Source organism: Halolamina pelagica, assembly GCF_001307315.1.
Lineage (GTDB): Archaea > Halobacteriota > Halobacteria > Halobacteriales > Haloferacaceae > Halolamina > Halolamina pelagica_B.
Map to the genome: position 1 here is coordinate 2,297,075 of NZ_LGUC01000001.1, position 112,816 is coordinate 2,409,890.

Annotated in this window: 99 protein-coding genes, 3 tRNA genes, 3 rRNA genes and 17 pseudogenes (2 of these 122 cut by a window edge); 70 read left to right on the plus strand and 52 right to left on the minus strand. The window is 68.5% G+C overall.

Annotated elements, in window-relative coordinates:
• The 7 genes and pseudogenes from SY89_RS11955 to SY89_RS11985 form a co-directional block, all read left to right on the plus strand.
• Positions 1-616 carry the 3' portion of a helix-turn-helix domain-containing protein gene (locus SY89_RS11955; protein ID WP_054584389.1) on the plus strand. The gene continues 86 nt to the left of window position 1, outside the view, so 616 of the gene's 702 nt are visible here — the last part of the coding sequence; its start codon lies off the left edge, out of view; the stop codon is at positions 614-616.
• Positions 617-697: 81 nt separating this feature from the next.
• Positions 698-2,040 (plus strand): annotated as a pseudogene (locus tag SY89_RS11960) (ABC transporter substrate-binding protein).
• Positions 2,041-2,850 (plus strand): annotated as a pseudogene (locus tag SY89_RS16075) (ABC transporter ATP-binding protein); the annotation flags it as partial. It abuts the pseudogene before it with no gap.
• A gap of 10 nt (positions 2,851-2,860) precedes the next feature.
• Complete coding sequence (locus SY89_RS11970; RefSeq protein ID WP_054584391.1) at positions 2,861-3,559, plus strand: ABC transporter ATP-binding protein; 699 nt, start codon at positions 2,861-2,863, stop codon at positions 3,557-3,559.
• Positions 3,556-4,560 (plus strand): annotated as a pseudogene (locus SY89_RS17320) (branched-chain amino acid ABC transporter permease); the annotation flags it as partial. The gene SY89_RS11970 and the pseudogene SY89_RS17320, both read left to right, overlap by 4 nt.
• Before the next feature lie 162 nt (positions 4,561-4,722).
• Positions 4,723-5,890: pseudogene (locus SY89_RS19680) on the plus strand (branched-chain amino acid ABC transporter permease).
• A gap of 30 nt (positions 5,891-5,920) precedes the next feature.
• Positions 5,921-6,934, plus strand: coding sequence for a 3-oxoacyl-ACP synthase (locus tag SY89_RS11985; protein ID WP_054584392.1), 1,014 nt, complete (start codon positions 5,921-5,923; stop codon positions 6,932-6,934).
• 363 nt (positions 6,935-7,297) lie between these two features.
• Here the strand turns inward: SY89_RS11985 and SY89_RS11990 are convergent, their stop codons facing one another.
• Entirely contained in the window at positions 7,298-8,044 is a 747-nt protein-coding gene (locus tag SY89_RS11990) for a TrmB family transcriptional regulator (RefSeq protein ID WP_054584393.1), read from the minus strand.
• Positions 8,044-11,544 (minus strand): efflux RND transporter permease subunit, encoded by a 3,501-nt coding sequence (locus tag SY89_RS11995; RefSeq protein ID WP_054584394.1) that lies wholly within the window; start codon positions 11,542-11,544, stop codon positions 8,044-8,046. The genes SY89_RS11990 and SY89_RS11995 overlap by 1 nt, the downstream gene beginning before the upstream one ends.
• A 483-nt stretch (positions 11,545-12,027) precedes the next feature.
• Between SY89_RS11995 and SY89_RS19865 the strand changes: the two genes are divergently transcribed.
• From SY89_RS19865 to SY89_RS12015, 6 genes are all read left to right on the plus strand, one after another.
• Complete coding sequence (locus tag SY89_RS19865; protein ID WP_463467451.1) at positions 12,028-12,159, plus strand: DUF7575 domain-containing protein; 132 nt, start codon at positions 12,028-12,030, stop codon at positions 12,157-12,159.
• A 146-nt stretch (positions 12,160-12,305) separates the two neighbouring features.
• Complete coding sequence (locus tag SY89_RS12000; RefSeq protein ID WP_144427216.1) at positions 12,306-12,731, plus strand: TetR/AcrR family transcriptional regulator; 426 nt, start codon at positions 12,306-12,308, stop codon at positions 12,729-12,731.
• A complete protein-coding gene (locus SY89_RS16705) occupies positions 12,635-12,931 on the plus strand; it encodes a TetR family transcriptional regulator C-terminal domain-containing protein (protein ID WP_144427217.1) in 297 nt (98 codons plus the stop codon). The genes SY89_RS12000 and SY89_RS16705 overlap by 97 nt, the downstream gene beginning before the upstream one ends.
• Positions 12,928-13,647 (plus strand): ABC transporter ATP-binding protein, encoded by a 720-nt coding sequence (locus tag SY89_RS12005; protein ID WP_054584395.1) that lies wholly within the window; start codon positions 12,928-12,930, stop codon positions 13,645-13,647. The genes SY89_RS16705 and SY89_RS12005 overlap by 4 nt, the downstream gene beginning before the upstream one ends.
• The gene (locus SY89_RS12010; protein WP_054584396.1) at positions 13,644-14,888 is read left to right on the plus strand and encodes an ABC transporter permease; all 1,245 of its coding nucleotides are present in this window, start codon (positions 13,644-13,646) and stop codon (positions 14,886-14,888) included. Before SY89_RS12005 ends, SY89_RS12010 begins: the two co-directional genes overlap by 4 nt.
• A gap of 128 nt (positions 14,889-15,016) precedes the next feature.
• Complete coding sequence (locus SY89_RS12015; protein WP_054584397.1) at positions 15,017-15,436, plus strand: hypothetical protein; 420 nt, start codon at positions 15,017-15,019, stop codon at positions 15,434-15,436.
• Positions 15,437-15,738: 302 nt separating this feature from the next.
• Here the strand turns inward: SY89_RS12015 and SY89_RS12020 are convergent, their stop codons facing one another.
• Entirely contained in the window at positions 15,739-17,331 is a 1,593-nt protein-coding gene (locus tag SY89_RS12020) for a Na+/H+ antiporter NhaC family protein (protein ID WP_054584398.1), read from the minus strand.
• Positions 17,332-17,548: 217 nt separating this feature from the next.
• Between SY89_RS12020 and asd the strand changes: the two genes are divergently transcribed.
• The gene (gene asd / locus SY89_RS12025) at positions 17,549-18,583 is read left to right on the plus strand and encodes an aspartate-semialdehyde dehydrogenase (protein WP_054584399.1); all 1,035 of its coding nucleotides are present in this window, start codon (positions 17,549-17,551) and stop codon (positions 18,581-18,583) included.
• Positions 18,584-18,589: 6 nt separating this feature from the next.
• Here the strand turns inward: asd and SY89_RS12030 are convergent, their stop codons facing one another.
• Positions 18,590-19,537 carry a D-2-hydroxyacid dehydrogenase gene (locus SY89_RS12030; RefSeq protein ID WP_054584400.1) on the minus strand — a complete coding sequence of 316 codons (948 nt, stop codon included), beginning with the start codon at positions 19,535-19,537 and terminating at the stop codon, positions 18,590-18,592.
• 102 nt (positions 19,538-19,639) lie between these two features.
• On the opposite strand from SY89_RS12030, the gene SY89_RS12035 reads away from it, so the two are divergent.
• The 3 genes and pseudogenes from SY89_RS12035 (at position 19,640) to SY89_RS12045 (ending at position 22,467) form a co-directional block, all read left to right on the plus strand.
• Positions 19,640-20,941, plus strand: a complete 1,302-nt coding sequence (locus tag SY89_RS12035; protein WP_054584401.1) for an MFS transporter — start codon at positions 19,640-19,642, stop codon at positions 20,939-20,941.
• Positions 20,942-21,041: 100 nt separating this feature from the next.
• Complete coding sequence (locus tag SY89_RS12040) at positions 21,042-21,389, plus strand: nuclear transport factor 2 family protein (protein WP_054584402.1); 348 nt, start codon at positions 21,042-21,044, stop codon at positions 21,387-21,389.
• Between the two features lie 49 nt (positions 21,390-21,438).
• Positions 21,439-22,467 (plus strand): annotated as a pseudogene (locus tag SY89_RS12045) (aldo/keto reductase).
• Between the two features lie 9 nt (positions 22,468-22,476).
• Here the strand turns inward: SY89_RS12045 and SY89_RS12050 are convergent.
• On the minus strand, positions 22,477-23,037 hold the full coding sequence (locus tag SY89_RS12050; protein ID WP_054584403.1) for an NUDIX hydrolase: 561 nt from the start codon (positions 23,035-23,037) through the stop codon (positions 22,477-22,479).
• Positions 23,038-23,051: 14 nt separating this feature from the next.
• Positions 23,052-23,897, minus strand: coding sequence for an eIF2B alpha/beta/delta subunit family protein (locus SY89_RS12055; protein ID WP_054584404.1), 846 nt, complete (start codon positions 23,895-23,897; stop codon positions 23,052-23,054).
• Positions 23,898-24,012: 115 nt separating this feature from the next.
• On the opposite strand from SY89_RS12055, the pseudogene SY89_RS18625 reads away from it, so the two are divergent.
• A pseudogene (locus tag SY89_RS18625) lies at positions 24,013-24,410 on the plus strand (hypothetical protein).
• 15 nt (positions 24,411-24,425) lie between these two features.
• Here SY89_RS18625 and SY89_RS12065 read toward each other — a convergent pair.
• The gene (locus SY89_RS12065; RefSeq protein ID WP_054584406.1) at positions 24,426-24,623 is read right to left on the minus strand and encodes a hypothetical protein; all 198 of its coding nucleotides are present in this window, start codon (positions 24,621-24,623) and stop codon (positions 24,426-24,428) included.
• 194 nt (positions 24,624-24,817) lie between these two features.
• Between SY89_RS12065 and SY89_RS12070 the strand changes: the two genes are divergently transcribed.
• From SY89_RS12070 to gdhB, 3 genes are all read left to right on the plus strand, one after another.
• Positions 24,818-27,688 carry a bacterio-opsin activator domain-containing protein gene (locus SY89_RS12070; RefSeq protein WP_054584407.1) on the plus strand — a complete coding sequence of 957 codons (2,871 nt, stop codon included), beginning with the start codon at positions 24,818-24,820 and terminating at the stop codon, positions 27,686-27,688.
• Between the two features lie 169 nt (positions 27,689-27,857).
• A complete protein-coding gene (locus tag SY89_RS16090; RefSeq protein ID WP_144427247.1) occupies positions 27,858-28,001 on the plus strand; it encodes a rubrerythrin-like domain-containing protein in 144 nt (47 codons plus the stop codon).
• 2 nt (positions 28,002-28,003) lie between these two features.
• Positions 28,004-29,299 (plus strand): glutamate dehydrogenase GdhB, encoded by a 1,296-nt coding sequence (gene gdhB, locus SY89_RS12075; RefSeq protein ID WP_054584408.1) that lies wholly within the window; start codon positions 28,004-28,006, stop codon positions 29,297-29,299.
• A gap of 54 nt (positions 29,300-29,353) precedes the next feature.
• Here gdhB and SY89_RS12080 read toward each other — a convergent pair whose 3' ends face one another.
• Together SY89_RS12080 and SY89_RS19685 are read right to left on the minus strand one after the other, a co-directional pair.
• A complete protein-coding gene (locus SY89_RS12080) occupies positions 29,354-30,811 on the minus strand; it encodes an RtcB family protein (RefSeq protein ID WP_054584409.1) in 1,458 nt (485 codons plus the stop codon).
• Between the two features lie 39 nt (positions 30,812-30,850).
• Positions 30,851-31,968, minus strand: a pseudogene (locus tag SY89_RS19685) (DoxX family protein).
• A gap of 75 nt (positions 31,969-32,043) precedes the next feature.
• On the opposite strand from SY89_RS19685, the gene SY89_RS12090 reads away from it, so the two are divergent.
• Positions 32,044-32,244: a hypothetical protein gene (locus SY89_RS12090; protein ID WP_054584410.1), complete on the plus strand. Its 201-nt coding sequence runs from the start codon at positions 32,044-32,046 to the stop codon at positions 32,242-32,244.
• Positions 32,245-32,482: 238 nt separating this feature from the next.
• Here the strand turns inward: SY89_RS12090 and SY89_RS12095 are convergent, their stop codons facing one another.
• The 3 genes from SY89_RS12095 to SY89_RS12105 are packed head-to-tail and all read right to left on the minus strand — an operon-like array spanning position 32,483 to position 34,106.
• Complete coding sequence (locus SY89_RS12095) at positions 32,483-32,911, minus strand: archease (RefSeq protein WP_054584411.1); 429 nt, start codon at positions 32,909-32,911, stop codon at positions 32,483-32,485.
• Positions 32,908-33,912 carry a DUF502 domain-containing protein gene (locus SY89_RS12100; protein WP_054584412.1) on the minus strand — a complete coding sequence of 335 codons (1,005 nt, stop codon included), beginning with the start codon at positions 33,910-33,912 and terminating at the stop codon, positions 32,908-32,910. The genes SY89_RS12095 and SY89_RS12100 overlap by 4 nt, the downstream gene beginning before the upstream one ends.
• Positions 33,909-34,106, minus strand: coding sequence for a hypothetical protein (locus SY89_RS12105; RefSeq protein ID WP_054584413.1), 198 nt, complete (start codon positions 34,104-34,106; stop codon positions 33,909-33,911). Before SY89_RS12105 ends, SY89_RS12100 begins: the two co-directional genes overlap by 4 nt.
• 106 nt (positions 34,107-34,212) lie before the next feature.
• On the opposite strand from SY89_RS12105, the gene SY89_RS12110 reads away from it, so the two are divergent.
• Positions 34,213-34,572, plus strand: a complete 360-nt coding sequence (locus SY89_RS12110; RefSeq protein WP_054584414.1) for a hypothetical protein — start codon at positions 34,213-34,215, stop codon at positions 34,570-34,572.
• A 125-nt stretch (positions 34,573-34,697) separates the two neighbouring features.
• Here SY89_RS12110 and SY89_RS12115 read toward each other — a convergent pair whose 3' ends face one another.
• The 3 genes and pseudogenes from SY89_RS12115 to SY89_RS12125 all read right to left on the minus strand — a co-directional run bounded on the left by SY89_RS12115 (position 34,698) and on the right by SY89_RS12125 (position 38,068).
• Positions 34,698-35,372 carry a nitroreductase family protein gene (locus SY89_RS12115; RefSeq protein WP_054584415.1) on the minus strand — a complete coding sequence of 225 codons (675 nt, stop codon included), beginning with the start codon at positions 35,370-35,372 and terminating at the stop codon, positions 34,698-34,700.
• A 103-nt stretch (positions 35,373-35,475) separates the two neighbouring features.
• Positions 35,476-35,916 carry a universal stress protein gene (locus SY89_RS12120; RefSeq protein WP_054584416.1) on the minus strand — a complete coding sequence of 147 codons (441 nt, stop codon included), beginning with the start codon at positions 35,914-35,916 and terminating at the stop codon, positions 35,476-35,478.
• A 323-nt stretch (positions 35,917-36,239) separates the two neighbouring features.
• Positions 36,240-38,068, minus strand: a pseudogene (locus SY89_RS12125) (ATP-binding protein).
• A gap of 88 nt (positions 38,069-38,156) precedes the next feature.
• Here SY89_RS12125 and SY89_RS12130 point away from each other — a divergent pair.
• Positions 38,157-38,486, plus strand: a complete 330-nt coding sequence (locus tag SY89_RS12130; protein ID WP_054584417.1) for a DUF7113 family protein — start codon at positions 38,157-38,159, stop codon at positions 38,484-38,486.
• A gap of 68 nt (positions 38,487-38,554) precedes the next feature.
• Complete coding sequence (locus SY89_RS12135; RefSeq protein WP_054584719.1) at positions 38,555-39,826, plus strand: MFS transporter; 1,272 nt, start codon at positions 38,555-38,557, stop codon at positions 39,824-39,826.
• Here the strand turns inward: SY89_RS12135 and SY89_RS12140 are convergent.
• A complete protein-coding gene (locus tag SY89_RS12140) occupies positions 39,823-41,097 on the minus strand; it encodes a DNA double-strand break repair nuclease NurA (RefSeq protein ID WP_054584418.1) in 1,275 nt (424 codons plus the stop codon). The genes SY89_RS12135 and SY89_RS12140 overlap by 4 nt on opposite strands.
• An 81-nt stretch (positions 41,098-41,178) precedes the next feature.
• Here SY89_RS12140 and SY89_RS12145 point away from each other — a divergent pair, with 81 nt between their 5' ends.
• On the plus strand, positions 41,179-41,385 hold the full coding sequence (locus SY89_RS12145; RefSeq protein ID WP_054584419.1) for a hypothetical protein: 207 nt from the start codon (positions 41,179-41,181) through the stop codon (positions 41,383-41,385).
• A gap of 5 nt (positions 41,386-41,390) precedes the next feature.
• On the opposite strand, the gene SY89_RS12150 is transcribed toward SY89_RS12145, so the two are convergent.
• Positions 41,391-42,395, minus strand: coding sequence for a 5,10-methylenetetrahydromethanopterin reductase (locus SY89_RS12150; protein ID WP_054584420.1), 1,005 nt, complete (start codon positions 42,393-42,395; stop codon positions 41,391-41,393).
• Positions 42,392-43,150 (minus strand): coenzyme F420-0:L-glutamate ligase, encoded by a 759-nt coding sequence (locus SY89_RS12155; RefSeq protein WP_054584421.1) that lies wholly within the window; start codon positions 43,148-43,150, stop codon positions 42,392-42,394. Before SY89_RS12155 ends, SY89_RS12150 begins: the two co-directional genes overlap by 4 nt.
• Positions 43,151-43,264: 114 nt before the next feature.
• Between SY89_RS12155 and SY89_RS12160 the strand changes: the two genes are divergently transcribed.
• Positions 43,265-44,128, plus strand: coding sequence for an alkaline phosphatase family protein (locus SY89_RS12160; protein WP_054584422.1), 864 nt, complete (start codon positions 43,265-43,267; stop codon positions 44,126-44,128).
• 174 nt (positions 44,129-44,302) lie between these two features.
• Here SY89_RS12160 and SY89_RS12165 read toward each other — a convergent pair.
• Positions 44,303-45,473 (minus strand): annotated as a pseudogene (locus tag SY89_RS12165) (HD domain-containing protein).
• A gap of 87 nt (positions 45,474-45,560) precedes the next feature.
• On the opposite strand from SY89_RS12165, the pseudogene cofD reads away from it, so the two are divergent.
• From cofD to SY89_RS12195, 6 genes and pseudogenes are all read left to right on the plus strand, one after another.
• Positions 45,561-46,649, plus strand: a pseudogene (gene cofD / locus SY89_RS12170) (2-phospho-L-lactate transferase).
• Complete coding sequence (locus tag SY89_RS12175) at positions 46,650-47,417, plus strand: tRNA-dihydrouridine synthase (RefSeq protein ID WP_054584423.1); 768 nt, start codon at positions 46,650-46,652, stop codon at positions 47,415-47,417.
• On the plus strand, positions 47,414-48,292 hold the full coding sequence (locus SY89_RS12180) for a triphosphoribosyl-dephospho-CoA synthase (RefSeq protein ID WP_054584424.1): 879 nt from the start codon (positions 47,414-47,416) through the stop codon (positions 48,290-48,292). The genes SY89_RS12175 and SY89_RS12180 overlap by 4 nt, the downstream gene beginning before the upstream one ends.
• Positions 48,289-48,915 (plus strand): DUF447 domain-containing protein, encoded by a 627-nt coding sequence (locus SY89_RS12185; protein ID WP_054584425.1) that lies wholly within the window; start codon positions 48,289-48,291, stop codon positions 48,913-48,915. The genes SY89_RS12180 and SY89_RS12185 overlap by 4 nt, the downstream gene beginning before the upstream one ends.
• Before the next feature lie 24 nt (positions 48,916-48,939).
• The gene (locus SY89_RS12190) at positions 48,940-49,689 is read left to right on the plus strand and encodes a proteasome assembly chaperone family protein (RefSeq protein WP_054584426.1); all 750 of its coding nucleotides are present in this window, start codon (positions 48,940-48,942) and stop codon (positions 49,687-49,689) included.
• A 55-nt stretch (positions 49,690-49,744) separates the two neighbouring features.
• Positions 49,745-51,116 (plus strand): annotated as a pseudogene (locus tag SY89_RS12195) (NAD(P)/FAD-dependent oxidoreductase).
• A gap of 7 nt (positions 51,117-51,123) precedes the next feature.
• Here SY89_RS12195 and SY89_RS12200 read toward each other — a convergent pair.
• The gene (locus SY89_RS12200) at positions 51,124-51,327 is read right to left on the minus strand and encodes a 30S ribosomal protein S17e (RefSeq protein ID WP_054584427.1); all 204 of its coding nucleotides are present in this window, start codon (positions 51,325-51,327) and stop codon (positions 51,124-51,126) included.
• Positions 51,328-51,442: 115 nt separating this feature from the next.
• Between SY89_RS12200 and thyX the strand changes: the two genes are divergently transcribed.
• From thyX to SY89_RS12215, 3 genes are read left to right on the plus strand one after another with little or no spacing between them, the layout of a single operon-like run.
• Positions 51,443-52,186, plus strand: a complete 744-nt coding sequence (gene thyX, locus SY89_RS12205) for an FAD-dependent thymidylate synthase (protein ID WP_054584428.1) — start codon at positions 51,443-51,445, stop codon at positions 52,184-52,186.
• 36 nt (positions 52,187-52,222) lie between these two features.
• Positions 52,223-53,242: a lamin tail domain-containing protein gene (locus SY89_RS12210; protein WP_054584429.1), complete on the plus strand. Its 1,020-nt coding sequence runs from the start codon at positions 52,223-52,225 to the stop codon at positions 53,240-53,242.
• 44 nt (positions 53,243-53,286) lie between these two features.
• Positions 53,287-53,943 carry a molybdenum cofactor guanylyltransferase gene (locus SY89_RS12215; protein ID WP_054584430.1) on the plus strand — a complete coding sequence of 219 codons (657 nt, stop codon included), beginning with the start codon at positions 53,287-53,289 and terminating at the stop codon, positions 53,941-53,943.
• Here the strand turns inward: SY89_RS12215 and yqeC are convergent, their stop codons facing one another.
• Entirely contained in the window at positions 53,944-54,675 is a 732-nt protein-coding gene (yqeC, locus tag SY89_RS12220) for a selenium cofactor biosynthesis protein YqeC (protein WP_054584431.1), read from the minus strand.
• A gap of 53 nt (positions 54,676-54,728) precedes the next feature.
• Positions 54,729-55,532 carry a polysaccharide deacetylase family protein gene (locus tag SY89_RS12225; protein ID WP_189319185.1) on the minus strand — a complete coding sequence of 268 codons (804 nt, stop codon included), beginning with the start codon at positions 55,530-55,532 and terminating at the stop codon, positions 54,729-54,731.
• Between the two features lie 200 nt (positions 55,533-55,732).
• Here SY89_RS12225 and SY89_RS12230 point away from each other — a divergent pair, with 200 nt between their 5' ends.
• The 8 genes from SY89_RS12230 to SY89_RS12265 all read left to right on the plus strand — a co-directional run bounded on the left by SY89_RS12230 (position 55,733) and on the right by SY89_RS12265 (position 62,087).
• Complete coding sequence (locus tag SY89_RS12230) at positions 55,733-56,470, plus strand: archaeal proteasome endopeptidase complex subunit alpha (RefSeq protein ID WP_054584432.1); 738 nt, start codon at positions 55,733-55,735, stop codon at positions 56,468-56,470.
• A 69-nt stretch (positions 56,471-56,539) separates the two neighbouring features.
• Positions 56,540-57,694 carry a metal-dependent hydrolase family protein gene (locus SY89_RS12235; RefSeq protein ID WP_054584433.1) on the plus strand — a complete coding sequence of 385 codons (1,155 nt, stop codon included), beginning with the start codon at positions 56,540-56,542 and terminating at the stop codon, positions 57,692-57,694.
• A 100-nt stretch (positions 57,695-57,794) separates the two neighbouring features.
• Positions 57,795-57,869, plus strand: a tRNA-Glu gene (locus SY89_RS12240).
• A gap of 231 nt (positions 57,870-58,100) precedes the next feature.
• Positions 58,101-59,420, plus strand: a complete 1,320-nt coding sequence (locus SY89_RS12245) for a ferritin-like domain-containing protein (RefSeq protein ID WP_054584434.1) — start codon at positions 58,101-58,103, stop codon at positions 59,418-59,420.
• Positions 59,421-59,488: 68 nt separating this feature from the next.
• Positions 59,489-59,770, plus strand: a complete 282-nt coding sequence (locus SY89_RS12250) for an ArsR/SmtB family transcription factor (RefSeq protein WP_054584435.1) — start codon at positions 59,489-59,491, stop codon at positions 59,768-59,770.
• 33 nt (positions 59,771-59,803) lie between these two features.
• Positions 59,804-60,109 (plus strand): hypothetical protein, encoded by a 306-nt coding sequence (locus tag SY89_RS12255; RefSeq protein WP_054584436.1) that lies wholly within the window; start codon positions 59,804-59,806, stop codon positions 60,107-60,109.
• Positions 60,110-60,175: 66 nt separating this feature from the next.
• Positions 60,176-60,604, plus strand: coding sequence for a hypothetical protein (locus SY89_RS12260; protein WP_054584437.1), 429 nt, complete (start codon positions 60,176-60,178; stop codon positions 60,602-60,604).
• Positions 60,605-60,737: 133 nt separating this feature from the next.
• Positions 60,738-62,087, plus strand: coding sequence for a hypothetical protein (locus SY89_RS12265; protein ID WP_054584438.1), 1,350 nt, complete (start codon positions 60,738-60,740; stop codon positions 62,085-62,087).
• 22 nt (positions 62,088-62,109) lie between these two features.
• On the opposite strand, the gene SY89_RS12270 is transcribed toward SY89_RS12265, so the two are convergent.
• The 4 genes and pseudogenes from SY89_RS12270 to coxB form a co-directional block, all read right to left on the minus strand.
• Positions 62,110-62,730 (minus strand): metallophosphoesterase family protein, encoded by a 621-nt coding sequence (locus SY89_RS12270; protein ID WP_054584439.1) that lies wholly within the window; start codon positions 62,728-62,730, stop codon positions 62,110-62,112.
• Positions 62,731-62,832: 102 nt separating this feature from the next.
• On the minus strand, positions 62,833-63,102 hold the full coding sequence (locus tag SY89_RS12275; RefSeq protein WP_054584440.1) for a cytochrome C oxidase subunit IV family protein: 270 nt from the start codon (positions 63,100-63,102) through the stop codon (positions 62,833-62,835).
• A 4-nt stretch (positions 63,103-63,106) separates the two neighbouring features.
• Positions 63,107-65,623 (minus strand): cbb3-type cytochrome c oxidase subunit I, encoded by a 2,517-nt coding sequence (locus SY89_RS12280; RefSeq protein ID WP_054584441.1) that lies wholly within the window; start codon positions 65,621-65,623, stop codon positions 63,107-63,109.
• 3 nt (positions 65,624-65,626) lie between these two features.
• Positions 65,627-66,369 (minus strand): annotated as a pseudogene (gene coxB, locus SY89_RS12285) (cytochrome c oxidase subunit II).
• Between the two features lie 206 nt (positions 66,370-66,575).
• Here coxB and SY89_RS12290 point away from each other — a divergent pair.
• A pseudogene (locus SY89_RS12290) lies at positions 66,576-68,254 on the plus strand (aldehyde ferredoxin oxidoreductase C-terminal domain-containing protein).
• 40 nt (positions 68,255-68,294) lie between these two features.
• On the opposite strand, the gene SY89_RS12295 reads toward SY89_RS12290, so the two are convergent.
• Positions 68,295-68,579: a ubiquitin-like small modifier protein 1 gene (locus SY89_RS12295; RefSeq protein ID WP_054584442.1), complete on the minus strand. Its 285-nt coding sequence runs from the start codon at positions 68,577-68,579 to the stop codon at positions 68,295-68,297.
• Positions 68,580-68,617: 38 nt separating this feature from the next.
• Positions 68,618-69,806, minus strand: a pseudogene (locus tag SY89_RS12300) (redox-regulated ATPase YchF).
• Between the two features lie 116 nt (positions 69,807-69,922).
• On the opposite strand from SY89_RS12300, the gene SY89_RS12305 reads away from it, so the two are divergent.
• The gene (locus tag SY89_RS12305) at positions 69,923-70,219 is read left to right on the plus strand and encodes a hypothetical protein (protein ID WP_054584443.1); all 297 of its coding nucleotides are present in this window, start codon (positions 69,923-69,925) and stop codon (positions 70,217-70,219) included.
• Here the strand turns inward: SY89_RS12305 and SY89_RS12310 are convergent, their stop codons facing one another.
• The 5 genes from SY89_RS12310 to SY89_RS12330 form a co-directional block, all read right to left on the minus strand.
• Positions 70,220-71,059 carry a DUF7504 family protein gene (locus tag SY89_RS12310; RefSeq protein WP_054584444.1) on the minus strand — a complete coding sequence of 280 codons (840 nt, stop codon included), beginning with the start codon at positions 71,057-71,059 and terminating at the stop codon, positions 70,220-70,222.
• Positions 71,060-71,244: 185 nt separating this feature from the next.
• A 5S ribosomal RNA gene (gene rrf / locus SY89_RS12315) occupies positions 71,245-71,366 on the minus strand.
• A 122-nt stretch (positions 71,367-71,488) separates the two neighbouring features.
• Positions 71,489-74,398 (minus strand): 23S ribosomal RNA (locus SY89_RS12320).
• Positions 74,399-74,610: 212 nt separating this feature from the next.
• Positions 74,611-74,682, minus strand: a tRNA-Ala gene (locus SY89_RS12325).
• A gap of 88 nt (positions 74,683-74,770) precedes the next feature.
• Positions 74,771-76,243: ribosomal RNA gene (locus tag SY89_RS12330) — 16S ribosomal RNA — on the minus strand.
• Together the 16S, 23S and 5S rRNA genes with 1 tRNA gene alongside form the textbook arrangement of a ribosomal RNA operon.
• A 448-nt stretch (positions 76,244-76,691) precedes the next feature.
• Here SY89_RS12330 and SY89_RS12335 point away from each other — a divergent pair.
• The gene (locus tag SY89_RS12335; protein WP_049981576.1) at positions 76,692-77,252 is read left to right on the plus strand and encodes a TATA-box-binding protein; all 561 of its coding nucleotides are present in this window, start codon (positions 76,692-76,694) and stop codon (positions 77,250-77,252) included.
• Between the two features lie 84 nt (positions 77,253-77,336).
• Positions 77,337-77,948, plus strand: coding sequence for a hypothetical protein (locus SY89_RS12340; protein WP_239685621.1), 612 nt, complete (start codon positions 77,337-77,339; stop codon positions 77,946-77,948).
• On the opposite strand, the gene SY89_RS12345 is transcribed toward SY89_RS12340, so the two are convergent.
• The gene (locus SY89_RS12345) at positions 77,945-79,255 is read right to left on the minus strand and encodes an erythromycin esterase family protein (RefSeq protein WP_054584445.1); all 1,311 of its coding nucleotides are present in this window, start codon (positions 79,253-79,255) and stop codon (positions 77,945-77,947) included. The two genes, SY89_RS12340 and SY89_RS12345, sit on opposite strands and share 4 nt — an antisense overlap.
• A gap of 241 nt (positions 79,256-79,496) precedes the next feature.
• Here SY89_RS12345 and SY89_RS12350 point away from each other — a divergent pair, with 241 nt between their 5' ends.
• Together SY89_RS12350 and SY89_RS12355 are read left to right on the plus strand one after the other, a co-directional pair.
• Entirely contained in the window at positions 79,497-81,443 is a 1,947-nt protein-coding gene (locus SY89_RS12350) for a DEAD/DEAH box helicase (protein WP_054584446.1), read from the plus strand.
• A gap of 69 nt (positions 81,444-81,512) precedes the next feature.
• A complete protein-coding gene (locus tag SY89_RS12355; protein WP_054584447.1) occupies positions 81,513-82,274 on the plus strand; it encodes a hypothetical protein in 762 nt (253 codons plus the stop codon).
• 46 nt (positions 82,275-82,320) lie between these two features.
• Here SY89_RS12355 and SY89_RS12360 read toward each other — a convergent pair.
• Positions 82,321-82,393 (minus strand) — tRNA-Tyr (locus SY89_RS12360).
• A gap of 137 nt (positions 82,394-82,530) precedes the next feature.
• Between SY89_RS12360 and SY89_RS12365 the strand changes: the two genes are divergently transcribed.
• Complete coding sequence (locus SY89_RS12365) at positions 82,531-83,454, plus strand: DMT family transporter (RefSeq protein WP_394325743.1); 924 nt, start codon at positions 82,531-82,533, stop codon at positions 83,452-83,454.
• 156 nt (positions 83,455-83,610) lie between these two features.
• Positions 83,611-83,964: a carotenoid biosynthesis protein gene (locus SY89_RS12370; protein WP_054584448.1), complete on the plus strand. Its 354-nt coding sequence runs from the start codon at positions 83,611-83,613 to the stop codon at positions 83,962-83,964.
• Here the strand turns inward: SY89_RS12370 and SY89_RS12375 are convergent.
• Positions 83,965-84,443: pseudogene (locus SY89_RS12375) on the minus strand (SRPBCC family protein).
• A gap of 47 nt (positions 84,444-84,490) precedes the next feature.
• Positions 84,491-84,775, minus strand: coding sequence for a DUF5779 family protein (locus SY89_RS12380; protein ID WP_054584449.1), 285 nt, complete (start codon positions 84,773-84,775; stop codon positions 84,491-84,493).
• A gap of 93 nt (positions 84,776-84,868) precedes the next feature.
• Here SY89_RS12380 and SY89_RS12385 point away from each other — a divergent pair, with 93 nt between their 5' ends.
• The gene (locus SY89_RS12385; protein ID WP_054584450.1) at positions 84,869-85,081 is read left to right on the plus strand and encodes a hypothetical protein; all 213 of its coding nucleotides are present in this window, start codon (positions 84,869-84,871) and stop codon (positions 85,079-85,081) included.
• An 18-nt stretch (positions 85,082-85,099) separates the two neighbouring features.
• Here the strand turns inward: SY89_RS12385 and SY89_RS12390 are convergent, their stop codons facing one another.
• A complete protein-coding gene (locus SY89_RS12390; RefSeq protein ID WP_054584723.1) occupies positions 85,100-85,546 on the minus strand; it encodes a DUF5799 family protein in 447 nt (148 codons plus the stop codon).
• Positions 85,547-85,891: 345 nt separating this feature from the next.
• Here SY89_RS12390 and SY89_RS17345 point away from each other — a divergent pair, with 345 nt between their 5' ends.
• Together SY89_RS17345 and psmB are read left to right on the plus strand one after the other, a co-directional pair.
• Positions 85,892-86,059, plus strand: coding sequence for a hypothetical protein (locus SY89_RS17345; RefSeq protein ID WP_189319163.1), 168 nt, complete (start codon positions 85,892-85,894; stop codon positions 86,057-86,059).
• A gap of 115 nt (positions 86,060-86,174) precedes the next feature.
• A pseudogene (gene psmB / locus SY89_RS12400) lies at positions 86,175-86,899 on the plus strand (archaeal proteasome endopeptidase complex subunit beta).
• A gap of 73 nt (positions 86,900-86,972) precedes the next feature.
• Here psmB and SY89_RS12405 read toward each other — a convergent pair.
• Positions 86,973-88,502 carry a glutamate--cysteine ligase family protein gene (locus SY89_RS12405; protein ID WP_054584452.1) on the minus strand — a complete coding sequence of 510 codons (1,530 nt, stop codon included), beginning with the start codon at positions 88,500-88,502 and terminating at the stop codon, positions 86,973-86,975.
• Positions 88,503-88,608: 106 nt separating this feature from the next.
• Between SY89_RS12405 and ligA the strand changes: the two genes are divergently transcribed.
• Positions 88,609-90,342 (plus strand): ATP-dependent DNA ligase LigA, encoded by a 1,734-nt coding sequence (gene ligA, locus SY89_RS12410; RefSeq protein WP_054584453.1) that lies wholly within the window; start codon positions 88,609-88,611, stop codon positions 90,340-90,342.
• Positions 90,343-90,387: 45 nt separating this feature from the next.
• On the plus strand, positions 90,388-91,167 hold the full coding sequence (locus SY89_RS12415; RefSeq protein ID WP_054584454.1) for an MBL fold metallo-hydrolase: 780 nt from the start codon (positions 90,388-90,390) through the stop codon (positions 91,165-91,167).
• 13 nt (positions 91,168-91,180) lie between these two features.
• Here the strand turns inward: SY89_RS12415 and SY89_RS12420 are convergent, their stop codons facing one another.
• Positions 91,181-91,714, minus strand: a complete 534-nt coding sequence (locus SY89_RS12420; RefSeq protein WP_054584455.1) for an Rrf2 family transcriptional regulator — start codon at positions 91,712-91,714, stop codon at positions 91,181-91,183.
• Positions 91,715-91,841: 127 nt separating this feature from the next.
• On the opposite strand from SY89_RS12420, the gene SY89_RS12425 reads away from it, so the two are divergent.
• A complete protein-coding gene (locus tag SY89_RS12425; RefSeq protein WP_342764366.1) occupies positions 91,842-92,843 on the plus strand; it encodes an NAD-dependent epimerase/dehydratase family protein in 1,002 nt (333 codons plus the stop codon).
• Positions 92,844-92,952: 109 nt separating this feature from the next.
• Here the strand turns inward: SY89_RS12425 and SY89_RS17350 are convergent, their stop codons facing one another.
• Complete coding sequence (locus SY89_RS17350; protein ID WP_166623299.1) at positions 92,953-93,093, minus strand: hypothetical protein; 141 nt, start codon at positions 93,091-93,093, stop codon at positions 92,953-92,955.
• Positions 93,094-93,117: 24 nt separating this feature from the next.
• Complete coding sequence (locus tag SY89_RS12430) at positions 93,118-93,606, minus strand: type II toxin-antitoxin system death-on-curing family toxin (RefSeq protein WP_054584456.1); 489 nt, start codon at positions 93,604-93,606, stop codon at positions 93,118-93,120.
• Between the two features lie 199 nt (positions 93,607-93,805).
• On the opposite strand from SY89_RS12430, the gene SY89_RS12435 reads away from it, so the two are divergent.
• Positions 93,806-94,546 carry a ribonuclease H-like domain-containing protein gene (locus SY89_RS12435; protein ID WP_054584724.1) on the plus strand — a complete coding sequence of 247 codons (741 nt, stop codon included), beginning with the start codon at positions 93,806-93,808 and terminating at the stop codon, positions 94,544-94,546.
• A gap of 121 nt (positions 94,547-94,667) precedes the next feature.
• Positions 94,668-94,919, plus strand: a complete 252-nt coding sequence (locus tag SY89_RS12440; protein WP_054584457.1) for a hypothetical protein — start codon at positions 94,668-94,670, stop codon at positions 94,917-94,919.
• Positions 94,920-94,932: 13 nt separating this feature from the next.
• On the opposite strand, the gene SY89_RS12445 is transcribed toward SY89_RS12440, so the two are convergent.
• Positions 94,933-95,136 (minus strand): DUF5800 family protein, encoded by a 204-nt coding sequence (locus SY89_RS12445; protein WP_054584458.1) that lies wholly within the window; start codon positions 95,134-95,136, stop codon positions 94,933-94,935.
• 169 nt (positions 95,137-95,305) lie between these two features.
• Between SY89_RS12445 and SY89_RS12450 the strand changes: the two genes are divergently transcribed.
• The 4 genes from SY89_RS12450 to SY89_RS12465 are packed head-to-tail and all read left to right on the plus strand — an operon-like array spanning position 95,306 to position 98,416.
• Positions 95,306-96,190, plus strand: coding sequence for a polymer-forming cytoskeletal protein (locus SY89_RS12450; protein WP_054584459.1), 885 nt, complete (start codon positions 95,306-95,308; stop codon positions 96,188-96,190).
• Positions 96,191-96,247: 57 nt separating this feature from the next.
• Positions 96,248-97,429, plus strand: coding sequence for a redox-regulated ATPase YchF (locus SY89_RS12455; protein ID WP_054584460.1), 1,182 nt, complete (start codon positions 96,248-96,250; stop codon positions 97,427-97,429).
• Positions 97,426-97,854, plus strand: a complete 429-nt coding sequence (locus tag SY89_RS12460; RefSeq protein ID WP_054584461.1) for a ParB N-terminal domain-containing protein — start codon at positions 97,426-97,428, stop codon at positions 97,852-97,854. The genes SY89_RS12455 and SY89_RS12460 overlap by 4 nt, the downstream gene beginning before the upstream one ends.
• Before the next feature lie 46 nt (positions 97,855-97,900).
• Positions 97,901-98,416 carry a hypothetical protein gene (locus tag SY89_RS12465; protein WP_054584462.1) on the plus strand — a complete coding sequence of 172 codons (516 nt, stop codon included), beginning with the start codon at positions 97,901-97,903 and terminating at the stop codon, positions 98,414-98,416.
• 20 nt (positions 98,417-98,436) lie between these two features.
• On the opposite strand, the pseudogene SY89_RS12470 reads toward SY89_RS12465, so the two are convergent.
• A pseudogene (locus tag SY89_RS12470) lies at positions 98,437-99,383 on the minus strand (HhH-GPD family protein).
• A gap of 96 nt (positions 99,384-99,479) precedes the next feature.
• Positions 99,480-100,784, minus strand: a complete 1,305-nt coding sequence (aspS, locus tag SY89_RS12475; protein ID WP_054584463.1) for an aspartate--tRNA(Asn) ligase — start codon at positions 100,782-100,784, stop codon at positions 99,480-99,482.
• A 370-nt stretch (positions 100,785-101,154) separates the two neighbouring features.
• Between aspS and SY89_RS12480 the strand changes: the two genes are divergently transcribed.
• The 3 genes from SY89_RS12480 to SY89_RS12485 all read left to right on the plus strand — a co-directional run bounded on the left by SY89_RS12480 (position 101,155) and on the right by SY89_RS12485 (position 104,111).
• The gene (locus tag SY89_RS12480; protein ID WP_144427218.1) at positions 101,155-102,789 is read left to right on the plus strand and encodes an MMPL family transporter; all 1,635 of its coding nucleotides are present in this window, start codon (positions 101,155-101,157) and stop codon (positions 102,787-102,789) included.
• Positions 102,790-102,794: 5 nt separating this feature from the next.
• Positions 102,795-103,664 carry an MMPL family transporter gene (locus SY89_RS16710; protein WP_239685664.1) on the plus strand — a complete coding sequence of 290 codons (870 nt, stop codon included), beginning with the start codon at positions 102,795-102,797 and terminating at the stop codon, positions 103,662-103,664.
• Positions 103,665-103,790: 126 nt separating this feature from the next.
• Complete coding sequence (locus tag SY89_RS12485) at positions 103,791-104,111, plus strand: hypothetical protein (RefSeq protein ID WP_054584464.1); 321 nt, start codon at positions 103,791-103,793, stop codon at positions 104,109-104,111.
• Between the two features lie 137 nt (positions 104,112-104,248).
• On the opposite strand, the gene SY89_RS12490 is transcribed toward SY89_RS12485, so the two are convergent.
• Both SY89_RS12490 and SY89_RS12495 read right to left on the minus strand, forming a co-directional pair.
• Entirely contained in the window at positions 104,249-105,586 is a 1,338-nt protein-coding gene (locus tag SY89_RS12490) for an aminotransferase class III-fold pyridoxal phosphate-dependent enzyme (RefSeq protein WP_054584465.1), read from the minus strand.
• Positions 105,587-105,627: 41 nt separating this feature from the next.
• Complete coding sequence (locus SY89_RS12495) at positions 105,628-106,929, minus strand: MgtC/SapB family protein (RefSeq protein WP_054584466.1); 1,302 nt, start codon at positions 106,927-106,929, stop codon at positions 105,628-105,630.
• Between the two features lie 96 nt (positions 106,930-107,025).
• Between SY89_RS12495 and SY89_RS12500 the strand changes: the two genes are divergently transcribed.
• On the plus strand, positions 107,026-108,258 hold the full coding sequence (locus SY89_RS12500) for an AI-2E family transporter (RefSeq protein ID WP_054584467.1): 1,233 nt from the start codon (positions 107,026-107,028) through the stop codon (positions 108,256-108,258).
• Here SY89_RS12500 and SY89_RS12505 read toward each other — a convergent pair.
• The 4 genes from SY89_RS12505 to SY89_RS12515 form a co-directional block, all read right to left on the minus strand.
• Positions 108,255-108,533 (minus strand): PadR family transcriptional regulator, encoded by a 279-nt coding sequence (locus SY89_RS12505; protein WP_054584468.1) that lies wholly within the window; start codon positions 108,531-108,533, stop codon positions 108,255-108,257. The two genes, SY89_RS12500 and SY89_RS12505, sit on opposite strands and share 4 nt — an antisense overlap.
• A 320-nt stretch (positions 108,534-108,853) precedes the next feature.
• A complete protein-coding gene (locus SY89_RS17355) occupies positions 108,854-109,000 on the minus strand; it encodes a hypothetical protein (protein WP_189319164.1) in 147 nt (48 codons plus the stop codon).
• Positions 109,001-109,063: 63 nt separating this feature from the next.
• Entirely contained in the window at positions 109,064-109,978 is a 915-nt protein-coding gene (locus SY89_RS12510) for a DUF1028 domain-containing protein (protein ID WP_054584469.1), read from the minus strand.
• A 77-nt stretch (positions 109,979-110,055) separates the two neighbouring features.
• The gene (locus SY89_RS12515; RefSeq protein WP_321163910.1) at positions 110,056-110,718 is read right to left on the minus strand and encodes a DUF7528 family protein; all 663 of its coding nucleotides are present in this window, start codon (positions 110,716-110,718) and stop codon (positions 110,056-110,058) included.
• Between the two features lie 6 nt (positions 110,719-110,724).
• Between SY89_RS12515 and SY89_RS12520 the strand changes: the two genes are divergently transcribed.
• Both SY89_RS12520 and SY89_RS12525 read left to right on the plus strand, forming a co-directional pair.
• A complete protein-coding gene (locus tag SY89_RS12520; RefSeq protein ID WP_054584470.1) occupies positions 110,725-111,462 on the plus strand; it encodes a DUF7117 family protein in 738 nt (245 codons plus the stop codon).
• A gap of 178 nt (positions 111,463-111,640) precedes the next feature.
• Positions 111,641-112,087: a universal stress protein gene (locus SY89_RS12525; RefSeq protein ID WP_054584471.1), complete on the plus strand. Its 447-nt coding sequence runs from the start codon at positions 111,641-111,643 to the stop codon at positions 112,085-112,087.
• Positions 112,088-112,096: 9 nt separating this feature from the next.
• Here the strand turns inward: SY89_RS12525 and SY89_RS12530 are convergent, their stop codons facing one another.
• Positions 112,097-112,816 carry the 3' portion of a bifunctional 5,10-methylenetetrahydrofolate dehydrogenase/5,10-methenyltetrahydrofolate cyclohydrolase gene (locus tag SY89_RS12530; RefSeq protein WP_080506701.1) on the minus strand. 198 nt of this gene lie beyond the right edge of the window, so 720 of the gene's 918 nt are visible here — the last part of the coding sequence; its start codon lies off the right edge, out of view; the stop codon is at positions 112,097-112,099.

Here is a 112,816-nt window from a genome sequence, read left to right on the forward strand (position 1 = left end):
GTACTGGGAGTTCAACCCCGCGGCGGGGGAGCTGGAGACCCGGATGGTCGTGGAGGCGCCCGACCGCTACGAACTCGACGAGGGGTTGTCGATGCTCCGTGACCATCGGGGAATGCAGGGGTTCGATCTCCTCGCCAAGCGCGACGGCGCGGCGCGCATCCGGACGACGATCGAGGAGACGAGCGCGATGCGCACCATCCGACAGAACGAGGGGTACGTCACCGGCCCGTTCTACATCGAGGACGGCCGCGAGACGTGGCACGTCGGGTTCGACAACGACGGCCTGGCCGACGGCGCGCTCTCGGGGCTGGAGCGCAACAACGACTTCTCCGTCCTCTCCCGGGAAGACACCAGCATCCCGGAGGTGTCCGAACTGATGAGCAACGCCGGCGCCGCGATGACGCTGATCGACGGCTGCCGAGAGCTCTCCGACACGGAACGCGAGACGCTCGAAACCGCGGTGAATGGCGGCTACTTCGAGAGCCCGCGAAACGCGACGTTGGGCGATCTGGCCGACGAGTTCGACGTGTCCAAACCCGCCGCCTCGAAGAACCTCCGGCGGGCCGAGCGAAAGCTGATCGAGCGGGTCGTCGACGCGCTCGGTGAGCTGGAGTAACCGCCGGATGGCCGCTTACGCCCGGATTATTCACATGTTAACCCACCCATCCATAGTGGGAGAGAGTCTCACGATAAGGATATGGCGCGAAAGCTATCCCGACGTGGAATGCTTCGAGCGACCGGCGCGGCCGGCGTCGCCGGACTCGCAGGTTGTACAGATGCACTCGGTGACGGCGGTGGATCGATGAAGATCGGCGTACTCCAGCCCGTATCCGGCGACCTCGGCTACTACGGTAAACAGGCACTCTGGGGGTTCTTCGCCGGCATGGCCTACAAGGGCGACACCGATCCGATCGAGGACTCCACCACGGGGACCTACACCGCGACCGCCGGCGACACCGAGTACGAGCTGCTGGTCCGGGACAGTAAGTTCGACGCGGACACCGCCCAGTCGGCGGCGACGGACCTCGTCGAGAACGAGGACGTGGACATGCTGTTCGGGACGGCGTCCTCGGGGCAGCGGGGCGAGTGATCGACACGGTCGTCGACACGGCCGACGTGCCGTTCATGGCCGGGCCCGCGGCGTCCGCCGGTATCTCCTCGAACGAGGGGACCTGTTCGGACATCGTGTTCCGGGCCTCCGAGAACACCGCGATGGACGCCCGGTCGGGCGGGAAGTACGTCGCCCAGGAGACCGACATCTCCTCGGTGTACCTCTTCGGCGCCGACTACTCCTTCGGCCGTGCGGTGGTCAACAACTACGAGGAGGTGCTGTCGAACAACGGCGTCGAGATCCTCGACAAGCGCTTCGTCCCGCAGGGGTACAGCGAGTGGGAGGGCCTGCTCGACAACGCCGAGGAGGCCGGCGCCGACGGCGTCGTCGGCGGCTTCACCGTCGCGACGCTGCCCGCGATGTTCACCTCCTACCTGCAAGGCGACTACAGCTACTCGGTGTTCGGCGGCCTCGCGACCCGGATCACCAACGCCGTCGTGGGGCAGACGCTCCAGCAGGCGCTGGGCGAGCCCCTGACCCAGGAGAAGATCGACAACTCCGGGCTCGGCCCGTTCACGACGCGGTACCACTGGAACCAGTACGACAACGAGATCAACAGCACGTTCGTCGAGGACTACACGAACGCCTACGGCACCGTCCCCGACCTGTTCTCCTCGGGCACGTTCACCGCCGCCTCCGCGATCGTGCAGGCCGTCAACTCGGCCGGCTCGACGAGCGGCTCGGACGTGGCCGAGGCGCTCCGCGGCATGACCGTCACGGACACGCCGAAAGGCGAGGACGGCTACACGTTCCAGGAGTACAACAACCAGGCCCGCTCGGCGATGACCGTCGCCAACCTCGCGCCCACCAGCGACGAGTGGAGCGACAACTGGCAGGCCGCGATCCAGCCCGGCGAGCCGCTCGCGACGATCGGGAAGGACGAGACCACGATCCCCGCCGACGCGCCGGGGATGAACTGCTCGCTCTAGATGCTCCGCACCGCCGGACTGACCAAACGCTTCGGCGGGCTCACCGCCGTCGACAGCGTCGACTTCCGGCTTCGCGAGGGGGAGCTCTGTTCGCTGATCGGTCCCAACGGCGCCGGCAAGACGACGTTTTTCGACCTGCTGACCGGCGCGCTCGAGCCGAGCGCCGGCAGCATCGAGCTCCGCCGGGGCGGCGAGTGGGCGCCGCTCACCGACGCCTCCCCGGCGGAAGTCGCGCAGGCGGGGGTCCACCGATCCTACCAGATCACGAACGTGTTCCCCGAGCGGACCGTGCTGGAGAACGTCCGCGTGGCCGCACAGGCTGCGGGGCCGAACGACTGGAAGGGGTGGCGCAACGCCAACGCCTTCGAGGAGCACATCGGCGAGGCCCACCGGATCCTCGACCGTGTGGGCCTCGACACGCTGGCCGAGCAGCCTGCGAGCGCGCTCTCCCACGGCGAGAAGCGCCAACTGGAGGTCGGGATCGCCCTCGCCGGCGATCCCGACGTGCTGTTGCTCGACGAGCCCAACGCGGGCGTCTCGAGCGAGAGCGTCGACGACATCATCGACCTGATCGCCGACGTGTCCCGCGACCACGCGGTGTTGCTGGTCGAACACAACATGGACATCGTGATGAACGTCTCCGACCGCATCGTCGTGCTGAATCAGGGCGCCGTCATCGCCGACGGCGAGCCGGCGGCCGTCCAGAACGATCCCGCAGTCCAGCAGGCGTACCTCGGCGGCTACGGCGAGGACGGCGGGGACGACCCCACGACCAGTGGGGCGACGGCGGGCGCCGACGGCGACGCCGAGGGGCCGACCCGTGAGCCTGCTCGAACTCGACGGCGTCGAGACGTACTACGGCGAGAGCCACATCCTCGAAGGCGTCGACCTGGAAGTCGAGGAGGGGGAAGTGGTCGCGCTGATGGGCCGCAACGGCGTCGGGAAGACGACGACGCTGCGGAGCATCCTCCAGCTCACCCCGCCCCGCGAGGGGTCGATCCGCTACCGGGGCGAGGAGCTGATCGGCAAGGAGACCCACGAGGTCGCCGAGGCCGGCGTCGGGTGGATCCCCGAGGACCGCCGGATGTTCAGCCAGCTCACCGTCGAGGAGAACGTCCGCATCGCCGTCCCGAAAGGCTCGGACGTGGAAGCGGGGCTCGAACTCGCCTGGGACGCGTTCCCCGACCTCGAGGAGATCCGTGACCGCGACGCCGGCGACCTCTCCGGCGGCCAGCAGCAGATGCTCGCGATCGCCCGCGGCCTCGTGGGGGAGAACGACCTGCTGATGGTCGACGAACCCAGCGAGGGGCTCGCGCCGCTGATCGTCGAGGCCGTCCACGACGCGCTCGAATCGGTGGCCGGCGAGACGACGATCCTCCTGGTCGAGCAGAACCTCCCGATGGCGCTCGATCTGGCCGACCGCTTCTACGTACTGGACCACGGCGTCGTCGTCGACAGCGGCGACGCCGACGCGGTATCGACCGACTCCGAACGGCTCAGGAGGCATCTCTCGGCATGACGGGGGGCGTACTCGCACCGCTGTTCGTCGACGCCCTCGGGGAGTTCTTCCGGCCCGGAACGCTGTCGGAGGTGTTCCTGAACGGGCTGTCGAAGGCCGCGCTGTACGCGATGATCGCCAGCGGGCTGACGCTGGTGTTCGGGCTGTTGGGCGTGCTGAACTTCGCTCACGGCTCGTTCACGATGCTCGGCGCCTACCTCGGCGGGCTGGTGATGGTCGTGCTGGTCGGGAGCGCGACGGGCGATCTCGCCCGCGTGCTGTTCTTCCTGATCGGCACGCTGCTGGTGTTCGCTGCGATCGGCGCGCTGGGCGGCGCCGTCGAAGTCGGGCTCATCCGCCAGCTGTACGACCGACCGCCGATCTACCAGATCCTGCTGACGTTCGGCCTGGCGCTCGTGCTCGACGAGCTGGCGCGCATCGTCGTCGCGTTCTACGGGCTCCAGCCGGTCACCGACTGGCGCGACGCGCTCGGTACCAAGCCCGCGTTCATGGCCGAAAACATCGAGTTCGCCGGCCTCACGGTCGGGCCGCTCGACCTGTTCCAGATCGCCTTCGGGACGATCACCATCGGCGCCGTCTGGCTGTTCCTCACGCGGACTCGCTACGGGATGGTGGTCCGGGCCGGCAGCGAGGACGACGAGATGACCGCCGCGCTGGGTATCGACGTGAACCGCGTGTTCACGACCGTGTTCGCGCTCGGCTCCGCGATCGCCGGCGTCGCCGGCATGCTGCTGATGTGGGATCCCGTCTGGGGGGCGAGCCTCCCGCTGGCCCACGAGACGCTGCTGCCCGCGTTCGTCGTCGTGATCGTCGGCGGCCTCGGGACGTTCCGGGGCACCGTCGTCGCCGCCGGCCTCGTCGGCATGGTCGACGCGACGATGACGTGGTGGTTCCAGAACGCGATCACCTTCACCGGTCTCCCCGAGATGATGATCTTCCTCGTACTCGTGCTGACGCTGATCGTACGGCCGCAGGGACTGTTCGGCGTCGAGGAGGTGGGGGCCATTAGCGACTCCGCCTCCGACGCCGTCGACGGGGTCGACCCGGCGGTTCCCGAGGAGGACACCATCGCCGCCGCGAGCGGCACCGAGTGGTGGCGGCGCTACCTCCGCGACCACACCGCCCACGCGCTCGTCGTCGCGGCGCTGGCGCTGTACCCGTTCGTGTACGCGCTGCTCGTGGCGTCGCCGCTCGGCACCGAGGCCGAGACGCTGCTGCCGCGGGTCGACACGATGGTCGGGGTGTTCTACTTCGGCCTGTTCGCGATGTCGTTCGACTTCGTCTCCGGCTACACGGGCTACCTCTCCTTCGGCCACGCCATCTTCTACGGCACGGGCGCGTACTTCGTCGTGCTCGCGGCCAACGGCCAGGTGCCGCTGCTCGCGCCGGGGACCCCGTTCATGCTCATGCTGCTGCTGGCTGGGCTGCTCGCGGTCGTGATCGCGCTGGCGATCGGCGCGCTCTCGTTCCGGCTCTCGGGGTGTACTTCGCGATGATCACCCTCGGGTTCGCCCAGGTCGCGTACGTGTTCGTCCGCGGCTGGGACTACGTGAGCGAGAACCCGAAAGACGGCGCCGCGGTGTCGACCGATATCCACCCCAGCGGCTTCGACGTCGGGGTGCCGGGGATCGACGCGTTGAACCTCGAGATCGGCCGACTGGCGGGCGACAGCGTGGAGTTCCTGTTCGTTTCGCTGTCGGGGACGGAGGTGTCGTACTACATGGTCGGGCTGGTGGTGTTGGTCTGCTACCTCGCGATGCAGCGACTGATTCACTCGCCGTTCGGCACGGTGCTGCTGGCGATCCGCGAGAACGAGGAGCGCGCCGAGGCCGTCGGCTACGAGCCGTTCCAGTTCAAACTCGCGGCGTTCGCGATCAGCGGCTTCTTCGCCGCGATCGCCGGCGGGCTGAGCGGGGGGTACGGCCGCTCGGTCGCCCCCGACGACTCGATGTACTTCCTCGTCACCGGCGACGCGCTGCTGGCGTCGATCATCGGCGGCTTCGGCACGCTGGCCGGGCCGCTGTACGGCCGGCTGTTCGACGAGACCGTCCGGGAGTTCCTCTCGAAACGGGGCTCGGGCGGGGGCTGCTGCCGTACCTCCGGGATCACCTCCCGGCGGGCGTGATGGAGGCCGACCTCGTCGGCGGGCTCACCGTCGGCGGCGCCATCGAGACGTTCCTCAACGGCCACGCGAGCCTCTACGTCGGCGTGATCTTCGTGCTGTTCGTGCTGTACGTGCCGAACGGCCTGCTCGGCACCGTCCGTGACCGCCTCGGCGGCACGGTCGCGAAACGGCTCCCCGACTACCTCGACCGCTACCGGCGCGACTGATCGGTCGAGGCCCCTTTCGACGACAACGCTATGACTGTCTCACTCACCGGCTACGGCCGCTACGTACCGCAGGAAACGATCACCGGCGAGGCGATCGCCGACCGCTCGGGCATCCCCGAGGACGTGGTCGTCGAGAAGATGGGCGTCACCGAGAAACACGTCTGCCCGCCCGACGACGACCACGTCACCGACATGGGGGTCACCGCGGCCCGCGACGCGCTCGACGACGCGGGGGTCGACGCCGAAACTGTCGATCTGGTACTGTACCACGGCTCGGAGTACAAGGACCACGTCGTCTGGTCGGCCGCCGCCGACATCGCCGACCGCATCGGCGCCGTGGACGCCTACGCGACCGAGAGCTACTCGCTGTGTGCGGGCCAGCCGATCGCGTTCCGCCAGGTCGCCGCACAGCTCGAGGCCGGCGACGTGGGGACGGCGCTGCTCGTCGGCGCCAGCCGCGAGGAGGACCTCGTGGACTACACGGACACCGACGCCTCGTTCATGTTCAACTTCGGGTCGGGTGCGTGTGCGACCGTGCTCGAACGCGACGCCGGCCAGCGCACGCGGGCGACCGTCCACGGCCACGCCGCGAGAACCGACGGCTCGTTCTCGCGGGACGTGATCATGCCCGCCGGCGGGTCGGAACGGCCGCCCAGCCGGGCCACCGTCGACGCGGGGCTCCACGCGCTGACGGTACCCGACCCCGACGGCATGAAGGAACGGCTCGGCGAGGTGAGCCTGGCGAACTTCCTCGCAGTCGCCGACGACGCGCTCGCGGAGGCAGGACTGAGCCGCGGGGCGATCGACTTCGTCGCGCTCACCCACATGAAGCGGTCGTTCCACGACTACCTCACCGACGAACTCGGCGTCGGCGACGGCCACCACTACCTCGACGAGTACGGCCACGTCCAGAGCGTCGATCAGGTGCTCGCCCTGGACGAAGGGCTGGAACGCGGGCTCGTTGAGGACGGCGACGTGGTCCTGTTCCTCGCCGCCGGAACGGGCTACACCTGGGCGGCGAGCGTGCTGCGCTGGGTGGACTGAGGGGCGCCGGAGCCCGGTTTCAGTGTTCGGATCTGTCTCTGAAACGCCCGGCGAGTAGTTCGTGCGTACACAGCCAGTCAGAGAAAGGATACAAACCGGAAATACAGTCTTGTGAACGTGGTTCGTTCCGCAGTCCGTGCCGTCCGCTGCCTACTAATCGGAGCCTTTGCAGGGGGTGTCCTCGGCCCGCTGTTTGTTCCTGCCCCTACGGGACTGCTCGCCGTTGTCTCGACAATCGCTGTTACAGCGGTTGTTAGTATCGTTCTCAACCGCTCTGATTGGCTGCGTGAACAGCAATCGATTGGGTAGTACACCGGCACGTAGCATCCGCGGGCGAAGCGAGGGAAGACCCCTAACAGAGGTTCAGACGAAGGCTTCCCGGATCACCGCGGCGAGCACGCGGGCAAACCCCGTCCCGTCGCTCCAGAACGCCGACTCGCCGGCGACCGACTGCATCTCGGCGGTCGGCTGTACGCTCAGCAACACCGTGTCGTCGTCGACGAGCAGCACGCGCCCCACGCTGAGTTCGGGCGTCGCGTCCCCGACCTCGACCGCCGTGAGCCCGGCCTCCCGTGCGGCCTCACGCACGGGTGCGTCGGCGCTCGCGACGGTCACGTCCACGCCAGCCGCGTCGGCGTCGGCGAGGGCGTCGGCCACGTCGCCGGACAGCATCGTGGGGTCACTAGTCGCGAACAGCACTCGCTCGTCCGCCCCCGCGACAAGCGAGGTGACCCGGGCGGCGACGTTCTCCCCGCCTTCTGTCGTCCAGATCGCCTCCCGGTGGTCGGTCGGAGCCTGCTGGCCGCGGACCGTCTCTAGGTGGTCGAACGCTGCCTCGGTCGTCGACCGTAGCCGGTCGTACAGCAGCTCCCGCGCCTCGTCGATGTCGACGGGGCGGTAGCGCGTCGGCGAGCCCTCCTGAACGTCGATCAGGCCCAGCTCCTCGAGTTCGTCGGCCGCGCCGTACACCTGCGATCGGGGGACGTCCGCGACCTGTGCGATCTCGCTCGCGCTCGCGACGCCCAGCTTCTGGAGACCGACGAACGTGCGGGCCGCGTACGTCGAGAGCCCGAGTTCGGTCAACCCCGCCGCGGCGTCGGCGTCGTCCATCACTCCTCCTCCCGGGTCCACGCCTGGTTCACGCGGTTGAGCTGGCCTTCGCTCAGCGTCCCCTGGTCGAAGCTCCCGTAGGCGTCGTCGAGGTCGGAGTTCGAGACCGCCCCCGAGGCGGTCACGCGCTCGAACAGGTCGGTCACGACTTCGACCTCCTCGTCGCCGTCGATCGGGTAGTACTCGCCGTCGACCACCAGCGCGCCGTCGAAGGCGAACCGGTCGCCGTCGGCTGCGTCCGCGGGGATGGCCGTCGTGTAGCGAAGCGTCGGGTTCTCGCCGTCGAACGCGACCGAGACGACCTCGTCGGACTCGGCCATGCGGACCGGCTCCGGGCTGGCGGACTCGACGGTCGGGTCCTCGCCGGCGCGCTCGTACAGCACCGCACGTCCCTCGACGCCGGCGGTTTCGAGCGTCACCGCGACGCGGCCGCCCGGCGCGACGACGCGGCGGTCGAGGCGTCGCGCCGCTCGCGGGCCGTCACCCGCTGGGGCGACGGTGCCTGCCGCGTCGGCGTCCGTCGGCGCGTCGCCGTCGTCCGGCGCGGGGAACACGTCGTCGGGACCGACGTACTTGGTCCAGACGGCGAGCAGCGAGGGCAACACCAACACGCTCGCGAGGAACGCGTAGATGATGGTGAGCCCGGTGATCTGGCCGAACTGCTGGAGCGGCGGCAGGATCGCGAACACCAGCACGCCGAAGCCGCCGACCGTGGTGGCCGCCGAGCCGAGCAGCGCGCCGCCGGTGCCGGTGACCGCCCGCTCCATCGCCGTCCAGATCTCGCCCGTTCGCTCAAGCTCCTGGTTGTAGCGCTCGGAGAGGTGGATGCTGTAGGCGACCCCCAGCCCGACAGTCAGGCTCGTGATCATCCCCGTGATGACGTTGAACGGGATCTCCAGCAGATGCATCGTGCCCAGGATCCACGTCACGCTGAACGCGACGGGGAGCAGCGTCACCGCCCCCAGCGTCGCGCTGCCCTCGGTGATCCGGTAGGCGATCATCAGGAACACGAACGTCGCCACGAGCGTGATGATCAGGCTCTCGACGACTGTCTCGAGCAGCTGGTCCTGAACGATCTTGTTCAGCACCGCGCTGCCCGTGGCAGTCGCGTCCAGCCCGTCGCCACGAACCACGTCCGCGACGCTGCGCATGGAGTCAGTAACCTCGTCGCCGCCGGCACCGCCCTGGACGGAGATGACGATCCGCATGGCGGTGTACTCGCCGTCGTCGCGCTGGATCACGCTCTCGGCGCGATCCGGAGCGACCTCGTACAGCTCGTCGTACAGCGCGCCGAGGTTGCGGTCGGGCACGCCGTCGCCGTCAGTGTCCGCGGCGACGAAGCTCTCGTTGAACGACTCGTTCTCGGCGGCCACCGACTCCATCACCGACAGCGGGCTATCGATCCGTGCCTCACCGTTCGAGAGCGTCTGGGTGACGTTCTCCTGGGCGGCGGCCTCGTCCTCCGCTGTGGCCACTCGTTCCAACACGTCGTCCTGTGTGAGTGCGCCGGAACTGTTCTGGCGTATCAGGATCTGTGCCTGGGAGTCCTGTCGGACGAAGTTGTCGTTGACGTACTCCAGGTTCGCCTTCGCGGTGTACGTACTCGGCGCGAACGGCTCGGGGAGCTCCTTCATCCAGTCGTCGGGATCCTCCGCGATGAAGTCGGTCTGGTCGAACGAGGTGTCGACCTGCGTGGCGCCGTATCCGCCGCCGGCGCTGAGCAGCAGCGCGGCGACGATGACGAGGTACGGACTTTTCCGTGCCGCGGTCGCGCCGACGGCGAGCAGCGACGAGAACGCGCCGCCGCCGGTACCGAACGCTTGCTTCTGTCGGTCGATCCCACGAACTTCGAGGAACTCGTCGATCTCGACTTTGAGCGCCGGGATCAGCAGGCCGAACACGAGCAGCGCGGCCGTGATCCCTGCGGCGCTCACGATGCCGAACTCGCGGATCGGCGGCACCGGGCTGGTGAGGTTCGAGAGGAACCCGATCACGGTCGTCGCCGTGACGTAGATCAGCGCGATGCCGACGCCGACCAGCGCGGTCCGCATCGACCCGCGGGGCGCAGCCCCGCCGCCGTTCTCGCGCTCCTCGCGGTGGCGCATGAAGATGTGGATCGCGTAGTCGATGCTCAGCCCGATCAACAGCACCGGGACCGCGATGAAGATCTGGTTGAACGCGATCCCCGTCCAGCCCATGAAGCCGAACGTCCAGGCGAGCACCGCGCCGATGCCGAACAGCCCCAGCAGGATGTCGAGCACGTCGCGATAGGCGACGACGAGCGCGATCAGCACGAAGATGATCGCCAGCGGGCCGACGATCAGCAGGCTGTCGCTCATCGAGTTGTTGATCTCGTCGAAGATGATCCCGGCGCCGAAGACGAGGTACTCGCCGCCGTCGGCGTCGTCACCGAGCTCCTGCATCGCGAGCTGGGCGTCGGTCACGTCCTCGCCGGCAGTCCCCTGGGCCGCCGAGCCCTCGCCCTCCATCGTCACGATCAGCATCGTCGCTTCGGCCTCGGTCGAGCCGGGGTCGTAGTCGGTCGGCATGAACGCGAACGTCCCCACGCCCTCGCCGCCGTTGTTCCCGGCGTCCGCACCGAGAACGAGCTGAATCGTGTCGTTGAGCTCGGACTCGTTCATCGAGCGGATCTGCTCCTGCTGCTGCTCGAGCGTCGCGTTGGAGGCGTTTCGGTACTCCCGGCGCTCGGTCTCGAGTTCGTCAGCCAGATCCTGGAGGCGATCGGCGTCCGCTCGGAGCGCCTGGGAACGCTCCTGGAGCGCGGCGTACTGATCCTCGAGCACGCCACGCGTCCCGAGTCGGTACGCCTGCTGGGCCTCCTCCTCGGAGGACGCGTTCCGAAGCTGCTGTGCCGCCTGCTCGAACGTCGCGGCGTCCTCGTCAGTGAACTCGACGCTCGTGTTCGCCTGCACGTCCGCGAAGACGGCGTCGGCCCTCGCGTCGGGGTTCTCCCGCAGCGTCGTCAGCCCCGCACGGAGCAGGCCGGCGGTCCGAGTCAGCGTCTCGTTTCGCTGCTCGATCACCGCGCGCTCCTCGCTGACGCTCTCGTTGAGCGCCTGCAGTTCGGCTGCCGTCCGCTGGACGTCCTCGCCCTCCTCGGCGGTGATCGACGCGATCGCGATCACGTTCGCGATGCTCGAGGTGGGCCGGTCGCCCGAGAGCGTCCCGTTGACGGTCTCGTTGTCGGTGAGTGTCTGTTGGTACTCGAGTAAGGCGACCAGCGACTCCTCGTCCAACACGTCGTCGTCGCGCTGGATCACCTGCGCGGTCGTGGTGTCGTCGTCGCCCGTCGAGAAGTTCTCCTGGGCGTAGTCCAGTGCGTCGCCCTCCGGTGAATCGCTTTGGAACTGGTCGAGCGACGAGGTCTGCTCGACCATCGTCGCCCCGCTGCCCAGCGCGACGGTCACCACGAGCATCACCGCGATCACCACTTTACTGTGGTCCATCACGGCGTCGACGACGGTGTCAACCCCCCTCATCCGCACCTCCGATCGCTCGCCGCAATCTGGCTAGACATCTGTCTGTACTCTCGTACTAACACCTCGCGGTTAACGGTTCCGACTTCGGTGAACGATCGTTCAGGCGCCGACCGAGCGGGAGGGGGCGACGCCGGCGGCCACAGACGGAACCCATTTTGCCGACCGCCCGCTCAAGGGCGGTATGTCGCTGGTTCCGGAGCGGCTCCGGCCGTATCTCGCCGGGCTGCTGGGCACGCTCGCGACCGGCTTCGGCCACCTGTACCTGCGCCGGTGGCTGCGGGGCTTCGGTTGGATCGCGCTGGCGTTCGCCGCGACGATCGCGTTCGTCCCGGACGGGACCCTGCAGGCGATCAGCGCCGGCGAAGCGGTGGCCAACCGGGCCGAGCTCTACCCGGCGATGGCCATCCAGCTGATCGGCGCAGTCGACGCGTTCGTGCTCGCGTACCGCGAAAATTCGGGGGTAGCGTCGACCCCGAAGTCGACGTGCCGCTCGTCGCCGAGGGGGAACCGGACACCGTCACCTGCCCCAACTGCGGGAAGGAGGTCGACGCCGAGATCGGGTTCTGTCACTGGTGTACCACCGAGTTCGCGACGGCCGACTCCGACTCGGCGTGAGTCGGCAGCGAGCCGGCTGCGCCTGGAGGTGATTCGCCGCCGCACCGAGTTCGCCTCGACTCGAGTGGTCGCTGTACCGACTGTGATCCGTCGCCAGTGGTTCGCGAACCGACACCCATATCTAGGTAACTGAACATTCAATCAGTATGGGGGAGACACCGCCGTTTCTTGCGAACCCCGAGACTACTCGGGAGTCGATCATGCGGGCGACGTATCTCGCGCTGTGTGAGCACGGCTACGCCGGGCTGACGATCCAGCGGATCGGCGAGTGCTTCGAGAAGAGCAAGTCGCTGCTCTATCACCACTACGACGACAAGGACGAGCTGCTGCTCGCCTTCCTGCAGTTCATGCTCGAGGAACATGAGTCGTCGGTGCCGGAGACCGACGACGACGGCCCCCGCGAGCGACTCGGCGCCGTGGTCGACGCGATGCTTCCCCCGAACTCTCCGCGGAGCACCGTGGGTTCACCGCCGCGATGGTCGAACTCCGGGCCCAGGCCGCCCACGACGAGCGCTACAGGGAGCAGTTCGCCGAGCACGACCGAGCGTTCCAGGACCACCTGGTCGACGTGATCGAGGAGGGGATCGAGACGGGCACGTTCCGCGACGTGGACGCCGACCGTGTCGCGGAGTTCGTCGGAACCACCGTCGCCGGCGCGATGACGCGCCGAGTCACTGGCGGCGACGATCAGGCCGCGACGACCGCCCGCGCGGCGCTCGATACCTACGTCGACCACATCCTGCTCGTCGACGGGACGGAGGCGAAGGCATGACCGACGCCGCCGTCGAACTGCAGGACGTCCGCAAAACGTACCGGATGGGTGACCAGACAGTCCACGCGCTCGACGGCGTCTCCCTCACGATCGACCGGGGCTCCTACACCGCCGTGATGGGGCCGAGCGGCTCCGGGAAGTCGACGCTGATGAACGTCGTGGGGTGTCTGGACACGCCGACCGAGGGCGTCGTCGAGGTCGACGGCGTCGACGTGACCCAACTCTCCGACGCCGAGCGCACGGCGCTTCGGGGTGACGAGATCGGGTTCGTGTTCCAGACGTTCAACCTCATGCCCCAACTGACCGCTCGCGAGAACGTCGAACTCCCGATGACGTTCCAGGGCGTCAGCCGGCGCGATCGGCGCGAGCGGGCGACCGACCTGCTCGAAAGCGTCGGGCTTGGCGACCGGCTCGACCACCGGCCAAACGAGCTCTCCGGTGGCCAGCGCCAGCGGGTCGCGGTCGCTCGCGCGCTCGCGAACGATCCCGCGATCGTTCTCGCCGACGAGCCGACGGGGAACCTCGACAGCGACACCGAGGCCGACATCCTCGCGCTGTTCGAGGAGCTCAACGCCGCGGGCAACACGATCCTGACGGTGACCCACGAGCGCCTCGTCGCCGAACACGCCGAGCGCATCATCCACCTGTTCGACGGGGAGGTCGAGAGAATCGAGGAGATCGAGCAGCGCCGGATCGCCGGGGAGGCGAGCCGATGAACGTCGTCGAGAGCGTCCGGATGAGCTGGCGTGCGATCACCGGCCACCGGCTCCGCTCCGTGTTGACGGTGCTCGGCGTCGTGATCGGCGTCGGCTCCGTGATCACGTTCGTTACCCTGGGCGCGAGCCTGCAGGCCGCGATCGTCGGCGACGTGGCCACCTCCAGCCCGGACATCGCGGCCACGGTCGGACCGGCTGACGGCCCCGAGGGCGGCCCCGGCTCCACCGAGTCGATCCCGGTGTTCACGGAACACGACATCGAGCAGCTACAGGGGATCGACGGCGTCGACGCCGTCATCCCCACCGGACAGGTCGGGATCGCGGGACTGGAGTTCCGGGACGACCGGATCAGGTGGCCAGCGGTGACCGCGACCACCGCAGCCTCCTTCGACGAGGACGAGTTCGCCGCCGGGGGCCCGTTCACGGCGGGGACAAACGAGACCGTACTCAACCCCGCCGCCGCACGGATGTTCGAGGAGAACGTCTCCGCGGGCGACGAGATCACCGTCGAGTTCGCCGAGAACGACTCCCGGACGCTCACCGTCGCCGGCGTACTGAACGAGTCGACCGGCTTCGCCGCCGTCGGCGGCGGCGGCGGGACGCCCGCGATCTACGTCCCGACCGATCCGTTCTACACGACCACGGCCGAGAGCCCGACGACCGGCGAGCGCGAGCGAGCGTACCCACAGCTCACGGTCCGGGCGGCCAGCTACGAACAGGTGGGTGCGGTCGAGACGCCGGCCCGAGCGTACCTGCAGAACGAGTCCGACGCCAGCCAGCTCAAACCGGCGTCGTACGAGATCTCGCTCACGACCAACGACGCGCTGGTCGAGCAGATCCAGAGCATCCTCAGCACGTTCACCAACTTCATCACCGGGATCGCGGTGATCTCGCTGCTGGTCGGTGCCATCGGCATCGCCAACATGATGCTGGTGAGTGTGACCGAGCGCACCCGCGAGATCGGGATCATGAAGGCCGTCGGCGCCACCCGGCGCGACGTGGTCCAACTGTTCCTCGTCGAGTCGATCATCCTCGGGGTGATCGGCTCGGTGCTGGGAACCCTGGTCGGGCTGGCCGGCGGCTACGCGGCCGCCCAGCTGATCGATCTCCCGGTGTCGTTCGCCCCCGAGTGGTTCGCGATCGCGATCGCGGTCGGCGTCGGCGTGGGCATCGTCTCCGGGATCTACCCGGCGTGGGACGCTGCCCGAACCGACCCGATCGACGCGCTCCGCCACGAGTAACCCCCCACTTCGGCCCTCACCGTCGCCCCGTGGACCGTTTTTTCGGTCGTACTGCGGCACAGTTCGTCAGCGGAAGCTCGCCGCCGGTTCGAGCGGGCGTTTAACCGACTGCCGGCTAAACTGCCCGTATGGTCTCGGACACGCGGCTGTACGGCGCGGCCATCGGCGTCGTCTCGGGCGGCTACTCGCTGTGGAGCGCGTCGACGGCGACAGCGATGGGGACGGGCGGCTGGCTGATGGCGCTACTGGGCGTCGTCGTCCTCGTCCACGGCGTGGTGTTGTTGACCGACTACGCCGACCGCCTGGGCGACGCCAGCGGCCCCCTGATGATCGGCTACTCGGTGCTGATGCTGTTGAACCAGGCGCTGGTCGGGACGGGGATGGCCGGCGGGATGGGGAGCGGCATGAACGGCGGCATGGGCGGCGGGTCGATGAGCGGTACGGCCGGCAGCATGGGCTGGGACGCCGGGATGGTGGCGCTCGCCGTCCTGATGCTGCTCAGCGGCGTCATCATGACCCAGCGCACCGCCGACGACGGCCGGATGTAGCTCGCCGGGGAAGTAGCCACCTGCAGCATCATGCTCGGGGGCGAGAGCTGTCGCTGTCGAGTGTCGTGTCGCCCGGAACACTAACTGCCAGCCTCATTCCGGGGCTGCGTGCCGCGTCGGCTGGCTAACCCTCGTGCCGGGCGGCCGGGTACGCCCCGGCGGGCGGTCGCTCTCGCGACGGGTGTGCCGCGCCCGGGTTCGCCACGCGGTCATCGCTCCCAGTCGGGAGTACTCGGGTGGGGACTAAAGGCGCGGAGTAACCCTACTCGGCGCAGGCGGTTAAAAGGAGCGTCGAGGCCGCCTCAGTCGTCGGCCGGCTCCGACCCCTCCGGTGGGGCGTCGGCGACGACCGGCTCCAGCCCCTTCCGGCTGGCGTCGAACTCGGAGAGGGCGTACACGAGCCCGACGATAAGTACGACACCGACCGGCAGCAACAACAGCGGCGAGATCCGGGTGACGCCCCACACGAGGAGCAACGCGACGGCGACAGTCGCGACCGTGACTGCGTAGTACAGCTGGGTGCGGACGTGGTCGATGAGGTCGGCGCCGGTGAACGTCGCGGAGAGCACCGTCGTGTCGGAGATGGGGGAGCTGTGGTCGCCGAAGATGGCGCCGGAGAAGATGACGCCGACCGCGGCCGCGATGATCGTGTGGTCGCCGGTGAGGTTCCACGCGACCGGGATGACGATCGGCGTCAGGATCCCCATCGTCCCCCAGGACGTGCCCGTCGAGAACGCGATGAACGCCGCAAGCACCAGGACGAGCGCCGGCAGCACCGCGACCGGGAACGAGTCGCCGACGACCCCGGCGACGTACTCGCCGGTCCCGAGCGCGCTCACGACCTCGCCGATACCCCACGCGAGCACGAGGATCGAGACCGCAGTCAGCATGAGGCCGAAGCCGTCGATCGTCGTGTCGGTCGCCTCGCCGAGCGTGAGAATCCCGTACAGTTTTCCGAGCACGAACCCGGTGGCGACCATCGCGAACGACCCGTAGATGAGCGCCGACGCGAAGTCGGCGTTGGTCACCATGTCCATGAGGCTCGCGCCGGGCGAGTAGCCGGTCCACAGGGCGCTCGCGACGGTGACGGCGATGAGGACGGCGATGGGGACGAAGAAGTTCACGAGCCGCGCGTTCTCCGCGTTCGGTTCGCCGAGGTCGGACTCGACGTCCTGCATCGGGCGGGCGTCCTCGCGACTCACCTGTCCCGTGTGCCACGAGCGGTGTTCGGCGTCGAGCATCTCGCCGTAGTCACGGCCGGTGGCCACGATGATGGCGACCATCACGATCGCGAGGATCGAGTACATGTTGAACGGGATGGAGTTGAGAAACACCTCGAAGGCGGGCGGGTGGTCGGCGACGCCGGCCGCCTCGTACCCGTCGGAGATGAGCGAGAGCTGGAACGCCACCCAGGAGGAGATCCCCAGCGTCGCCACCGGCGCCGCCGTCGAGTCGACGATGTAGGAGAGCTTCTCCCGGGAGATCCGCAGGTGGTCGGAGACGTCCTTCATCGCGGAGCCGACGATCGCCGTGTTGGCGTAGTCGTCGAAAAAGAGGACGACCCCGAGCCCCCAGGCCACCGCCCCGGCTTTCCGTTGGGAGTCCAGTCGTTCGATCGCCCAGTCCCGGACGGCGTTCGAGCCGCCGAGGTTCCAGACCATCGCGACGCCGGAGCCCAAGAGGAGCGTGAACACGAGGATGCGAACGTGGAACTCCCCGGCGACAGCCACAACGATCCACTCGAACGTCTGGACGACGCCGAGGCCGCCAGTGAAGATCACCGCCCCCGCCCAGATGCCGATAAACAGCGACAACACCGCCTTCCGGGTCGTGATCGCGAGTACGATCGCGAGCAACGGCGGAACGATAGACAAGACACCGAACTCTGTAGACATATACGGATAGATTCGCCTGGAAACTACATAAAACCAGTCAGATGTTTACGCCAGTAACCGGATGCTACCCTCGGGGAGCCCGCCGATCCCCGCTAATCCGGGGTAACCCGACATGAATCTCCCTCGGCCCGTACGGAGAGGTTCGAGACCCGCCTCGCGACGGCGATCCCCGTGAGAAACAGAACCCACTTATGAGGGTGTCACGGAGTGACGTGCGATGACTGTCCGTGTCGGCCTGCTCGGCGCCACCGGCGCCGTGGGGCAACGATTCGTCCAACTGCTCGACGACCACCCGACGTTCGAAATCGCGGCGGTGACCGCCAGCCCCGAAAGCGCCGGGGAGTCCTACCGCGACGCCGCCAAGTGGCGCGTCGACACCCCGATCCCGGAGCGGATCGCGGAGCTGACCGTCCGCGAGACCAGCCCCGACGCACTCCCCGACGACCTCGACCTGCTCTTCTCGTCGCTACCTTCGAGCGTCGGCGCCGAGATCGAGCCCGAACTCTGTCGGGCGGGCTACGTCGTCTCCTCGAACTCCTCGAACGAACGCATGGCCGAGGACGTGCCGCTCACGATCCCGGAGGTCAACCCCGACCACCTCGACCTGATCGACACCCAGCGCGAGCAGCGCGGCTGGGACGGCGCGCTCGTCAAGAACCCCAACTGCTCGACGATCACGATGACGCCCACCCTCGCCGCGCTCGACGAGTTCGGTCTCGAACGCGCCCACGTCTCGACGCTGCAGGCGGTTTCGGGTGCGGGCTACTCCGGCGTCACGTCGATGGAGATCATCGACAACGTCCTGCCCCACATCGGCGGCGAAGAGGAGAAGATGGAGACCGAGTCCCGGAAGCTGCTCGGCGACGTGGAAGACGGCGAGCTCTCGCTGCACGACGTGGACGTGTCGGCGTCCTGTAACCGCGTGCCCTCGCTGGACGGCCACCTGGAGAACGTGTTCGCCGAACTCGACGACGACCCGAGCGCCGATGCGGTGCACGAGGCCCTCGCCAACTTCGAGGCGGTGGACCTTCCGTCGGCGCCGGCACAGCCGATCCACGTGTTCGACGACCCCGAGCGCCCGCAGCCACGGCTGGACCGGATGCGGGGCAAGGGGATGCAGATCTCCGCGGGTGGGCTGCAGGCGACCGACGAGGGCGTCCAGTACAACTGCCTCGCGCACAACACCATCCGCGGCGCCGCCGGCGCGTCGGTGCTCAACGGCGAACTGCTGGTCGAAGAAGGCTGGGTGTAGACCGGTTCAGACGACGCGGTTCTCGATCTCCTCGCCCGTCCCTAGCGCTTCGTAGTTCGCCGCCACGATGTCGCTCAGTCGCTCGAAGTACACCGGCGAGTGGCCGGCGTTGTGCGGCGTGATCCGGACGTTGTCGAACCCCCAGAGCGGGTGGTCCGCCGGCAGCGGCTCGGGGTCGGTCACGTCGAGGAACGCGGCGCCGATGTCGTTGCTCCGCAGCGCGTTGACCAGCGCGTCGGTGTCGACGACGCCGCCGCGGGCGATGTTGACGAGGTGGGCGTGCGGTGGCAGGGTCTTGAACGCCTCGTCGTCGAGCAGGCTCCGGGTCGCGTCCGTGAGCGGGCAGGCGAGCACGACCGCGTCCGTGCGCCGGAGCGCGTCGTGGATCTCGTCGAAGCCGAGCACCTCGTCCGTCGGGCCGCCCTTCTCGGGGCTGTAGCGGACGCCGATGGTGTCGACGCCGAACGGTTCGAGTCGGTCGACGACGGCCTGGCCGATCGCGCCGAGGCCGACGATCGTCACCGTCGACCCGTACAGTTCTCGGGTGCCGTAGGACTGCCAGACGCGCTCCTCCTGCTGGCGGGCGGCGCGGGGGAAGTCCCGCGCCAGCGAGATCAGCGCGCCGATGACGTACTCGGAGATGTTCGGCCCGTGGACGCCGGAGGCGTTGGTGACGGCGACGCCCGCCTCCTCGAGCGCGTTCATCGGGAGGTGGCCCGTGCCGGCGAACGAACAGGCGAACAGCTCGAGGTTCTCGGCGCGGTCGAGGAGATCGGAGTCGATGTTGAAGCCGGCGACGATGCGGGCGTGCGGGATCAGCTCCCGCTCTTCGGCGGGCGTCTCCGCGACGGCGATCTCGGCGTCGGGGAGCCGCTCGCGCATCGCGTCGGCGTAGTTGTCGACCGAGAGCCCGTGGATCTTCTGGCGCAGCAAGAGGATATCCGGTTCGCTCATGCAGGCGAGTCCGGGCCGGGTCGAAAAGAGTGTACCTCTCTCGCCTCGCGCGAAGCCCGCCGGGATCAGTCGGACTTTACGCCCGCTCGCCCAACCACGGCTGTGCTCGCTGCGGACACGCGCCAGCGCCTGCTCGTCGCCGTCGCCGCCGCCACGCGGTTCGGCGCCGGCATCCTCCTGGGGACGGGGCTGGCGTTCTACCTCGGCCGGAACGACGCCTCCGCGCTGGTGGTGGGGCTGGTCACCACCGCGTACTTCCTCGGGATGACCGTGTTCTCGCCGTTCTGGGGCGCCGTCGCCGACGTGACGGGGCGCCGACGCACCGTGCTCGTCGCGACCGGGCTGGGCGCGACGCTGGCGCTCGCCCCGCTGTTCGTGTTCTCGGGCGTCTGGGTGCCGATCCTCAGCCGCGGGCTGTACGCGGTGTTCGCGGTCGGCTTCGCGCCGGTGATGCTCGCGGTCGTCTCGGCCCGGGGTGGCGACGAGGGCCGCGGGCGCTCGCTGGGCTTTTTCAACGCCGCGCGGGCCACCGGCTTCAGCGGCGGCCAGCTCGCGGTCGGGATGCTGCTCGGCGTGCTCGCGCCCGACGGGCTGTACTCGATCATCGTCGCCGGCAGCCTCGTGTCGACGCTCGTGGTCGTCTTCCTCGACGACAGCGTCGCGCCACAGCCCGACAGCCAGCCCACCGTCCGCGAGCTGCTCACGGAGGTCCGCCGGCGCCTGCTCCCGGCGGTCGACGACCGCGACCACCTCCGTCGGAACGGGCTCTGGATGCTGTACGTCGCGCTGGCGTTCCGCAACGCGACGGTGATGGGCCTGTTCGGGCTGATGCCGGTGTACCTCCCCGAGACCCTGGGCATCTCGGAGTTCACGATGGGCGCGTTGCTGGCTCTCAACCCCGCGGGCCAGGCCGTGTTCATGCTGCTGTTCGGCCGGGTCGCCGACGCGTGGGGCCGCAAGCCGCTGGTCGTCGTCGGCATCGCCGGCTCGGGGCTGTTCGCGCTGGTCGCCGCGGCGGCGACGCTGTTCACGGGGCCGCTGCGGCTGGCCGTCGCGGCGCTCTCGTTCGTGATCATCGCCGCGGCGTACTCGGCGATGACGACGGGCGCGCTGGCGTTCATCGGCGACGTGGCGCCCGACGAGCGGGAGTCCGAGCTGATGGGGCTGCGGTCGACGGCGAAGGGGATCGGCGGCGTCGTCGGCCCCGTCGTCGTCGGCGGCCTCGTGGCGGTCGTCGGCTACCCGACGGCGTTCGCCGTGGGCTCGTCGATGGCGTTCGTCGCGGCCGGCCTCGCGGGCTGGAAACTGGTCGAGAGTCGCGAGGGCGTCGTGTTCCCGGGGCGTGGGGCCGTTCCGGGGACGATTGATCACTGGGGCACGCTGTCCGCCGCAGTGGACGACTGATCACTGCGCCACGCTGTCGGCCGCAGTCCGCCCCGATTGCCGCTACCCGCCGCCGGTTGGCCAGGACAACACTCAACCGTTCTCACGACGACGGACGGATATGAGTCTCGAAGCGACCGCACGACGCTACTACGACCTGGTCGACGCGGGCGACTACGGCGACCTCGTCGCGCTGTTCACCGAGGACGTGGTGTACGAGCGCCCCGGGCAGGCGTCCATCGAGGGGCGGGACGCGCTCCGGACGTTCTACGAGGAGCAGCGCCCGCTCTCGGAGGGAACTCACGAACTCCACGCGGTCGTGCCGGACGGCACCACCGTCGCGGTCCGCGGCACGTTCCGCGGCGAGCAGGACGGCGACGCCGTCGAAATCGGCTTCGCGGACTTCCACGAGTTCGCGGACGACCGGATCGCGCGGCGCTACACCTACACCGACCGAGACACCGTCTGATCGGGTCGCCGACGCCCACCATTATCCCCTGCCGACCGAAGGCGAGGGTATGACCGAGATGCAGTACACGCGACTCGGCTCGACCGGCCTGGAAGTCTCCCGGCTCTGTCTGGGCTGTATGAACTTCGGCTCCGGCTCGGAGTGGATGATGAACGACCGCGACGCCAGTCTCGACCTGCTCCACGAGGCGATGGACGCCGGCATCAACTTCCTCGACATCACCAGAACCCGGAGGGTTCTGGTTGGCAGCCAGACGTAGTCTGGCGACACCGCGAACGTCTACTCGACGGGCGAGAGCGAGGAGATCGTCGGTGACGCCATCGGGTCGCGGAACCGCGACGAACTGGTCGTCGCGACGAAAGTCCGCGGCGAGATGCACGACGGCCCGAACGGCGCCGGCCTCTCGCGCAAGCATATCCTCGATCAGGTCGAGGCCAGTCTCGACCGACTCGGCACCGACTACATCGACCTCTACCAGATCCACCGCTGGGACGACGACACGCCGATCGAGGAGACCCTGGCCGCGCTGGACCACCTCGTCGAGACCGGCCGCGTCCGGTACATCGGCGCCTCGACCATGTCGGCCTACCAGTTCACGAAGGCGCTGTACACCAGCGACATCGAGGACTACAGCCGCTTCACCTGCATGCAGCCGGAGTACTCCGCGGTCGCGCGCCACGAGGAGGCGAACCTCCTGCCCGTCTGCGAGGGCGAGGACGTGGGCGTCATCCCCTGGTCGCCGCTCTCGGGCGGGTTCCTCACCGGGAAGTACGAGCGCGACGCCGACGCGCCGGCTGGCTCCCGCGGCGAGGTCAGTGAACACGTCGAGCAGAAGTTCACCGACGCGAACTGGGCGGTGCTGGACGAGATCCGCGCGATCGCCGACGACCACGACGCCACCGCCGCGCAGGTGAGCCTCGCGTGGCTGCTGGCGCAGGACGTGGTGACCGCGCCGATCATCGGTCCGAAGAGCAGCGAGCAGTTACAGGAGAATCTCGGCGCGCTCGACGTGGACCTGACCAGCGAAGAGGTCGAGCGCATCGCCGCGCCGAAGACGCCGCAGTACCCCGCGGAGTAGCAGGCGGCGTCAGACCACCGGCGGCGCGGTTCGGTCCTCGATCACCGGAATCGCGTCCGCCGGCACCTCCTCGAACCACTCCGCCGCCAACACGTTCTCGCCGTCGTCCAGTCGGTCCTGATCGACCCCGACCGCCCCGCCCGCCGCGTCGGCGGTGAAGAACACTTCCAGCAGATACCCCCGGCGCTGTGGGTCGTCCCGGCGGACGAACCGTTTGCGGACCGCGCGCCAGACGCCCGTGATCTCGCAGTCGATTCCCGTCTCCTCCCACACCTCGCGCTCGGCGGTTTCGGGGAACGTCTCGCCCGGTTCGTGGCCGCCGGCGGGGAGCGCCCACGTCTCGGGGTTGCGGCCGTCGCGGATCAGGAGCAGTCGGCCGTCGTCGTCGGTGACGCGTGCCCCCGCAGCACCGCGGATTCCCGCCTCGAACAGGTCGACGCCGTGCTCGAAGAACTCGGGGTCGTTACGGCGGGTGGCGTCGACGACCGGGAACTCGCCGAACCGTTCGCGGAGGCCGTGGATTCGGGCGTCCACGGCGCGGCGGGTGCGAAGCGACAGGGGATCGGCCATCGTCTCGCAGTCGGTCAGAGCTCCTGGACGCCCTCGTCGGTGATGAGCGTGTCCACCAGCGCCGTCGGCGTCGCGTCGTAAGCGGGGTTCTCGATCTCGACGCCCTCCACGGGTTCGCGCATCACTTCGCTGCTCGCGCGGAACTCGTTCTCGAAGCGGAAGTCGTCGATCACCTTCGTCGAGGAGCCGACGACCGTGACGGGGACGTCCTCGCGGTCGGCGACGGCGGCGATCGGGTAGGTGCCGATGCGGTTGTAGAGCGTGTCCTCGACGATACAGTCCATGCCGACGATGACGCGGTCGACCTCGTCCATCACGTAGCCGGCGGCGCTGTCGACGAGCAGGTGGGGCTCGACGCGGTCCATCCCCGCCAGCGTGCGGGCAGTTTTACGGCCGAGGTAGCGCGGCCGGGCCTCGGTGACGTAGGCAGTCAGGTGACAGCCCTCGACGCAGGCGGTCTCGATCGCTTCGAGGACGGTCGAGGAGTAGTCGTGAGTCAGGATGGTCTCGCTGTCGTCGATCGTGTCGGCGGCGTGGGCGGCCGCGCGGCGTTTCCCCGCCTCGACGCGCTCGACGGCGTCCTCGATCGCGTCTTCGAGCAGTTCCTTCGCCTCCTCTGGCGTGTCGGCTTCGCCCAGCACCGCGTCGGTGATGCTCCGCATCGCGGTGTGGAGCGAGGCGTGGGAGGGGTTCGCCCGCCGGAGCGCGCCGGCGTTGTGCTCCAGATCGCGGTCGAACGCGTCGGCGGCGACGTACTCACGATCGAGCAGCTCCCGCAGCGCCGTCGCCGCCTTCACCGCGACCGCTGAGGAGGAGTGGCTCCGCATCTCCCGGATCTCGGCGACCGTCTCGTCGATCATGGTCGCGGCGTGGGGCGCTCGCCCGATAGGTGTTGCTACTGCGAGCGCCGGGCGACGGCGCCCGCCAGGGGCCGGCGCCGAAAGGCACGTGCGTCTCGCCCGCCTACGTCGGCGTATGGCCTACCCCGTCACCTACTACTGCCCGCGCTGTGGCGCGGTCCACGAACTCCAGCGCGAGGGCTACCTCGCGGACAAAACCGTCACGCCCTACCCCTCGAGGGGTGGCGCTACGTCGACCCGGACGAACCGTTCGAGGACGCGGCGGGCGTCGACGGCGTCCGGATCGTCTGCGGTGACGAGGAGCTGCTGCTCTCGGGCGACGACCTGCCCGAAGGCGCCGACGCGCCGGACGCGGGCTGTGGCGAGCCGTTCTACCTCTCGTTCGTCCGGTTCGAGGACGGCGTCGAGGTCGAGCCGGAGCCCGAGGGCGACCGCGTCACCATCGGCGTCGGCATGGGCGGCACTCGCGGACCCGACGGCCCAGGCGGTCCCGCCGGCCCCCACGGGGACTGAGCGCCGACGCGGTGGTCACTCCTCACGGAACTGGTTGTACACCGTCGGGTGGCTGAGCACGTTCGCCGCCGTGAGCGCGAACGCCACCACGCCGCCGGCGACGACGATTTGCGTGTACGGGTCCGGCGGCGTGAACAGCACCGCCAACGGGAACGCCACCGCGACGATCCCGAGGGCGATGCCGACGAACCGACCGCGCCGGGTGTCGAACATACGCGGCGTAGCGCCCGGACAGGGCTAAACATCCCTGGTACTTCGTGTGCTGCGTGGACAGCTACCACATTGACATCGAAAGAAGGGTCTTGGGCCGGGGTTGATAGTTAAACAACGGCGTTTTCACCGTCGGTGGCCTAAATCGCGTACACCGAGCCGCCGTGAGTCGGTCGCCGGCGGCATCCAACTTCCACATGCCCTCGCTATCTAACACTGTTCTCGACGACGCACGGGTCGCCGTGGTCGGCGACACCGACTGGACGGTCGCCGTCGCCGACGGACTCAGGCGTCGGACCGACGGGAGCGTCGACAGCGTCGACACGGCCGCGGCCGCGCTGGATCTCGTTCGAACCGACGCCGTCGACGCCGTGCTCACTGCCAACGAACTCGGCGACGCGACCGGGATCGACCTGGTGCACGAAATTCGCGAGACGACGACGCTCCCGGTCGTCCTCGGGAGCGCCGCGGGCAGTGAGGCGCTCGCCAGCGAGGCGATCGAGGCGGGCGTCACCGACTACATCGTCGTCGACGGCGCCCGCGAGGACGGCGTCGACGACACGCTCCGGCGGACGGCGGAGGCGCTTCGGGCGGCTCAGCGGAAGCAGACCCGGCGCGACCGTGCCCGGCAGTTCGACGCCACGTTCGACGACGCCCGGACCGCGACCTGGGTGCTCGACCCCGACGGAACTCTCACGCGAGTCAATGAGGTCGCCCGGGATATGGTCGACGTGGACACCGACGCGCTCGTCGGCCGGCCGTTCTGGACGCTGCCGTGGTGGCCCGACGACGACACCGCCGCAGCCGACGTTCGACGCCTCGTCGAGACCGCCGGCAGCGGCGAGTTCGGCGGGGCCGTCGTCACCCGCGACGGCGTCACGGGCGACCGCGTGTTCGAGCTCTCGGTCCGGCCCGTGAAGGACGAACGGGGCCGGCTGGTCTCGATCGTCGTCGACGGGATGGACATCGGCGACCGGGTCGATCTGGAACGCGAGCTCCGGCAGTCCGAAGAGCTCCACCGCGTCACGCTCAACAACATGACCGACACCGTCCTGATGACCGACGAGGACGGCGAGTACACGTACGTCTGTCCGAACGTCCACTTCATCTTCGGCTACACCGCCGACGAGATCCGCGAACTGGGCACGATCGACGAACTGCTCGGCGACGACCTGTTCGACCGCGAGGCGCTGGCGGAGTCGGGCGTGCTGAAGAACATCGAGGTCACCGCGACCGACAAGGCCGGCCGCGAGCACACGCTGCTCGTCAACGTCCGCGAAGTGTCGATTCAGGACGGGACGCTGCTGTACAGCTGTCGCGACATCACCAAGCGCAAGCAGCGCGAACAGGCGCTGGCCACGCTGCAGGAGACCGCCCGCGACTTCCTCTACGCCGAGACCCACCAGGAGATCGCCCAGCACGTCGTCGACGACACTGGCTCCGTGCTCGATCTCGACGCCGGAGCGGTCTACCTGTTCGACGCCGACGACAACCACCTCCAGCCCGCCGCCCAGTCGCCGGGGATGCGGGCGGCCAACGGCCCCCTCCCGACCGTCCACGCCGACGGCCGCGACCTGACGAGCCACAGCTTCGTCGAGGACGAAGCGCTGTTTTTCGACGACGTGCACGCCGACGATCGGCTGCAGAACCCCGCGACGGATATCCGGAGCGCGGCGTACATCCCGCTGGGCAACCACGGCGTGTTCATCGCGGGCTCGACCGCCGTCGGCGTCTTCGACGACGTGACCCGCGAGCTGGCAGATCTGCTCGCCGCGACCGCCGAGGCGGCCCTCGACCGCGTCAGTCGGGAGTCCCAGCTCCGCGAGCAGGATCGCGAGCTCCAACGCCGGAACGAGCAGCTCAGCACGCTCAACCGCATCAACGAGACGATCCGCGAGATCGACGGGGCGCTCGTTCGCTCCGAGACCAGGGAGGAGATCGACCACACCGTCTGTGAGCGGCTCACCGCCGACAACCGCTTCCGGTTCGCGTGGATCGGCACCGTCGACGCCGCGACCGACACCGTCAACCCACAGACGTGGGCTGGCGCCGAGGAGGGGTACATCGACAGCCAGTCGTTCCCGGTCGCCGCCGACGGCGTCGAGCCGGCGGGACGGGCGGCCGCCACCGGCGAGGTGACGCTGGTGTCGAACGTCGCCGCCGACCTCCGAGCGGCACCGTGGCGGAAAGACGCCATCTCCCGGGACTTCCTCTCGGTGTTGAGCATCCCGCTGGTGTACAACGATCTCACCTACGGCGTCCTCACGGTGTACGCCGAGACGCCGGACGCGTTCGACGACCCGGTACGGACCGTGCTGGGCGAGCTCGGCGAGACGATCGCGTCGGCGATCAGCGCCAGCGAGCGCAAGCGTGCGTTGCTCACCACGTCGATGACCCGCGTCGACTACGCGGTGTCAGACCGCTCGTTCGTTCTCACGCAGTTGGCCGACGCGGCGGACTGCACGCTCAGCTACGAGGGCGGGGTCCAGCAGACCGCAACCGGGAACTACGTGTTCGTCACCGTCGAGGACGCCCCCGTCGACAGCGTCGTCGACGCCGCGAGGGCGCTGGTGCTAGTCGACGACGTCCAGGAGATCCGCGGCGGGGAGACCGGCGGCGTCGTCCGGCTCCAGCTCTCGAAGCCGTTTCTCGCGACCGAGCTGGCCGACCACGGCGCCATCCTCCAGACCGCGTCGGCGACGGAGTCGGGGACGGCGCTCACCATCGACGTGCCGGGGAGCGTCGACACCAGACACGTCACGCAGTTCCTGCGCGAGCGCTTCGGCGCGGTGGAGCTCACTGCGAAACAGACCAGAGAGCAGGCCTCCGAACACGGCTTCTACGCCTCGGTGCTCGAGCGCCTGACTGACCGCCAGCTGGAGGTGTTAGAGACGGCGTACTACAGCGGCTTCTTCGAGACGCCGCGGGGCGTCACCGGGGAGGAGGTGGCCGACTCGCTGGATATCTCGCCGCAGGCGTTCTATCAGCACGTCCGGACGGTCCAGCGGAAGCTGTTCGCCGCCCTGGTCGACGACCACGCCCCGGTCGCGACCGCACACGCCGATTGACGCCGGTAGCGGCGGTTTCGCGTTCGTTCTGTCCGATCGTGTGATCGCGGGGCACTGTTGAATGCTCAACCCGCTCGTCTCGACGCGGTTCGGTAGTCAACGACGAAATACTCCCCCGTCACTCCAGTAGTCGATGCCGAGTACCCGCCAGGGCGTGGGGCTCGTCACCATGAGAGACGTTGACCAGAATCCGGAGGAAGAGACCCCCTATGAGTGCTTCCAGTGCGGCAGCGTTATCGTTGCGGAAAACAATCCGGGCAAATGTCCGGACTGTGCCGGTGCGATGCGTAACCGACGGACACCGATCGAGTAATCATGGCATCTACATCCACTACAGAGACCGAGGAGCCCACTGAGGAGCCGACAGAGCACGAATCCGCGCTTCAGACCGCGCGGCGCCAGCTTCAGCACGCGGCCGACCACCTCGACATCGACCCGAACATCGTCGAACGGCTCAAACACCCCAAAAGCGTTCACGAAGTCACGGTCCCCATCGAGCGCGACGACGGGAGCGTCGACGTGTTCACGGGGTACCGCGCCCAGCACGACAGCGTCCGTGGCCCCCACAAGGGCGGCCTGCGCTACCACCCCGAGGTCACGCGCGACGAGTGTGTCGGCCTCGGCATGTGGATGACCTGGAAGTGCGCGGTGATGGACCTCCCCTTCGGCGGCGCGAAGGGTGGGATCTCCGTCAACCCCAAGGAGCTGAGCGACCGCGAGAAGGAGCAGCTGACCCGTCGGTTCACCGAGGAGCTCCGTGACGTGATCGGGCCGACGATCGACATCCCCGCGCCCGACATGGGCACGGACCCGCAGACGATGGCGTGGCTGATGGACGCCTACTCGATGCAGGAGGGCGAGACGATCCCCGGCGTCGTCACCGGCAAGCCCCCGGTCATCGGCGGCAGCAAGGGCCGGGACAGCGCGCCCGGCCGCAGCGTCGCCATCATCGCCCGCGAGGCGATCGACTACTACGAGAAGGATATCCAGGAGACCTCCGTCGCGATCCAGGGGTACGGCAGCGTCGGCGCCAACGCGGCCCGCCTGCTCGACGAGTGGGGCGCCAACGTCGTCGCGCTCAGCGACGTGAACGGCGGCATCTACGACACGAACGGGCTCGACACCCACTCGATCCCGACCCATCACGAGGAGCCGGAAGCCGTGATGACCCACGAAGCCCCCGAGACGGTCTCGAACGAGGAGTTGCTCGAACTCGACGTGGACGTGCTCATCCCGGCCGCCATCGGCAACGTGCTGACCGCCGACAACGCCGACGCCGTCGACGCCGACATCATCGTCGAAGGGGCCAACGGCCCCACGACGACGGCGGCCAGCGAGATGTTCGCCGAGCGCGACATCCCGGTGATCCCGGACATCCTCGCCAACGCCGGCGGCGTCACCGTGAGCTACTTCGAGTGGCTCCAGGACATCAACCGCCGCGCGTGGTCGCTCGAACGCGTCAACGACGAGCTCGAGACCGAGATGCTCGCGGCGTGGACCGACGTGCGCGAGGAGTTCGAGAGCCGCGACGTGACCTGGCGCGACGCCGCCTACATCGTCGCGCTCTCCCGCGTCGCCGAGGCCCACGACGCCCGCGGGCTGTGGCCCTGATCGCGGCACCGGAACCGATCCGCATCCCCTGCTGACGCGTCGGCCGGACTCCCCTCAGCCCTTGATGTTGCAGACGGGGAACGTCCGCGCCACTTTGTCGCCGATACCGAGATCGCCGCTGACCCGGACGACCTCGTCGATATCCTTGTACACGCCGGGCGCTTCCTCGGCGATCGTCGCCCCGGAGTTCGCCTTCACGTAGATGTGCTCCTGCTCGGCGAGGTCGTCCTGCACGTCGCCGCCCCAGAACTCCTGTTTGGCCTGCGTGCGGGACATCAGCCGGCCCGCGCCGTGGGCGGTGGAGCCGAACGTCTCCGACAGCGAGCGGTCGCCGCCTTTCAGTACGTAGCTCCCGGCGCCCATCGATCCCGGGATGATCACCGGCTGTCCAACGTCGCGGTAGGCCGCGGGCACCTCCGCGCGGCCGGCGGGGAACGCGCGGGTGGCGCCTTTCCGGTGGACGAACAGCTCCCGCTGCTCGCCGTCGACCTCGTGGGTCTCCCGTTTGGCGATGTTGTGGGCCACGTCGTAGAGTAGCTCCACGTCGTCGGTGTCGACGGCGTCGAACACGTCGGCGAGCGTCTCCCGGGTCCGGTGGGTGATCAGCTGGCGGTTCACCCACGCGAAGTTGACCGCGGCGCACATCGCGCCGTAGTACTCTTCGGCCAGCGCCGAGCCGGCGGGGGCGGCCGCGAGATCCTTGTCGGGGAGTCGATCGAGCAGCTCGCCGTGTTCCTGCTCGATCTTCCGGACGTAGTTCGAGCAGATCTGGTGGCCCAGCCCGCGGCTCCCGCAGTGGATGAGGACGACGATCTCGCCCTCGCGGAGCCCGTAGGCGTCGGCGACGCCGTCGTCGAACGTGTCGGTCACGCGTTGGACTTCGAGGAAGTGGTTCCCGGAGCCGAGACTCCCCATCTGGTTCATCCCGCGGTCTTTGGCCTTCTTCGGGACGTACTCCGGCTTCGCGTCCGGTCGCCGGCCCTCGTCCTCGCAGTGTTTCAGGTCGTACTCGGTCGCGTACCCCTCCTCGAGGGCCCACTCGACGCCCCGTTCCAGCGCGCCGTCGACGGCATCGCGGCTCCCCTCGACGACGCCGCCGCCGCCGAGGCCGGAGGGGACGGCGTCGAACAGCGCGTCGACCAGTTCCTCCTCGCGGCCGCGTACGTCGTCGTAGGTGAGCGGCGTCCGGAGCATTCGGACGCCGCAGTTGATGTCGAACCCCACGGCGCCCGGCGAGATGCAGCCGTCCTCGGCGTCGATAGCGCCGACGCCGCCGACGGGGAAGCCGTACCCCTGGTGGGCGTCCGGCATCGCGAGCGCGTACTTCTGCATCCCGGGGAGGTGGGCGGCGTTTTTCAGCTGTTGGAGGCTGTCGTCGTCGCCGATCTCCTCGAGCAGCGCCTCGCTCGCGAGCACGCGGGCCGGCACCTCCATCTCACCCTCCGGGGCGATCTCCCAGACGTGCTCCCGGACGCGTTCGAGCGTGATGTCGTCGAACTCCCTCGTAGTCATACCCGAGCGTGGGGGCCGGAGCGGAAAGACCGTTCCGTGTCAGTCGGCCATCGGCGTCGACTCGGCGCCGGTTCGCTCAGTCGCTCCCGTACTGCCGAACTGCCCGGCCAGCCAGCGGTCGACGGAGTACGCGCCGCCGCCGGTGATCACCAGCACCGACACCAGGCCGAACAGCGAGACGTGCGCCATCACCGGGTCGTCCGGCAGCCCGAACAGCGTCGTGGTGAACATCGCGATCGCGACGCCGCAGCCGGCACGGGTGAACAGCCCCAGCGCGAGTGCGATCCCGAGCGCCATCTCCGTGAGCCCGGCGCCGACGACCCAGAGTTCGGGCGAGACGGGGACGACCGCGGTCAGGTCGTACTTCGCGACGACGCCGAGCGCCTGTCCGGGCATGAACAGCTTCTGGACGAGACCGAGGTAGACGAACGACGCCCCCAGCCCGACCCGGACGATCACCGGGACGAGATCGGCCCGGGTCGCCAGGCGCTCGCCGAGCGGTGCCAGCGACTCCCGCACGGGGTCGAACCGCTGGTAGGCGGTTCCCTCGGCGGCCGAGAGCCGTGCGAACACGTCGTCCGCGCTGGGACGGCCGCCCCGAGGACGAGGATCGCGAGAAACCCGGGGACGTACTCGAGTGCCAGCAACAGCGCGGGGCTGAACGCCAGTCCCACGACGTAGCCGACGAGGCCCGCAAGCGCCGCGAGCCGGGTGGCGAAGCCGAACACGAGCAGGAAGCCGACACCGATGCCGTACAGCCGGATCAGCGGCCCCGGCAGGCCGAGCAGGTCGGCGGTCGCGGCCGGTGAGAACAGATAGCCGGTGAAGCCCGCACCGACCATGGGGAGCCCGATCGCGAGTCGGGCGAGCCACGGCACCAGGTCGTCGTAGCTCTCGAGCATCGTTCGGAGCACCGCGAGGTCTGCGCGGAGCGGCCGGTAGCTGAGCCAGCCGGCGCCCGCGGCGGCGGCGCCGATGCCGCCGCCGCCGAGCAGCGCGAGCGCGAGAGGGTCCGACGCGACCGCGCCGAGCAGTTCGGCGGCCCGTCCAGCCCCTTCACTGGGGGTCACGTATCGAACGTGTGCCAGCACCCGGCCCGGAACCACGGCGAGCAGCGTGCCCACTACGAGCGCCGCGGATGTGGTGTGTCGCGTCATACCACATCCCTGTTTCCGGAACGGGAAAGCTCGTTCCCCCGTACCACTTTGTCGCCGGCAGACACAGCCCCAACCATGCCGACCCGACGGTGTCCGGACTGTGGCGTGACGATGGAGGAGGCGACGACGCGAACCTCCGACGGGTTCGAACTCCACCTGGTGACGGACGAACCCAAAGATGGGCTCTTGGGGACGCTCGGTGCCAAAGAGAAGCTGAAACCGACGACGTACGTCTGCCCGGAGTGCGGGCTCGTCCGGCAGTACGTGGACACGTAGCGTCGACGCCGGCGAAGGGTTGCCACGATCACGGCAACAGGCTCCGTCGCCGCGGCACAGCGGCCGCGGCGGGTCGCGAGCCCTCACTGGTTATACACACGATCACGGCAACAGGCTCCGTCGCCGCGGCACAGCGGCCGCGGCGGGTCGCGAGCCCTCACTGGTTATACACACGATCACGGCAACAGGCTCCGACGCCGCGGCACAGTGGCCGCGGCGGGTCGCGAGCCGTGATCGGCTAGACGTCGAACACGACGTACGCCTCCCACCCCCCGTCGACGCGCTCGAGGCTCATCTCCGAGTAGGTCACTGCCTTCACGTCGCGGGCGACGACCGCCGAGAGCGGCACCGCGCGGTAGCTTCCGTCGACGGTCCACTCGCCGTTCTCCTCGACACTGGCCGCGTTGTCGACTGGAAGCACCGCTCGCACGTCGCGTTCGTAGATCAGCTCGTCCAGGTAGTCGTACAGCACCGCTTCGGGGCTCTCCGCGACGACCCGAATTTCGGTGCGCTCGCCGCCGTCGGGCGCGTCGGCCGCCGGCCAGTCGTCACACATCGCCGCCGTGAGCCCGTCGGCGACGGCTGCGAACGTCGCGCCGAGGTCGGCGCCGGTCGCCTCGACGGCGACGTCGGCGGTGTGCTCTTTGAGCGTGAACTCGGCCATCATGGCTCCTCGTTGGCGTCTGCCGCCGGCTGGTCGTCGCTCGATTCCGGATCGCCGTCCTCGGGGTCGGCCGTCCCGTCGCCGTCCGCCGGCTCCCGGCCGGCGGCGGCCGCCGGCGGCTGGTCGGTCGAGTCGCGCGCCTCGGCCGCTCGGTCGGCCGCCGCCGCAGGGCGCTGTTCGGTCTCCTCGGCCTCGGTGGGGTAGCGGCCTGCCTCCTCAGCGGGGGGGACGTTCGCCCGCTGGGCGTCCGTGGCGTGGGCGTGAGCCCGCGGCGTCGTCGCGTCGGCATCGCCGGCCGCCGGGCGCTCACGCCGAGCGATGTCCTCGGGCGTCGTCGCCCGGCGAGGGTGGACCGACTCGTCGTAGGTTTCGGCGCGATCAGTGGCGACCGGCTCCGATCGGCGAACGCCCGGCGAGTCCCGCTCCGGGTTGAACTGCTGATCGGCGTACTCGGCGCCGGCGAGATCGCGCATCGCCGCCGCCGACAGCCCACCAGTGCCGGTTTGGGAGCCGCCTTCGACGGCGACGCCGCTGGTGACGATGGCGCGGATCCCCTCCTCGACGGTCATGTCTACGTCCATCACGCGGTCGGCGGGCATGTGCACCAGGTGCCCGCCCATCACGGGGTTCGGTGCGAGCGGGAGAAACAGCGTGAGCATCTCGGGGTGGCCCGCCGGCTCGGCGAGGGTGTCCGGCGTCTCGGTGGTGACAAACCCCAGCGTGTACGCGCCCTCGTGAGGGAACTCGACGAGTTTTACCTCCCGGAAGCTCTGGGTGTCCGACTCCAGCATCACGTCACTCATCTGTCGGAACGACTCGTAGACGCCGCCGACGGCGGGGATCTGAGAGATGAAGTAGTCGAAGTAGTTCACCGCGCGTTCGCCCCACTTGGTGGTGTTAGTGAACACGCCGACCACCATGATGACCACCAGCAGGACCGCCGGCGTGGCGAGCTGGATGACGACGAGTCCGACGGGAATGTCGCCGTACACCGGGATGTTCACCAGATCGCCGGCGTCGATGATCCCCGCGCGAGGATCGTGAGGTAGTTGTAGACGTACTGGAACGCGATCGCCAGCACGATGACCGTGACCAGCACCGGCACGACGACCGCCAGCCCCGTGACGAACGACTCACGGAGCGTCTCCCGAGTCGACTTCCGGACGCGCTGGTCCATCCGCAGCTCCGACTCGTCCATTCGTGCGCACCAACGCAGTGACCCAGGCTAAACCCTTCGGCCACGACGGTCCGCCGCCGTCGGGACGCCCACCACGCTTTCCCTCGCGCGCGCCGATTGGGGAGGTATGGCCATCCTAGACGGACTGATCGTCGGCGTCGTCAGCCTGCTCGTCGGCGCGCTCGCGATCCACATCGGCGCCAAGCTCGTGCTACAGAAAGAGCCGGCGTTCGGGAACGCGGTGACCGCTGCGGCCGTCGGAGCGCTGGTGTACGCCCTGTTCGGCTTCATCAGCGCTATTCCGGCTATCGGGCCGGTGCTGCTACTGCTGCTGTGGATCGGCGTCGTGAACTGGCGCTACCCCGGTGGTTGGCTCCGCGCCGCGGGGATCGGCTTCGCCGCGTGGCTGGCGGCGATCGTGCTGCTGTGGATCCTCTCCGTCGCGAACCTCGTCGAGGTGTCCGCACTCGGTATCCCCGGCGTCTGAGATCGAAAAGGGGGCCGCGGCGGGTCGCTGGCCGCAGTTGGCTACTGCACGACCACAGCGGGGGCTCCGCGGTCGCGGCACGACGGCCGCGACGGGTCGCGAGCCGTGGCCGGCTATTGCCCCGCCTAGTGCTCGGCCACCGCCTCGTCGTCGAGTTCGGCCGCGGTCGGCTCGAACGTCTCGCGATGGACGATATCCTCGACGGAGCGGCGGAACTTCCGAGGGGTGGTCGTGTCCTGAGCGTTCGCCGCCGCGTGACCCATCGTCACCAGCATCACCGGTTCGTACTGGTCGTCGATGTCGAACGCCGCCTGCAGCGCCTCGCCGTCGAAGCCGCCGACGGGACAGGTCGACAGCCCCTCGGCGCGGGCGGCGTGCATCAGCGTCATCCCCGCCAGCGCCGTGCTGCGGGTGGTCCAGAGCCGGTTCTCGCGCTCCCCGCGCTCGGCCATCCCGTCGATCGTCTCGATCAGTCCCGCCTTGGCCTCCTCGTTGGGGAGGTACCCTTTCCGGAGCTGGTCCTCGGCGACCGCCTCGGCGTGCGCGCTGGGGTCGGTGTTACCCAGCACCGCGACGGCCACCGGCGCGTCGGTGACGTGCTCCTGGCCGTACGCGACCTCCTTGAGCCGCTCGCGGTTCTCGTCCTCGGTCAGCACGAGGAACTCCCACGGCTGGAGGTTGTAGCTGGAGGGGCTGTACCGAACCTGCTCGAAAACGGCCTCGATGGTGGCGTCGTCGACCGGCTCGTCGCTGTACTCGTGGACGCTGCGGCGGGTCTGGACGGCCTCGTCGAACTCCATACCCGTTAGAGGCCGTTCGAGGTTTAATACTTGTCGAGTAACTCGTAATTAGGTCACTGCGGCGTCAGCGGGTGACGCCGCCGTTACCGTCGTGTCGTCGGCCTCACCGGACGACGGTGACCGGAATCGGCGACTCGCGAACGACCTTCTCGGCGACGCTGCCGAGCAGCATGCGCGAGACGCCGGTGCGGCCGTGGCTCCCGATCACGACGTGGTCGTACGTGGGCGCGTCGACATCCTCGCTTTCGCCGCCGGCGACGTTGACGATCGTCTGCGGCGGTCGTCCGACGGCCTTCTCGGTCCGGAACTCGATCCCGTACGTCTCGCGTGCCTCCGCGAACAGTTCGTCGGCGTCGGCCTGGGCCTGCTCGAACCACTCCTCGCCGCCGCTGGGGATGCCGACGCCGGCGCTGTAGCCGGCCTCGACGGGGTTGATGACGTACAGCAGCGTGATCTCGTGGGCACCCCACTCCTCGACGGCGAACTCGAGAGCGTCTTCGGCCTGGGGCGTCCCGTCGTACGCGACGAGTATGCGGTCGGTCATGGGTGTGCGTTCGGGGGCTTCCGTAAAAAACGAGGTGGCGCGGTTGGCGGGTCGGCGGGGTGGTCACACCCTACCTCCTCGGCGGCGGCCGTCGTCGTCCACTCACCGTAGTTGGAGACACACAGCCACGGCAATCGGTCCGTCGCCGGCCACGGAGGCCTCGGCCGACCGCGAGCCCGGGGGTTCTACACGGTCACGGCAAACGCTCCGAGCGCCGATCCGAAGATCGGCGCCGGTTGCGAGCCGTCTGGTGTTACTCCCGTGTCTGGTGACACACAGACACGGCATTCGTTCCGTCGTCGCGCGACGGAGCGCGTGACAGGTCAGTCGCCGTGTCTTGTGACACACTCGCTCAGGCCGATCAGCTCCACCGGCTCGGAGTTGTCCGGCGAGTACACCACCATCTGCCCCTTCTCCATGTACGGCACCTTCTGGGCCAGTTGGCTCGGGATGTTCACCGACGAGATCGCGTCCTCGTCGCCGAGGTTGAGCACGATCTTCGTGTTCACCTGCTTGAACACCGGTTCCGCAATGTCCTGTGGGTCCTGCGTGATGAGGAACAGCCCCAGTCGCTCCTTCCGGCCCTGTTTGGCGGCCTCGGTGAACTTCTGGACCACCTTCCGCGCCTGCACGGTGTCGGCCTCCGAGAGGAAGTTGTGCGCCTCGTCCATCCCCAGCACCAGCGGCGTCTCCTTGATGCGCTGGCTCTGCGGTGAGTTCGAGAGCTTGTCGTCGACGAGCAGCGACGACACCGCGAGCACGAACATCTCCTTCGCCCGCGAGGTCGAGAGGTGGTACGTCGGCACGACCGTCAGCCCGCCCGGCCGGACGAGTTCGTGGTCCAACTCGGTGATCGGACGCGCGTCCTGGTCGAAGATGCCGTTGGGAATCCCCCGAACCCGGCGCTTGACGGCGTCGAACGTGGCCTCGTGGACGCGGCCGGACTCGTGGAGCTCCTCCTGCAGCCCCGGGTCGTCGAGATAGGTCAGGAACTGCTGGTAGGTGCCGCTCTGTCCGTAGTCGCTGAAGAACCGGTTGAGCAGGGTGAGCAGCGCCGGATACTGGTTGTCGTTCAGGCCGCCGCCGGCGACGAGCCACGGCATGTCGTACTCGTCGACGACCGAGAACGGGATCGTGAACCGCACCTGCTCGGCGCGGTGGTTCTCGCCGCCGTAGCTCACGCCGTCCTCGACGGGGACGAGCGCGATCGTGTCGTCGTGGCCGCCGTGGGCGATCCCCTCCCGATCGAGCTGGCGGGCGAACTGGTCGCTCATCCCCGGGTTGTCGTCGTGCATCTGGGCGTACTCGTCCTGCGGGTCGAACTGCACGACGGCGGGGAGACCTCCCGGCCGTCGTCCATCGGGTACGTCCGGTCCTCCGCGAGGTACTGCCGCAGCACGTTCTTCGAGGCGTGGGTCTTCCCCGAGCCCGTGCCGCCGGCCACGAGCGTGTGCCGGAACACGAGCGGGTCGCCGTCGGCGTACTCGTCCTTCACGCGGTAGTCGACCGTCGGCGGCTCAGCGGCGGTGCGGACCTTCTCGCCCCCGACGGAGAGGTGGCCGAGGAACACCCCGTCGCCGGGGATCTTCAGGCCGGTTTTGATCTGTGCCTCGTCGGACGCTTCGCGGGCGAGCGCGCCCGGCTTGGGCACGCGGTCGGTCATCCGTCGTTTGAGCTCGCCGCCCTCCTCGTAGATGACCGCCACGGGCTCCAACTCGGCCATGAACTTGTAGTCCCGCTCCTCGAACCCCTCGCGGCGCATCTGCCGGCGCGCGTGGATCTCGGTGGCGTCGTCGGACTGGAACTCCTGGGCGTACTCCAGCGCGGCGATGGAGCAGAACAGGGTCTCGTCGTCGGGGTACGGGACGAGCAGGTAGCTCCCCAGCCGGACCGAGTCACGGTTCCCGGTGGTGATGAACGCCCGCAGCCGCGTCTCGTCGCCGTCCTGGGAAACGCGCAGCCCCTGGGAGACGGAGACGGTTCCGAGCCCCTGGTCGGCGCCGGCGGCCTCCGTGCCGTAGCGCTCGAACTCGGCCGCCGTGTCGGCCGCCTCGGCCGGGGCGTCGTCGCTCGCGTCGGCGGCCGAGGCGTCGTCGTCGCCCCCGCTGCCCGCGTAGTCGGTGAAGTCGCCAAGATCGCCCGAATCGCTCATGCGCCGGACGTGGGCGGCTCTCGGCATACACCTTTCCCTGCGGCGCCGCGGGCACCACCCCTAAAGGCGCCGACCGACTAGCCAGTGTATGATCTACGTCAGCGGGCACGGCGGGGGGACGACCCTCACCGGCACCGTGTTCGAGCGCGGCGAGGACTCCCCCTCCTACAAGGGCGCCCCCGACGAGGACGCCGCCTACGTCTGGGTCTGCGACGCGTTCTACCAGGTCGAAAGCGGCGGCTCGGCGATCGAGATCGACGGCGAGGAGATCCGGGTCGCCTTCGAGTCGCCGATGCCCCGCGGGTTCGACACGCGCGAGCAGGCGCTCAAGGCCGCACGCGAGCACATCCGCACGCAGTTCGCCCGCATCGGCGTCGACGACGTGACGATCGACGTGGAGAAGGAGACGCCCGCCTGATCGGTCGGCTTTTCTACAAAAATCACCTTCCGGGAACGCTCATTGTCTGGGCGGCCGCAGTGTCGACCATGGGCGACGTTGGGGACGGTCGCGGTGACGGAGCTGCCGGTGACCCCGGCGCCGCCGACCGCGGCCTCATCTACCGCTACTACCTCTACCGGATCACCACCTCCGCGGGGTTCTACCTCCCGGTGTCGGTGCTGATCCTGCGGGACAAGGGGTACGGCCTCGGCTTCGTCGGCTTCGCGTACGCGGTGTACGCCCTCGGAACGCTGCTCTCGGAGATCCCGACCGGCTACCTCGGCGACCGGCTGGGCCGACGGGCGAGCCTCGCGATCGGCTGTGTACTCCGGGTACTGGTCGTCGGCGTCTACCCGTTCCTGCCGGGCAAGGGCGCCTACCTCGCGATCCACCTCGTCTGGGCGGCCGGGCGCTCCTTCCGGTCGGGCACGCAGGACGCGTGGCTGTACGAGATCCTGGAGGCGCGCTTCGACGCCGGCGAGTTCGCCCGGATCGAGAGCCGCGGCCGGATGGCCCGGCTCACCGTCTCCGCGGGCGGCGCCGTCGTCGGCAGCCTGCTGTACGGGATGGACCCGTCGTGGCCGTTCCTGGTCAACGCCGGCCTCGCGACGCTGGGCCTGCCGCTGCTCTGGACGTTCCCGGCTGTCCAGGGCGCGGGCGAGTCGTCGGACGGCGATCACTTCGGCGTCGGCGACGCCGTCACGATGCTGCGCGCACAGGTCGAGCGACCCGCGATCAGGTGGTTCGTGGCGTACGCGGCGCTGTTCCACGCGCTGTTCCTAGTGACCCGGATCTACGAACAGCCAGCGTTCGAGGAGATCGGCGTCCCCGTCGCCGGCTTCGGCCTGCTGTACGCGGGGTTCAAGCTCGCCTCCGCGGCCGCGGCGTCGACGGTCGGCCGCCTCCAGGCGCAGTTCGGCGTGCGAGGCACGTTCGCGCTGCTGATACCGCTGTACGGTGTGGCCTACGCCGGGGTACTGGTCATGCCGGCGCTGGTGGTCCCCGTCCTGTTCGTCAACCGCGGGCTGAGCACGATCACCGCGCCGCTGCGGAACCAGTACCTCAACGACCGGCTGGCCGACGTGGGCCGGTCGACGGTGCTCTCCGGGGCGGCGATGGCGATGGCGCTCGTCGGCGGCGTCGCCCGCGTCGTCGCCGGCGCGGCCGCCGACGGCCTCGGGGCGGTCGCGCTGCTGGGCTGGTCAGGCGTGGTGATCGCCCCGCTGGGCGCGCTGCTGTGGGTGACGAAATCGCCAGTCAGGACCTCCGCGCCCGACGGGGCGACGGCCCGGGGAAGCGGGTCAACGGCGACCGACTAGTCCTCGTCGCCCCAGCGTAACCGGTCGTACGTCGACCGCGACTCGCTGCCGAACGTCTCCTCGAACTTCCGGCGGATCGCCGCCTTCTCGCCGGCGCCGATCTTCGCCAGTTCGTCGGCCTTCCCGATCGCCTCGGGCGGCCCGCGCTCGGTCGCCACCTCACTCAGTAGCTGAGTCGTCAGCGCCGTCCGCGTCTCGGGATCACGGGTGACGGCATAGGGCGCCTCGATCTTGTACGTCACGTCGGTCCGCGGGTCGTAGAGGTAGCAGAACGTCACCTCGTACGCCTCGGGGTCGAGCCGGCGCTCGATCCCCATCGCGTCGCCGTCCGCGGACATCGGCTCGTCCGAGGAGCCACGTGAGCGGAACCACGAGGTGAACGTCAGGTCGGACTCGTCGCGGGCGGCCGCCGGGTCGGCTGTCGGGCCGTTCTCGACGCCCGCCTCCTGCTGCTCGCGGCACTCGAGCAGCCGGGTGAACAGCGCGGCGTCGTCGGTCCACGGCGTCGGCGTGCGGTCGGCCAGCGTGCGGACGATGAAGCGGGAGGTCGGGTTCTTGACGAACCCCGCGATGGGGACCCCGCGCTCGACGAACTGCTCGACGAGTCGCACGTAGTTCTCGACGATGGCCTGCGGGGCGGCCTCCTGTGTCGCCTCCGCCAGCGCAGGGTCGCGGGACTCCCAGTTGAACAGTCGCTTGGGGTAGAGCGGCCCGTCGAGCAGGAGGAGCTCCTCGACGGCGTCGGCGTGTTCGAGCGCGTGGGAGGACTCCGCCAGGTAGAGCGCGAGTTCGTGGGTCACCTCGTCGGCGAACTCAGCGACCTCGGGCACCTGCAGCACCTGCTGGCGACTGTACCCCTCGTCGTAGCGCTGCCAGTCGGTGCCGTACTCCCGGGTGGCGTCGTTCGCGTGGACGGTCGCGACGAGCGAGCGCGAGCGGTGGAGTTCGAGATCCGTCGGGGCCGCGGCCATCGCCGCCTGCGCCACGTCCAGCAGCAGCCCATTTTTGAACCCGGTGGGGTTGAGCGTGCCGGCGTCGAGCCCGTGGGTCGTGTCGAACGGCCGGTCGGCGAGCGCCACGTCGTCGATCGCCGCGGCCCGAAGCGACGGCTCGTCGAGCGGTTCGACCACGATCCGGCCGTCCGCGCGCAGGGGGTCGAGCAGCTCCCAGGCGCGGGCGGCGTGGTCGTCGTGGTCGGAGTCGTCGACGGTGCCCGCGATGGAGGCGGCGATGCGGGCGATGGTGTCGACGTGGATGGGGTCGAGCGTCACGGCGAGATCGACGGCGGGCGCCCCCAAAACTCCCCCGCCTCACTCGGAAGAGCGAAGTTCCCCCCGGTCCAACTGCCGACCATGGCTACGCTGCAGGAGTTCGCGATGCGAATCGTCGAGGACCTCCCGAAGATGGGCGAACTGTTCCAGGGCGTCGTCACGCAGGACCCACTCGCGGCCGTCTCGGCCGCGATGGGCGCGCTGTTCGTGCTCGGTGCCAGCGGCGCGCTGGCGTATCTCGCCGCCGGCGGCGTACTCGATCTGCTCGGCGCAACGTCGCCGCGGTAGTCGAATCAGACTCGTTCTTCGGCCAGTTCCAACGCCTCGCTCGCGAGTGCGACGGCCTCGTCGAGTTCCGGCCCCAGCGGTGAGCCACAGACGACCCCATCGGCGTGTTCGAGGACGGCGGCGAGTCGGTCGGCCACGTCGTCGACGGTGCCCGCGGCCGCGAAGGCGTCGATCATCCCGGGGGAGACCTGCTCGAACGCCGCCTCGAAGCGCCCCTCGCTGATCTTCTCGCCGACTGCGGCGGCGCGCTCGGGGTCGATGTCGTGCCGGGAAAGCACCGGCTCGGGCGTTCCGGCGGCGATGAACGCGACCGGCGGCCGCGCGGCCTCGCGGGCGGCCTCGCGCTCGGTGGCGACGCTCACGCTCGCGTACGCCAGGAAGTCGAACTCACCGCGGTGGTCGGGACGCTCGCCGAGCCCTTCCTCGACGCGGTCCCCAGCCCACGCGAGATCGCGAGGGTGCGAGCCGTTGAACAGCAAGCCGTCGGCGTGTTTCGCCGCCATCCGGCACATGTGCGGCCCCTCGCCACCGACGTACACGGGCAAGTCGCCCGGCGGCTCGTAGTTCAGGCCGGCGTCGTCGGCCTGGAACGTGCCGTCGTGGTCGACGCGCTCGCCGGCCCAGAGCCGTTTGGCGACTTTGAACGCCTCCAGCACCGAGCGCAGGCTGCGGTCGTCGCTGTCGACGCCCAGGTTCCGGAGGGTCGAGGGGTCGCCGGGGCCGATCCCGAACACGCCGCGCCCCCCGGCGTGCTCGTCGAGGGTCGCCATCCGGGAGGCTAGCGCGACGGGGTGGCTCTCGTGGGGGTTGGCGACGCCCGGGCCGAGCCGGATCGAGTCGGTTCGCTCGGCGATCGCTCCGAGCGTCTGGAACGGGTCGCGGTTGTTGTAGTGCGAGGAGACGAACGCGGCGTCGAAGCCGGCGTCCTCGGCGGTCGCTGCGAGTTCGACGAGGCGGGAGACGGGCTGTTCGGGCGTCAGTTCGACCCCGCGGCGGATCGGTGGGCTCATGGTTCGTACTCCCAGTCACGCAGTGCTTGGCGCACAAAATCCCCACGCATCTCGCGGAACATGTTGTCGCTGCCGCCGTGATCGCCGAACGCCCAGTCCCGAACGACCACGACGGGCGTGCCGTCGTCGCCCTCGCCGGAGACGAGGTTGGCGGCGCCCGCGAGTTCGTCGACGACGCTCTCGACGGTGACCTGCAGTTCGTGGCCGTCGCGGTCGGTCTCCCCCCGCCAGTCACGCGAGGCCGGCATGCCGGCCCAGCCGATCGCGACGGCGCGCTGGCCGTGGCGGAACGAGCGCCCGGAGGTGTCGGTGACGATCACCGGCGGCGACTCTGGGAGCCGCTCGTGGATGCGTTCGGCGGACTGGCTGGGCCGTTTCGGGAGCAGCAGCAGGTCGTGGTCCGGCACGTTCGAGCGGTCGATGCCGGCGTTGACGCCGACGTGGCCGAAACGGGTCTCCGTCAGGACGAACGGCGCCTCCATCACCACGTCGGTGCTCTCCTCGAGGACCGCCTGAGCGAACCGAGGATCCTTCTCCTCGCCCGAGACCTCTTCGAGGTTCCGGGCGATCTCCTTCGCCCGCGGCCCGGCGGGGAACTCGTCGAGGTCGGCCGCGCGGCCCTCGGCCTTCGAGACGACCGTGGAGGCCACACAGACCACGTCGTCGGGCCGGAGGTCGACCCGGTCGGCGATCATCGCCGCCAGATCGTCGCCCTCGTGGATCTCCGGTAACTCCGGTACGGCGAACAGCTCCATACCGCTAACAGTGCGGCGTGGCACAAAGTCGTGTTGAAGCGACGGACCCGTTCGCCCGCCGTCCGCTGAAAGCAACAGGAATACGTAGAACGGCTGTGAAGCTCTGGTCAATTGATGCGGGATCAGGATTTCCTCGAGTCCGAGTGGGACTACTGCCTGGTGCTCGATGCGTGTCGGTTCGACGTGTTCGCCGAGATCTACGACGAGTATCTCGACGGAAAACTGGAGAAGCGACGCAGTGCCGGCTCGTCGACGCCGGAGTGGGCCTACCGCAACTTCACGGGGCAGCACGACATCGCGTACTTCTCCGGGAACCCGTTCATCAACGATCTGGGGATCCCGCTGAACGAGCTCAAGTGGGGCGCCAGCTGTGAGTACGAGTGGACCGCCTCGGAGCACATCAGCGAGGTGTTCGACGTCTGGAAGTCGGGTTGGGACGACGACCTCGGGACGGTCCCGCCGGAGGGGATCACCGAAGCGTTCCGGAACAACCGTGACGCCGTCGAACGCGCCGAGCGGACCGTCCTCCACTACATGCAGCCCCACGCTCCCTACCTCTCGCGGGGGAAAGGCCAGAAACTCAAGCAGATCCAGAAGGGGATCCGGAAGCAGGAGGAAGCCGAGAACGGCGACGCCGAAGCCGACGGCGGCACCCTTGCCTCCGTGAGCGACCGGCTCCGGACCAACGTCGAGAGCGTGCTGGACGGCAGCGAACTCGCCCAGAAAGCCGGGCTCTGGCTCGAACTCGACCCAGCGGACGTGATGAAGAACGGCACGCAGGAGGCCGCACTCGGCCTGTACGAGGAGAACCTCCGGATCGTGCTCGAGGACATCGCGGGGTTCGTCGACGAACTCGACGGGAAAGTCGTCGTCACCGCCGACCACGGCGAGGCGTTCGGCGAGGAGGGCGTCTGGGAACACCACATCGAGACCCACATCCCGCCGCTGATCGAGGTGCCGTGGCTGGAACTCGAGTGACCGCGGCAACGGCGAGCCGCGGTCGATCCCGAATGAGAGCGAACGACTGATACTGATTCGCGTCGAAGGTCCTGCCGGGCGGCAGTGACGAGGGTTACCCCCACAGAGCCCCTTGTGACGATGGATTCTCCCGAGCCGCCCGTTCGATGCCCCGAGCGGCGCCGATAGCGCGACTCAGCGCTGCACGTGTCCGGGGAGTCCCAGCACGTCGACCGCCGCCGCGGCCACCGCCTCGCGCTCGGGTTCGGGCGCGTAGACGCCGAGTCGCCAGCCGTCGCGCTGGGCCTGCCGGATGGCGCCGACCAGGCCCGAGGCCTCCTCCAGGCGCTGGACGACGCCGTCGACGACGACGCGGGCGTTGGACTCCTTCATCGACGGGCGCCGGGGCACGTCGACGATCACCGACGACTGGTCGACGCCCGCGCGCTCGGCGATGTCGCGCTCGGCTGCGCGCTCGTCCTCGTGGTCCAGTTCCAGCAGGTGCGCCGGCGTGTCCGAGAGCCCCGCCCAGACCGTGCGCTTGTACAGGTCACGGCACTCGATCCGGCCGCCGAGATCGGGGACGTGCTCGCGGAGTGCGACCAGCAGGTCGTGGTCGGCCATCCGGGCGAACTGCTCGATCCCCACGTCGTTCGGGCCGGCGAGCAGGCGCTCGCTCGCGCGTTCGAGCATCGAGCCCGCGATCCGGGAGACGTGGTGGCGGTAGACGATCCCGTTCATCAGCCCCCGCGCGAGCAGCAGCGACTCCGCAGTGCGGACGTTCCCCTCCGCCAGCACGAGTTGGCCGTCGCGGTACCGCAGCGAGCGGACGAGCCGGCCGTGATCGATCGACCCGTAGGGGACGCCGGTGTGGTGGGCGTCACGAACGAGGTAGTCCATCCGGTCCACGTCGAGCTCCCCGAGACGAGTTGGCCGAGTTCGCCCTCGCCGCGCACGAGGGCGGCGACGCGGTCCGGCGAGAGATCGTGCTCCCGAAGCACGTCGGCGATGGCGGTCTCCTCGACGACGCCCCCGATCTCGTCGTGGTGGCGGCCGGCGTGGCGCATGATCACCTCCTCGGTCTGGTGGCCGTAGGGCCCGTGGCCAACGTCGTGCAGCAGCGCCGCCGCGCGGACGTGCGCGGCGCGCTCGCCGTCGACGCGCAGGTGCGACAGCGCTTCGCTGGCCAGGTGGTACACCCCAGGGAGTGCTCGAAGCGCGTGTGGGAGGCCGAGGGGTACACCAGCCGGATCGTCGAGAGCTGCTTGATGTGTCGGAGCCGCTGGACGGCGGGCGTATCCAGCAGATCCGCCGCGACCGGGGAGAGGGTGATCCAGTCGTGGACGGAGTCCTTGATCGCGTTCATACGGGCACCCCGGGGGCGAGCCCCAAAGTCGCCCCGGTGCGTCGTCGGGAGAGGAACTTTCAACCCCACACGCCCGAAATCCCGAGCATGGTCACGTTTCTCGCTGGGGGACCGGCACCCCCAAACTGCTATCGGGGAGGATCCCGTTTTCGCCCGCGATGCCGTCACTGTTGTCGGCAACACCGGGGACGACGTGGAGCTCGGCGGGCTGCTGGTCTCGCCGGACATCGACACCGTGCTGTTCGACGGCGGGGGCGTGCTCGACCGTGAGACGTGGTGGGGGATCGAAGGCGACACCCACGAAACCGACGACGAACTGTTCCGCATCGCCGACGCCGCGGGGCTCGAGACGGGCCCGCGGTACCTCGACGACGACGCGCAGACCGCCGGCCGCGAAATCGCCCGCTGGCGGCGCTTCTCCGGCGTCGCGGAGTTCATGACGATCGGCGACAGGGACCGCGCGGTCCACGTGACTCGAACCTCGCTGCTGGACGAGGGGCACACGCTGACGGCGGCCACCCGCACGCTCGCCGAGGCGTTCGACCTCGAGATCGAACTCCTGCCGATGAGCGACGACCCCGTGGCGACGATGATCCACACGCCCGGCGGCGAGATGCATTTTCAGGAGTACTGGGTCGCCGAGCGCGCCGACCCGCCCGTCGAAGACGTTGAGTTCCGCGGCGCCGACCGAGCCGAACCGACGCCGGAAGTCGAGTCGGCGCTGGCCGACCCGTGGTCGTCGGCCCCTCGAACCCCGTCACCTCGGTGGGGCCGATCCGGGCGCTGCCGGGCGTCAACCGCGCGCTCGACCGCACCCCGGTCGTCGCCGTCTCGCCGTTCTGTGCGGACGAGCCGTTCTCGGGCCCCGTCGCGGACCTGATGGCCGGCGTCGGTCGCGAACCGTCGACCGCGGGCGTCGCCGAGAGCTACGAGTTCGCGGACGCGTTCGTCCTCGACAGCGAGGACGGCACCGAGCTGAACCGCCCGGTCGTCCGTACGGACACGAAGATCGACGAGCCCGCGGACGCCGAGCGCGTCGCTCGGGCCTGTGCGCTCGCGCTCGCCGCCGTCGGCGCGCCCGCGGCCGACCTCGGCCTCGCCGTCGACGACCCCGCCGACCTCGACGGCGAGGACATCGACACCAGCGACCTGTCGGCGTTCGGGGGTGAGCGGTAAGTGTTCCACCCGCGACTCGCGCTGGCGTCGCTCTCGGGGGAGTCCGACGCCGAGTGGGCCACGGCCGGCGCGGAGTGGGCCGGCGCGGCGTTCCTCGGCGGCGTCTGCCTCGACGAACCGACCCGCGCGGCGGCCCGCGAGATGGTCGCGGATCGCGATCGGTCGGAGTTCCTCCCCGACGACCCGATCGCGTTCGTCGACGAGCAGCTCTCGGCGCTCTCCGGCGTCGACCTCCGTGCGGGGATCAACGTTCGGTCGACGACGACCGAGCCCGTCCGCGAGGTGGCGGCGGTGGCCGAGAGGCACGACGCCGTCGTCGAACTCAACGCCCACTGCCGCCAGGACGAACTCTGTGCGGTCGGCACGGGCGAGTCGCTGCTCCGGGAGCCCGACCGACTCGCCGCCCTGGTCGAGGCGGCCGCGTCGACGGGCGCCGAGGTGAGCGTGAAGCTGCGAACCGAACTCGACGGCGTCGACCTCGTCGCCGTCGCCGAACAGGTCGAGGCCGCGGGCGCCGACGCGATCCACGTCGACGCGATGGACAGCGAGGCGGTCGTCGCGGATCTCGTCGCCGCCACGGAGCTGTTCGTGATCGCCAACAACGGCGTCAGGGGTCGAGAGAGCGTCCGCGAGTATCTCGACTACGGCGCCGACGCGGTGAGCGTCGGCCGGCCGAGCGACGACCCCGCGGTGCTCGCACGCGTCGCCGACGCCGTCGCGGAGTGGTTCGCCGAGCAGGAAGCCGGCACGGTGGGGGTCGAGCCGTGACCGACCGCTCCCGGACGCCGGCGGAGAACGCCGAACTCGCGCTGCTGCTGGAGGTGGCCGGGACGCCCAAACCGGGTAACGTGGATCGCCACCGGGACCTCGATGACCTCCGGTTCGAGCAGTTCCTCGCCGGGAGCGTCGGTAGCGCACGGGGCCTCCGGGCCGCCGCCGACGGCGCGCCGCTGGGCGGGGCGTTCGAGCGCGCGGTTCGCGGGATGAGCCGCCAGTCCGGCGGCAACACCCAGTTCGGCTGTCTGCTGCTGCTGACGCCGCTGGTGAGTGCGGCCGCGGCGGGCGACCTCACCCGCGAGGCGGTCCGCGAGCGCTGCCGGGTGACGACCGTCGACGACGCCGTCGCCTTCTACCGCGCGTTCGAGCACGTCGACGTGGCAGTCGGCGACCCGCCGGAGGGCGTCGACGCCCTCGACGCGCGCCGCGGGAGTGACGCCGAACCGGCGCTCCGGGAGCGCGGGACGACGCTCTGGGACGTGATGGAACTCTCCGCCGACCCCGACGACGGCGTCCCCGACACGAACGCCGCGGAGTGGATCGAGGGGTTCCCGCGGACGTTCGACGCGGCCGAGGCGGTCCTCGCCGACGACGGGGCGGTGCTCGACCGCGCGGCGCGGTCGTTCCTCCGACAGCTGGCCGCGGAGCCGGACACGCTGGTCGCCACCACCCACGGCGAGTCGGTGGCCGAGTCGGTCCGCGAGCGCGCGGCGTCGACGCTCGCCGCGGTCGAGCGGACCGGGTCGCTCGACCCGGCCGAGGCGTTGGCCGAGGCGTTCGTCGACGAGGGGATCAACCCCGGGACGACCGCCGACCGTGTGGCCGCGGCGCTGTTCGTCGCGCTGGAACGGGGGCTGGCGGTATGAGCGACAGCTCGGCGGGCGGAGAGTGGGAGCCAGCGGACGACGCGCCCGACGGCTGGCCGGTGGCGCTTCGGGGCGTCACCGAGTCGGTGATCGCGACGAAGGGGCCTAACGATCTGTGGAACTTCGCCGCCCTCGGGCTCCACGCCGGCGATCCCGTCACCGCACAGACCTACGGGAACACCCGGACGCGCCGGAACTTCGAGCGCCGCGAGGGTGGGGTTGTCCAGTTCGTCGCCGACCCCCGGGCGTTCGTCGACGCCGCACTCACGATCCGGGAGGCGCCCGAGCCGGTGCTCCCGAGCGCCGACGCCTGGGTCGAGGTCGAGGCCGCGTGCGTCGGTTCGCGGACGGAGGGCGAAACCACGATCCGGGAGTGGGAGCTGACGCCGGACGAGTCCGCGGTCGTTCGGGAGGGACCGACGACGATCAACCGCGGCTTCGGCGCGGTGATCGAGGCGACGGTCGCGGCCTCGCGGCTGGGCGTGGCTGGATTCGACGACGCCGAACTCCGCGATCGCCTCGACTTCCTCGCGACCGTCGTCGACCACTGTGGCGGCGCCCGCGAGCGCGAGGCGATGGCGGCGGTCGCGGCGGCCAGCGACTGGGAACGCCCGGAGAATTAAGGATACTCGCGGTGACAGTACGGTATGGATCCGACCCCCGAGCGATCCCGGCAGTTCGCCGTCGAGGACACCGAAGCGCCGAAGGAGACGCTGCTCTGTGGGTTCGCGAGCTACGGGCTCTCCGGACTGACCGCCGTCGACTTCCTCATCGACCAGTTGGAGCTGACCGAGACCGGTCACGTCACCGCCGAGGGGATGCCGAGCATCACGCCGTTCGAGAACGGGACGCCGACCCATCACACGCGCCTGTTCTCCCGCCCGGACCTGGAGCTGACGCTGCTGAAGAACGAGCTGTTCGTCCCGCCGGCGCTGAGCGGCCCGTTCGGCGAGGCGATCCTCGACTGGACCGAACACCACGGCGTGGCGGAGATCGTCGTCGTCGACGCGGTGCCGATGCGGCACAGCCCCGACGACCACCGGACGTACTACGTCGCGACCGACGACTACCGCCGGCGGCGACTCGACGGCGACGAGGGGCTGCCGCCGATGGCCCGGGGGTATCTCGACGGCGTGACGGGGGCGCTCGTCGAACAGGGGATCGACTCGCCGCTCGCGGTCGGGGTGTTCCGCACGCCGGTCCACGAGCAGATCCCGGACATCGACGCCGCGATCCGGCTGATCGACACCGTCTCCGAGCTGTACGGCCTCACGGTCGACACCGAACCGCTCCAGGAGTTCGCCGACGAGATCGAGCGCTACTACAACGAGCTCGCCGATCGCTACGAGGCCGCAGCGGAGCGCGAGCGGGCGTTCGACGACCGGATGTTCATGTAGGCGCCGACGAGCCGAGTCAGTAACTTTAACGCGGCGAGTCTGCACCTATGCAGTCATGGAACGCGTAGACGTCGCCATCGTTGGCGGGGGCCAGCGGGCACGTCGGCCGCCCACGCCGCGGCCGAGCACGGCGCCGACGCGCTCGTGCTGGAGAAGGGAGTCCCGCGTGCGGACCGCGAGGGGCTCGGGCCCGACTCCACCGACGCCGCCGGCATCCTCGACTACTGGGTCGACATCATGGGGATCCACCCCGACGAGATGCCCGACGGGGTGGTTCAGAACGTGCTCGACCGCGCGGAGTTCCGCGGCCCGAACACCGCGTGCAACCTCCGCTCGACCGGGATCGAATCCTCCTACGACGAGTTCGGCTACACCTTCCACCGCGCGCGCTTCGACGACTTCCTGCGCTCCCGCGCGGAGGAGGCCGGCGCCCACTACCGCGTCGAGGCGTCGGTGGCCGACGTCGACGCCGACCGGGACGGCCACCCGCGACACGTGCTCACGCTCGCGAGCGGCGAGGAGATCGGCGCCGACTACCTGCTGCTCTGTGACGGCCCCCAGCGCACCGTCACGATGGGCGTGCTCGACGAGTTCCTCCCGGACCATCGCGCCGCGAGCCAGGTGCTCTCGCCGCCGACGGCAAACCACATCGCCTACCAGGAGTACCGGAAGTTCCCCGAGGAGATCTACGAGCAGGTCCAGGACGCCATCGTGTTCTGGTGGGGGCTCATGCCCGGCCACACCGCCTACCCGTGGATCTTCCCGAACCGGGACCAGGTCTGCCGCGTCGGGCTGACGATGCCCATCGGGATGGACATCGACGCCGTCGAGGACCGCGAGTCGTACGACCTCCTGCGCCCGGAGGACGAGCGCATCCCGCAGGGGGCGACGTACATCGAGCGCCTGCTCGAACGGGAGTACGGCGACGCGTACGACCTGAGCGACTTCCCGATCGTCGAGGACGCCGGGAAGAGCCGCGGGACCGAGACGTACCCGATCTCCTCGACGCGGCCGATCGCCTCGCCCGTCGACGCCGGCGTCGCCGTCTGTGGCGGCGCGATGGGGACCACGTCGGCGTTCCACGAGGGTGGCGACCACCTCGCGGTCCGGACCGGCGAGATCGCCGGCCGCCTGGCCGCGGAAGGGAAGCTCGGCCACTACAACCACGAGTGGCAGGCGGCCGTCGGCGACGAACTGCTGCGGAACGTCTCGCTCTCCGAACTCGTGCGGGGCTGGACCCCGACACGTGGGACGAGGTGTTCCGAGTCGGCGAGGAGATGCTGGCCGATGGGGGGTCGAACGAGATGCTCTCCTGGAGCCCGCGGGCCGGCCTGCGGGGCGCGAAGCTACTCGGCGAGTACAAGCTGACGAAGTTCCGGAACCGGAACCGCTACGTCCAGCTGACGGCCGACGAGTACAGCTACTAACGGAGAACTACGCTTCGGCTGCCTGGGCGGCGGCGCTCGCCTGTTTGCGCGTGATGTAGCCCGCGATGCGGTTGCGGACTTCCTTCGACTCGACGTTGGTGAGCGCGGAGACGCTCTCCTTGTTCGTCTCGAAGTTCTGGTTGAACGACTCGGGGTACTTCTCGAGCAGGATGGTCCCCAGCTGTTTGACGTACTTCGGCTTGATGGCCATACGGGCAGATTCCGCGGAGAGCCACTAAAGCGATTCGTTCCGGGCCAAGGGTGTGCCGCGCGCCGAGAGCCGACAAGGTAGAGTTATGGCCCGCCGGGTCCCGTGCCGTAGTAAGATGGAGGTCGAACTGCTCGAGGCGACGGAGAACCCGGAGGAACTGATCTGTTCGGCCGCGCGAAACGACTACGCGTCGGCGTTCGTCGGCGACCAGACGTTCGAAGAGACGATGGACACCGTCGAGGGCGACAGTATCACGGACAAAAAGGAGACGCTGATCGGCCACCTGCTGAGTCACGGCCACTTCGGCCCGTTCGAACACCCCCAGGCCACCTTCGCGATCGAGGGGATGTCCCGCTCGTGTATGGCCCAGCTCACCCGGCACCGACACGTCTCCTTCGACGTGCAGAGCATGCGCTACGTCGCGTTCGACGACGTGGACCCCGAGGACGTGGGCGAGGGAGAGATGGTCGTCACGCCGCCCTCGGCGACCGATCCGGACTGGATCGGCCGCAATCAACAGAGCGGCGCCGTCGACGAGGAGACCGTCGCGGAGCGCGAAGAGGTGTTCCGGAGCTCGGTGCAGCGCTCCGTCGAGGAGTACCAGCGCCTGCTCGAGCTGGGGATGCCGCCGGAGGACGCCCGGTTCGTGCTCCCGATCGGCACCGAGGTCAACGTCGTGTTGAGCATGAACGCCCGGACGCTGATGCACGTCGCCGACATGCGCGCCGCCGCCGACGCGCAGTGGGAGATCCGCGGGCTGACCGAGGAGATCCTCGACTTCGCCGCGGAGTGGTGTCCGGTCACCTTCGACTACTACGAGGAGCACATGAAGAACCGGAAGAACCGGCTCGCCCCGTAGCCAACACCTTTCCCACTGGTCGCCGTAGCGCCGACGATGCAGTTCCCCGTCCGCGCGGTCGCGCTCAGTCTGCTGCTCGTTCTCGCCGGCTGTGCCGGCGGCGCGGTCCCGACCGACGACGGCCGGATGCCCACGGGCACCGAGACGCTGACGCCCACGGCTACCGGGGCGTCGACGCCCGTCGACGCGCCGCCCGCCGCGACGCCCAAGCCCGACGCGGTCGAGGCGGAGGTGATCGACGTGGTCGACGGCGACACGATCGACGTGCGCCTGCCCAACGGGAGCGAGGACACGGTTCGCCTGCTCGGCGTCGACACGCCGGAGGTCCACGCCGAGAACGACCCCGCGGAGTTCCCGGGCGTGCCGGACACGGAAGCCGGGCGCGACTGCCTCCGGAGTTGGGGCGAGCGCGCCAGCGAGCACGCGAAGGACGAACTCACGGGGAAGACGGTGACGCTCTCCTTCGACGCGAACGAGCCCCGCCGTGGCTACTTCGGTCGCCTGCTGGCGTACGTCCACGTCGACGGGGAGTCGTTCAACTACGGCCTGCTCACGCGGGGGCTGGCCCGGCGCTACGACGACTCGGGGTTCGAGTACCGTGATCGCTACGGCGCCGCCGAGGACGCCGCCCGAGCCAACGGTGTCGGCCTCTGGGGCGCCTGCGCGACCGAGGAGCCCGAGACCGCGACCGAGACGCCCGTGGCCGTCGCCGACGGCGGCGCGCCGCTCCGGATCGAGACGATCCACGCCGACGCCGCGGGCGACGACCGCGAGAACCTCAACGACGAGTACCTCACGTTCGGCAACGCCGGCACCGAGCCGATCGACCTCTCGGGCTGGACAGTGAGCGACGAAGCCGACCACACGTACACGTTCCCCGAGGGAACCGAGATCGGCCCGAACGAGACGCTCACGCTCCACACCGGCAGCGGCGAGGACGGCGACGGCGATCGCTACTGGGGCCAAAGGTCGCCCGTCTGGAACAACGGCGGCGACACCGTGATCGTCCGGAACGCGAGCGGGAGCGTCGTCGTCGAACGGTCTTACGACGGCTGAACCGGACCGCAAGCGACTTTCCCCGACGCCGCCCAGCCACGCCCATGCACTCGGCCGTAATCGTCGCCGGCGGGCGCTCGACCCGGTTCGGCGACGACGACAAGGCGGTCGCGCCGCTGGCGGGGACGCCGATGATCCGGCGCGTCGCCGACCGACTCGAACCGGTCGTCGACGAACTCGTGGTGAACTGCCGCGAGGACCAGCGCGACGCGATCGAGAGCTCACTGGAGGGCTATCCCCTCCCCACCGCCTTCGCGCTCGACCCGGAGGTCGATCAGGGGCCGATGGCGGGGATCCGAAACGGCTGCCGGGCCGCGTCGGGCGAGTACGCCGCCGTCGTCGCCTGCGACATGCCGTTCGTCGACCCCGACGCGATCGACTACCTGTTCGACCGCGCGAGCGGCGATGTCGCGCCTCCAGCGGGCGCGGACGACGAGGGGTCACCGCCGTTCGACGGCGCGGTGCCGCGACTGGGCGACGGCTGGTACCAGACGACCCAGGCGGTGTACCGCCCCGACGCGATGGCCGCGGCCTGCGACGCCGCGCTGGAGCGGGGCGACCGGAAGATCCTCGCGCCGCTCGAGCATCTCTCCTACGCGGTCGTGAGCGAGGCGGAACTGGCGGCGGTGACCGACCTCGAAACCTTCGAGAACCTCAACACGCAGGAAGAGTTCGAGGCGGCCGCGGCGCGGCTCTCGTAGCTACTCGCGGAGCTCCCGGATCTCGGCGTCGGCCATCCGCGCGAGCACCACGCGCGGGACGACCGAGCGATCGGCGTGCTCGAGCACCGCGTCGGCGATCTCGCGGGCGACCGCGAGGTCGTCCTCGTCGTCGACTTTGTTTACCAGCGGGATCGCCGTCGCGCTCGGCGGGGCGCCGCGCAGGCCGCCGTCGGGACTGGCGAGCACCCGACCGACGACCTCGGGCGTGATCTCGTCGCCGATGTCGACCCCCGCCACCGCGGCGACGCGCTCGGGGCGGTGGACGAGCTCCTCGTCGAGCGGTTCCCCGACGGCGTGGGCGCTGGCGATCGGGACGACCGTATCCGCGGTCTCGGGGATGCGGGGCTCGTTCGCGCCGGGCGCTTTGAAGTCGCGCATCCGGGCGCCGTCGGCCTTGACGAGCGTCGGGCCGTCGTGGGCTCGCGCGAGGTCGGTGACGGTGTCGGGCTCGTAGCCGCGGTAGCGGTCCTCGAACTCCTGTTCGGGGACGAGGCCGAGCGGGTACGTGTCGGTCGTGACGAGCGTCGAGATGGGGTCCTCCGTGACGACCACGCGGTCGACGTGCGGGTCGAAGATGGGGATGCGGACGGTCGCGGTGACGACCGCGCGGTCGGTCTCGGCCGCCAGCGCGTACATGGTGGTCTTCTTGCCGCCGGCGCCGACGAAGCAGGTCAGGCCGTCGGCGTCGAGTGCGGCAGCGAGATCGGTCATAGCGGGAGTGGGGGCGCGGGGGTCCAAACGGTTTCGGGACGGGACGACCGCGGTCAGACCACCTGTCCGACCGTCGCGAACTCGACATCCGGTTTGGCGGCCATATGTTCGATCAGCTCTCGGAGCATCCCCGGCCGCGGGCTCCGGCCGCTGACCTGCGGGTGGAGCGTGAGTACGTAGACGCCGTCGTCCACGAACTCGTACATCCAGTCGAACTGGCGGCGCCAGTGGTCAAACACCGCGGCCTCGTCGGAGAAGGCTCGGTTGCCCGAGAACGCCAGCGCGGGGTAGTCGTCGCGCTGCCAGGAGACGGGTACCTCGGTGATCCCGACGGGGTCGCCGGTCTCGTAGGGTTCGTCGCGGGGCGCGTGCTCCTCGACGAGTTCGTACGGCTCGAACTCCCGGGCCATCCCGCTGGAGGAGTACTCGAAGCCGAACTCCTGCAGGAGCGAGACGGTGTGGGGCGAGAAGTCCCACGAGGGGGACCGATAGCCCGCGGGCGCCGAACCGGTGAGCGCCTCGATGCTCTCGATCCCGCGGGCGATGTCGGCCCGTTCGGCCTCACGGCTCTCGTACTCGCCGGGGGGCGTGTGACTCCAGCCGTGGTGACCGATCTCGTGGCCGGCGTCGACGACGCGCTCGCAGGGCTCTGGGAAGGAGTCGATCGTGTGGCCGGGGACGAACCACGTCGTCGGCACGTCGAGGCGGTCGAACAGGTCGAGCAAGCGGGGTGCGCCGACCTCGGCGCCGAACACGCCTCGGGAGCGTTGGACGGGCGAATCGCCGAACTCGCCGGCGTGGAGCCACGGCGAGACGGCGTCGAAGTCGACGGTGAGACAGACAGTGTGTGCCATGATACTCACAGTGGTCGCCGGGGAGATAAACGCACTTGGCGAGCGGGGCGTCGACCCCCGGCCGGAGTCGTCGGTCGGCCCCAACAATATCGACAGCAACGGTCGGGGTTGTAAAATCCCGCTTAAGCAGGGTTTTTCAGTCGGGGGGCGTATCCGTTATCGATGACTGACAGCGAAGCCGTCTCCGCGGCGGAGGGTTCCCGATGAGAGGAAACGACCAGCAGGCCTACGACCGCGGTACGTCGCTGTTCTCTCCCGACGGTCGCATCTACCAGGTGGAGTACGCCCGCGAGGCCGTCTCCCGTGGCGCGCCCAGCGTCGGCGTCCGAACGCAGGACGGCGTCGTGCTCGCCGCCCAGGCACAGGCGAGTTCGGAGCTGATGGAGTCCGAGAGCATCGAGAAGCTCCACAAGCTCGACGACCACATCGGCGCCGCCTCCGCGGGCCACGTCGCCGACGCGCGACAGCTGATCGACTTCGCCCGCCGGATGGCCCAGACCAACCACCTGCGCTACGGTGAGGCCATCGGCGTCGAGACGCTCACCAAGTACATCACCGACCACATCCAGGAGAACACCCAGCGGGGCGGCACCCGTCCCTACGGCGCGGCGCTCCTGATCGGTGGGATCGAGGGTGGCGTCGAGGGCGAGGACGGGACGCCGCGGCTGTTCAGCGCCGACCCCTCAGGGACGCCCCACGAGTGGAAAGCCACGATCATCGGCGGCGGTCGCGAGGAGATCCAGGGCGTGCTCGAGGACGGCTGGTCCGAGGAGCTCACCCTCGAAGAGGGGCTGAAGCTCGTGCTCCGGAGCCTCCGCGAGCACGACGAGGAGATCGAAGCCGACGCGCTATCGGTCGCCTCGATCACGGTCGACGACGGCTACGAGGCGTACGAGCCCGAGGAGATCGACGAACTCCTCGCCGCGCTGGGCGACGAGTAGCCAGCCACCCTTCTCGCCGCGATAGCCGCCACCCGACGCTTTAGGTAGTCGGCGCCACCACCGGTAGCTATGCAACTACTGGAAGGCGGCACGGTCGTCGACGCCGACGGCGTGCTGACGGCGGACGTACTGATCGACGACGACACGATCGAGATCGTCGGTGACGCGAGCGACGCGAACGTCGACGAGCGCATCGACGTGTCGGGCCAGTTCGTCGTCCCCGGGATGATCGACACGCACGTCCACCTGATGATGGACGCCCGGCCCGACGCAGAGAGCGTCCAGGGCGACAGCGAGGCGACGCTTGCCTACCGTGCGGCAGAGAACCTCCGCAACCAGGCCGAAGCTGGCGTCGTCGCGACCCGTGACCTGGGGGCGCCGGCGACCGTCGCCATCGACGCCCGCGACGCCGTCGCCGACGGAACACTGCTCGGCCCGCGCGTGCAGGCGGCGGGACAGAACGTCGTGATGACCGGCGGCCACGGCCACTGGTTCGGCCGCGAGGCCGACGGCCCCGCCGAGGTTCGAAAGGCGGTACGGGAACAGCTCAAAGCCGACGCCGACGCGATCAAGTGTATGGCTACCGGCGGCGTGTTGACCACCGGCGCCCAGACCGGTGCGCCGGAGCTGACGCCGACGGAGCTTGAGGCGCTCGTCGAAACCGCTCACACCGCCGGTCGGTCGACGGCGGCACACTGCCACGGCACGGAGGGGATCAAGAACGCGGTGCAGGCCGGCATCGACAGCGTGGAGCACGGCACGTTCATGGACGAGGCGGGCGCCGAGATGATGGCCGAGCGGGACACGTACTGGGTGCCGACGCTGTCGGCGCTGAAGGGGATCGTCGAGAACAGCGACGCCGGCATCCCCGAGCAGGCCGTCGCGAAAGGCGAGGAGGCCGGCCAGCGGATGGCCGCCGCCTGGGAGTACGCGCTCGATGCGGGCGTCCCAATCGCGATGGGGACGGACGCGGGCACGCCGTTCAACGACCACGCCGACGCCGCCCACGAACTGGCGTACATGGTCGAGTACGGACTCGACGAGGCGGGCGCGCTGGAGGCGGCGACGGTCAACGCCGCCGACCTGCTCGGGCTCGACGACACGGGCATGATCGAGAGAGGGTACCGCGCGGATCTGCTGGTCCTCCCGGAGAACCCCCTCGAGGACGTGCGGGCGTGGCAGTCGCCGGAGCAGGTGTTCCTCGGCGGCGAACAGGTCCGATAGCGGGCTGGCGACGCCGACCGCGTGACCTGCGAATCCGCCACACGGCGGTGAGGAAACGCAACGGTTTTACGTTCAACCCGAATACTGAGGAGTGCGAAGCGCTCTGGTGGTGTAGTCCGGCCAATCATATCACCCTCTCACGGTGATGACCTGGGTTCGAATCCCAGCCGGAGCATTTCTCTCGATCCAACTGTTCGAGCGGCGACGCTCTCTGCCGTACTCGTATCACTAATCGGTCAGAATAGGGTCGCATTCGTCGGCGCCCCATCGTCGATCAGAAGCCACTTCTGGCGCCCAGCAGGGGATTCCGGACCAAATTCCCCCTCGGTTGGGCCCCACTCCCCGCAGAGTTATGTCAGAGTTCGGAAAATTGCTATACGGGTATCGACCCTCGACCGAAGTGGAGATGTTCCCCACGAACTCAGGCGGCGACGACGACTCGCAACGCACCCGACGTGGCTTCATCGGCGCGGTGGCGGCAGCCTCGGCAGTGGGGCTGGCGGGCTGTTCGGGCGGCGACGGCACCGAGACCGCGACCGACGAGCCGATGTCGACGATGACTGAGACGATGACGCCGACCGAGGAGCCGACAGAAGAGCCGACGGCGACGCCCCAGCCCGCGGCGCCGGACGTGCCGACGCTGAACTACGCGCTCACGCTGGAGCACCTGGAGAACGTGTTCTACCGCGACGGGCTGGAGACGTTCAGCGACGACGAACTGATGAACGCCGACGCGCTCTCGTCGTTCAACGAGACGATCCGGATGCAGGTGCCGGAGTATCTCCGGACCGTCGGCGCCCACGAACAGGCCCACGTCGACTCGCTGACCGCGACGATCGAGGACCTCAACGGCGAGCCCATCCCGGAAGGCGAGTACGAGTTCGGCTACGAGACGCCCTCGGAGTTCTTCGAGGTCGGGATGGCCCTGGAGAACACGGGCGTCGCCGCCTACGCCGGCGCCGCGCCGACAGTGGTGAACAACGACCTGCTCACGGTCGCGGCGGGGATCCACTCCGTCGAGGCGCGCCACGCGGCGTTCCTGAACCTCGTCAACGATCGGGCCCCGTTCCCGAGCGCCGTCGACGAGGCCAAATCCGTCGACGAGGTGCTGGAGATCGCCGGCCAGTTCGTCACCAGCGAGGTCGACCCCGGCGCCTACGAACTCGACGAGGAGCGCCCGACCCACGATCGGAAGGCCGAGAACGACACCAGCGACGTGGACGTGCTGAACTACGCGCTCACGCTCGAGCATCTCGAGAACGCGTTCTACCGCGACGGCCTCGCGGGGTTCACCGACGAGGAGCTGATGAACGCCGACGTGCTGAGCGACTACGGCACGACCGTCCAGGAGAAAGTACCCGGCCACCTCGCGATGGTCGGCGAGCACGAGGCAGCCCACGTCAGCGCGCTGACCGACACCGTCGAACAGCTCGGCGGCACGCCCGTCGAGGAGGCGAACTACGACTTCGGCTACGAGACCCCCTCGGAGTTCCTCGGCGTCGCGAAGGCGCTCGAGAACACCGGCGTCGCGGCATACAAGGGCGCCGCGGGCACCGTCTCGGCCGACGCCGTGTTCGAGGCCGCGATCAGCATCCACTCCGTCGAGGCCCGACACGCGAGCTTCCTCAACGAACTCAACGTCGAGTCGCCGTTCCCGGCCGGCGTCGACGAGCCGAAGACGATGGCGGAGGTCCAGGAGATCGCCGGGCAGTTCATCGTCGAGTAAGCCAGCTCACCGACCGTTGGAAGGGCGGTCGGTGGGCTTAGGTAGTCTCGGTGGCTCGACCCAGTGTGATGGAGGCGGCCCTCTGGTACGTACTGTCGGGAACCCGTGGCGGGCCCAACCGGGCTCGCGTGCTCCGTGCCGTCGAGGAGCAGCCACGGAACCCGAACCAGCTTGCCGAGGCGCTCAGCCTGAACTACGACACGGTTCGCCACCACCTGGAGGTGTTGGCGGAGAACGACGTCGTCCGCGCCAGCGGCGACGACTACGGCGCGGTGTACCTGCCGACGGAGCGCGCCCGGAACCACTGGGACGTGGTCGAGGAGATCACCAGCCAACTAGAGCAACCATGAGCCCGAACACACGCAGCACGGGGAGCCCCACCGATGAGCACGCTTGTCACCGCCGCACAGGTCGCTGTCGGCATCAACGTACTGCTGCTGCTGGGGCTCTGCTGGGTCTGGGGGCAGAACTACGCCCAGCTCCGCTCGAAGCACACGCTGGGAATGCTCGTGTTCGCGGTGCTGTTGCTGGCGGAGAACGGGTTCTCGCTCTACTACTACCTCGTCGATCCGACGCTCTCGGCGTGGTTCAGCACGAGCGTGCCCGACCCCGCGTGGCACGCGATGCTGCTGTTCCACGTGCTGGAGACGCTCGCCCTCGCGTTCCTGGCCTGGGTCACGTTCGACTGAGGCGCACGACGAAGAAACGAATCTTTATACGCTCGCCGCGGCCATTCTTCGCTAACGGAGCGCACTATGGCATCGACGATCTACCTCGTGAGTGCGGCGTTGATGGTCCTCCTCCTGCTCGCCGTCGTCGGGGCAGTGATGGGCCGGAACTGGAAAGCTTACACACCGACCTTGCGGAACGACCAGTCGGTCTGGAGCGCACTCGCCGGCAACGAGGCGGTCTGGACCCTGGCGTTCATCGTCGCCGCACTCGCAGTCGGCGGCGGCGCGGCGTTGTTCGTGAGCGGGGACGTCTACTCCGGCTCGCTAGTCAACGCCGGGGGTATCGCAGTCGCCATCGCGCTGGCGGTGGCGTTCCTCTTCTACCTCTTCTACGGTACCTACGCGGCCGCGAAGGCGCGGGGCTACCGGCGCGCGGCGGCCGTGATGGCCGCCTCGTGGATGCTGGGGCTGCTGGTCGTCGTCGGGATCACGCTGAACCTGCTGCTGGCCTGACCCGGTTGCGAAACGTTCCTGTAGCTCCCCTTCAGAACACCGGAGAGACGTGTGTGATCACCGCCGGCGCGCGGCATCGCCAACGGCTCGACTCCGGAGAGTCGCGCGGTCCTGCGCTGGCGGGTGGTTTGCGGTGCTGTCGGCGCTGAGCCTGTTCGCTGCGCCCGCTCGTGGGCACGGCGGCCCGGGGATCACGGCCAGCGAGGTTGGCGCGCCGACGTGGCTGTTCCTGCTCAGCGGCGCCGCGGGCGTCGGCATCGCCCTCCTGCTCACGAGCGTCGTCATCGACCGCGACGTCCTGGCGGCGTACTACGGCCGGCGGCGCTCGGTTCCCGCCGGCGCGACGATACGCTACTGGGGCGGCCGCGTCGGCGGCGCCGTTGGCCTCCTCGGTCTCGCTTGGGTGCTTGCCGGTGGACTGCTCGGCCCGCGCGAGGCCGGGCGGAACGTCGCGGTGTTGCTGATCTGGGTGCTCTGGTGGGTCGGCCTCGCCGCGGGCACGTACCTCGTGGGGAACGGCTGGCCCGCACTCGACCCCTTCCGCCGCCTCGCGGCCGCGCTACCGACTGCCGAGTGGCTCTCGCTGCCCGGCTGGGTCGGCCGCTGGCCCGCCGTCGCCGGCCTGCTACTGCTCGTCTGGCTGGAAATCGTGACCGCGGTGGCCGCCGATCCGCGACAGCTCACGGCGGTCGTCGTCGCCTATCTCGCCGCGACGCTGATCGGGAGCGTGCTGTTCGGCCGGGAGCCGTGGCGCCGACAGATCGACCCGGTTACCGGCGTGTTCGACCTGTTCGGACGCGTCGCGCCGCTCCAGCGCGCCGGCGACGGCCTAGTACTGACCGCCCCGGGCGCCACACTCGCTCGGACTGATACCGACGCGACCACGCGGGCCAGCGAGGTCGGCTTCGTGCTGGCGCTGCTGTGGGTGACGCTCTTCGACGGGGTGGTCGCCACGCCGGCCTGGCAGTCGCTCGCGGCGCCGATCGTTCGCGGCGGTCTCCCCGGCCCGCTATCGTACTTCGCCGCGATGCTCGGCGGGTACGCGCTCCTGTTCGGAGGGTACTGGCTCGCCTCAGCGATCGTGCGCCGGACCGGGCAGACGTACCTGTCGACCTCGCGCATCGCCGCCGCGTTCGCGCCCACGCTGGTGCCGCTGGCCGCGGGCTATCACCTCGGCCACTACCTGCCGTATCTCCTCACCCAACTGCCGGCGGCGGTCGTCGTCGGCCTGAACCCCTTCTCCCCGCCGAGCGCGCCGCCAGCGCTCGTGCTGCCGGGGTGGGTCGGCTGGATCGCCCCCCTCGCCGTGCTGACCGGACACCTGCTCGGGGTCTGGACCGCTCACAGCCGTGCGGTCGAGCTGTTCACCGGGCGGGAGCAGTCCATCCGGAGCCAGTTCCCGTACGTGGTCGTAATGGTGCTGTACGCGATCACGGCGCTGTGGCTGCTCACGCAGCCGACGATCGACACCCCGTTCGTCTGATCGTTCCCGCGGACGGCGACGCTCAGTCCTCGTGGAGCGTTACTTCGATCTCGCCGTCACCGGCACGGACGGTCATCATCGTCGCCCGCTCGGCGGGGTCGGCGCCGGTGACCGAGCCGGGGTTGAGAACGCGAACCCCTTCGTGGACGGTGTCCTCGACGACGTGGGTGTGGCCGCCGACGCCGACGACCGTGTCGCCGGGCTCGTTCCGGCCACGCGCTCGGGCCGTGTCCGCGATCGCGTCGGCCCACTCCTCGCCGCGGAGAACGAGCCCCGCCTCGCTCTCGATCGTCGCGTCGAAGGACGTGATCTCGCCGTCGTCGGTTCGTTCCATCGCCGTCTCGACGGCGGCCGCGTCGACGGCCGCGGCGACGGGGTTGATCGTCCCGTGAGTGACGACGAACGTGACGCCGCCAGCCGTGACCGAATCCACCGCTGGGAGACCGAGGTCGTCGGGGTCGACGTTGCCGTGGACCGCCGTCAGCTCGTTGGCGAGGTCACGCACCTCGTCGAGAACGTCGCTTGTCGCGAAATCACCCGCGTGGATCGTGTGGTCGGCGGCCGCGATCCGCTCGCGGAACCGATCGGGGAGGGTCTGTTGCCGCTCGGGGATGTGGCTGTCGGAGATAACTGCCAACTCCATGGCTCGTGGTTTCAGCGAGCCGTCAAAACCGTACCGGCTGTGTGCGGGCGTCGCTCGTGAACGGGATATCGTCGAAAAACCGCGGTCGTTCGCGACGGCGCCTTACAGGATCGAGTACGACGCCGCGACCGTGAGCGCCAGGAAGCCGACGAAGCCCAGCAGCAACACGTACGTCACCGAGCGGGGCTCCCAGACGAGATGCTGGAAGTAGCCCGCGACGACCACCGCCTTGATCAGCGAGAAGACGGTGATCAGCCCGAGCGCGAGCATGTAGCTGCTCTCGAGCAGCCCGATCTGCTCGACGCCGACCTGCAGCGTCGCGATGACGAACAGTGCCACGTAGATTCCGGTGTAGAGTTTTGTTCGTGCCATTGGTCTAGACGATGTAGAACAGCGGGAACAGGAACAGCCACACGATGTCGACGAAGTGCCAGTACAGGCCGAAGTACTCGAGCGTCTCGTCGTTCCCATCCGTGTACGCACCGTTCCAGGCCCGCCAGATGAGGTAAGCCGTGATCAGCAGCCCGGCGATCACGTGGCCCATGTGCAGCCCCGTCGTGAGGTAGTACGTCGAGGCACGCACGCTGGAGTCCAGCCCGGTGCCCTCGCTGAACAGGACGACCCACTCGATGGCCTTGTTCGCGAGGAAGCCCAGCCCGAGCAGGAACGTCAGTCCGAGGCTGGCGACGACGCCCTTCCGACTGCGCTTCTGGGCGGCCACCAGCGCGAGGATCACCGTGAACGAACTGGTCAGCAGCAGGTACGTGTTGACCAGTCCCGGGATCGGGTTGTGCGGGATCGGATGCCAGTGCGTCCAGCCGTACGCCACACGCAGGAAGATGGCGGCGCCGATGAACGCCCCGAACAGCACCACGTCGGAGGCGAGGAACACCCACATCCCCATCTTCGTGTTCTCGACCCCCTCGAACGGCCACGCTTCGCCGAGGCCGCCCTCGTGGGCCGTGAAGTTCTCGTAGCCCATCGCCGTGGTAGAGCCGATCAGGCCGAGCACGCCCAGCACCGAAGCCCCCTGGTAGAACAGCCCTTCGAGGCCGGCCGGGAAGCTCCCGACCTGCAGCCCCGAGAGGCCGATCGCGGTCACGACCGTGAACAGCCCGATCGCCGCGGGCCAGATGCTCGCGTGATCGACGTGAACGTCGTCACCGTGACCCGGTTCGAGTGCCGCGTGGCCACCGTCCGTGGCGGCCGTGCCGCCGTCGGCGGCCGCGGCGGCCGTCGCGCTGTCGTCCAGGAACTCCAGGTTCCCGCTCGTGTAGCTCGGCTTGCCGGGGAAGTTATCGATCGGCGGCGGCGAGGCGACTGCCCACTCCGCCGTCGTCGAGTACGGCCACGGGTTCGCCGCGGCGTCGTCGCCGGTGACGATGCTCTTCCCGAGGTTGTAGATGATCAGCAGGAACGCGATCCCGAGGATCACCGCGCCCACGGAGGCGAGTCGGTGCCAGCCGACGTACTCCGGCCGGTAGGCGAACACGCGCCGGGGCGTCCCCCACGCGAGGAACAGCGGGAAGTACAGCATGTTGAACCCGGTGAAGTACACCGCGAAGCTCAGCTTCCCGAGGAACTCGTCGTACGTTTTCCCGGTCATCTTCGGGAACCAGTAGAACAGGGCTGCGACCAGCCCCGTCGCCCCCGAGACCATCACGTAGTGGAAGTGCGCGACGACCCAGTAGGTGCCGCGGAACTCGTAGTCGAGCACGACCGCACCGAGGAACACACCGGTGATGCCGCCGACGATGAACAGCACGAGCGCGCCGAAGGCGTACAGCATCGGCGTGTCCCACCTGATCCGTCCCTTGATCAGGGTGTAGATCAGCGCGAACACCATCAGGTCGAACGGGAGCGAGATCCCGATGGTGGTCGCCATGAACAGCGTCTTCACCTCGAGGTTGATCGAGGTGAGGAACATGTGGTGCATCCAGACGATGAAGCTCTGGAGCGCCACCAGCACCATCGAGACGATGAACCACTTGCGGCCGACGATCCGGTTACCCGAGAACGTCTGGAAGATCTCCGCCATCGCGCCCAGCGCGGGGAAGAACACGATGTACACCTCGGGGTGACCGAAGAACCAGAACAGGTGGGTCCACAGCACCGACCCGCCCGCGGTCGTCGCCGCGAAGTAGGTCGTCCCGAGCATGCGGTCCGAGAGCAGGATCATGACTGCCGCCAGCAGCGCCGCGAAGGCGAGCAGCATCATCCAGACGGTCAGCAGCCACGACCACGTGAACAGCGGGAGCGAGCGCATCGTCAGCCCGGGCGCCCGCATGCGGTGGATCGTCGTGATGAAGTTCACGCCACCGACAGTGACCGAGGCACAGAACACGACGATGGCGAACACCGTCGTCGTCGCCCCGATACTCGGCATGAACGCCGGAATGTTCAGCGGGGCGTACAGCGTCCAGCCGCCCGCGTAGGAGCTACCCAGGAAGAACGACGCGAACACCAGGATCCCCGAAGCGAGGTAGAGCCAGTAGGACAGCGCGTTCAGCCGCGGGAACGCCAGGTCCTCGGCCCCGATCTGCAGCGGGACGATGTAGTTCGCGAAGCCTGTTGCGAACGGTGAGATGAACCAGAACACCATGATCAGGCCGTGCAGCGAGACGGCCTGGTTGTACGCCATCGCGGAGAGGACGCCCGTCCCCGGCGCCCGCGGGCTCCACATCTGGGCGCGGATCAGCAACGCAAGCACCCCGCCGAAGACGAGGAAGAACATCGCGGTCGCGAGGTACAGAAGCCCCACGTCCTTGTGGTTGGTCGTGACGAGCCAGCGCTTCAGCGACCACCGTGGCGGCAGGTGGTCGTCGTCGTGGCTGTCACCCGGCAGTGCCGTCGCCGTGCCGCCGTCCGTTCGTGGTTGGTTGTCGTCAGTCATGCGTTACACCCCCGCCGCCGCGACGTTGGCGGCGGTATCGTTGTTCGCGGACGCGCTCTGGGAGTCGTACCAGTCCTGGTACGCCTCCTGATCCATCACGATGATGTCCGCGTCCATGTAGGAGTGACCCTGGCCACATAGCTCGTAACAGTGGGCCGAGTAGTTGCCAGTGTCGGACGCCTTGAACCACGTATCGGTCGTCTCACCCGGAATCGCGTCCGTCTTCACCTTGAGCTCCGGGATGCCGAAGTTGTGGAACACGTCGGCCGAGGTCACCCGTAAGTTCACTTGCGTGTCCACGGGGACACGGAGCGTGTTGGTCGTGTTCACCCCCGTGTAGTCACCGCCGTCGTCGAGGTAGTGGAAGTTCCAGCCGAACTGGTACCCCTCGACCTCGACGTTGACGCCCTGCTCGCCCGTCTGCCCCTCGACGAACAGCAGCGTGCCGTAGGTCCACGCGATGAGCGAGATGACGATGATCGCGCTCAGACCCAGCGAGAGGAACAGCTTCTTGCCTTTCCCCCGCCGGTCGGGACCTCGCCGAGCTTTGGGCGGTCCTCTTCGTCGACACCGCCCTGGTAGCTGTATTTGTACGCATTGTACAACATGTAGCCGATCACGACGGCTCCTACGAGGGTTCCGAGCCCGAGGAACACCCAGTAGATCTCGCTGAACACTTGCACCCGTGTGCCTTGGGGAACGAGCCCGCTCTGGAGCACGGATGCGGCTGTGGAATCAGGTATCATCGGCGGCCTTGATACAGGGTACTCGCTTCGCTCTGACCTTAGTGGTTTCGAACGCTCACGCGCGCGCGAGCGAGAAGTCGACAACACACCGACCTGTCAGGCGAATCGCGACGGGGTGGGCGCGGCCCCGAATCGGCGTCGCGGAGGGTCCGGAGATAGTGTGGTCGAGAGACAGGCATAAGGCTGGCCACACACACAGTCTGAGTATGCTTCACGCAGAGGGACCGATGCTCTCCGTCGACGTCGGCGACCGCAGCGCCGACGCCGTCGACATCGACGACGTGCTCGCGCGCACCATCGGCGGCCGCGCGACGGCGACCGCATTAGCCCACGACCGTATCCCGTTCGACGCCGACCCGTTCGGCCCGGAGAACCGCGCGTACCTCTCGACGGGACCGATGCAGATGAGCAACATGTCGTTCACCGGCCGGATGAACATGACCGGCCTGTCGCCGCTGACCGACGGGCTCGTCTCCACGAACGCCGGCGGGTATCTCTCCCGGAACTTCGCCGGCGCGGGGCTCTCGGTGCTCGAACTCGTCGGCGAGAGCGACGAACTGCTCGCGGTCCACGTCACCGACGGCCCCGAGGGGCCGGAAGTCCAGTTCGAGGAGGTCCCGAGCTCGAGGGCGCCGAGACGAGTCGCGTCTCCGCGTACATGGAGACCCACCACGATCTCGGCCCGGAGAACTGCATCACGATCGGGCCAGCGGGGGAGAACCTCGTGCGCTTCGCGTCGGTGATGACGTTCGACTCCCGGGCGTTCGGCCGCGGCGGTATCGGCGCCATCCTGGGGAGCAAGAACGTCAAGTGCGTCACGTTCGAGGGCGACTCCGCGCCCGAGATCGAGATCGCCGACCCGCCGGCCTCGGACGTGCACCGCGAGGCCGCGACCAGCGACGACCTGATGCGGCGCCAGGGGACGACGGGGAACACGGAGTTCATCAACGACAACTTCTCGATCCCGACGCGATACTTCGACGACTACGAGTTCGAGAGCATCGAGAACATCGGCGGCAACGCCGTCGAGGAGAAGAAGTACAAGAAAGGCGCCTGCTCGCAGTGCGCCTACGCCTGCAAGCTCCCCACGAAGGACGAGGAACGCGGCGTCGAGACCGAAGGGCCGGAGTTCGAGACGGTGTACTCCTTCGGCACCTGCCAGGGCGTCGACGACATCGTCGACGTGATGATCTCGAACGAGCTGTGTGACGAGCTCGGGATGGACACCATCTCCGCGGGCGTCACCGTCGCGGCCTACCTCAAGAGCGAGGACGCCTTCGGCGACGCGGAGCTAGTCCACGAGACGCTCGAGAAGATCGCCTACCGCGAGGGGATCGGCGACACCCTCGCGGAGGGGACCGCCCGCGCCCACGAGGAGCTCGGCGTCGACAACTACACCGTCAAGGGGATGGAGTTCGCCGCCCACGACGGCCGCACGCTCCACGGCCAGGGGCTCTCCTACGCCGTCGCGAACCGCGGCGCCGACCACATGTACGGCGGGATGCTCGGCCTGGAGTACTCGGGCGAGGTCGACCCCGAAGGGACGCTCGGCAAAGCCGAGACGCTCGTGGGGCTGGAGAACCACAACGTCGTCCGGGACTCGGGCGTCGTCTGTGCCTTCGGCGGCGACTACCTCACCGACGAGCGACTGGAGACGCTACTCGACGCCGACTACGAGGAGCTGCAGGAAGTCGGTGCCCGGACCGTCGAGCGCGAGCGCCACTTCAACAACAAACGCGGGAAGGACGTGGCCGACGACAACCTCCCCTACGAGATCCCGGATCTCGCCGAGGCCGTCCAGGAGTACTACGAGGCCCGCGGCTGGAACGACGACGGCACCGTCCCGGACGCGAGCGTCGACTCGGTCGCGCCCGCGGACGACTGAGGGCCGCTTCGCTCACGACCACTTCGACTGTTTCTCTCACTTACCCGCCGTACACCGAGGGGACGATCCGAACCGTGTCGCCCTCACTGAGTTCGGTCGCGAGCCCGTCGAGATGTGTCACGTTCTTCTCGTTGATCGTCACCACCGTCGACCCCGCGGTCTCGTCCGCCTCCTCGTCGACGATCCGCCCCGCGAGACTCGGGTACGCCGCCTCCAGTTCGCGCAGAATCTCCCCCACGGTCGTTCCCGGATCGTACTCGCCGCCGACGTCTTCCACGCCGGCGTCGTCGCGGAACGGCCCGAACAGTTTACACTCGACTTGCACGCGTCGACGAAGGGGCGGCGACGAAAAGTAGCCAGCGGTCAGCCGGTGGTGACGATTTCGATCACGTCGCGGTGGTCGAGTTCGTGGTCGGCACCGACCTGGCGGCCCGACCGGCAGTCGATGCCGTGGAGTAGCCCGTCGCCCACGTCGGAGTGGATGGTGTACGCGAAGTCCTCGACGGTGCCGCCGGCAGGGAGGATGAAGCAGTCCCGGAACACGCCTTTCTCGTCTTTCGAGCCGTTGGCACTGCCGGGGAACACGCCCATACAGCCGAGCGTGTCGAACAGTGCCGTTTCGAGCGTTTTCTGGACGCCGGTGCCGCCGTAGGCGGCGACGAACTCGCGGATCTGTTCGAGCCCCTGTTCCTGTTCGGGGCTCACGTCGCCGACGATCTCGAAGTCGTCCTCGCCGGGCGTGTAGTCGACGATCCCGCCCTCGCTGGCGTTCTTGAGCGACTTCTCCGCGTGGGCACTCACGGGGACGAAGTCGAGGTGGTCGTACTGGGCCTCGCCGGTGATCGCCGCCCAGTTCTCCTGTGCCGCGGGGTGTCCATCTTGTTCGCCGCGATGACGATCGGTTTGGTGCGCTTGCGGATCTCGCAGGCGAGCTCCTCGCGCTCGTCCTCGTCCCACGCCTCGGGGTCGAAGCCGATCCCCTGCCCGAGGATGATCTGCTTGATCTCCTCGGCGACGATGCCGAAGGCGTCCATCTGCTCGCCGAGTGCCTCCTCCACGTCGCCGTCGCCGCCGTGGTAACCCGATAGGTGGCGCTCGATCCCCTTCTCCAGCACGTCGAGATACCACATGTCGATCTCGTTCTCGAGGAACGCGATGTCCTCACGTGGGTCGTGGTTCTCGGTCGCCTCCCCCTCGATGTCGGTCTCCCCGAGAAGTCGACGACGTGGACCAGCACGTCCGTCTCGTTGAGGTCGGCGAGGAACTGGTTTCCCAGCCCTTTCCCCTCGTGGGCACCGGGGATCAACCCCGCCACGTCGACGAGCTTCACCGGAACGAACCGGGTGCCGTCGTCGCAGTACCCGACGCTGGGGGTGCACGTCTCGTCGAACTCCGGCGCCGCACAGTCCACCCGCACGTACGCCTCGCCGACGCTCGGGTCGATCGTGGTGAACGGGTACGCGCCCTCGGGCACGTCGTTCATCGTCGCCGCGTTGAACAGCGTCGACTTCCCCACAGAGGGCTTGCCGACGAGGCCGATGCGATAGCTCATTGCAACGGCCGATGTGGCTGGCGGACAAAAGCGCCTCCATCGGGACCGTCACCGACTGTGAACATCACACACGGACGAGCCGGAGAGAATTTGCCGGCTCGTCACTGACGGTGGGTATGAGCGACGAGGCAGCCGCGACTGCTGACGCGGGCGACACGTTCGGCGTGGGCATCGGGGTGACGGAGACGGAACTGCGCGTCGTCGTCCGGGTTCCCTCGGAGATCGACTCGGGCTGGACCGACCCCGAGTCGTTTCAGGAGATGGTTGAGGCGGTGCTCTGGGATCGACTCGATCGCGAGGAGACGCTGCGAGCGGTGGCGGCCTCGACCGACCCAGGAGAGACGGCGATGCTCGGAACGGTGACGCTCCGGCCGGACGGCACCGTCGTCGACAGTTCGCTCGCCGCGCCGTAGTTACTCGGGGAGGGATTCGACCGCGAGACCCAACTCAGCGGCGCGTTCGGGGTCGTAGTTCCGGCAGTCGTACCGGTTCGGGCCGTTGGTGTCCGCCCGGAGGGCGAGTGCGTCCAGTTCTGCCAGTGCCGACAGCGTCGCCCCCAGCATGCGCGCGGAGAGCTCCGTCTCGTCGGCGAGCTGTCCCGCCTGGACGTACGACCGGTCGGCTCCATCGAGGATGTCGATCGCCTCCCGCCAGTAGCTCCGGAAGTAGCCGAACGTCGTCGGGTCGGTCGTGCGAAGCCGGCGAACGGCGGTCGGTGCGTCGGTGTCGAACGAGGGCTGTCCCGCGGTTTCCCCGAGCGTGTCGCCGAACACGGCGATATCGCGTGCAGCGCAGTTGCCCCCCGCAGCGACGACGCCACCCTGCTCGGTGCGGTCGCTGAGGGATCCGAGCAGTGCGTCGACGGTGTCGCGGTCGGTATCGCCGGTGAGGGCAGCGAGCGATTCGAGATAGACGACTGTTCCGCGCGGACTCTGCTCCCACCCGTCGAGAAATCGCTCGAGCACCGACCGGAGCTGGTCCGGGTCGATCGGCCGCTCGATCGTCGCGACGGCGAGGTCGTCGGAGACGACGGTCGTCTGCGTGGCGGCCGCACCACGCGTCAGGTCGAAACACTCGATCAGGCCGATCTGTTCGGCGGTGCCGCCGGATCGTTGCCAGCGGCGATGCCACTCGTCGGCCGTCGAATCGGTGAGTACTGCGAGCACGTTCTGGCCGGCCGCGCGCTCGCGGAGCGTGTGCATCGCCCGATCGACGCCCAGGGTGAGTACGTGTGACGCGTCGTCGGGCATCATGTCGATTACAACGACTGATTGGGTATAAAAATACGGGTCGCGGTAGATAGCACATCCCCGTGACGTGTCGAAATCGGGGGCGACGAGCGAGAAGCTACCAGCTCATCGACTCAAACGTCGATGAATGGAGTGTGGACGAACGCGAAGCGTCCCGCTCGTCAACACGAAATGACCGCAATGAATGAAAGAGACGGCGAGTCAACTTTCCCAGCGGGTCGCCCACGCCAGTACTCGCTCACACGTAGGTGAGCTTAACTTCCGTGTTCGGGATGGGTACGGGTGTTACCTCACCACTCTGGCCGTCTCACGCCGAGTCGCGGAATCGAACCGCGATCATACCAAGCTCGGTCGGGTCCACGACGTAATGTAAGCGTAGTCCAGTTCGCACCTGGACCCGTAAAACGGGTGCAGTGCAGAGAGATTACCGGATGAATGATGGCTTCGGACTGTTAGTGCTCGCGGACTCAACGCCTCGTTGCCTTGGCGCGTACATCCCGAGTCTATCTAACTCCTCTTCTACGAGTGTCCTCAACGGTACTTCGTTTCCGAGTGGGTTTCGAGCTTAGATGCGTTCAGCTCTTACCCCGTGATGCGTGGCTGCCCGGCAATGCTCTCTCGAACAACCGGTACACCAGTGGCATCCAATCGTAGTTCCTCTCGTACTATACGATCGTTCTCGTCAAGTACCATAACACCCCAATAGATAGCAGCCGACCTGTCTCACGACGGTCTAAACCCAGCTCACGACCTCCTTTAATAGGCGAACAACCTCACCCTTGCCCGCTTCTGCACGGGCAGGATGGAGGGAACCGACATCGAGGTAGCAAGCCACGCGGTCGATATGTGCTCTTGCGCGTGACGACTCTGTTATCCCTAAGGTAGCTTTTCTGTCAGCAACCTGGCCCATCAAGGACCATGGTTGGTTCGCTAAACCACGCTTTCGCGTCAGCGTCACTCGTTGGGAATGACACTGTCAGACTTCCGTTTGCTCTTGCGCTCTTCCTCGGGTTCCCGACCCGAGTGAGGAAATCTTGGGGCGCGCTCGATATCTTTTCGAGCGCGTACCGCCCCAGTCAAACTGCCCGGCTACCGGTGTCCTCCGCCAGGAGTGAGAGTCGCAGTCACTAACGGGTAGTATTTCACTGATGGCTCGGTGGCCCGCTAGCGCGGGTACCTGTGTAACGCCTCCTACCTATGCTGCACATTAGCGACCACGTCTCAGCGACAGCCTGCAGTAAAGCTCTATAGGGTCTTCGCTTCCCCTTGGGGGTCTCCAGACTCCGCACTGGAACGTACAGTTCACCGGGTCCAACGTTGGGACAGTGGCGCTCTCGTTGATCCATTCATGCAAGCCGCTACTGAAGCGGCAAGGTACTACGCTACCTTAAGAGGGTCATAGTTACCCCCGCCGTTGACGGGTCCTTCGTCCTCTTGTACGAGGTGTTCAGATACCCGCACTGGGCAGGATTCAGTGACCGTACGAGTCCTTGCGGATTTGCGGTCACCTGTGTTGTTACTAGACAGTCGGAGCGCCCAAGACACTGCGACCTGCCCCGCCTGGGGCAGGCATTCCTTATTGCGAACGTACGGAACTAACTTGCCGAATTCCCTAACGTCGGTTCTCCCGACAGGCCGTGCCTTGCGCTGGCAGAGTACCTGTGTCGGATCTCGGTACGGACATCGTGCTCCCTTTTCACGGGCTCCTGGTAACATCGACTTACACTATCTCGAGTTTCGCTCGCTTCTTGCCGTTACGGCGTCCACGAGCTTCCTCGATTCGACCGGGCGAAAGCCCGGCTCGATGGTTCCGGAAGCGTCGGTTTCACTGCACGATGGTGCTGGAATATTAACCAGCTGCCCTTTCGATCCCTGCGAGTTACGAGGGACCTTAGGATCGACTAACCCTTGGCTGATTGACAGTGCCAAGGAACCCTTACTCTTCTGGCCGTCGGGGTTCACACCCGACTTTCGCTGCTACTATGACTAGGATTTTCGTTACTAGACGGTCCACGCGAGTTCTCACCCGTGCTTCCATCCGTCCAGAATGCCAACCTACTGGGTCGCTGTGTTACCAGCGCCGCTAGGTCTCGGTGGTGGATTTGAGCCCCGATCATTTTCGGCGCCTCGAACCTCGGCCGGTAAGCTGTTACGCTTTTCTTGGAGGGTAGCTGCTTCTAAGCTCACCTCCCGGCTGTTTAGGGCTCGAGACAACCTTCAAATCGCACTTAATCCACACTTTGGGACCTTAACCCAGCTCTGGGTTGTTCCCCTCATGGTACCCAAGCTTACCCCGGGCACCGGACTCCCATCGTCCACGGCGTTTGCACGTTCGGAGTTCGACAGAGAGGCCGACTCCTCTCGGAGGCGGGTCTCTCAATCGGTCGCTCTACCGCGCAAACTACCTCGGATGAGGTCATGCTTCGACATGTTTCGGTTGGAACCAGCTGTTGCCGAGTTCGATGGGCCTTTCACCCCTACTCTCGAGTCACGGGAGGGTATTGTAGGACACCAACCCTAACGGGCCTCCACGTGGCTTTCGCCACGCTTCACCCTGCTCCAGAGTAGATCACTCGGTTCCGGGTCGTATCCCTTCGACTCCCCGCGCTTGAACACGGTGGGCCTGGCAATGCTGCGCCCCTATCGGTTTCCCTGCGCCTTCCCTGATAATCAGGTTAGACTCGCCAAAGAGATACACTCCCTAGTTCGTTTTTCAAAACGTACGACGGAACTTCGGCTCCTCTTTCGTCCTACTGGAAGCTCGCGCTTCGATCGTTTTGAAAGAGGCCTTTCAAGCCCCGTCGCTCTATCGCCGACTGGTTTCATGCCCTATTGCACCGCCCTTCTCGGGGTGCTTTTCAGCGTTCGCTCACGCTACTTGTTCGCTATCGGTCTCGAGGAGTGTTTAGCCTTCGCGGTCGATGCCCGCGACATTCACGAGGGATATCCAACCCCCGCTACTCTGGGTCTGGCGCACACTCTACTGAACTACGGTACGGGACTGTCGCCCTGTTTCGTGCTCTGTTCCAAGAGACTTCTCGTAGTTTGTCGAGTGCTGGTAGCCAGCCCGTACACCACATTTCCTTGCGGATTCGGTTTGGGCTGTATCGCGTTCACTCGCGGTTACTTACGACATCGCAGTTGCTTTCTCTTCCTGTCCTTACTAAGATGTTTCAATTCAGGACGTTCCCTATTGCGCAAAGCAATTGTAGAGGGATTCCCATTCGGAGATCCTCAGTTCTTAGCTTCCATGCAGCTCCCTGAGGCTTATCGCAGCTTGGCACGTCCGTCTTCGGCACTCGAGCCGAGCAATCCATCAGCCGGCATAGTAGCCGTCTGTCGGTAATCGTCGTTCCACTGCAACCCGTTGAACGGGTCCAGTGGGTGCCTGGACTACGCTTACACACGGTCGTCATTGCACGTCCCGTGGGTGTCACGGGAGCGTACGTCGGACCCTTCCCAGACGCGCTCTCGCGGTCTGGTGCATCGGTCGGTCTGGATTCCATCGTACTCTCGTCGGGCGTATAAGCCGTCCGGTTTCCTTCTATCCGACATGGACTCGCGGGGATTCGAACCCCGGGCATCCTCCTTGCAAAGGAGGCACTCTCCCACTGAGCTACGAGCCCTATGGAGCCTTGGTAGTTCTAAGGTGCCCGGTCGAACCGGTGGCACCGAACGCGAAAGGTGGGTCTGCCCGAGGCAGATCCCGGTCTGTGGAGGTGATCCAGCCGCAGATTCCCCTACGGCTACCTTGTTACGACTTAAGCCCCCTTGCGGAGCCCAGATTCGACCTGTTGAACAGGCCTCATCCGGACCCCACTCGGGTGCTTTGACGGGCGGTGTGTGCAAGGAGCAGGGACGTATTCACCGCACTCTCCTGGAATGCGATTACTACCGAATCCAGCTTCATGCGGACGAGTTGCAGTCCGCAATCCGAACTACGACCGAGTTTCTGAGATTACCGCTCCCTCTCGGGGTTGGAACCCATTGTCTCGGCCATTGTAGCCCGCGTGTTGCCCAGCCCATTCGGGGCATACTGACCTACCGTTGCCCGTTCCTTCCTCCGCCTTGGCGGCGGCAGTCCTCCTAATGTACCCATCATCCTCAAGGGACATGCTGGCAATTAAGAGTGCGGGTCTCGCTCGTTGCCTGACTTAACAGGACGCCTCACGGTACGAGCTGACGGCGGCCATGCACCACCTCTCTACGGCATCGTGGTGAGGTCATCAACCTGACCGTCATCACCGTAGTCGGGGCTGGTAAGGTTACCGGCGTTGAGTCCAATTAAACCGCAGGCTCCTCCGGTTGTAGTGCTCCCCCGCCAATTCCTTTAAGTTTCATCCTTGCGGACGTACTTCCCAGGCGGTTCGCTTAGCGGCTTCCCTGCGGCACAACACTCACTCGTAGTGAGTGTCACACCTAGCGAACATCGTTTACGGCTGGGACTACCCGGGTATCTAATCCGGTTCGAGACCCCAGCTTTCGTCCCTCACTGTCGGATCAGTCCTCTCGAGGTGCTTTCGCCATCGGTGGTCCGTTCAGGATTACGGGATTTCACTCCTACCCCGAACGTACCCCTCGAGCCTTCCTGTCCCAAGCCGAACAGTTTTCGCCGGACGCCCACCCGTTAAGCGGGTGGATTTCCCGACGAACTTGCTCGGCCAGCTACGGACGCTTTAGGCCCAATAAAATCGGTCATCACTTGAGCTGCCGGTATTACCGCGGCGGCTGGCACCGGTCTTGCCCAGCTCTTGTTCCTGAACCTCCCTACGGTTCAGAAAAGAAAGGGCGATATGCCCTTTCACTCGGGGTCCCCTTATCGCACTGGCGTGCAGTGTAAAGGTTTCGCGCCTGCTGCGCCCCGTAGGGCCCGGAATCTTGTCTCAGATTCCGTCTCCGGGCTCTTGCTCTCACAACCCGTACCGATTATCGGCACGGTGGGCCGTTACCCCACCGTCTACCTAATCGGCCGCAGCCACATCCTACAGCGCCGGAGCGTTTGAGCGTCGACGTGTTCAAACAGTCAACGCGTATCAGGTGTTAGCCTCAGTTTCCCGAGGTTGTTCCTGTCTGTAGGGTAGTTTGGCCACGTGTTACTGAGCTATACGCCGCGGGTCTAAACCCGCACAACTAGCATGGCTAAATCGGACCCCGATAGCAATGACCTCCGGCAGGATCAACCGGAATGTGTACGTGCGTCTGCACGTGGGTGGCGGGTCGGATCACAGTACGTGATCGTTACCATCTGGTCTTGCGTATCGGTTACCGTTCGCTGCCCGCCGGCCGAACCGGGGGACACCGAACTACCAAGGCTCACATCAGAAGCCGTCCTGTGGCGGACCACGGGGGCGGCGTCCTCATCTTTCTTCGGACCCGAGTATTTCTCCCGGCTGGGTATAAACCCATCGGAAGCGATTCGGGGCCACGCACCGTCCTGGTTCATCCCAGGCCGCGGCGCGTTCTTCGCATTCCATTCGATGGGTGTGTACTACTTAACCCTGATGTTTCGAACGCGTCCTGGGTCGCGTTGTCGTGCGGTTTGCGTTCACACTATCGACGATTCGACACTATCGGCGGCGGAACAGTATATAAGGGAACCCTTTATAATGGCTGGGTGAGCATTAAAGGCTGAACGATGAGTTCGCCGGCAGACTCAATCGAGATCCAGAACGTGGTGGCATCGACGGGTATCGGGCAGGAGCTCGACCTCGAAGCGTTGGCCGAAGACCTCCCGGGCGCCGACTTCAACCCAGACAACTTCCCCGGCCTCGTCTACCGGACACAGAGTCCGAAGGCGGCCGCACTGATCTTCCGATCGGGGAAGATCGTGTGCACGGGCGCGAAGAGCATCGACGACGTCCACGAGGCGCTGGGCATCATCTTCGAGAAGCTCCGTGACCTCACGATCCCGGTCGAGGACGATCCCGAGATCACCGTCCAGAACATCGTCTCGAGCGCGGACCTGGGGCACAACCTCAACCTCAACGCGCTCGCGATCGGTCTCGGACTCGAAGACGTGGAGTACGAGCCCGAGCAGTTCCCGGGACTCGTCTACCGCATGGACGAGCCCGACGTGGTGATCCTCCTGTTCGGCTCCGGGAAGATCGTCATCACGGGCGGGAAGCGCACCGAGGACGCACAGGAGGCCGTCGAGCAGATCGTCGAGCGGATCGAGGGGCTCGGCCTCCTCAGCTGAACCGTCGAGCACGCTTCTTCCGACCCGTTTTTCGCCCACACACCGGCACAAGAGGCATAACCCTCCGGCGCAAACGCGGCGATAGTGGCATCCCGTGACCACGGCCCGGACGGCCGGGGCGCCCCGGGCCCAGACACGCAGCACCGCACGGCCGAGCACTCGACGGCCCCCGAGGCGGTCCGGCGGCGACCGGAGGACCCGCCGGTTCGGAACCCGGGGCAGTACTCGCTGACCGATCACGTCCGCGAGCGGCTCGCCCAGGGCGGACGCTACGTCACCCTCGACGGCATCGACGCCGCGATCCGCGAGGGACAGCTCCGTTGGAACACCACCGACGGCTGGCGGTTCGCCGGCGTCGAGGACGGCGTCCGATTCGTGGTGGTCGTCTGTGACACCGAGACCGCCTCCCCAGTCGTCGTCACGGCCTGGACGGAGATCGACGACATCGGCGCCGCCGAGGCGTCCGAGCGCTGGGACCGGACCGACATCGAGACGATCCGCCTCCGCAGCACGCTCTCGGAGCGCTCCGACGAACACGTCCCCGAGCACATCCGCCCGCGCGACGTGCCCCGTCCGTTCTACGTCCGCGGCCACCACCTGGTCACCGACCCCGGCGACGGCCACCTGCGCTGTGTCGACTGTCACGGCCGCTTCCGCTCGAAGGGCGAACTCGATCGCGCGCGCTGTTCGCGCTAGTTGGAGAGCGGCCGTGCGCGTGTGGTCTCTTCGACGAAACAGAGCGCATCGAACGCCTCGCCGAAGGCGTACTCCGTCACGTAGTTCTCCGGGTTCCCGTCGTAGGTCGCGCCGACCGAGAACCGTTCTCGGTCCGCCCCGAGCCAATCCCTCAGCCGGGAGTCCGCCGTCCCGGCACGAAGATCGAGGATCGAGGTCCCGACACCGGCGTCGTCAAGCGCGGACTCGACGGTCCCCGGACGCGGATCGCGCAGGGTAAACGACGTGAGCCCGCGTCCCTCACCGGTCCGGTCGATCGCCTGGAACGACCCGCGAGCGAACGCGAACCCGACCGCGTAGTAGTCGTCACCGTACCGTTCGGCGAGGTGACTGCCCATCGACGGCGCAGCCACCGCGTACCGCCGGTACGCGTGTCGGTCGCGGTTGCTGTGGGCGTCGTGCGCCCAGAGGACCACGGGAGCGTCCGTTCGATGCTCGATCCACTCGACGTTCCCGGCCATTGCTCGGTCACGAACCCGGAGGACTTCTTCCATCGCCGCCGCCTCGGCGTCGCTGTCGTTGTCTGCTGCCTCCCAGTCGAGGAGTCGCCGTTTGTACTCGGTCGCCCGTTCGATCACTCGAACCCAGTGACGGGCACGATCGTCCGCTTCGTCGCTCCCGAGCGTCTCGCGCAGTCGGGGGTTTACCCTCTCCACGGCGGCGATACGTTCCCGGACTCGATCGTCCGCCACGGGTCGAGTACCGTCGTCGCCGACCAGTTCGAGATCGTCCGCGACCTCGGGGTGGAGTTCGCCGGCAGCGAAGTGGTCCAGGAGCGCATCGACGGCGCCCTGTGTGTACTGGGCGTCGAACCCGCGGAACCGCACGCGGTCGTCGAGGGGGCGCCCCTCGTTGAACGCCCGAATCCACTCGACTAGCGCGAGCACTTCCTCGGTCTGCCACGTCCAGAAGTAGAGGTCTTCGAGCCCCGCTTCCGGGTCACCTCGGCCGTGGACGACGTACTCGTCGAGTGCCCGGGCCTCAGGGGCGTTCGCCTCCATCGCGAACGTCCGGACGCCCGCCGCAGTGACGAGCCAGCGCAGCAGCCGGTGTTTGAGTCGGAAGAACTCCCGAGTACCGTGGGTCCCCTCGCCGAGCGCGACGATCGACGCGTCGTGGAGGTCCTCCGGGAGGGCGTCGGCCGCGAGAGCCGTTTCGGGGTCGCACGTGAGTCCGTACGCGTGTTCGCGCAAGCCCGCGCGAACGGCGACCGGGGTAGTAGTTTCGTTCGATGCAGTCGATGTCGTGTCGGGATTGTCGTTCGTCATCGTCGTCAGTGTCGGTAGTGAGCGGGCGCTCCGGAAGCGAAAACGGGCGGCGACCACGTGACGGCCGCGAGGCTACACCCCGCAACCGACCGGCAGCCAACCGACGCTCACTGACGAACGAGCAGCATCGGTTCAGGGCTTACACGGAGAGGGCAAGAGCGTTTCCCCCACGAGTACCGTCGACGGGCCATCGACGTTACGGGTCGCAAGCCGTATTCCCGCCGACCGCCAACCACGCCCAATGACGGATCTCTCGCTCTCGGAGTTCTACGACGCTGTCGAGGCGGAGGGGCGGCCGCTGCTCACGGCCGACGAGTTCGCCCGCCGCCTCGAGGAGTCCCAGGCCGACGCCGACGAGGCGCTCACCCGGCTCGCCGACCAGGGCCTGCTCGAACGCGTCGACGTGGAGAACGACCCCGTGGTCTGGTACCCGACCGAGTGGGGCGAACTCGCCTCGCGCGAGCGCGTGGTCGTCTTCCCCGAGCGCCGGGAGATCGTCGTCGACCGACCCACCCAGTACACCCAGGCCCGCCTCTCACAGTTCGCCCACCTCGTCGACACCACCGGGACCGAACCCGGCACCCGGGGCTACCTCTACCGCATCCGCCCGGAGGACGTGTGGTCCGCGCCCTTCGACGGCGTCGCCGACCTGATCCTCACGATGCGGGGAATCTTTCCCCGACGCTACGAGGGGTTGGAGGAGTGGGTCGAGAGCCAGTGGAAGCGGGCCAACCGCTTCCGCCTCGACACCCACGAGGACGGCTACACCGTCCTGACCGCAGCCACCGACGACCTCATGGGCAACGTCGCGATGGAGAAGCTCGACGACGACGCGATCCGGGCCCCCATCTCCGACACCGAGGCGTGGGTCAACGAGGACGCCATCGCGGGGATCAAGCGCACGCTGTACGAGGCAGGCTACCCCGTCGTCGACGACCGAGACCTCGAACGCGGCGACCCCATCGACGCCGACCTCACCACGGAGCTCCGGGAGTACCAGCAGTCCTGGGTCGACAGCTTCCTCGAGAAGCAGGCCGGCGTCCTCGTCGGCCCACCCGGGTCCGGCAAGACCGTCGCCGCGCTGGGCGCACTCGCCGAGGTCGGCGGCGAGACGCTGATCCTCGTCCCGTCCCGGGAGCTCGCGGGACAGTGGCGCGAAGAGATCGCCCGACACACCACCGTCGACCCCGAGCACGTTGGCGAGTACCACGGCGGTCAGAAGCAGCTCCGCCCGATCACCATCGCCACCTACCAGATCGCCGGGATGGATCGCCACCGGCGGCTGTTCGACGAGCGGGAGTGGGGGCTGATCGTGTTCGACGAGGCCCACCACGTCCCCGCACCCGTGTTCCGCCAGTCCGCCGCCCTCCAGAGCAAACACCGACTGGGCCTGACGGCGACGCCGGTTCGGGAGAGCGACGACGAGACCGACATCTACACGCTGATCGGCCCGCCGCTCGGGACCGACTGGTCGGCGCTGTTCGACGCCGGCTTCGTCGCCGAACCCGAGGTCGAACTCCGCTACCTCCCGTGGGACGACGACATGGCCGAAAACGAGTGGGCGAGCGCCCAGGGCCGCGAGCGCCACGTCCTCGCGGGCTCCAACCCCCGGAAGGTCGAGGAGACCCGGAAGCTGCTGGCCGACCACGACGGGAAGGCGCTGGTTTTCGTCGACTACCTCGACCAAGGCGAGGCGATCGCCGACGAACTCGACGCCGCGTTCGTCTCCGGGGAGACACCCCACCACCGCCGTGAGCGCCTGTTCGAGTCGTTCCGCACGGGCGAGCGTGATGCGCTGGTCGTCTCCCGCGTCGGCGACGAGGGGATCGACCTCCCGAACGCCGAGCTCGCCGTCGTCGCCTCCGGCCTCGGCGGCTCACGCCGGCAGGGCGCCCAACGCGCGGGCCGCACGATGCGCCCGGTCGGGCGAGCGGAGGTGGTCGTGCTCGCGACACACGGCACCCGCGAGGAGGAGTTCGCCCGCAAGCAGATGCGCCACCTCGCGGAGAAAGGCGTCCGCGTCCACGAGACCGTCGTCGGCGCCGACGAGCCGGACGCTGGCGACGCAGAGGCGGAGACAGGCAATAACGAAGCGGAAGCGGGCGATGATGAGGTGGAGGCGAGCAGTGATGAACTGGAAGCCAGCACCGACGAGGCGGAACCGAGCGATGACGCCGCGTCGGAGTAGCCAGCGGCCGTTCGCCCGACAGCCCGCCGTATCGGGAGCGTTTAGACGCCGCGCGCCGGCGGCCGACACATGAGCGACGACCGCCAGGCGACGTTCGGCACCGACGGCACACTGGAGACGGACCGGCCCCCGGAGGCCACCGGCGAGGACGACTTCGGCGAGGAGAAGGAGCCTGACCAAACCGACGGCGGCTTCAGCCGGTACGTCGTCTCGAGCCTGCTCCAGAAGGCGGTCCGCCGGTCCGACGAGGAGGTCGCGGCGTGGGCCGCCTGGGAGCTCGCACGCTCGGGGTTCGGGTGGAACCTCTGGGAACGGCTGAACCTCTACGTCGTCGAGGATCTCCGAGCCGGCCAGGCCGTCGCCACCCAGGTGGCGCGCTACGAGGAGTTGGCGACCGAGCGCTGGGAGCCCGACGAGTGGCGCGGCCGCCTCTGTGCCGTCCACGCGGCGCTCGCGTGTGCCCGCGCGCAGTCGTCACGCGAGGCCGCCAACGCCGACGAGTACTTCGGCGCCGTCGCGGAGCACCGGGCCGAGGCCCGCGAACGCGACGCGGAGCCGAGCCACGACTTCCCAGTCGGCGACCTCGAGCCCGAGGGCCGCTTCGACGCCGTCTTCGACGGCCACACGGGCGAGGGGTCGCGCCGCGACCGCGGGACGGCGTTCTTCAAAACCCACGGCGCCCGCGTCGGACCCGAGGGCGAGAGCGACCTCAGCGCCCGCTGGCAGCGACTGGCGATGGTGCTGTCGTCGACGGAGTTCGACGAGGGCGACATCGAACGTGCACTAGAGCCGACGGACGCCGACGACCCGTGGACCGATCCGGACTCGTAGTCGCGCCGCTGGCGAGTGCTCGGCTCCGTATCGGCTTCGAGAGAAGTCCGCCCTCCCCGATTTGAACGGGGGCAAGCCGATCTACAGTCGGCTGCTCTACCAGTCTGAGCTAAGGGCGGGCACTCGTACGTAGGACCTGGTTCGGACTTAAGGATTGTCTCTTGGCTCCGGTACGTGGGTCGGTATCGCCCGCCGGCACGCCCACACGATCCCCGGCTTCGAAACCGGTAAGCACGCGGAGTGGGGAGCGTTCCCCGTGTCACTCGCCGCTCTCGAGGAGCGCGTGCCGCCGATGGCCGGCCTCGCCGTCGCCGTGCTCGCCGTCAGCACCAGCGCGATCCTGGTCCGCTGGTCGAGCGCGCCCAGCGTCGTCAAGGCGTTCTACCGGGTGGTGTTCACCACCGCGCTCCTGCTCCCGTGGGCGCTCGGTCGCTACCGGGGTGATTTCCGCCGGATGCAGCTCCGGGATCTGGGGATCGCGGGGCTCACCGGCGTCGCGCTCGCGCTGCATTTCGCCGCGTGGTTCGAGAGTCTGAATCACACCTCCGTCGCCGCCAGCGTCACGCTGGTCCAGACGCAGCCGCTGTTCGTGGCCGTCGGCGCGTGGGCGCTGCTCGAGGAGCGCCTGACCCGCCGGATGCTCGCCGGCATCTTCGTCGCGCTGTTCGGCGCCGCCGCGATGTCGCTCGGCGACCCCCTGCTGGCGCTGCTGGGCGTCGGGACCGCTGACGCGCTCGCCGGCACGGGGATGTTCGGCAACGCGCTCGCGCTCGTCGGCGCCGTCGCCGCCGCGGCGTACGTACTCGCCGGGCGCTCGCTCCGACAGCGCGTCTCGCTCGTCCCCTACGTCGTCGTGGTGTACCTCGCCTGTGCGGCCGTGCTGCTCGCGATCGCCGTAGCCCAGAGCGCGCCGCTGGTCGACTACCCCCGCCGGGAGTGGCTGCTGTTCCTCGGGATGGCGCTCGGCCCGGGGATCTTCGGCCACACGGTGATCAACTGGGCGCTGGCGCACGTCGAATCCGGCGTCGTCTCGGTCAGCCTGCTGGGCGAACCCGTGGGGAGCACCGTCCTCGCGCTGCTGCTGCTCCCGGGCGAGATCCCGACGCCGACGACGATCGCCGGCGGCGCCGTCGTCCTGCTCGGCATCTACATCACCGCGGCGGCTCGAGACCATGACTAACGCCACCCGGTTCGACGCCGCCCCGAGCGCCCAATCGACGCCGAGACGGCACGGCGCTACGTCGCCAGCCAACTCGGCCTGTTCCTCCTTACTCTCGGCCACGCACTGCTGACGTGGCCGCTCCCCGAGACCGCGGCGCTGTTCGCCGGCGGCGTCGTGGTCGCGTTCGCCGCCGAGGCCCCGGCGATCCGGGCCGGACTGTTCAGCCACTATCTCCGGCCGCAGCTCGTCGGGGTGCCCGTCTCGATCCTGCTCGCCTGGCCCGCGGTGGTGTATCTCGCCGTCCGGGCCGCGTCGCTGATCGTCGACGGCCCGCTCGCTGTCGCGGGGACGGCAGCGGTACTGGCGACGCTTGCGGACGCGATAGTCGAGCCTCGCGCGGTCGCCGCGGGCGCGTGGGCGTACGCGAAGATGATTCCCGGGCCGCGCCTGTACGGTGTCCCGTGGTGGAACGCCGCCGGCTGGCTCGTGGTGGTGTTCGTGACCGCGCTGCTGCCGACGGCGGTCTGACTACTCCAGCAGCGCCTTCGTCCGCCGGTGGCGGTAGCGGAACATCGGCTCGAAGCCGACAACCCCAGCGGCCCCAGCGCCTTCCCCAGCCCGCCGAGCGGGAGCTGGTAGACGAGCCGGTCCTCGACGACGGTCTCGTCGCCGTGGGCGCGGAACCGGTGGGTGTGTCGCCAGCGCGGGAACGGGCCGTCGCGCATCTCGTCGCGGAACCACGCGACGCCGTCGCCCGCTTCGCGGTCGGTGATGACGGAGGTCCAGCGCTGGCGCGGGGCGACGCCGAACGGGCGCATCGCCATATCGATCTCGCTGCCCGCCTCCAGCACGTCCGGATCCGGCTCGCCGTCCGGCCCGCGGACCGCCTCCACCTCGAGGTTCATGAACCCGGGCGTGAGCGCCTCCAGTCCGTCGACTCGCGAGTGGAACTCCCAGACCTCCGACAGCGGCGCGTCGACGCGGGTGCGCCGGGTGTACGTCGGCATACCTCGACAAAGGATCCGGTCAGGGATAACGCTTCGCCGGGCCGCGTTCACAGCCTGTCAGTGTCGATATCGACGCCTTCGGGCGTCACGACGAGAAAGCCCCGGAAGTGGGTGAGCGAGCCCCCGCGCTCACGGATCTCCCGGGCGAACCCGGCCGCCAGCCTGTTCAGGTCGCCCTCGACGGCGAGGACGAGCACGTCGCCCGACCGGACGGCGTCGATCCACTCCGCGGCGTCGGTCGAGCCGTCCAGCACTCCCAGGACGACCTCGCCGGCCGTGTCGTCGTCGAGTTCTTCCTCCGCACGGGTGAGATCGAGGCCGAAATCGCTCATAGCCACGCTTGCGCGCGAGACGGTAAAAAAGGAGTCGGGCCGTCCCGGAGTTCGGCCGGTGTACTAAAACGGGTGGCCGCACAACAGTGGTGTATGGCCTGTAGCCACGAACTCGACGGCGAGTATCTGACCCGCAGCGACGCCGCGATTACCGACATCTACGGTTCGGACGAGTCCTTCCGCATCGACGTCGTCGTTCCCTGTCCGGACTGCGGGCAGACACTCGAACTGACGATGGTCGAGGAGCGCCGCGAGGAGGTCGACGTCGACTTCCCGCTCGACGACGCCGAGATCGCCAACAGCTAACGGCGGAACCTGCGCGTTTTACTCCTGGTACGCGATACGGACCTGCTCCCAGCGACCTTTCTCGATCAGGTGGTCCTGCAGCATCTCGGCGTAGCGCTCGAGCAGTTCCTCGGCGTCGTCCATGCGGTCGCTGCCGCCGTCGCCGCCGCCGAGCCCGAGGCTCTCTTTGACCGACGAGAACATCCCGCCGTCGTCGCCGCCTGCCCCGCCCGCTGCGCCGGGGCCGCCGCCCATCGCTCCCTCCATCTTCTCCACCTCGGGCATGATGCCCGCGACTTTGGCGGTGTCCGGGACGATCCGGGCGTTCTCGGCGTCGTCGGCGTCAACGATCTCGAACTCCGCCGCGGTCATGATCAGCCCCCACTCCTGGTTGGTGAACGGGGAGTCCCGCACCTCCGCGGCGAACTGCTGATCGACCGCCATCCGCTCGCCGACGATGGCGTCGGTCCAGTCTGACTCGCTCATGGCGCCCCCTACGCCGAGCGCCGGTTTCAGGGTTTCCCCAACGGCGCCCGGGCAGCGGCCGGAGCGGACGTACTCCCCGTCGACGGCAGCGTCTCGGTTCCCCGTCACGGAGGCTGGGGGCGTCCACGCGCCGTCGAAGCTGGTCGCGCACCCCCGACAGCGCCTACTCATAACTTACAGCGATAGAGCCCGTCAGCCCCGCACGTTATCGGCCGTCTTTATCAGTTTCACCACTCAGCTTGTGCCGAACACAACCGTGTTAGAAACGCAAGACTGCGTCGGGGTGGGTCGGCCACCCCTCCCGACAAGTACTTATACCGAGACGGGATGTGGACCTGCACGGAGATGAGCCGAACTATCCGCCGCGGCGCGCTGTTTGCACTCTATCAGTTCACGGTCCTGCTGGGAATCGTGCTGTTTCCGGTGGCGATGTTCACCCGTCGCCTGGGCGTCCCGCTCCCGCTGGGGCGGGCCGTCGACGGCGCCAAGACCGCGTACGAGACCACGGAGTAACGCGTCCAGTTTTCCGAACACACCGCACTATCCAGCCGCGCTGCCCGGGTTTCGAAGCCGGCCCGTTCTCCCCGAAGGGGTGGCTTTATCAGCGTTCCCCGACAAGCGTTCGTCAATGCGAACACCTGCTGATCAGTCAGGGCTCGACCCGCTGAGCGGCGACCAGTCCGACGTCTTCGGCCCCGAACTCGGCGAGTTCCCCAACGCCGACGAGCGCCGGTCGCAGGCGGCGACCGACGAAGGGATGAAGACCGGGACGACCACCGTCGGCGTCAACGCCGGCGACGCCGTCGTGCTCGCGACGGACATGCGCGCCAGCATGGGCAACATGGTCTCCAGCAAGGACGTCCAGAAGGTAGAGCAGATCCACCCCACGGGCGCGCTCACCATCGCGGGGTCGGTCTCGGCCGCCCAGTCGCTCATCGAGACGCTGAAAGCCGAGTCGAACCTGTTCGAGGTCCGCCGGAGCAAGCAGATGTCGATGCAGGCGCTCTCCACGCTGACGGGGAACCTCCTCCGCTCGGGCGGGTTCTACATCGTCTCGCCCATCCTCGGCGGCGTCGACGACACCGGCGCACACGTCTACTCCCTCGACCCCTCGGCGGGACGACCGAAGAGGACTACGCCGTCTCCGGCTCCGGCTCCCAGTTCGCCCTCGGTGTGCTCGAACAGGAGTTCGAGGACGACATGGGCGTCGAGGCGGCGAAGAACCTCGTCACGAAGTGTATCAAGAGCGCGATGGAGCGCGACACCGCCTCCGGCAACGGGATCAACATCGCCGTCGTCACCGACGAAGGCGTCGACGTGACGAGAGAGAAGGACATCGACGCCCTGTTGTAACGGCAGCGATCGCCCGCCGTTCTCCGTTTTTCACCACCGAACAGCCCCGGCCCCGTCGAGCGCGGCGGGGGCGTCAGTCCCAGTCCGCGAACGTCCCCTGTAGCAGGGTCGCCCCCTGTTCGTGGACGTACTCGCGTTTGGTCGCGGTCACCGCGTCGGCGAAGGACTCCCCGTCGGCCACGCGCGAGCGGACGCGGTCGACTTTCCACGAGGCCGGCGTGACGCGCTCGTCGACGCGGTACCGCAGCGGGGCGAGATACTCCTCGGCCGCGGCTTCCGAACAGCCCGCGGCCTGCAGCCCCGCGCTCGCGTGCCCGAGCAGGTCGTCGTAGAGCTCGTCGATGTCGGTCGTGCGCTCGCCGTCGCTCGTGATCCAGCGCAGGTCGGCGTCCAGCCCCTCCCGCATCGCCGCGTAGAAGTTCGACTCGGCCTCGGCCCAGTCGAGTTCGTCGACGGGGTGGCCCTGGCGCGGAAGCTGCTCCATCAGGCCGGCGAAGGCGGCGAGAAACGCCACCGTGTCGGAGACGGTCGGTTGGCCCGGCAGCGGGCGGAACTCGATGCGGGCGTTGGCGGCAGACCGCGTCGCCCCGCCGAAGACGGGGCGGACCCAGCGCCAGTACGTGCCGTGTTTGGCCCGGAACGTGGGGAACTGATCGTCGAAGCGATCGCCGTCCCCCTCGACGGGCATCGGCACCACCACGTCGTCGCCCGCGATACGGTCGACCGCCTGCTCGACGGTCCCGAGATCCCGGGGGAACGTCACCTTCTCGGCGTCGCCGGCGTTGAGCACTGACTCGAACACCGCGATGCGGTGCTCCATGTACGCGTCCTCGAGGATGGTCCCGGCGTCGACGCCGTCGGCGTAGAGATCCGGCGGGAAGAAGGGGGCGTTGACCCCCAGCGCGAGCAGCGGCCCGGCGATCCGGAGCGCGTACGTGTGGTGTCGCGGCAGGTCGGTCGCGCGGCTCATCTGGTAGTGGGGCTGGATCGACGTGATCAGGCTCTCGGGCATCACCGTGTCGGCCTCGAGATCGACGTGGGGCGCGTCGACGGTCATCGGCGGGTCGATCCGGTTGGACATCGCGTGGTAGCGCACGGCGTCGCTCATGTTCACGGCGACCCGGACGCCGTCGTCGACGACGCTGTCGGAGAGGTACTCACGAGCGGTCTCGCCGGCGGGCGGGATCGTCCAGATGCCGTCGCTCACCAGCCGCATCCCCTCCGCCTTCGTGCAGTCGCGGGCGTTCTGCAGGTGTGAGCGCACCTCCGCCGCCTGGGCGGCCATCCCGTAGCCGTTGAACGGCTGGGGGCTGGTGGTCATCTCGGCGTTGTGCAGCCCCAGCTCCTTCTCGAAGTCGATCAGGTCGAACAGCCGCCGGGGCACCCGCATCAGCGTGCAGTCGGTGGCCTCCTCGTCGGCCCACCGGCCGTCGGCGGCGGCGTAGAACTCGTACTCGAGCCCGACCACCGACCGGTGGTTGTCGAACGCTCCATCCCGCAGCAGCGACTTGACGACCTCGGCGTCCTGTGCGGCCTGCTGAGCGAACCCGTCGGCGTCGACGGCCAACACCTCCCGCACACGGTCGGCGAGCGTCCGTTCCATGGGCGGTGCTGTGTGTCCCCAGCGGGAAGTACTCGGGGGCCGCCACGGGGTGCCCGGCCACGGCGCATCGGCGGCCTTTTTGGGCCGTTCTCCCTACCCCGGCCAGATGCAGTTCGCCGCCTTCGCCGACCGCGCCGCCGAACTGGAAGCAGAGCCCGCCGACCTGGAAACCGTCTCGCTGGTCGCGGCGCTGCTCCGTGACGCCGGCGACGACATCGGCACCGTCGCCCGCTTCCTCCAGGGACGGGTGTTCCCCGGCTGGGACGCCCGGACACTGGACGTGGGGCCCGCGCTCTGCTACGCCGCGCTGGCGAAGGCAGCGGGGACGAACGTCACCGCCGACGACGTGGAGGAGCGACTCGCCGAGGAGGGAGAGATCGGCGCCGTCGCCGCGAACCTCGACCTCGGCGGCCAGCAGGGGCTAGGCGCGTTCGCCGCGGACGGGGCGGCTGGGAGGGACGACCCGACGCTCGCCGAGGTCGACGCCGAGCTCCGGGCGGTCGCCGCCACCGAGGGCGACGGCAGCGAGGACACGAAGCTCGCGACGCTGTTCGGCCTGTTCTCTCGGGTGAGCGACGCGGAGGCACGCTATCTCGCCCGGCTCGTGCTCGGGGAGATGCGCCTGGGCGTCGGCGAGGGCACCGTTCGGGACGCGATCGTCGAGGCGTTCGCCGTCGACGCCGGCCTCGTCGCCGACGCGCTGCAGGTGAGCAACGACTACGGCCGCGTCGCCCGGATCGCCCGCGACGAGGGCGAGGACGGGCTCGAGGCGATGAGCCTCACCGTCGGCCGCCCCGTCCAGTCGATGCTCGCACAGGCCGGCACGGTCACCGGGGCACTGGAGTCCTGGGACGACGTCGCCGCAGAGATCAAGTTCGACGGCGCGCGCGTCCAACTCCACCACCATCCCGAAGGGATCGCCCCACCTGACGCGGATCGCGACGCGACCCCCGACGATCCGACGGTCCGGCTCTACTCCCGGAACACCTCGGAGGTCACCGACGCCCTCCCGGAGATCCGTGAGTTCGCCGAGCAACGGCTCGACGCACCCGCCATCCTCGACGGCGAGGTCGTCGCCGTCGACGACGACGGCAGCCCGCTCCCGTTTCAGGAGGTGCTGCGGCGCTTCCGCCGGAAACACGATGTGGACCGGATGCGCGAGGAGGTCGAACTCGAGTTTCACGCGTTCGACTGCCTGCTCGACGGCCGCGAGGCGACAGAGGGGACCGACCTGCTCGACTCGCCGTTCCGGATGCGCCACGACCGGCTCGCCGACCTCCTGCCCGACGCCACCAGCGAGGTGCTGTACAGCGACGACGCCGACGAGATCGAGGCGTTCGAGGCGTCGGCGCTCTCGGCGGGCCACGAGGGGATCATGCTCAAACGGCCTGACTCCACGTACACCCCCGGCGACCGCGGGCAGGACTGGCTCAAGCGCAAGCCCGACGTGGAGACGCTCGACTGCGTCGTGACTGGCGCCGAGTGGGGCGAGGGGCGTCGCGCCAACGAGTTCGGCACGTTCCTGCTCGCGGTCGGCGCCGACGACGGCTACGAGACCGTCGGAAAAGTCGCGACGGGGATCACCGACGAGCGGCTCGCGGCGCTCACCGACCTGCTCGAACCCCACGTGATCAACGAGGACGGCCAGACCGTCGAGTTCCGACCCGCGGTCGTGTTCGAGGTCGGCTACGAGGAGATCCAGGCGTCGCCGACCTACAGCGCGGGCTACGCGCTGCGGTTCCCGCGGTTCGTGGAAGTCCGCGAGGACAAGGATCCCGAGGACGCCGACACCGTCGAACGGGTCGAACGGCTGGCGAACGGGGGCGAGGGCGGGAACTGAGTTCGTGAAAGCGTACGCCTAAGGGCCCCCGCCCAACCTCCGCGTATGACTGTCCGCCACGACGGCCTGGAGGTGACGTGGTTCGGCTACGCGACCACGCGTATCGAGACCGAGGGCGGCTTCGTCGCGTATCTCGACCCCGGACGCTACGGCGTGCTGACCGGCGAGTGGACGCCGCCGGGCGGCGGGAACCCGAAGGCGGCCGCCCACCCACGGGCGACTAACTACCGGCCAGCGGACGCCGACCTGGTCTGTGTGACCCACGACCACCACTACGACGCCGACGGGATCCGCCGCGTCGCGAACGAGGAGACGACGGTCGTCGTCTACGACGCCGTTGACCCCGCGGGGATCGATCGCGACGTGGCTCCCGTCTCGGACCTACCGGGCGAGATCGTCCGAATCGGCGAGGAAGCCCACCTCGCGGTCGACGGCGTCGATGGCGGCGCCGACATCTGGTCGGTGCCCGCGTACAACGAGCCGGACGGCCCCCGCGCCGACCCGGACGGCACCGTCAGCCACCCCAAGGGATCCGGCGTCGGCTACCGCCTCGCGCTCGGGGGCACGTCGGTGTTCTGGCCGGGCGATAGCGACGCCCTCGACGCGTTCGCGGAGCTGTCGGTGTCGCTGTTCCTCGCCAACATCGCCGGCACCGTCGTCAGCAGCGCCGCTGAGTCGGCGGAGCTGGCCGAGCGGATGGACCCCGATCTGGTGCTCCCGGTTCACTACAACACGATCGAGATACTGCAGGCCGACTCGGGGGCGTTCGCCCGGGACGTTGCCAAGCGAGGGGTTCCAGTGGTGCTCGACGAACGGGAAGGGTAACGCGGACGACGGCTCAGTGCGCGGTCTCGCCGGCCGGCGCCGCCATCGACTCGATCTCGAGGATCAACACGTTCGCCGTGGCGTCCTTGCCGTCGACGGTCCCCTCGACGACCAGCGCCGACAGCGGGGTCGGGCCGGCCCGCACGTGATCACCCTCGTGGAACGACTTGACCGAGCCGCGCAGGTGTAGCTCCGCCCGGCAGAGGTCGGGATTGTGGACGCTGCTGAGCCGGATCTCCTCGACGTTGACGCCGGGCATCTCCTCGCCCTCGTGAGTGAGCGGCACCGACGCCGGCTCCTCCATCTGCTGGACGTCGAGCGCGTCGAAGGCGTTGGTCGTCGGCTTGTAGCCGCCCTTCGGCCCGGGGACGCCCTCGACCAACTGGAGCGCTTTGAGGCTCTGCATCTGGTTCCGGATCGTGCCGGGGTTGCGCCCCACCTCATCGGCGATCGTCTCGCCCTTTACTGCGGACTCCGCCTCCCCGTGGAGGTTGACGAGCGCCCGGAGAATCGTGCGCTGGCTGGCTGTTAGCTCGATCGAAGACATTTGTTGGCTGATTACCCATGGGAGTACATAAACCTGCGGCCGACTCCGATAAACTTGGAGGGAGTTTCGAACAATACGCAAGAGAACTGCCGTATTCGTTCAAAAATCGGCTCCAGCCCGGACAGACGTGGGTATCGCCGAACGACAGGCCTTTGACGCCGCCGGGAAGAGCACCGGACATGAACGGCAAGCGCGTGCTGGTCACCGGTGGCGCGGGGTTCATCGGCTCGAACCTCTCGAACCATCTCGCGACCGACAACGACGTGATCGCGCTGGACAACTGCTACCTCGGCACCCCGAGAACCTCGACGACGACGTTCGGTTCGTCGAGGCGGACGTACTGGACGACGAGCTGCCGACCGACGTGGACGCCGTGTTCCACCTCGCGGCGCTCTCCTCCCGGCAGATGCTGGAGGAGCACCCCCGACAGGGCGCACGGGTCAACATCGAGGGGTTCGTCAACGTCGTCGAACAGGCGATGGACGACAGCTGTGACACGTTCGTCTACGCCTCGACCTCCTCGATCTACGGCAGTCAGGAGGAGCCCTGTACCGAGGAGATGCCCGTGGAGGCGTCGACGGGGTACGACGCGTCGATGATGGGCCGGGAGCGCTACGCGGAGTACTACTCGGACTTCCACGACCTCACGCTGGCCGGCATGCGGTTTTTCTCCGTCTACCAGGGGTACGGCGGCAACGAGGAGCACAAGGGCGAGTACGCCAACACCATCGCACAGTTCGCCGACGCCATCGCCGACGGCGAGTCGCCGGTGCTCTGGGGCGACGGCAGCCAGACCCGGGACTTCACCCACGTCGACGACATCGTCCGCGGCCTCGAACTCGCCGCCGAGGAGGAGCTCGACGGCGTCTACAACCTCGGCGTCGGCGATCCGTACACGTTCAACGAGATGGTCGACATGATCAACGAGGAGCTGGGCACCGACATCGATCCCGTCTACGAGCCGGTCCCCCTCGACAACTACGTCTACCACACCCACGCCGACCCCGCGAAGTTCAAGCAGGCCACGGGCTGGGAGCCCGAGGTGGGCTTCGAGGAGGGTGTGAGCCGGGTGTGTGCGGCGTACGAGCAGACCGAGGACGAGCAGGAACGCGAGCGACTCCGGGAGTAGCGCTCCCCGTCGCGCGGAGCGCCGACTTTATCACCGACAACCGACCCACTCAGAGCATGCGCGTCGAGAACTCCCTCATCCGCAGCCCGGCGAACTGCCCGGGCAGTGGCTACTCGTCTTCGAGCGCGTCGTAGACATCGCGGTTCTCGTCGCGGTCGGCAGCTGCGACCCGGCGGACGAGCTCCTGTCTGATGTCCGCCATTACCTCGTCGAGTGGGGACTCTGGCTCGACTCCTTCTTCCGTCGCCATAGCCGATGTAGCGCACGTATGCTGTTAATCGTTCGGGTCGTCCCGGCTGCCCGTGAGTTCGTCGACGCCGAACTGAAGGAGGTCCTCACGCCAGTTCTCGATCTCGGCGGCGAGATCCAGTTGTTCAGTGTGTGACTGGAGGTACTCGATGGCGATTGACTCGTCTACGGCCGCCTCGTCGACGGCGAACCGCTTGAGGAACGAGCGGATTTCGTGGTCGTAAGTGAACCGGTAGCCGTTGAGGAAGTAGAAGACGCTCGTCGTGTTCAGCGCCGTTCGCTTGTTGGCGTCGACGAACGGGTGGTTGGCGACGAGCAGTCGGAGCAGGTGGAACGCCTTCTCGTGGATCCCCTCCGGCGCTTCACCGAAACTTCCACTCTCGACGTAGTCGAGGGCGAACTCGATGTCGCCCCGGTTTCGAACCCCTCTATCGGTCTCGGGGTACTCCGAGACGATGTCCTCGTGGATGTCGACGACATCCCCGACGGAAGGGTACCACAGCGAGTCGACCATTCAGTTCAGCATGAACAGCGAGGGGAGGAAACTGTTGTCGTTGCCACCCGGCCATGGCGGAGCGTTCAGGCAGCCCTCACTGACCCGGGCAATCCGCAGGCTTTTCTCCGCGTTTGGCATAGCCGTCGATGAACGCTTCACGGAGCCGCTCGCGGCACCCCGATCTCTCAAACCCACCATGTCCGAACAACGTACGAACATCGGTATCGAGAACTCCTTCATCCCCGTCCGCGGCGTCGGCGAGGCCACCGAGCGCCGCCTCTGGTCCGAGGACATCACCCACTGGGACGACTTCCACCCGAGCGCGGTCGGCGCGAAAACCGGCGACCGGATCAGCGACTTCATCGACGAGGCTCGACCCCGCCTCGACGCCGGCGACGCCGCCTTCTTCGACCAGGCGTTCCCGAGCGGCGAACGATGGCGCCTCTACGAGAACTTCCGGGAGTCAGCCTGCTTCTTCGACATCGAGACGACCGGGCTCGACCACGACCGCAACGAGGTGACCACCGTCTCGTTCCACTGCGACGGCGAGACGACGACACTCGTCAACGGCGACGACCTGACCGCCGAGAACGTCCGCGCCCAGTTCGACGACGCCGACCTGCTGGTGACGTTCAACGGGAAGCGCTTCGACGTGCCGTTCCTCGAGACGTCCTTCGGGCTCGACGTGAACACCCCCCACCTCGACCTGCTGTACACCTGCAAGAAGCTCGATCTCTCGGGCGGGCTGAAGCCGATCGAGCAGGAGATCGGGATCGAGCGCGACCGGCCGGACATCTCCGGGCGGGACGCCGTCCGCCTCTGGAAGGAACACGAACGCGGGGAGGACGGCTCGCTGGAGACGCTGATCTCCTACAACCGCGAGGACGCCGTCAACCTCCGGACGCTGGCCGACGAGGCGACCGAACGGCTGGATCGGCGCACGTTCGTCGACGGGTAGCCCGACGCCGGCTTACGACCCGCGGTGTCGCCCTATCACCGCACAGCGCCCCGACGCAACGCCCGTTCCGCCGCGGCTCGCTCCCCCGGACTTTTGTACGATCCGACAGAGTGCCGCAGGTATGGGAGACGACGGCGACGACCGGCCCAGCGGCGACGACGACGACGCCCGACGACGAACCGCCGGCGACTCCGGCGACGACAAAACCGTTCCCCGCGTGGATCTGGAACTGCAGGAGCTCTCAGTCACGGTTACGGGGCGCTCGAACGACGACCTCGAGGCCGTCGAGGAGAGCGCCCGCGACCTGATGGGGTACCTCGTCGCGGAAGCCGGCGAACTCGAAGAGGACCACGACGAGTACGGACTGAGCTGATCGGGCTCCGGCCTCAGACCGACTGGACGATGTCGCCGATCCGCCGCGGTTCGCCCGAGATGCTCGGGTTCTCCTCGACGATCTTCAGCACCTCGTGGTCGGTCACGTCCGGGTAGGACTTCTCGGTCGCCTCCTCGATCAGCGCCTTCTCCAGTCGGAACTCCGTCCCCTCGTAGACGACGTCGACGCCCTCGTCGTCGAACGATAATGCGGTCATGCGTCACCGTACGGATTCGTCGTGGTTAACCCCACGCTTCCGGTACCGCCGCCCCGCGTCAGACCCCCCGATCTGGCCCGCGCATTCGTCGATGACACGAGGAGAACTGTCGGGTTGCAGATATATGTCTGACGGAGCCTTTTACCTGTAGCGACCCTCTAACAGCAGTATGTCGCTCCGACAGGACCCGCTCGACGAGCTGACCATCCCCAGCGGCACCGTGGTCGAGGAACACGACCTGGTGACCGAGAGCGACGTGCTGGTCGGTGGGCAGTCGACCGTCGAGTTCGGGGTCCGCGGTCGCTCGGTCGCGGCCGGTGAACGGAGCAGCTTCGGCGGCCACATCGAGGCCCAAAACGACTGTCGGCTGGACATGTGGACCGACGTGGACGGCGACGTGCTCGTCGGCGAGGACGCCTACCTCGGCGAGCGCGCCCGGATCGGCGGCCAGCTGATGGTCTCGGGCGATCTGGACATCGGCGACGACGTGGAGATCGAGGAGGGGTTCGAGGCCAACGGCTGGATCACGATCCGGAACCCGATGCCGACACTGGTGTTCTACTTCATCGTGCTCTCCCAGCTCCTCCGCTTGGGCGAGGAAGAGGCCGCCGACGACCTGGCGTACGCGCTGGCCGACGGCGGCGAGGCCGAGCAGGAACCGTTGGTAATCCCCCGCGGCTCGTCGGTGTCCGACGACGCGTGGCGCGTCTCGACGCCCGCGAGCATCGGCTCGGAGTGTCGGCTCCACGGCAACATCCGCGCGACCGAGGTCACGATCGACGAGCGCTCCGAGCTGTTCGGCAGCGTCCGCGCCCGCGGCGACGTGCATCTCCACGCCGGCAGCGTGATCCACGGCGACGTGACCACCCGCGACGGCGCCGTCACCATCGACGCCGGCGCGAGCGTCCGCGGGGACGTGTCCTCGGTCGACCTGCGGGTCCACGAGCGCGCGAACGTCGAGGGGACGCTGCGCGCCGACGGCGAGATCCAGTTGGTGCAGTCCGACGACTCGGCCGCGCCGGAAGACCCACAGCAGCGGACCCCCGATTTCTGACGCGAGCGGGTCGACCGAAAGGCAGTTGGCGCCGTCCGCTGAACCCACGCCCAACGAATGCTCTCGGTCGCGCTCGCCGGCAAACCCAACGCCGGCAAGTCAACGTTCTTCAAAGCCGCCACGATGGCGGAGGTCGACGTGGGGAACTACCCCTTCACCACCATCGACCCGAACCGCGGGGTCAGCCACGTCCGCACCGAGTGTCCCTGTCTCGACCGCGACGAGCGCTGTGACAGCGACAACTGCCGCGACGGCAAGCGCTACGTCCCGGTCGAGCTGCTGGACGTGGCGGGGCTCGTCCCCGGCGCCCACGAGGGGCGGGGGCTCGGCAACCAGTTCCTCGACGCGCTGACCGACGCCGACGTGATCCTCAACGTCGTCGACGCCGCCGGCGCGACCGACGCGGAGGGCGAACCCGTCGAAGTGGGCACGTACGACCCCACCGAGGAAGCCACCTTCATCGAGGAGGAGATGGACCGCTGGCTGGCGGGCATCGTCGACCGCAACTGGGAGTCCGTCGAGCGCAAGTCCCGCTCGCCGGACTTCGACATCGACGAGGCGCTGCACGACCTGCTGACCGGGTTCGGCGCCGACGAGTACGACGTGACCACGACCCTCCGCGGGATGGCGTACCCCGACAACCCCCGGGACTGGACCGACGACCACCGCGAGACGCTGGCGACGGATCTCCGCGCCCGCACGAAGCCGATCGTCCTCGTCGCCAACAAAGTCGACATCGCCCCCGCGGAGAACGTCGAGGCGCTGCGGGAGATCGACAAACCCGTCGTCCCCTGCACCGCCGACGGCGAGCTCGCCCTCCGCAACGGCGCCGAAGCGGGGATCGTCGACTACGACCCCGGCGACGCCGACTTCGAGATCCTCGGCGAACTGAGCGAGAGCCAACAGCAGGGGCTCGAAACGATCCGGGAGACGATGGCCGAACACGGCGGCACGGGCGTCCAACAGGCGTTGAACGAGGCCGTCTACGGCCTGCTCGACCGGATCACCGCCTACCCCGTCCAGAACGAGTCGAAGTGGACCGACGGCACGGGCAGCGTCCTGCCAGACGCCTTCCTGCTCCCACGGGGGTCGACCCCGAAGGACCTCGCCTACGCCGTCCACTCCGACATCGGCGACGGCTACGTCCACGCCGTCGACGCCCGCGCGGGCCGGCGCATCGGCGAGGACCACGAACTCGAAGAGGGCGACGTGATCAAGATCGTCTCCACCGCGTCGTGACTGGGGGGCAAGCCGAACAGCGACCGCTCGCCGACCTCCACCCGAGCCAGCTGCTCGTGAGCGCCGAGAAGCTCCGCGGCGTGCTCGACTGGTTGGACGCGGACGATCCCGACCCGGAGCCGCTGCCGTATCTGGAGCCCGTCGAGGATGTAGGGCTCGATCCGGGAACGGTCGACTCGGGCCGGGTCGTGCTCGCGGACGGCCACACCCGCGCGCTCGCGGCGGCGCTCTCGGGCGCCGAGACGGTGCCGGTCGTCCGCGATCCCGACAGGGATGACCTGTCGATGGATATCTACAGGGCGTGTCTCGGCTGGTGTGTCGAGGCGGGCGTTCGACGCCCCGGCGACCTCGTCGGCCGGGTCGTGAGCGACGACCGGTTCCGGGCCGAGTGGGTCGAGCGGTGTCAGGCGCTCGCCGGGGACTGAGCGCGACCCAAAAACGCTATTCCGCCGACCCCCTACCGGACCCACAGTGGTTGGCGACTTCCGCACTCACGACGGCCGCTGCATCGTCGCCGAGGACCGCCTCCGCATCCTTTCAGGCGAGCGAGGCCCGCTCGGGACGCTTCGCGACGCGCTGACCGACGAGGGGATCCCGCCGATCCGTCGGGCGGGCGTGGCGCTGTTTCTGGTCGCCGTGCTCGTCGGTGTCGTCCTCGCGGTCCGGACGCTCCCGGCGTGGCTCTCCGGCGGCGCCGCCGGCCTGCTGCTCGCGTGGGCGGTGTGGACGCGGCTCCGCGGCGGGAACCCGGAGCGAGAAGTGGTGATCCCCTTCGAGACGGTCGAGAGCGTCGAACCGGAGTACGGCCTCCCGCTCGTGACCCGCCCGCGGTTCGTGGTCCGCCACCGCTCGGAGGGTGGCGTGAAGCAGCGCTACGTGCTCACCCCCTCGCGGCTGTACGGCTTCGGCGCCTACGAGCGCGGAAAGGAGCTGTTCGCGGCGCAGGGACTGATCGAAGGGTCGTCCACGGACGGACACGAGGAGTAACCGACGGCGTCGGGAGCGAGCTACCGCAGTCGCGCGACGCGCTCGCCGTTGGCCTCCGCCACCTCGACCAGGCCGTCGTCTGCCAGATCGTCGAGCAGCCCCTCCAGCCACTCCCGACCGTGCTCGCCGTCGGGGGCGTAGTCGACCCGGATTCGGTGGCCGAGGTCGTCGAGCCCAACCTCGTCGCCGTCGCCCAACACGCGGACGATCCGCCCGCGGAACTGCCGGCGTGAGCCCTCGAAGCTCGGCTGGGTTGGCACGTCCGGCGCGGTGAAGTCGCCGCTCTGGTAGGCGTCACACCACTCGCGCCACGGACAGCCGGCCTCGTCGCAGGCGGGTGATTTCGTGCAGGCGACGCCGCCCAGTTCCATGATCGCGTTGTTCCAGACCCGCGACTCCCCGGCGGGCATCAGCGTCCGCGCCGCCGCCTCGAACGCGTCGTCGTCGTCCGGGACGTCGAACGCGCGGTAGGTGACGCGCTCGACGTTCGTGTCGACGACCGCGTTCCCGTTGTTGAACGCGAACGACGCGACCGCGTTGGCGGTGTACGGGCCGACGCCCATCAGGCTCTCCAGCGCCGCCGGCTCCGGGGGTACTCGCCGCCGTAGTCGTCGACGACCTGTCCGGCCGCCTCGTGGAGGTACTTCGCGCGGTTGTTGTAGCCCAGCGAGTGGTCGGTCCAGAACGCGACGACCTCGCTGCGGTCGGCGGCCGCGAGCGCGTCGACGGTCGGCCAGCGGTCGCGGAAATCCTCCCACGCCGCGACGACCCGATCGAGCTGGGTCTGCTGGCTCATCACCTCGCTGACGTGGATCTCGTAGGCGTCGTCGGTCTGGCGCCACGGGAACGGCCGGTGGTCGGCCTCGTACCACGCGATCAGCGCCTCGCGGACGGCGTCGAGATCGAGGTCCGCCGGGAGCGGGACCGCGTCGGCGGCCGCATCGTCGCCGGCGTCGGCGTCGGTCATGCTCTGGGCTGGGGACCGGCGTCGGTAAAACGGCGCGGTCGCGCCCGGCGCGAAGAAAGGGTGTTCAGTGGGCAGTACGGCAGTCGCCGGGGGCGTTCAGGGTTCGAGTCGGTCGGGGTCGCGCGGGAAGAGGATGGCCTCCTTGACGTTGTCGAGGTCGGCCAACCCCTTCACGAGGCGGTCGATGCCGAGGCCGTAGCCGCCGTGGGGCGGCGCGCCGTAGCGGAACGCGTCGAGGTAGAACTCGAAGTTGTCGGGGTCGACGCCCTGTTCCTCCATCACCTCGACCAGGCGGTCGATGTCGTGCTCACGCTGACCGCCCGAGGAGAGCTCCTCGCCACGGTAGATGAGGTCGAACTTCCGGGAGGCGATGTCGTCGCCTTCGACGCCCTGTTTGTAGTAGAACTTCTCCTCGGGGTAGCCGACGACGAACACCGCGGGGTGGCCCTGCTCCGCGAAGTGCTCGCCCAGCAGGCGCTCGCCCTTCGTGTCGAGGTCCGTCGGGTCGTCCGGGAAGTGGCCGAACTCCTCCTCGAGGATGTCGAGCGCCTCGTCGAAGGTCAGGCGCGGGAACGGCTCCTCGGGGAGCACCGGATCGGCGTCGAGCAGTTCGAGTTCGCGCCCCGCGTTCTCCTGGACCGCCTCGATGGCCGCACGCAGGGACTCCTCCTGGACGTCCATCACGTCGTGGTGGTCCTCGATGTAGCCCAGCTCCACGTCGAACATCGCGATCTCGGAGACGTGCCGCGAGGTGGCGAACTCCTCGGCGCGGAACGCGTGGCCCACCTCGAACAGGCGGTCGAAGCCCGCGGCGACGAGCAGCTGTTTGTAGAGCTGCGGGCTCTGGGAGAGGTACGCCTCCTTGTCGTAGTAGACGACCGGGAACAGGTCGGCGCCGCCCTCGGCGCCGGCCGTCGAGAGGGCGGGGGTGTCGACCTCCTCGAACTCTTCGTCGTAGAAGTACTGCTTCATCGCCTCCATCGCCTTCGAGCGCAGCGAGAACACGGCCCGGGTCTCCGGGTCGCGCACGTCGAGGTGGCGGTTGTCCAGCCGCGTCGAGAGGTCGGCGTCGACGTCCTTTGACACCTCGAGGGTGGGGGCCTCCTTCGCCTCGCTCACGACGGTCAGCTCCGTGGGGACGAGTTCGACGCCGCCCGGCGCCTGGTCGGTCTCGGAGACCTCGCCGCCGAGTTGGATCACCGTCTCGCGGTCCAGCGCCTCGGCCTCGGCGAACAGTTCTGGCTCGCGGTCCTCCTTGAACACGGCCTGCATCGTCCCGGTCCGGTCGCGGACCATGACGAACAGGATCCCGCCGAGGTCACGGGTGTCGTGGACGTGGCCCGCGATGGTCGTCGTCTCGTCGTCGGCCGATACGTCGTCGATGTAGGTTCGTTCGAGCATGTGTGTGGTGGTTGCCGGCGAAGCCGGCGGATGTCGGTTAGTGGGCGTGCTGGTCGGTCGGGGTTCGGACGGCCGGGCGATGGTCGGAGAACGAAGTGGTGCACCTGCTCACGCAGGCGCATTGTTCGCGGCGGCGGACGACCGGTAGCCGACCCGCTGGCGGTGGCGCAGCGTCGCGGGACGACTGGCCGTCATGGGTGGTTGTCGGTGGTCCGTCGCCGAGCAAAACCGTTTCGGTCGCGTTCGCTCGGAACGCCGTCGGCGCGCCGGGGAGCGTTCGACTATTTAACGTTTGTGCACGTGTTTCGGTTCAGCAGTTCGGCGCCCATTTATACACGGTCGGTGGCCGAAGCGTCTCTCACACCGAACGATGGCACGAGACAAACTGTCGGCGGTCGTCGGCGCGGTTACGAACCACACCCGCATCACGCTGCTCGTGATGCTCCTCCTGTCTGGGGTGGTGGTGGCCGGGGTCACCCAACTCGACACCGAGAGCCAGGCCGGCGCCGACGCCGAGGCGTTCGAAGACGTCGAGCGCATCCAGAAAGCAGAGTACGTACAGAACCAGTTCGGCGGCGCCGACGAGGAGCCCGAACGCAGCTTCGAGATGGTGTACGTCCGCGACGACGACGGGAACGTCCTCTCGAAGGAGTCGCTCCTCGCCGGCCTGCGGTACCAACGGGCGATCCGCGAGAACGAGACGGTCAGCGCCGCCCTGCACGAGGACGGCGTCACGGGCCTGTCGAACCTCGTCGCCAAGCGCGCCGCCGGCAGCCAGAACGCCAGCCTGGACGAACAGGTCCGGGCGCTCTCGGCGGCGACGCCCGCCGAAGTGGAGCGACTGGTCGAACGGACGCTCGCGAACGACCCGCGGGCGCTCCGGTATCTCCCGGCCGACCACGAGCCGAGTGAGACGACTGCGACCGACCGGCGGATGCTCGTCGCGCTCGACGCCGACGCGGCCAACGACACGGTCGACAACGCGACGGCCGCACTGTACCGGAGCGCGGACGGGCGCGCCGGCGGCTTCTTCGTCCTGAACGCGGCCGCCTGGGACGACTACAGCAGCCACTTCTTCGGGGAGATGGTCGAGCTGGTGGTCCCCGCCGCGCTGGCGTTCATCCTCGTCGTGCTCGGGTTCGCCTACCGCGATCTCGTCGACGTCGTCGTCGGCATGGTCGGCGTCGTCCTCTCGGTGCTGTGGATGTTCGGCCTGCTCGGCTGGCTGGGCGTCGCCGCCGGCACCACCAGCATCATCCCGGTGGTGCTCGTCGCCGGCCTGAGCATCGACTACGGGTTCCACGTGTTCAACCGCTACCGCGAACAGCGCGGGAAAGCGGAGGGGATCCGCGAGCCGATGCGCCGGGGCGTCACCCTCGTCGCCACGGCGCTGGTGCTCGTCACGGTCACCGCGGCGATCGGGTTCCTCGCGAACCTCTCGAACCCGCTGGCGCTCATCCGTAATCTCGGCGTCGCGATCACGCTGGGCGTCGCCTCCGCGCTGCTCATCTTCGTCACCGTCGTGCCCGCGCTGAAGGTCGGCATCGACGGCCTGCTCGAACGCGCCGGGGTCGACCGCCACAAACAGGCACTCGGCCACGGGCGCTACCTCCGGCCGCTGCTCGCCAAATCCGTCACGCTCGCGCGCCGCGGCGCGCCGGTCGTGCTGGTCCTCGCGCTCGTCGTCGGCAGCGCCGGCGGGGTGGCGTGGATGGACTTAGACGAGGAGAGCTACCAACAGAGCGACGGCGACGTCGCCGAGTGGAAGACACAACTCCCGGACCCCGTCGGCTGGGAGAGCCACCCGGTCGCCGAACAGAGCAAGCACGTCGAAGCGGTGTACCAGCCCGCGAGTGCGGACGCCGCGGTCCAGGAGCGCATCCTCGTCGAGGGCGCCGTCACGGACGACGACGCACTCGAAGCGCTCCGGGACGGCGTCGAGTACGTCGAGGGCACGGAGCTACTGGTCGAGGACACGGACGCCGCCGCCGTCCGCTCCCCGTGACGGCGATGCACGCCGTCGCCGCCCGGAACGACTCGTTCGCGGCCGTTCTCGAGGACGCCGACACCGACGGCAACGGCGTCCCCGACCGGAACCTCGAGCGCGTGTACGACGCCTTCTACGCCGCGGACAGCGAGGTCGCCAGCCGCGTCGTCGGCCGCGACGGCGACGAGTACGAGTCGCTGCTCGTGACGCTGTCGCTCGACGCCGACTACGCCGACGCCGACAGCGTCGTCAGCCAGTTGGCCGACGGCGCCGACCGCATGGAAGGCGACGACCGGACAGCGACCGTCACCGGGAGCTTCGCCATCAACGAAGCGGTCCTCGACGAAGTCGTGGGCGGCATCCTCAGCACGATGGTGCTCGCGCTCGCGGCGATCGTCCTGACGCTCGCGGCCGTGTTCAGGTACATGCACGGCAGCGCGACGCTGGGGCTGGTCGTCTCGGTGCCCATCGCGCTGGTACTCGGCCTGGTCATCGGCGGGATGTACCTCCTGTCGATCCCGCTGACGCTGCTGACCGCGCTGCTGATGAGCCTCGTCATCGGCCTCGGCGTCGACTACAACATCCACGTCGGCGACCGCTTCGCCGACGAACGCCGCGCCGGCGCGGGCACGTTCGAGGCGCTCGACGCCGCCGTCACCGGGACCGGCGGCGCACTGCTCGGCAGCACGCTCACCTCCGCGGGCGCGTTCGCGACCATCACGCTCGTCCCGCACCCCCAACTGCGGAGCTTCGGCGCCATCGTCGTCATCGCGATGACGACGGCGTTCGCCGTGAGCGTGCTCGTCCTGCCGAGCATGCTCGCCCTCTGGGACCGCTACGTCCCCGCCAGCGTGGTGACCACAGCCGACCCGACGCCGGTGCCACAGGACTGACCACGGCCCCGGAACGGGACGTTCGCGCTGCCGAGGGTCGCTGGCGTCGAGAGCCGCCCCTCAGCGCTCGCCAGTCACCGCCGGCCGATGCACAAACGGTATTCGCGTCCCACCGTACCACCGACCATGAGCCTCGACGACCTCGACGAGAACGTGACCGCGAACTACACCGCGATCGGCGAGGAGACGACCGTCGACCTCGACCCCGAGACGCGGAACGAACTCGCGATGCTGTCGGCGGCGATGGGTACCGACACCGAGGAACTGCTCCGCCGCGGCGTCCACGCGCTGTTCCAACAGGCGATCCAGAGCGGTAACCTCGACTTCCACCTGCGCAGCGGCTACGACGTGACTTACGACGAGTATCTCGCCGGCGCGACCTACGAGGAGATGACCGGCGCCGACCAGTACCCCGAGCGCGACGACGAACGGCGCTACCAGATGTAGGCCGCCGGTGTGCCGCGGGGCCCCACTCGACGGTCACCGGAACAGCTCTGGTTCCGGTTGGGAGCGGAGAGCGCCGCTCGCGGGGGAGCTCTGCGTTTTCCCGCAGGCTGCGACGGCAGAAGGGGAGCCGCTACCGCTCAGTTCTCGGCCTCGATGGCCTCGATGAACAGCTCGGCGCCGAGTTCGATCTCGCGCTCGGTCACGTCCATCGGCGGCAGCACGCGGATCGTCTTCTTGCCGCAGGCGAGCAGCAGCAGGCCGCGCGCGAACGCCGCGTCGACGATGTCGTCACGCAGCGCCTTCGACTCGAAGTCGAGGCCGAGCATCAGGCCCTTCCCCCGCACGCTGGTGACGCCGTCGAGGTCGGCGTCGCGCATGAGCTCCTGGAACTGCTGGCCGCGCCGGGTCGCGTTCTCGAGCAGGTCGTACTCCTCAATGGCGTCGATGGTGAACGCGCCCTTCGCGGCGGCGAGGTAGTCGCCGGCACCCCACGTCGAGGAGAGTCGACCCGTCTCCTCGGGGAAGATTTCCGTGTCCGAGATGGTCGCCCCCACGCGCATCCCCTTCGCGGAGGTGATCACGTCCGGGTCGAAGGGGTAGTGCTCGGAGGCCCACCACTCGCCGGTCCGGCCCAGGCCCGCCTGGATCTCGTCGGCGATCAGGGTGATGTCGTACTTCTCGGTGACCTCGGCCACGTCGCGGGCGAACGCCTCGCTGGGGAAGCGGTAGCCACCTTCGCCCTGGATCGGCTCCATCATCAGGAACGCGACCTCCTCGGGGTTGACGTGGCCCGTCTTGGGATCGAGTTTCGCACTGAGCGCCGACTCCTCGCCCCGGAAGTAGCCACACTCACAGCCCGACGGCGCGTCCTCGCACGAACAGAACGGGAAGTCGTGGACCGACGCGATCTCCGGGAAGCGCCGTCGGTACACCTCCTTCGAGCGGTTGAGCGACAGCGCGCCCAGTGTCCGCCCGTGGAAGGCGCCCTCGAAGGTGAGCGCGTACTTCCCGAGTGGGTTGTTGTCGTAGGAGATCTTCATCGCGTTCTCGACGGCTTCGGCGCCGGAGTTCGAGAGGAACACCGTGTCCATGTCGAACGACGACGAGATATCGGTGATGCGGTCCATCAGTCCGGCCGCGCCGGGCATCCCCTCGCCCGGCGAGCGTCCGTCCGAGGCGTAGAAGTCCTGGCCCGCGATCTTCACCGGGTCGGTCAGCTCGAACTCCGCGAGCGGCTCCATGATCTTCGGGTTGTTGTAGCCGAGCGGCGCCGCGGCGACGTGGCTCGTGAAGTCCATCAGCACGTTGCCGTCGACGTCGGTACAGAACGGCCCCTCGGCGGGCGCGGTGTGGTCCCAGACGAACTCGTAGACGTACGTGCTGGGCGCTGAGAACTCGTGGTGGTAGTCAACCCACTCCGTCGCTCGGTCGCCGGGGAGGTCAGTGACCTCCGGCTCGACAGAATCCCGGTCCATGCCTAGGGGAATATGGCTGCTTTTGTTAAGCTGACGGTCGGTCAGAACCCCTGCCCGAGCAGCATCGCCGCCGCCGCGACCAGCGCGGTCACGACCAGTAGCAGCACCGACCAGACCGTCACCGAGCGGCCGAACTGCCGCGGCCCGGACAGCGTCAGCCCCGCCTTGACTGCGACGCTCGACGCCGAGGCGAGGAGGACCGCGATCACGGCGGGGCCGCCGGCGACGCCGCCGCCGATGTACAGAAGCGTCGCCGACGTGGTCGCGCCCGCCGAGGAGACCAGCCCCGAGATCGCCGCGCTGACGTACAGCCCCGCGGTGCCGAAGCGGGCCTGGGCGAACGCCGAGCCGACGAGGATCACCGCGAACACGCCGCCGAACGCGAGCGCGTTCCGCAGGGAGAAGGGGCTCTCCAGATCAACCTCCAGCGTCGCGTCCCAGTCGGCGGTCAGCGCGGCCGCGCCGACGCTCGCGAGCACCAGCGCGCCCAACGGCGCCGCCGCGGCGACGAGCACGGGCACCCCCGACGTGAGCGTGAAGAAGAGCACGATCGCGAGGTTGCGACTCGCCATCGCGGCGTCGGCCAACAGGACGGCGGCGACGGCGTACTCCGTCACCGAGCTGCGCTGGCGGACGTGATCCAGCATCGAGCCGACGACCGCCGTCGACGACGCCAGTCCGCCGAAGAAGCCGGTGATCGCGACCCCGCGGCCGCCGTAGCTGCGGACCAGCGCGTAGTTGGCGATCCCGATCCCCGCGACGGTGACGACCATCAGCCACGCCACCCGCGGCGGGAAGCCGACGCCGAACAGCGACACCGACTCCGCCGGCAGCAGCGGGTAGATCACGAACGCGAGGACGGCGAACTCCGTCGCCGACCGGAGCTCCTCGCGGTCGAGCCCGCCCGCGAAGGAGTGCAGCTCCCGTTTGAGCACCAGCAGCGCCGAGGAGATGACGGCCACCGTCACCCCCTCGATCACCAGCCCCGCCGCAGTCAGCGCGCCGACGCCGTAGGCGACGAACATCGACACGCTGGTCGTCAGCGAGAGCGACGCGTCGGCGGCGCCGCCCTGTAGCTCCCGGACCGCGAGCAGGCTGCCCATCAGCAGGACCAACAGCCCGCCGACCGCCAGCAGCGCCCCGGCGGCGTCGACGCGCTGGGCCAGGAGCGTCGTCGACGCCCCCGACAGCGTCAGCAGCGAGAACGTCCGCACCCCCGCGGACTTCTCGGACCACTCGCGCTCCAGGCCGAGGAACAGCCCCAACGCGCCCGCGATGGTGAGTCGAACCACCGGCTCCGAGAGGGGTGCGGCGAACAGCGCGTCGGCCTGTAGCGGCGGCATGGGTCGCTACGTGCCGGCCTCCGGCTATATAAGTATGGGCCGGCGCGATCGACAGCACCCCCACACGCTTATACTCGCGCCGACACCTCTCGGGGTATGGACCTCTCGGAGGTCGACAAAGGGCGACTGCTGTGGGGCGCGTTCGGCCTCGTCCTCGCTGGGGCACTGACGTTCGTCGCGTACTCCTTCGTCGGCACCCTCGTGTTCGGCCTCTTCGTCTACTACGCCACGCGACCGATCTACCGCCAGCTTCGGCGCGCACTCGACAGCCCCAGTCTCGCGGCGGGCGTGTCGCTGTTCGCGCTCGTGCTCCCGGCGCTGATGCTGGTCGCGTACGCGATTACGATCGTCCTCCAGGAGCTCGATAAGTACGCACACAGCACCACGGTCGACATCGATCAGTTGGGTATCGACCCGGCGCTGATCGACCGTGTCGCCGACCCCGAACGGCTGCTACAGGACGGCGTCGCCGAGATGGTGGCCGGTGCGGATCTCTCGCAGGTGCTACAGTCCGTCGAGTCAGCGTTCGGCACCGTCGCCGTGCTGGGAATCGCTGGCGTCCACCTGTTCGTGATGCTGGCGATGGCGTTCTACCTGCTCCGCGAGGATCACCGGCTCGCCCGGTGGTTCTTACGGCACTTCGACGACGACGAGGGCACCGTCCGGAGCTTCGCCACTGCGGTGGATCGGGACTTCAACTCCATCTTCTTCGGCAACATCCTCAACGCGATTTTGACCGGCACGATCGGCGTGATCGCCTACTCGGTGCTGAACGTGTTCGCCCCGCCGGGCATCTCGATCCCGGCGGCCGCGCTGGTGGGGATGCTCGCCGGCATCGCGAGCTTGATCCCTGTCGTGGGGATGAAGCTCGTCTACTTCCCCGTCGCGTTGCTGCTGCTCGTACAGTCGCTGCTCACGGGCACGGCCGGCGGGCTGGCGTTCGTGATCGCGTTCGCCGTCATCTCGTTCGTCATCGTCGACACCATCCCGGACCTGGTGCTCCGGCCGTACGTCTCCGGGCGGTCGCTCCACGTCGGCGCGCTGATGCTCGCGTACACGCTGGGGCCGCTGCTGTTCGGCTGGTACGGAATCTTCCTGATGCCGATGCTGTTGGTGTTCGTGGTCCACTTCTCGCGCATCGTCCTCCCGGAGCTCGTCGACGGGTCGCCGATCAAACCGTACGCGATCGACCCCAGCTACGGCACGGTCGAGAGCGGGGACGACGAGCGTGTGGAGGGCGAGGCCGGGGGAGCCGAACCCGTGGAGGGCGAAAACGGGGCGACGGGGGCGGACGGGTCACCGGACTCAGCGCCGCAGGGACAGGGTTAGTCGACGTCGACGTACTGCGCCTCCCACTCCCGCCGAGCCTCGATCTCGCGACTGCCACGCCGGGTCAGCGTGTAGTAGTTCGTCCGTCGGTCCCGTTGCCCTTTCTCTACCAGCCCCTTCTCGACCAGGGTGTCGAGGTTCGGGTAGAGCCGGCCGTGGTGGATCTCTGACTCGTAGTACCCCTCCAGCTCCTCTTTGATCGCGAGCCCGTGGGGCTCGTCTTTCCCGGCGATCACGTAGAGCAGGTCGCGCTGGAACCCGGTGAGATCGTGCATGTGAATGTGTCACCATTGTTTTGGAACGGTCATAAAGATTGCGCAAATTCTGCCGGTTTCGGCCGTAGACGCCCACGCCACGACGGGTTTCTCCTGCCCGGGTCCGATCTGTCTGGGCGACATATCGGCGCGACGAACGATCGGCGGGCGACGTAGCCGTGGCTGTGTCGGGTGAAAACGAAGGCGCCGGGCGGAACAGAAAACGTTCGCGCCCGGCGCCGAAACGGTCCCCGCTGACGCTTCGGCCCTCCAGACGAAGCGTCATCGACACTTGCCTATCGGCCCCTTAAACGTAGCGTTGCTCGCAGACCGACACGTCCTCAGATGTGCTCCTCCTCGAGCACCCAGCCCAGGGCTCGTTTGTAGTACGTGAACATCTCTCGGACGGACTCGTGGTTCATCTCCTCGCTGTCGAGCTGTTCCTGCAGGAACTCGTACTGCTCTCTGATCTCCGATTCGTCGCGCATAGGCGCCGTTGGGCCCGCGGGCGCTTGGGCGTGACGGCGCCCCCGGAGCACATCCCCGTTCCGCTACTTCCGCTCCAGTCGCTGCAGCCCGTGCCAGATGGCGTCGACCATGCGCTCCTCGCCGGCGCCGTCGGCGTCGTCCCAGCCGCGAGCGAGCGCATCCTCGATCACCGCAAGCGAGTGGTTCTCGAAGTTGTTCATCCCGCGGAACGCCTCCAGCGCCTCGGTCTGTGGGTCGCCGAAGGCGGTGACGGCCTCCGCGTCGCGCTCGTCGAGATGGCCGAGCGCGGCCAACGTCTCCGCCACGGCCGCTGCGGTCTCGCCGGTCAGCTCCCGGAGCTCGTCGGGCTCCTCGCGGGCGAGCAGCGTCACGTCGTACAGCTTGAACACCCGCCGGAGCTCCCGAATCGGCGTCTCGTGGTCGTCGACGCGCACGTCGATCCAGCGGTCGTTCCCGCCGTCGTAGCCGCCCTCGGGCTTGACGACGTACATCGCCGCGGCCTGCTTGCCGCGGCTGTCGCCGCCGGCCTCGTCGCCGGCTTCCAGCGCCGCGAGCAGGCGTTCGGGCAGGCCGCCCTCGGCGGTCTCGAACGTCTCGGCCATCGCCGTCACCGTCTCCTCGTTCTCGAGAATGTTCCCCTGGACGGTGTAGTTCTCGCCCTGTACGTCGAGTGCGGTGTCGAAGCAGTCCTCGCCGGTGAAGCCGGCGACGGAGCCGTCGGCGCCCACGACGCCGACCTGGCGGCGCTCGGCCTCGTCGTCCGCCTCGGTCAGTCGCTCGATCGTCTCCTCGGCGGTGAGTCCGTTCCGGAGGTGGTCGAGCCCGTCGGCGCCGTAGGCGACGTTCGCGAAGCTCTGGGTGGCGATGGCGCCCGCCTCGGCGTCCGCGAAGGGGACGACCGAGCCGACGCTGACGAACTTCGACTGCACCGCGACGCCGATCGCATCTCCCTCCGTCGCGACGATGGAGAACGTCATACACCACGGCTGGGCGGGCGGCGAGAAAAGCGTTGACGCCGCGGCAGTCGGCGTGATCGTCGGCCCGCGGTGGCTGTTCAGTGCGTCGACGCCACCTCCGACTCGTCCACGCGCGATCGACGCGGGGCATCCCCCGCGGCGGCCGCTGTCTTCTCCGCGGTCAATGGCTGCTGGGCGACCAGTTCGCAGTCGAACCCGGGGTGTTCGGCGAAGTGGCGGACGAGCAGGTGCCGGCGGGTGCCCGAGACAGCCACCGCGTCGCCGGTGGCCGCGGCGTCGCCGACCGCTGTCGCGTCGAATCGCTCGGGGAGTCGATCGTACAGGCGTTCCAACGCCCGGAAGTCCCGGAACTGCTTGGCGTTGCCGTCGGAGTCCGCGTTCGCCCGAGCGACCACGTAGCTACCGTCCGGTCGGTGTTCGCCCACCGTTCGGACGAACTCCTGCCGGCCCGTCAGCGCCGCCGTCAGTTCGTCACGGAGCCGCCTCGCCTGCTCGCGGGAGAGTCGGTGCTCGCCGTCCGGCAGCGTCAGAACCAGTCCGTCGCCGTCGGCCGTCTCAGCGCCGACCGATTTCTCGATCAGCCGCCTGCTGACGGCTTCCTCTATCCTCGAGGGATGTCGGGTAAGACATCGTGAACCGGCGTAGGGCGACCGCCCACTTATCGCTGACGGGCGGGTGCCAGCGACCCGCAGGCGCCCGATCGGCCGACCACCGCCGTTTTGCCGCCGGCGCCCACACACCGAGCCATGAAGATCCGCGGCGAGCGCGAGTGCAAGAACTGCGGCACGCGCTGGTCCTACTACGAGACGGGCGAGACGGCCTGTCCCGACTGCGGGAGCCTCCGGAGCGTCGCGGTCGACGACGAACGGCGACGCCACACCGACAGCCCCGCCGAGATCGACCTCACGCCCCACCGGAGCGCGATCGGCGACGGCGCCGAACTCGCCGCCGTCGCCGAGGACGTCGAAGCCGACTGTCGGGCGTACCTCCGCAAGCGAGGCTTCATCCGCGGGGGCGAGCTGCTGCCGCTCGACGACACGTTCCTCACGATCCAGGAGCTTCGGGCGGCGCTGGCCGACTACCGCCGCGCCGAGCGCGTCGGCGGTGACCGCAGCATCGACGATCGAGACGCCGTGGAGGGCTACCTCCTCGACCTCCTGCGGGGCGCCGACAGCGGGGAGCGCCCCGCGCCCGGCGACGTGCCCGACGCGTTTGCGCCCGCCCGAGGGCTCGCGTACGCGACGGCCATCGAGGCCTACCGCGACGACGTGGCCACGTACCTCGACGACGCCCCCGACGAGGACGCACGGCGGCTGCTCGGCCGGATCCGGGACCAGGAGAAACGACTCAGCGCGCTCGGTGGCGATCTCCCGCCCGAAACGGTCGAGTCGCTCGTCCGCGCCTGCCGGGACCTGGCACGGTATCTCGACGGCGAGGAGGGAGCGCTCGCGACCGCGCGTCAGCGGCTCGACGACCTCGACTGAGACCGGGCGAACGTTGAAGTCCGATAGCGCGACCAGTCGGCGTATGGTCTGAGAAGCCGCCGATCGGGCACCTCGCGGGAGCGCGGCGCACGCTCGGTCGGGTAACCTGCGCCGCCTGTTCGCCATGTGGTAGCACGTTTTCACCCAGTTTTATCCCCTGACCTGCATATGGGCGGGTATGGAACACGCACTCGCTGTCGTGGGACCCGAGGAAGTAGCGAAAGATCTGATTCGAGAGGCCGGCGAGCTCGCGGCGGGCGTCGACGCCCGCCTCACGCTGCTGTGTGTCGTCAGCGAGGAGGAGTACGCCGACGAGCGGGAGGCGCTGGAGGCGATCCCGGAGGCCGACGTGAGCTACTCCGTCGGGCAGGCGCTCGAGGGCGCCCGGAGCTTCGCGAACGACATCGGCATCGAGATGCTGGAGGACGTCGACATCGAGTACGAGACCGCCGGCGCCGTCGGCGACCGGGCCGAGACCGTGCTGCAGGGCGCGGAGAACCACGGCTGTGACCACGTGTTCATGACGGGCGAACGCCGGTCGCCGACCGGGAAGGCGATCTTTGGCGACGTGACCCAGCGCGTGATTCTCGACTTCGAAGGGCCCGTGACGGTCGTTACCGCCTAAAAACCGCTGTCACTCCGTTTCGAGCTCGACGTCCGCCTGTCGAGCCGCAGCCTGTACCGTGTTCTTGAGCAGCATCGCCCGGGTCATCGGTCCGACACCGCCGGGGACGGGCGTGATGGCGTCGACGACCTGCGAGGCGCTCTCGTAGTCCACGTCGCCGATCAGTTTCCGATCGTCACCCTCGCCGACCGCGTTGATGCCCACGTCGATCACTGTCGACCCCGAGGAGAGCATCTCGCCGGTGACGAGTTCGGGCACGCCCGCGGCGACGACCACCACGTCCGCGCGGGCCGTGTGCGCCGCGAGGTCGTCGGTCTTCGAGTGACAGACCGTCACCGTCGCGTCCGCGTCGTCGCCGCGGTTGAGCAGGAGGTTCGCCAGCGGCTTCCCCACTAGCTCCGAGCGCCCGACGACGACCACGTCCGCGCCGGGGAGCTCCACACCGGCCTCGACCAGCAGCCGCTGGATCCCCAGCGGCGTGCAGGGGACGAATCGCGGGTCGCCAGTGACGAGTCGGCCGACGTTCTCGGGGTGGAACCCGTCGACGTCCTTCGCCGGGTCGACGCGGCGCAGCGCCGCCGGCTCGTCGACGCTGTCGGTCAGCGGTCGCTGGATCAGGATCCCGTCGATAGCCGGATCGTCGTTGAGCTCCTCGATCGTCTCGAACAGCTCCGACTGCGGCGCGTCGGTGTCGAGTTCGACGTGCCGGCTCTCGATCCCCACGTCCGC

Coding starts and splice junctions, on each gene's coding strand:
- SY89_RS16705 (WP_144427217.1), top strand. CDS start 12,635: ATGGTCGAACTCCGGGCCCAGGCCGCCCACGACGAGCGCTACAGGGAG.
- SY89_RS12450 (WP_054584459.1), top strand. CDS start 95,306: ATGTCGCTCCGACAGGACCCGCTCGACGAGCTGACCATCCCCAGCGGC.
- SY89_RS12155 (WP_054584421.1), bottom strand. CDS start 43,150: ATGGAGCTGTTCGCCGTACCGGAGTTACCGGAGATCCACGAGGGCGAC.
- SY89_RS11985 (WP_054584392.1), top strand. CDS start 5,921: ATGACTGTCTCACTCACCGGCTACGGCCGCTACGTACCGCAGGAAACG.
- SY89_RS12445 (WP_054584458.1), bottom strand. CDS start 95,136: ATGACCGCATTATCGTTCGACGACGAGGGCGTCGACGTCGTCTACGAG.
- SY89_RS12150 (WP_054584420.1), bottom strand. CDS start 42,395: ATGAGCCCACCGATCCGCCGCGGGGTCGAACTGACGCCCGAACAGCCC.
- SY89_RS12095 (WP_054584411.1), bottom strand. CDS start 32,911: ATGATGGCCGAGTTCACGCTCAAAGAGCACACCGCCGACGTCGCCGTC.
- SY89_RS12455 (WP_054584460.1), top strand. CDS start 96,248: ATGCTCTCGGTCGCGCTCGCCGGCAAACCCAACGCCGGCAAGTCAACG.
- SY89_RS17350 (WP_166623299.1), bottom strand. CDS start 93,093: ATGGCGACGGAAGAAGGAGTCGAGCCAGAGTCCCCACTCGACGAGGTA.
- SY89_RS12490 (WP_054584465.1), bottom strand. CDS start 105,586: ATGGACCGGGATTCTGTCGAGCCGGAGGTCACTGACCTCCCCGGCGAC.
- SY89_RS12200 (WP_054584427.1), bottom strand. CDS start 51,327: ATGGCCATCAAGCCGAAGTACGTCAAACAGCTGGGGACCATCCTGCTC.
- SY89_RS12260 (WP_054584437.1), top strand. CDS start 60,176: ATGGCATCGACGATCTACCTCGTGAGTGCGGCGTTGATGGTCCTCCTC.
- SY89_RS12070 (WP_054584407.1), top strand. CDS start 24,818: ATGCCCTCGCTATCTAACACTGTTCTCGACGACGCACGGGTCGCCGTG.
- SY89_RS12210 (WP_054584429.1), top strand. CDS start 52,223: ATGCAGTTCCCCGTCCGCGCGGTCGCGCTCAGTCTGCTGCTCGTTCTC.
- SY89_RS17345 (WP_189319163.1), top strand. CDS start 85,892: ATGAGCCGAACTATCCGCCGCGGCGCGCTGTTTGCACTCTATCAGTTC.
- thyX (WP_054584428.1), top strand. CDS start 51,443: ATGGAGGTCGAACTGCTCGAGGCGACGGAGAACCCGGAGGAACTGATC.
- yqeC (WP_054584431.1), bottom strand. CDS start 54,675: ATGACCGATCTCGCTGCCGCACTCGACGCCGACGGCCTGACCTGCTTC.
- SY89_RS12000 (WP_144427216.1), top strand. CDS start 12,306: ATGGGGGAGACACCGCCGTTTCTTGCGAACCCCGAGACTACTCGGGAG.
- SY89_RS12130 (WP_054584417.1), top strand. CDS start 38,157: ATGATCTACGTCAGCGGGCACGGCGGGGGGACGACCCTCACCGGCACC.
- SY89_RS11995 (WP_054584394.1), bottom strand. CDS start 11,544: ATGAGGGGGGTTGACACCGTCGTCGACGCCGTGATGGACCACAGTAAA.
- SY89_RS12080 (WP_054584409.1), bottom strand. CDS start 30,811: ATGACTACGAGGGAGTTCGACGACATCACGCTCGAACGCGTCCGGGAG.
- SY89_RS12185 (WP_054584425.1), top strand. CDS start 48,289: ATGAGCGACAGCTCGGCGGGCGGAGAGTGGGAGCCAGCGGACGACGCG.
- SY89_RS12420 (WP_054584455.1), bottom strand. CDS start 91,714: ATGTCTTCGATCGAGCTAACAGCCAGCCAGCGCACGATTCTCCGGGCG.
- SY89_RS12495 (WP_054584466.1), bottom strand. CDS start 106,929: ATGCCGCCGCTACAGGCCGACGCGCTGTTCGCCGCACCCCTCTCGGAG.
- SY89_RS12040 (WP_054584402.1), top strand. CDS start 21,042: ATGAGTCTCGAAGCGACCGCACGACGCTACTACGACCTGGTCGACGCG.
- aspS (WP_054584463.1), bottom strand. CDS start 100,784: ATGCTCGAACGAACCTACATCGACGACGTATCGGCCGACGACGAGACG.
- SY89_RS12005 (WP_054584395.1), top strand. CDS start 12,928: ATGACCGACGCCGCCGTCGAACTGCAGGACGTCCGCAAAACGTACCGG.
- SY89_RS12235 (WP_054584433.1), top strand. CDS start 56,540: ATGCAACTACTGGAAGGCGGCACGGTCGTCGACGCCGACGGCGTGCTG.
- SY89_RS12160 (WP_054584422.1), top strand. CDS start 43,265: ATGCGGGATCAGGATTTCCTCGAGTCCGAGTGGGACTACTGCCTGGTG.
- SY89_RS12310 (WP_054584444.1), bottom strand. CDS start 71,059: ATGATGCCCGACGACGCGTCACACGTACTCACCCTGGGCGTCGATCGG.
- SY89_RS16090 (WP_144427247.1), top strand. CDS start 27,858: ATGAGAGACGTTGACCAGAATCCGGAGGAAGAGACCCCCTATGAGTGC.
- SY89_RS12440 (WP_054584457.1), top strand. CDS start 94,668: ATGGGAGACGACGGCGACGACCGGCCCAGCGGCGACGACGACGACGCC.
- gdhB (WP_054584408.1), top strand. CDS start 28,004: ATGGCATCTACATCCACTACAGAGACCGAGGAGCCCACTGAGGAGCCG.
- SY89_RS12305 (WP_054584443.1), top strand. CDS start 69,923: ATGAGCGACGAGGCAGCCGCGACTGCTGACGCGGGCGACACGTTCGGC.
- SY89_RS17355 (WP_189319164.1), bottom strand. CDS start 109,000: ATGCGCGACGAATCGGAGATCAGAGAGCAGTACGAGTTCCTGCAGGAA.
- SY89_RS12245 (WP_054584434.1), top strand. CDS start 58,101: ATGTTCCCCACGAACTCAGGCGGCGACGACGACTCGCAACGCACCCGA.
- ligA (WP_054584453.1), top strand. CDS start 88,609: ATGCAGTTCGCCGCCTTCGCCGACCGCGCCGCCGAACTGGAAGCAGAG.
- SY89_RS12355 (WP_054584447.1), top strand. CDS start 81,513: ATGAGCGACGACCGCCAGGCGACGTTCGGCACCGACGGCACACTGGAG.
- SY89_RS12250 (WP_054584435.1), top strand. CDS start 59,489: ATGGAGGCGGCCCTCTGGTACGTACTGTCGGGAACCCGTGGCGGGCCC.
- SY89_RS12480 (WP_144427218.1), top strand. CDS start 101,155: ATGGCACGAGACAAACTGTCGGCGGTCGTCGGCGCGGTTACGAACCAC.
- SY89_RS12115 (WP_054584415.1), bottom strand. CDS start 35,372: ATGGAGTTCGACGAGGCCGTCCAGACCCGCCGCAGCGTCCACGAGTAC.
- SY89_RS12385 (WP_054584450.1), top strand. CDS start 84,869: ATGGCCTGTAGCCACGAACTCGACGGCGAGTATCTGACCCGCAGCGAC.
- SY89_RS12090 (WP_054584410.1), top strand. CDS start 32,044: ATGCCGACCCGACGGTGTCCGGACTGTGGCGTGACGATGGAGGAGGCG.
- SY89_RS12335 (WP_049981576.1), top strand. CDS start 76,692: ATGAGTTCGCCGGCAGACTCAATCGAGATCCAGAACGTGGTGGCATCG.
- SY89_RS12145 (WP_054584419.1), top strand. CDS start 41,179: ATGGCTACGCTGCAGGAGTTCGCGATGCGAATCGTCGAGGACCTCCCG.
- SY89_RS12380 (WP_054584449.1), bottom strand. CDS start 84,775: ATGAGCGATTTCGGCCTCGATCTCACCCGTGCGGAGGAAGAACTCGAC.
- SY89_RS12415 (WP_054584454.1), top strand. CDS start 90,388: ATGACTGTCCGCCACGACGGCCTGGAGGTGACGTGGTTCGGCTACGCG.
- SY89_RS12015 (WP_054584397.1), top strand. CDS start 15,017: ATGGTCTCGGACACGCGGCTGTACGGCGCGGCCATCGGCGTCGTCTCG.
- SY89_RS12270 (WP_054584439.1), bottom strand. CDS start 62,730: ATGGAGTTGGCAGTTATCTCCGACAGCCACATCCCCGAGCGGCAACAG.
- SY89_RS12030 (WP_054584400.1), bottom strand. CDS start 19,537: ATGAGCGAACCGGATATCCTCTTGCTGCGCCAGAAGATCCACGGGCTC.
- SY89_RS12055 (WP_054584404.1), bottom strand. CDS start 23,897: ATGATCGACGAGACGGTCGCCGAGATCCGGGAGATGCGGAGCCACTCC.
- SY89_RS16710 (WP_239685664.1), top strand. CDS start 102,795: ATGCACGCCGTCGCCGCCCGGAACGACTCGTTCGCGGCCGTTCTCGAG.
- SY89_RS12255 (WP_054584436.1), top strand. CDS start 59,804: ATGAGCACGCTTGTCACCGCCGCACAGGTCGCTGTCGGCATCAACGTA.
- SY89_RS12350 (WP_054584446.1), top strand. CDS start 79,497: ATGACGGATCTCTCGCTCTCGGAGTTCTACGACGCTGTCGAGGCGGAG.
- SY89_RS12500 (WP_054584467.1), top strand. CDS start 107,026: ATGGACCTCTCGGAGGTCGACAAAGGGCGACTGCTGTGGGGCGCGTTC.
- SY89_RS12505 (WP_054584468.1), bottom strand. CDS start 108,533: ATGCACGATCTCACCGGGTTCCAGCGCGACCTGCTCTACGTGATCGCC.
- SY89_RS12520 (WP_054584470.1), top strand. CDS start 110,725: ATGAAGATCCGCGGCGAGCGCGAGTGCAAGAACTGCGGCACGCGCTGG.
- SY89_RS12010 (WP_054584396.1), top strand. CDS start 13,644: ATGAACGTCGTCGAGAGCGTCCGGATGAGCTGGCGTGCGATCACCGGC.
- SY89_RS12430 (WP_054584456.1), bottom strand. CDS start 93,606: ATGGTCGACTCGCTGTGGTACCCTTCCGTCGGGGATGTCGTCGACATC.
- SY89_RS12120 (WP_054584416.1), bottom strand. CDS start 35,916: ATGACCGACCGCATACTCGTCGCGTACGACGGGACGCCCCAGGCCGAA.
- SY89_RS12230 (WP_054584432.1), top strand. CDS start 55,733: ATGAGAGGAAACGACCAGCAGGCCTACGACCGCGGTACGTCGCTGTTC.
- SY89_RS12190 (WP_054584426.1), top strand. CDS start 48,940: ATGGATCCGACCCCCGAGCGATCCCGGCAGTTCGCCGTCGAGGACACC.
- SY89_RS12405 (WP_054584452.1), bottom strand. CDS start 88,502: ATGGAACGGACGCTCGCCGACCGTGTGCGGGAGGTGTTGGCCGTCGAC.
- SY89_RS12050 (WP_054584403.1), bottom strand. CDS start 23,037: ATGGCCGATCCCCTGTCGCTTCGCACCCGCCGCGCCGTGGACGCCCGA.
- SY89_RS12110 (WP_054584414.1), top strand. CDS start 34,213: ATGGCCATCCTAGACGGACTGATCGTCGGCGTCGTCAGCCTGCTCGTC.
- SY89_RS12215 (WP_054584430.1), top strand. CDS start 53,287: ATGCACTCGGCCGTAATCGTCGCCGGCGGGCGCTCGACCCGGTTCGGC.
- SY89_RS12485 (WP_054584464.1), top strand. CDS start 103,791: ATGAGCCTCGACGACCTCGACGAGAACGTGACCGCGAACTACACCGCG.
- SY89_RS12280 (WP_054584441.1), bottom strand. CDS start 65,623: ATGACTGACGACAACCAACCACGAACGGACGGCGGCACGGCGACGGCA.
- SY89_RS12065 (WP_054584406.1), bottom strand. CDS start 24,623: ATGTTCGACACCCGGCGCGGTCGGTTCGTCGGCATCGCCCTCGGGATC.
- SY89_RS12105 (WP_054584413.1), bottom strand. CDS start 34,106: ATGGACGAGTCGGAGCTGCGGATGGACCAGCGCGTCCGGAAGTCGACT.
- asd (WP_054584399.1), top strand. CDS start 17,549: ATGACTGTCCGTGTCGGCCTGCTCGGCGCCACCGGCGCCGTGGGGCAA.
- SY89_RS12390 (WP_054584723.1), bottom strand. CDS start 85,546: ATGAGCGAGTCAGACTGGACCGACGCCATCGTCGGCGAGCGGATGGCG.
- SY89_RS12510 (WP_054584469.1), bottom strand. CDS start 109,978: ATGACGTTCTCCATCGTCGCGACGGAGGGAGATGCGATCGGCGTCGCG.
- SY89_RS12135 (WP_054584719.1), top strand. CDS start 38,555: ATGGGCGACGTTGGGGACGGTCGCGGTGACGGAGCTGCCGGTGACCCC.
- SY89_RS12345 (WP_054584445.1), bottom strand. CDS start 79,255: ATGACGAACGACAATCCCGACACGACATCGACTGCATCGAACGAAACT.
- SY89_RS11990 (WP_054584393.1), bottom strand. CDS start 8,044: ATGGACGACGCCGACGCCGCGGCGGGGTTGACCGAACTCGGGCTCTCG.
- SY89_RS12020 (WP_054584398.1), bottom strand. CDS start 17,331: ATGTCTACAGAGTTCGGTGTCTTGTCTATCGTTCCGCCGTTGCTCGCG.
- SY89_RS12525 (WP_054584471.1), top strand. CDS start 111,641: ATGGAACACGCACTCGCTGTCGTGGGACCCGAGGAAGTAGCGAAAGAT.
- SY89_RS12275 (WP_054584440.1), bottom strand. CDS start 63,102: ATGGCACGAACAAAACTCTACACCGGAATCTACGTGGCACTGTTCGTC.